The sequence below is a fragment of the Pantoea phosphatilytica genome, from assembly GCF_051025615.1.
Classification (GTDB): domain Bacteria; phylum Pseudomonadota; class Gammaproteobacteria; order Enterobacterales; family Enterobacteriaceae; genus Pantoea.
This window is the reverse complement of the sequence record NZ_JBPFDF010000002.1, coordinates 1-115,343: the sequence shown is the minus strand read 5'-3', so window position 1 is coordinate 115,343 and position 115,343 is coordinate 1. Positions and strand designations below refer to the sequence as shown.

General features: G+C 57.5%; 104 protein-coding genes and 1 rRNA gene (1 of these 105 running past the window's edge). 59 read left to right on the top strand and 46 right to left on the bottom strand.

Translation table 11 applies throughout. From position 1 onward, the window contains the following. From ftsZ to mutT, 5 genes are all read left to right on the top strand, one after another. On the top strand, positions 1-525 hold the end of the coding sequence (gene ftsZ, locus ACR6AS_RS10815; protein ID WP_111139411.1) for a cell division protein FtsZ. The gene continues 630 nt to the left of window position 1, outside the view; the window shows 525 of its 1,155 coding nt (coding positions 631-1,155); its start codon lies beyond the left edge, outside the window; the stop codon is at positions 523-525. 101 nt (positions 526-626) lie between these two features. Continuing rightward, entirely contained in the window at positions 627-1,544 is a 918-nt protein-coding gene (gene lpxC, locus ACR6AS_RS10810; protein WP_111139412.1) for a UDP-3-O-acyl-N-acetylglucosamine deacetylase, read from the top strand. 299 nt (positions 1,545-1,843) lie between these two features. Then, complete coding sequence (gene secM / locus ACR6AS_RS10805) at positions 1,844-2,350, top strand: secA translation cis-regulator SecM (protein WP_242281335.1); 507 nt, start codon at positions 1,844-1,846, stop codon at positions 2,348-2,350. A 74-nt stretch (positions 2,351-2,424) separates the two neighbouring features. Then, on the top strand, positions 2,425-5,127 hold the full coding sequence (gene secA / locus ACR6AS_RS10800) for a preprotein translocase subunit SecA (RefSeq protein WP_293774781.1): 2,703 nt from the start codon (positions 2,425-2,427) through the stop codon (positions 5,125-5,127). A 165-nt stretch (positions 5,128-5,292) separates the two neighbouring features. Continuing rightward, positions 5,293-5,688, top strand: a complete 396-nt coding sequence (gene mutT / locus ACR6AS_RS10795) for an 8-oxo-dGTP diphosphatase MutT (RefSeq protein WP_111139415.1) — start codon at positions 5,293-5,295, stop codon at positions 5,686-5,688. Positions 5,689-5,718: 30 nt separating this feature from the next. On the opposite strand, the gene yacG is transcribed toward mutT, so the two are convergent. The 3 genes from yacG to coaE are packed head-to-tail and all read right to left on the bottom strand — an operon-like array spanning position 5,719 to position 7,281. Next, positions 5,719-5,916, bottom strand: coding sequence for a DNA gyrase inhibitor YacG (gene yacG / locus ACR6AS_RS10790; RefSeq protein WP_111139416.1), 198 nt, complete (start codon positions 5,914-5,916; stop codon positions 5,719-5,721). 8 nt (positions 5,917-5,924) lie between these two features. Continuing rightward, the gene (zapD, locus tag ACR6AS_RS10785; protein ID WP_111139417.1) at positions 5,925-6,668 is read right to left on the bottom strand and encodes a cell division protein ZapD; all 744 of its coding nucleotides are present in this window, start codon (positions 6,666-6,668) and stop codon (positions 5,925-5,927) included. Positions 6,669-6,672: 4 nt separating this feature from the next. Beyond that, positions 6,673-7,281 (bottom strand): dephospho-CoA kinase, encoded by a 609-nt coding sequence (coaE, locus tag ACR6AS_RS10780; RefSeq protein ID WP_111139418.1) that lies wholly within the window; start codon positions 7,279-7,281, stop codon positions 6,673-6,675. Between the two features lie 234 nt (positions 7,282-7,515). Between coaE and ACR6AS_RS10775 the strand changes: the two genes are divergently transcribed. Beyond that, on the top strand, positions 7,516-8,556 hold the full coding sequence (locus ACR6AS_RS10775) for a GMP reductase (RefSeq protein WP_434162103.1): 1,041 nt from the start codon (positions 7,516-7,518) through the stop codon (positions 8,554-8,556). A gap of 26 nt (positions 8,557-8,582) precedes the next feature. Here ACR6AS_RS10775 and hofC read toward each other — a convergent pair whose 3' ends face one another. The 4 genes from hofC to nadC form a co-directional block, all read right to left on the bottom strand. After that, the gene (gene hofC, locus ACR6AS_RS10770; protein WP_293774907.1) at positions 8,583-9,782 is read right to left on the bottom strand and encodes a protein transport protein HofC; all 1,200 of its coding nucleotides are present in this window, start codon (positions 9,780-9,782) and stop codon (positions 8,583-8,585) included. Further along, positions 9,775-11,160, bottom strand: a complete 1,386-nt coding sequence (gene gspE / locus ACR6AS_RS10765; RefSeq protein ID WP_111139421.1) for a type II secretion system protein GspE — start codon at positions 11,158-11,160, stop codon at positions 9,775-9,777. The genes hofC and gspE overlap by 8 nt, the downstream gene beginning before the upstream one ends. Further along, on the bottom strand, positions 11,147-11,602 hold the full coding sequence (gene ppdD, locus ACR6AS_RS10760) for a prepilin peptidase-dependent pilin (RefSeq protein WP_434162100.1): 456 nt from the start codon (positions 11,600-11,602) through the stop codon (positions 11,147-11,149). Before ppdD ends, gspE begins: the two co-directional genes overlap by 14 nt. Positions 11,603-11,776: 174 nt before the next feature. Then, positions 11,777-12,673, bottom strand: a complete 897-nt coding sequence (nadC, locus tag ACR6AS_RS10755) for a carboxylating nicotinate-nucleotide diphosphorylase (RefSeq protein WP_111139423.1) — start codon at positions 12,671-12,673, stop codon at positions 11,777-11,779. 197 nt (positions 12,674-12,870) lie between these two features. Between nadC and ampD the strand changes: the two genes are divergently transcribed. After that, complete coding sequence (gene ampD, locus ACR6AS_RS10750; protein ID WP_111139424.1) at positions 12,871-13,422, top strand: 1,6-anhydro-N-acetylmuramyl-L-alanine amidase AmpD; 552 nt, start codon at positions 12,871-12,873, stop codon at positions 13,420-13,422. Positions 13,423-13,438: 16 nt separating this feature from the next. Then, positions 13,439-14,293: a beta-lactamase regulator AmpE gene (gene ampE / locus ACR6AS_RS10745; protein WP_111139425.1), complete on the top strand. Its 855-nt coding sequence runs from the start codon at positions 13,439-13,441 to the stop codon at positions 14,291-14,293. Here ampE and ACR6AS_RS10740 read toward each other — a convergent pair. From ACR6AS_RS10740 to aroP, 3 genes are all read right to left on the bottom strand, one after another. Beyond that, positions 14,275-15,234, bottom strand: coding sequence for a glycoside hydrolase family 43 protein (locus tag ACR6AS_RS10740; RefSeq protein ID WP_293774792.1), 960 nt, complete (start codon positions 15,232-15,234; stop codon positions 14,275-14,277). The two genes, ampE and ACR6AS_RS10740, sit on opposite strands and share 19 nt — an antisense overlap. After that, positions 15,231-16,643: a glycoside-pentoside-hexuronide (GPH):cation symporter gene (locus ACR6AS_RS10735; protein ID WP_111139427.1), complete on the bottom strand. Its 1,413-nt coding sequence runs from the start codon at positions 16,641-16,643 to the stop codon at positions 15,231-15,233. The genes ACR6AS_RS10740 and ACR6AS_RS10735 overlap by 4 nt, the downstream gene beginning before the upstream one ends. 196 nt (positions 16,644-16,839) lie before the next feature. Further along, entirely contained in the window at positions 16,840-18,195 is a 1,356-nt protein-coding gene (aroP, locus tag ACR6AS_RS10730; protein WP_111139428.1) for an aromatic amino acid transporter AroP, read from the bottom strand. Positions 18,196-18,710: 515 nt separating this feature from the next. Here aroP and pdhR point away from each other — a divergent pair. From pdhR to ACR6AS_RS10700, 6 genes are all read left to right on the top strand, one after another. Continuing rightward, entirely contained in the window at positions 18,711-19,475 is a 765-nt protein-coding gene (pdhR, locus tag ACR6AS_RS10725; protein WP_111139429.1) for a pyruvate dehydrogenase complex transcriptional repressor PdhR, read from the top strand. 101 nt (positions 19,476-19,576) lie between these two features. Continuing rightward, positions 19,577-22,243: a pyruvate dehydrogenase (acetyl-transferring), homodimeric type gene (aceE, locus tag ACR6AS_RS10720; protein ID WP_293774796.1), complete on the top strand. Its 2,667-nt coding sequence runs from the start codon at positions 19,577-19,579 to the stop codon at positions 22,241-22,243. Positions 22,244-22,257: 14 nt separating this feature from the next. Further along, positions 22,258-24,165, top strand: a complete 1,908-nt coding sequence (gene aceF, locus ACR6AS_RS10715) for a pyruvate dehydrogenase complex dihydrolipoyllysine-residue acetyltransferase (protein ID WP_111140841.1) — start codon at positions 22,258-22,260, stop codon at positions 24,163-24,165. Positions 24,166-24,325: 160 nt separating this feature from the next. Beyond that, positions 24,326-25,750, top strand: coding sequence for a dihydrolipoyl dehydrogenase (gene lpdA / locus ACR6AS_RS10710; RefSeq protein WP_111140842.1), 1,425 nt, complete (start codon positions 24,326-24,328; stop codon positions 25,748-25,750). A 200-nt stretch (positions 25,751-25,950) separates the two neighbouring features. Next, on the top strand, positions 25,951-26,103 hold the full coding sequence (locus ACR6AS_RS10705; protein WP_434162378.1) for a type II toxin-antitoxin system HicA family toxin: 153 nt from the start codon (positions 25,951-25,953) through the stop codon (positions 26,101-26,103). A 24-nt stretch (positions 26,104-26,127) separates the two neighbouring features. Then, complete coding sequence (locus ACR6AS_RS10700) at positions 26,128-26,553, top strand: type II toxin-antitoxin system HicB family antitoxin (RefSeq protein ID WP_293774801.1); 426 nt, start codon at positions 26,128-26,130, stop codon at positions 26,551-26,553. Positions 26,554-26,731: 178 nt separating this feature from the next. On the opposite strand, the gene ACR6AS_RS10695 is transcribed toward ACR6AS_RS10700, so the two are convergent. Further along, positions 26,732-27,637: a LysR family transcriptional regulator gene (locus ACR6AS_RS10695; RefSeq protein ID WP_293774803.1), complete on the bottom strand. Its 906-nt coding sequence runs from the start codon at positions 27,635-27,637 to the stop codon at positions 26,732-26,734. Positions 27,638-27,742: 105 nt separating this feature from the next. On the opposite strand from ACR6AS_RS10695, the gene ACR6AS_RS10690 reads away from it, so the two are divergent. The 3 genes from ACR6AS_RS10690 (at position 27,743) to yacL (ending at position 31,975) form a co-directional block, all read left to right on the top strand. After that, entirely contained in the window at positions 27,743-28,252 is a 510-nt protein-coding gene (locus ACR6AS_RS10690) for a phenolic acid decarboxylase (protein ID WP_111140845.1), read from the top strand. Between the two features lie 557 nt (positions 28,253-28,809). After that, a complete protein-coding gene (gene acnB / locus ACR6AS_RS10685; RefSeq protein WP_111140846.1) occupies positions 28,810-31,407 on the top strand; it encodes a bifunctional aconitate hydratase 2/2-methylisocitrate dehydratase in 2,598 nt (865 codons plus the stop codon). A gap of 190 nt (positions 31,408-31,597) precedes the next feature. After that, positions 31,598-31,975 carry a protein YacL gene (yacL, locus tag ACR6AS_RS10680; RefSeq protein WP_061061620.1) on the top strand — a complete coding sequence of 126 codons (378 nt, stop codon included), beginning with the start codon at positions 31,598-31,600 and terminating at the stop codon, positions 31,973-31,975. A gap of 36 nt (positions 31,976-32,011) precedes the next feature. Here yacL and ACR6AS_RS10675 read toward each other — a convergent pair whose 3' ends face one another. The 5 genes from ACR6AS_RS10675 to ACR6AS_RS10655 all read right to left on the bottom strand — a co-directional run bounded on the left by ACR6AS_RS10675 (position 32,012) and on the right by ACR6AS_RS10655 (position 37,429). Beyond that, positions 32,012-32,695, bottom strand: a complete 684-nt coding sequence (locus tag ACR6AS_RS10675) for an SDR family NAD(P)-dependent oxidoreductase (RefSeq protein ID WP_111140847.1) — start codon at positions 32,693-32,695, stop codon at positions 32,012-32,014. Continuing rightward, positions 32,692-33,894, bottom strand: a complete 1,203-nt coding sequence (locus ACR6AS_RS10670; RefSeq protein ID WP_293774810.1) for a sialidase family protein — start codon at positions 33,892-33,894, stop codon at positions 32,692-32,694. Before ACR6AS_RS10670 ends, ACR6AS_RS10675 begins: the two co-directional genes overlap by 4 nt. Before the next feature lies 1 nt (position 33,895). Next, positions 33,896-35,305, bottom strand: a complete 1,410-nt coding sequence (locus tag ACR6AS_RS10665) for a sodium:solute symporter family protein (protein ID WP_434162375.1) — start codon at positions 35,303-35,305, stop codon at positions 33,896-33,898. A 79-nt stretch (positions 35,306-35,384) separates the two neighbouring features. Further along, positions 35,385-36,269, bottom strand: coding sequence for a dihydrodipicolinate synthase family protein (locus tag ACR6AS_RS10660; protein ID WP_367396085.1), 885 nt, complete (start codon positions 36,267-36,269; stop codon positions 35,385-35,387). Between the two features lie 11 nt (positions 36,270-36,280). Next, positions 36,281-37,429 carry an iron-containing alcohol dehydrogenase gene (locus ACR6AS_RS10655; protein WP_111140850.1) on the bottom strand — a complete coding sequence of 383 codons (1,149 nt, stop codon included), beginning with the start codon at positions 37,427-37,429 and terminating at the stop codon, positions 36,281-36,283. 187 nt (positions 37,430-37,616) lie between these two features. On the opposite strand from ACR6AS_RS10655, the gene dtnK reads away from it, so the two are divergent. Genes dtnK through ACR6AS_RS10640 form a run of 3 tightly spaced genes read left to right on the top strand, consistent with a single transcriptional unit; the run spans position 37,617 to position 40,614 of the window. After that, positions 37,617-38,873 carry a D-threonate kinase gene (gene dtnK / locus ACR6AS_RS10650; protein ID WP_434162091.1) on the top strand — a complete coding sequence of 419 codons (1,257 nt, stop codon included), beginning with the start codon at positions 37,617-37,619 and terminating at the stop codon, positions 38,871-38,873. Then, entirely contained in the window at positions 38,866-39,846 is a 981-nt protein-coding gene (locus tag ACR6AS_RS10645) for a D-threonate 4-phosphate dehydrogenase (RefSeq protein ID WP_111140852.1), read from the top strand. The genes dtnK and ACR6AS_RS10645 overlap by 8 nt, the downstream gene beginning before the upstream one ends. 6 nt (positions 39,847-39,852) lie before the next feature. After that, a complete protein-coding gene (locus ACR6AS_RS10640) occupies positions 39,853-40,614 on the top strand; it encodes a DeoR/GlpR family DNA-binding transcription regulator (protein WP_111140853.1) in 762 nt (253 codons plus the stop codon). 46 nt (positions 40,615-40,660) lie between these two features. On the opposite strand, the gene speD is transcribed toward ACR6AS_RS10640, so the two are convergent. From speD to ACR6AS_RS10625, 3 genes are all read right to left on the bottom strand, one after another. Beyond that, positions 40,661-41,470 (bottom strand): adenosylmethionine decarboxylase, encoded by an 810-nt coding sequence (gene speD / locus ACR6AS_RS10635; RefSeq protein ID WP_111140854.1) that lies wholly within the window; start codon positions 41,468-41,470, stop codon positions 40,661-40,663. A gap of 28 nt (positions 41,471-41,498) precedes the next feature. Continuing rightward, positions 41,499-42,362 (bottom strand): polyamine aminopropyltransferase, encoded by an 864-nt coding sequence (gene speE, locus ACR6AS_RS10630; RefSeq protein ID WP_367396087.1) that lies wholly within the window; start codon positions 42,360-42,362, stop codon positions 41,499-41,501. Between the two features lie 102 nt (positions 42,363-42,464). Further along, positions 42,465-42,812, bottom strand: a complete 348-nt coding sequence (locus tag ACR6AS_RS10625; RefSeq protein ID WP_111140856.1) for a YacC family pilotin-like protein — start codon at positions 42,810-42,812, stop codon at positions 42,465-42,467. Between the two features lie 182 nt (positions 42,813-42,994). On the opposite strand from ACR6AS_RS10625, the gene cueO reads away from it, so the two are divergent. Beyond that, a complete protein-coding gene (gene cueO / locus ACR6AS_RS10620) occupies positions 42,995-44,605 on the top strand; it encodes a multicopper oxidase CueO (protein WP_111140857.1) in 1,611 nt (536 codons plus the stop codon). On the opposite strand, the gene ACR6AS_RS10615 is transcribed toward cueO, so the two are convergent. Continuing rightward, a complete protein-coding gene (locus ACR6AS_RS10615; protein ID WP_434162085.1) occupies positions 44,606-45,889 on the bottom strand; it encodes a cystathionine gamma-synthase family protein in 1,284 nt (427 codons plus the stop codon). A 234-nt stretch (positions 45,890-46,123) separates the two neighbouring features. Between ACR6AS_RS10615 and hpt the strand changes: the two genes are divergently transcribed. Beyond that, positions 46,124-46,660, top strand: a complete 537-nt coding sequence (hpt, locus tag ACR6AS_RS10610) for a hypoxanthine phosphoribosyltransferase (protein WP_111140859.1) — start codon at positions 46,124-46,126, stop codon at positions 46,658-46,660. An 82-nt stretch (positions 46,661-46,742) separates the two neighbouring features. Here hpt and can read toward each other — a convergent pair whose 3' ends face one another. Continuing rightward, positions 46,743-47,399, bottom strand: coding sequence for a carbonate dehydratase (can, locus tag ACR6AS_RS10605; RefSeq protein WP_111140860.1), 657 nt, complete (start codon positions 47,397-47,399; stop codon positions 46,743-46,745). 108 nt (positions 47,400-47,507) lie between these two features. On the opposite strand from can, the gene ACR6AS_RS10600 reads away from it, so the two are divergent. From ACR6AS_RS10600 to ACR6AS_RS10590, 3 genes are all read left to right on the top strand, one after another. Beyond that, positions 47,508-48,437: an ABC transporter ATP-binding protein gene (locus ACR6AS_RS10600; RefSeq protein ID WP_111140290.1), complete on the top strand. Its 930-nt coding sequence runs from the start codon at positions 47,508-47,510 to the stop codon at positions 48,435-48,437. Continuing rightward, a complete protein-coding gene (locus ACR6AS_RS10595) occupies positions 48,434-49,204 on the top strand; it encodes an ABC transporter permease (RefSeq protein WP_111140289.1) in 771 nt (256 codons plus the stop codon). The genes ACR6AS_RS10600 and ACR6AS_RS10595 overlap by 4 nt, the downstream gene beginning before the upstream one ends. A gap of 421 nt (positions 49,205-49,625) precedes the next feature. After that, positions 49,626-50,639: an acyltransferase family protein gene (locus tag ACR6AS_RS10590; protein ID WP_434162081.1), complete on the top strand. Its 1,014-nt coding sequence runs from the start codon at positions 49,626-49,628 to the stop codon at positions 50,637-50,639. 49 nt (positions 50,640-50,688) lie between these two features. On the opposite strand, the gene panD is transcribed toward ACR6AS_RS10590, so the two are convergent. The 9 genes from panD to thpR form a co-directional block, all read right to left on the bottom strand. Continuing rightward, positions 50,689-51,069 carry an aspartate 1-decarboxylase gene (gene panD, locus ACR6AS_RS10585; protein WP_111140287.1) on the bottom strand — a complete coding sequence of 127 codons (381 nt, stop codon included), beginning with the start codon at positions 51,067-51,069 and terminating at the stop codon, positions 50,689-50,691. Between the two features lie 47 nt (positions 51,070-51,116). Beyond that, positions 51,117-51,971, bottom strand: a complete 855-nt coding sequence (panC, locus tag ACR6AS_RS10580) for a pantoate--beta-alanine ligase (RefSeq protein WP_293774833.1) — start codon at positions 51,969-51,971, stop codon at positions 51,117-51,119. Positions 51,972-51,986: 15 nt separating this feature from the next. Continuing rightward, positions 51,987-52,781 carry a 3-methyl-2-oxobutanoate hydroxymethyltransferase gene (gene panB, locus ACR6AS_RS10575; RefSeq protein ID WP_111140285.1) on the bottom strand — a complete coding sequence of 265 codons (795 nt, stop codon included), beginning with the start codon at positions 52,779-52,781 and terminating at the stop codon, positions 51,987-51,989. Between the two features lie 83 nt (positions 52,782-52,864). Beyond that, positions 52,865-53,350, bottom strand: coding sequence for a 2-amino-4-hydroxy-6-hydroxymethyldihydropteridine diphosphokinase (gene folK, locus ACR6AS_RS10570; RefSeq protein WP_293774835.1), 486 nt, complete (start codon positions 53,348-53,350; stop codon positions 52,865-52,867). Then, positions 53,347-54,765: a polynucleotide adenylyltransferase PcnB gene (pcnB, locus tag ACR6AS_RS10565; RefSeq protein ID WP_293774913.1), complete on the bottom strand. Its 1,419-nt coding sequence runs from the start codon at positions 54,763-54,765 to the stop codon at positions 53,347-53,349. The genes folK and pcnB overlap by 4 nt, the downstream gene beginning before the upstream one ends. Before the next feature lie 38 nt (positions 54,766-54,803). Further along, positions 54,804-55,730 carry a tRNA glutamyl-Q(34) synthetase GluQRS gene (gene gluQRS / locus ACR6AS_RS10560; RefSeq protein WP_111140282.1) on the bottom strand — a complete coding sequence of 309 codons (927 nt, stop codon included), beginning with the start codon at positions 55,728-55,730 and terminating at the stop codon, positions 54,804-54,806. A 73-nt stretch (positions 55,731-55,803) separates the two neighbouring features. Further along, a complete protein-coding gene (gene dksA / locus ACR6AS_RS10555; protein WP_111140281.1) occupies positions 55,804-56,259 on the bottom strand; it encodes an RNA polymerase-binding protein DksA in 456 nt (151 codons plus the stop codon). A 247-nt stretch (positions 56,260-56,506) separates the two neighbouring features. Beyond that, entirely contained in the window at positions 56,507-57,211 is a 705-nt protein-coding gene (gene sfsA / locus ACR6AS_RS10550; RefSeq protein ID WP_111140280.1) for a DNA/RNA nuclease SfsA, read from the bottom strand. Continuing rightward, the gene (gene thpR, locus ACR6AS_RS10545) at positions 57,189-57,746 is read right to left on the bottom strand and encodes an RNA 2',3'-cyclic phosphodiesterase (RefSeq protein ID WP_111140279.1); all 558 of its coding nucleotides are present in this window, start codon (positions 57,744-57,746) and stop codon (positions 57,189-57,191) included. Before thpR ends, sfsA begins: the two co-directional genes overlap by 23 nt. A gap of 30 nt (positions 57,747-57,776) precedes the next feature. On the opposite strand from thpR, the gene hrpB reads away from it, so the two are divergent. The 6 genes from hrpB (at position 57,777) to fhuB (ending at position 68,984) form a co-directional block, all read left to right on the top strand. Beyond that, positions 57,777-60,260, top strand: a complete 2,484-nt coding sequence (gene hrpB / locus ACR6AS_RS10540) for an ATP-dependent helicase HrpB (protein ID WP_418799247.1) — start codon at positions 57,777-57,779, stop codon at positions 60,258-60,260. A 98-nt stretch (positions 60,261-60,358) separates the two neighbouring features. Further along, a complete protein-coding gene (gene mrcB / locus ACR6AS_RS10535; RefSeq protein WP_434162073.1) occupies positions 60,359-62,881 on the top strand; it encodes a bifunctional glycosyl transferase/transpeptidase in 2,523 nt (840 codons plus the stop codon). 200 nt (positions 62,882-63,081) lie between these two features. Continuing rightward, on the top strand, positions 63,082-65,280 hold the full coding sequence (gene fhuA / locus ACR6AS_RS10530; RefSeq protein WP_111140276.1) for a ferrichrome porin FhuA: 2,199 nt from the start codon (positions 63,082-63,084) through the stop codon (positions 65,278-65,280). Positions 65,281-65,322: 42 nt separating this feature from the next. After that, a complete protein-coding gene (gene fhuC, locus ACR6AS_RS10525; protein ID WP_434162070.1) occupies positions 65,323-66,117 on the top strand; it encodes a Fe3+-hydroxamate ABC transporter ATP-binding protein FhuC in 795 nt (264 codons plus the stop codon). Between the two features lie 9 nt (positions 66,118-66,126). Then, a complete protein-coding gene (fhuD, locus tag ACR6AS_RS10520; protein WP_111140274.1) occupies positions 66,127-67,005 on the top strand; it encodes a Fe(3+)-hydroxamate ABC transporter substrate-binding protein FhuD in 879 nt (292 codons plus the stop codon). Further along, on the top strand, positions 67,005-68,984 hold the full coding sequence (gene fhuB / locus ACR6AS_RS10515) for a Fe(3+)-hydroxamate ABC transporter permease FhuB (protein ID WP_434162372.1): 1,980 nt from the start codon (positions 67,005-67,007) through the stop codon (positions 68,982-68,984). The genes fhuD and fhuB overlap by 1 nt, the downstream gene beginning before the upstream one ends. A gap of 240 nt (positions 68,985-69,224) precedes the next feature. Here the strand turns inward: fhuB and hemL are convergent, their stop codons facing one another. Next, the gene (gene hemL / locus ACR6AS_RS10510; RefSeq protein ID WP_293774851.1) at positions 69,225-70,505 is read right to left on the bottom strand and encodes a glutamate-1-semialdehyde 2,1-aminomutase; all 1,281 of its coding nucleotides are present in this window, start codon (positions 70,503-70,505) and stop codon (positions 69,225-69,227) included. A gap of 203 nt (positions 70,506-70,708) precedes the next feature. On the opposite strand from hemL, the gene erpA reads away from it, so the two are divergent. Continuing rightward, a complete protein-coding gene (gene erpA, locus ACR6AS_RS10505) occupies positions 70,709-71,056 on the top strand; it encodes an iron-sulfur cluster insertion protein ErpA (RefSeq protein ID WP_111140272.1) in 348 nt (115 codons plus the stop codon). Between the two features lie 30 nt (positions 71,057-71,086). Here erpA and ACR6AS_RS10500 read toward each other — a convergent pair whose 3' ends face one another. From ACR6AS_RS10500 to mtnN, 3 genes are all read right to left on the bottom strand, one after another. Continuing rightward, entirely contained in the window at positions 71,087-71,338 is a 252-nt protein-coding gene (locus tag ACR6AS_RS10500) for a hypothetical protein (protein ID WP_111140271.1), read from the bottom strand. Positions 71,339-71,459: 121 nt separating this feature from the next. Further along, positions 71,460-72,254 carry a vitamin B12 ABC transporter substrate-binding protein BtuF gene (gene btuF / locus ACR6AS_RS10495; RefSeq protein WP_293774855.1) on the bottom strand — a complete coding sequence of 265 codons (795 nt, stop codon included), beginning with the start codon at positions 72,252-72,254 and terminating at the stop codon, positions 71,460-71,462. Then, positions 72,247-72,945: a 5'-methylthioadenosine/S-adenosylhomocysteine nucleosidase gene (gene mtnN / locus ACR6AS_RS10490; protein WP_111140269.1), complete on the bottom strand. Its 699-nt coding sequence runs from the start codon at positions 72,943-72,945 to the stop codon at positions 72,247-72,249. Before mtnN ends, btuF begins: the two co-directional genes overlap by 8 nt. Positions 72,946-73,037: 92 nt before the next feature. Here mtnN and dgt point away from each other — a divergent pair, with 92 nt between their 5' ends. The 3 genes from dgt (at position 73,038) to ACR6AS_RS10475 (ending at position 77,437) form a co-directional block, all read left to right on the top strand. Then, positions 73,038-74,528, top strand: a complete 1,491-nt coding sequence (gene dgt, locus ACR6AS_RS10485; RefSeq protein WP_111140268.1) for a dGTPase — start codon at positions 73,038-73,040, stop codon at positions 74,526-74,528. Positions 74,529-74,662: 134 nt separating this feature from the next. Beyond that, positions 74,663-76,096, top strand: a complete 1,434-nt coding sequence (gene degP / locus ACR6AS_RS10480) for a serine endoprotease DegP (RefSeq protein WP_434162065.1) — start codon at positions 74,663-74,665, stop codon at positions 76,094-76,096. Positions 76,097-76,279: 183 nt separating this feature from the next. After that, on the top strand, positions 76,280-77,437 hold the full coding sequence (locus tag ACR6AS_RS10475) for a CdaR family transcriptional regulator (protein WP_111140266.1): 1,158 nt from the start codon (positions 76,280-76,282) through the stop codon (positions 77,435-77,437). A 60-nt stretch (positions 77,438-77,497) separates the two neighbouring features. Here ACR6AS_RS10475 and ACR6AS_RS10470 read toward each other — a convergent pair whose 3' ends face one another. The 4 genes from ACR6AS_RS10470 to map form a co-directional block, all read right to left on the bottom strand. Continuing rightward, positions 77,498-77,890, bottom strand: coding sequence for a DUF3461 family protein (locus tag ACR6AS_RS10470; protein WP_010254085.1), 393 nt, complete (start codon positions 77,888-77,890; stop codon positions 77,498-77,500). Positions 77,891-78,114: 224 nt separating this feature from the next. Next, complete coding sequence (gene dapD / locus ACR6AS_RS10465) at positions 78,115-78,939, bottom strand: 2,3,4,5-tetrahydropyridine-2,6-dicarboxylate N-succinyltransferase (RefSeq protein WP_111140291.1); 825 nt, start codon at positions 78,937-78,939, stop codon at positions 78,115-78,117. Positions 78,940-79,022: 83 nt separating this feature from the next. Beyond that, positions 79,023-81,677, bottom strand: coding sequence for a bifunctional uridylyltransferase/uridylyl-removing protein GlnD (gene glnD / locus ACR6AS_RS10460; RefSeq protein WP_111140265.1), 2,655 nt, complete (start codon positions 81,675-81,677; stop codon positions 79,023-79,025). A gap of 66 nt (positions 81,678-81,743) precedes the next feature. After that, positions 81,744-82,538: a type I methionyl aminopeptidase gene (gene map / locus ACR6AS_RS10455; protein WP_111140264.1), complete on the bottom strand. Its 795-nt coding sequence runs from the start codon at positions 82,536-82,538 to the stop codon at positions 81,744-81,746. A gap of 316 nt (positions 82,539-82,854) precedes the next feature. Here map and rpsB point away from each other — a divergent pair, with 316 nt between their 5' ends. The 21 genes from rpsB to ACR6AS_RS10350 all read left to right on the top strand — a co-directional run bounded on the left by rpsB (position 82,855) and on the right by ACR6AS_RS10350 (position 106,878). Continuing rightward, positions 82,855-83,580 (top strand): 30S ribosomal protein S2, encoded by a 726-nt coding sequence (gene rpsB / locus ACR6AS_RS10450; protein ID WP_139805878.1) that lies wholly within the window; start codon positions 82,855-82,857, stop codon positions 83,578-83,580. Between the two features lie 180 nt (positions 83,581-83,760). Further along, entirely contained in the window at positions 83,761-84,612 is an 852-nt protein-coding gene (gene tsf, locus ACR6AS_RS10445) for a translation elongation factor Ts (protein WP_111142279.1), read from the top strand. A gap of 157 nt (positions 84,613-84,769) precedes the next feature. Then, positions 84,770-85,495: a UMP kinase gene (gene pyrH, locus ACR6AS_RS10440; RefSeq protein WP_128084920.1), complete on the top strand. Its 726-nt coding sequence runs from the start codon at positions 84,770-84,772 to the stop codon at positions 85,493-85,495. Between the two features lie 143 nt (positions 85,496-85,638). Continuing rightward, the gene (frr, locus tag ACR6AS_RS10435; RefSeq protein ID WP_111140582.1) at positions 85,639-86,196 is read left to right on the top strand and encodes a ribosome recycling factor; all 558 of its coding nucleotides are present in this window, start codon (positions 85,639-85,641) and stop codon (positions 86,194-86,196) included. A gap of 111 nt (positions 86,197-86,307) precedes the next feature. Then, positions 86,308-87,504 carry a 1-deoxy-D-xylulose-5-phosphate reductoisomerase gene (ispC, locus tag ACR6AS_RS10430; protein ID WP_111140583.1) on the top strand — a complete coding sequence of 399 codons (1,197 nt, stop codon included), beginning with the start codon at positions 86,308-86,310 and terminating at the stop codon, positions 87,502-87,504. Between the two features lie 181 nt (positions 87,505-87,685). Then, positions 87,686-88,438, top strand: a complete 753-nt coding sequence (gene ispU, locus ACR6AS_RS10425; protein ID WP_009091989.1) for a (2E,6E)-farnesyl-diphosphate-specific ditrans,polycis-undecaprenyl-diphosphate synthase — start codon at positions 87,686-87,688, stop codon at positions 88,436-88,438. A gap of 18 nt (positions 88,439-88,456) precedes the next feature. After that, complete coding sequence (cdsA, locus tag ACR6AS_RS10420) at positions 88,457-89,314, top strand: phosphatidate cytidylyltransferase (protein ID WP_128084921.1); 858 nt, start codon at positions 88,457-88,459, stop codon at positions 89,312-89,314. Between the two features lie 12 nt (positions 89,315-89,326). Beyond that, on the top strand, positions 89,327-90,673 hold the full coding sequence (gene rseP / locus ACR6AS_RS10415) for a sigma E protease regulator RseP (RefSeq protein WP_111140585.1): 1,347 nt from the start codon (positions 89,327-89,329) through the stop codon (positions 90,671-90,673). Positions 90,674-90,724: 51 nt separating this feature from the next. Beyond that, the gene (gene bamA / locus ACR6AS_RS10410) at positions 90,725-93,136 is read left to right on the top strand and encodes an outer membrane protein assembly factor BamA (RefSeq protein ID WP_111140586.1); all 2,412 of its coding nucleotides are present in this window, start codon (positions 90,725-90,727) and stop codon (positions 93,134-93,136) included. Positions 93,137-93,245: 109 nt separating this feature from the next. Further along, on the top strand, positions 93,246-93,743 hold the full coding sequence (gene skp, locus ACR6AS_RS10405; RefSeq protein WP_003852644.1) for a molecular chaperone Skp: 498 nt from the start codon (positions 93,246-93,248) through the stop codon (positions 93,741-93,743). A gap of 3 nt (positions 93,744-93,746) precedes the next feature. Further along, positions 93,747-94,772 carry a UDP-3-O-(3-hydroxymyristoyl)glucosamine N-acyltransferase gene (gene lpxD, locus ACR6AS_RS10400; protein WP_111140587.1) on the top strand — a complete coding sequence of 342 codons (1,026 nt, stop codon included), beginning with the start codon at positions 93,747-93,749 and terminating at the stop codon, positions 94,770-94,772. A gap of 151 nt (positions 94,773-94,923) precedes the next feature. After that, positions 94,924-95,379: a 3-hydroxyacyl-ACP dehydratase FabZ gene (gene fabZ / locus ACR6AS_RS10395; protein WP_003852639.1), complete on the top strand. Its 456-nt coding sequence runs from the start codon at positions 94,924-94,926 to the stop codon at positions 95,377-95,379. 3 nt (positions 95,380-95,382) lie between these two features. Further along, on the top strand, positions 95,383-96,171 hold the full coding sequence (gene lpxA, locus ACR6AS_RS10390) for an acyl-ACP--UDP-N-acetylglucosamine O-acyltransferase (RefSeq protein WP_111140588.1): 789 nt from the start codon (positions 95,383-95,385) through the stop codon (positions 96,169-96,171). 3 nt (positions 96,172-96,174) lie between these two features. Then, positions 96,175-97,323, top strand: a complete 1,149-nt coding sequence (gene lpxB / locus ACR6AS_RS10385) for a lipid-A-disaccharide synthase (RefSeq protein ID WP_111140589.1) — start codon at positions 96,175-96,177, stop codon at positions 97,321-97,323. Further along, positions 97,316-97,945: a ribonuclease HII gene (gene rnhB, locus ACR6AS_RS10380; RefSeq protein WP_111140590.1), complete on the top strand. Its 630-nt coding sequence runs from the start codon at positions 97,316-97,318 to the stop codon at positions 97,943-97,945. Before lpxB ends, rnhB begins: the two co-directional genes overlap by 8 nt. Positions 97,946-97,973: 28 nt before the next feature. After that, complete coding sequence (dnaE, locus tag ACR6AS_RS10375) at positions 97,974-101,456, top strand: DNA polymerase III subunit alpha (RefSeq protein ID WP_293774880.1); 3,483 nt, start codon at positions 97,974-97,976, stop codon at positions 101,454-101,456. A gap of 12 nt (positions 101,457-101,468) precedes the next feature. Next, the gene (gene accA / locus ACR6AS_RS10370) at positions 101,469-102,425 is read left to right on the top strand and encodes an acetyl-CoA carboxylase carboxyl transferase subunit alpha (protein ID WP_111140592.1); all 957 of its coding nucleotides are present in this window, start codon (positions 101,469-101,471) and stop codon (positions 102,423-102,425) included. 166 nt (positions 102,426-102,591) lie between these two features. Continuing rightward, positions 102,592-104,742 (top strand): lysine decarboxylase LdcC, encoded by a 2,151-nt coding sequence (locus ACR6AS_RS10365; RefSeq protein ID WP_434162052.1) that lies wholly within the window; start codon positions 102,592-102,594, stop codon positions 104,740-104,742. Between the two features lie 63 nt (positions 104,743-104,805). Further along, the gene (locus ACR6AS_RS10360; protein WP_111140594.1) at positions 104,806-105,195 is read left to right on the top strand and encodes a VOC family protein; all 390 of its coding nucleotides are present in this window, start codon (positions 104,806-104,808) and stop codon (positions 105,193-105,195) included. Between the two features lie 52 nt (positions 105,196-105,247). Further along, on the top strand, positions 105,248-106,564 hold the full coding sequence (gene tilS / locus ACR6AS_RS10355; protein WP_434162049.1) for a tRNA lysidine(34) synthetase TilS: 1,317 nt from the start codon (positions 105,248-105,250) through the stop codon (positions 106,562-106,564). Then, positions 106,564-106,878, top strand: coding sequence for a c-type cytochrome (locus tag ACR6AS_RS10350; RefSeq protein WP_111140596.1), 315 nt, complete (start codon positions 106,564-106,566; stop codon positions 106,876-106,878). Before tilS ends, ACR6AS_RS10350 begins: the two co-directional genes overlap by 1 nt. A 33-nt stretch (positions 106,879-106,911) precedes the next feature. Here the strand turns inward: ACR6AS_RS10350 and rof are convergent, their stop codons facing one another. Continuing rightward, positions 106,912-107,172, bottom strand: coding sequence for a Rho-binding antiterminator (gene rof, locus ACR6AS_RS10345; protein ID WP_111140597.1), 261 nt, complete (start codon positions 107,170-107,172; stop codon positions 106,912-106,914). Continuing rightward, on the bottom strand, positions 107,159-107,359 hold the full coding sequence (locus ACR6AS_RS10340; protein ID WP_434162046.1) for a YaeP family protein: 201 nt from the start codon (positions 107,357-107,359) through the stop codon (positions 107,159-107,161). Before ACR6AS_RS10340 ends, rof begins: the two co-directional genes overlap by 14 nt. Before the next feature lie 217 nt (positions 107,360-107,576). Between ACR6AS_RS10340 and arfB the strand changes: the two genes are divergently transcribed. Continuing rightward, positions 107,577-107,987: an alternative ribosome rescue aminoacyl-tRNA hydrolase ArfB gene (arfB, locus tag ACR6AS_RS10335; protein WP_111140599.1), complete on the top strand. Its 411-nt coding sequence runs from the start codon at positions 107,577-107,579 to the stop codon at positions 107,985-107,987. Between the two features lie 41 nt (positions 107,988-108,028). Here the strand turns inward: arfB and proS are convergent, their stop codons facing one another. The 6 genes from proS to metN all read right to left on the bottom strand — a co-directional run bounded on the left by proS (position 108,029) and on the right by metN (position 113,589). Beyond that, entirely contained in the window at positions 108,029-109,747 is a 1,719-nt protein-coding gene (gene proS / locus ACR6AS_RS10330; protein ID WP_111140600.1) for a proline--tRNA ligase, read from the bottom strand. 89 nt (positions 109,748-109,836) lie between these two features. Then, positions 109,837-110,541, bottom strand: a complete 705-nt coding sequence (tsaA, locus tag ACR6AS_RS10325) for a tRNA (N6-threonylcarbamoyladenosine(37)-N6)-methyltransferase TrmO (RefSeq protein WP_111140601.1) — start codon at positions 110,539-110,541, stop codon at positions 109,837-109,839. Beyond that, entirely contained in the window at positions 110,538-110,936 is a 399-nt protein-coding gene (gene rcsF / locus ACR6AS_RS10320) for an Rcs stress response system protein RcsF (protein ID WP_111140602.1), read from the bottom strand. The genes tsaA and rcsF overlap by 4 nt, the downstream gene beginning before the upstream one ends. 128 nt (positions 110,937-111,064) lie before the next feature. Next, positions 111,065-111,880: a MetQ/NlpA family lipoprotein gene (locus ACR6AS_RS10315; protein ID WP_434162044.1), complete on the bottom strand. Its 816-nt coding sequence runs from the start codon at positions 111,878-111,880 to the stop codon at positions 111,065-111,067. Positions 111,881-111,911: 31 nt separating this feature from the next. Further along, positions 111,912-112,565: a methionine ABC transporter permease MetI gene (locus ACR6AS_RS10310; protein ID WP_111140604.1), complete on the bottom strand. Its 654-nt coding sequence runs from the start codon at positions 112,563-112,565 to the stop codon at positions 111,912-111,914. Further along, positions 112,558-113,589, bottom strand: a complete 1,032-nt coding sequence (gene metN, locus ACR6AS_RS10305; RefSeq protein WP_434162040.1) for a methionine ABC transporter ATP-binding protein MetN — start codon at positions 113,587-113,589, stop codon at positions 112,558-112,560. The genes ACR6AS_RS10310 and metN overlap by 8 nt, the downstream gene beginning before the upstream one ends. A gap of 188 nt (positions 113,590-113,777) precedes the next feature. Here metN and gmhB point away from each other — a divergent pair, with 188 nt between their 5' ends. Beyond that, a complete protein-coding gene (gene gmhB, locus ACR6AS_RS10300) occupies positions 113,778-114,338 on the top strand; it encodes a D-glycero-beta-D-manno-heptose 1,7-bisphosphate 7-phosphatase (RefSeq protein ID WP_111140606.1) in 561 nt (186 codons plus the stop codon). 407 nt (positions 114,339-114,745) lie between these two features. Beyond that, positions 114,746-115,343, top strand: a 16S ribosomal RNA gene (locus ACR6AS_RS10295); the annotation flags it as partial.

Genomic DNA, 115,343 nt, shown 5'->3' with positions numbered 1-115,343 from the left:
GCTGACGTGCGCACCGTGATGTCCGAAATGGGCTATGCGATGATGGGTTCCGGCGTTGCGTGCGGTGAAGATCGTGCGGAAGAAGCGGCTGAAATGGCGATCTCAAGCCCACTGCTGGAAGATATCGATCTCTCTGGCGCGCGCGGCGTGCTGGTCAACATCACGGCGGGCTTCGATCTGCGTCTGGATGAGTTCGAAACCGTGGGTAACACCATCCGCGCCTTCGCGTCTGATAACGCGACCGTCGTGATCGGTACCTCACTGGATCCGGAAATGAATGACGAACTGCGCGTCACCGTGGTGGCAACCGGTATCGGCATGGACAAGCGTCCTGAAATCACGCTGGTGACCAACAAGCCAGCCAGCCAGCCAGTGATGGATCATCGCTATCAGCAGCACGGTATGTCACCGCTGCCACAGGAGCAGAAACCGGCGGCTAAAGTGGTTAACGAGCAGCCTGCACAGTCGAACAAAGAGCCTGATTATCTTGATATTCCGGCCTTTTTACGTAAGCAGGCCGATTAGGATTAACCCGATAATTGGGATTCTCCGCTCTTTGTGCTAAAGTGTCTGCCCGCTGGTAAAGTATACTGGCGGTCGGAAAGGTGATACTGCGAGATAATGCGATGATCAAACAAAGGACATTAAAACGTATTGTTCAGGCGACTGGCGTCGGTTTGCATACCGGCAAGAAAGTCACCCTGACCTTACGCCCTGCGTCGGCTAACACCGGGGTCATCTATCGTCGCACCGACTTGAATCCACCGGTAGATTTTCCGGCTGATGCAAAATACGTGCGCGACACCATGCTGAGCACCTGCCTGGTGAATGATGAAGGCGTACGTATTTCAACGGTTGAACACCTCAATGCCGCCCTTGCGGGTCTGGGTATCGACAATATTATTGTTGAAGTTGATGCGCCAGAGATCCCGATCATGGACGGCAGCGCAGCACCGTTTATCTATCTGCTGATGGATGCGGGTATCGAGCAGCTCAACAGCGCGAAGAAATTTGTGCGCGTTAAGCAGGCCGTGCGTGTGGAAGAGGGTGACAAATGGGCCGAGATCAAACCTTATAACGGTTTCTCGCTCGATTTCACCATCGACTTTAAACACCCGGCGATCGACTCCAGCTCACAGCGCTATGCGATGAACTTCTCTGCTGACGCCTTTGTTCGTCAAATCAGCCGGGCGCGTACATTTGGCTTTATGCGTGAAATCGAATATCTGCAGTCTAAAGGCCTGTGCCTGGGCGGTAGCTTAGATTGTGCGATAGGCCTGGATGATTTCCGCGTACTGAATGAAGAAGGCCTGCGTTTTGAAGACGAGTTTGTCCGTCACAAAATGCTGGACGCCATTGGCGACTTGTTTATGTGTGGCCACAACATCATTGGCGCATTCACTGCGTTCAAATCGGGCCATGCGCTGAACAACAAGCTGCTGCAGGCGGTTCTGGCGAAGCAGGAAGCCTGGGAATGGGCAACCTTCGAAGACGAAGCGGAACTGCCGCTGGCATTCAAAGCACCGAATCTGGTTCTGGCGTAACGCCTCCGGAACGTGAAACGGCTGGTTATGCTGACACCCTCTCCGGTCAGCGGCACCAGCCGTTTTTTTATCCCCTCTTTCTCCCCCCGATCGCTGCGAGCGCACTCGCAAAACGCGATTTCCGCTGCTGAATTGCTGAGCAATCACGCGCGTTTTCTCACACCGCCACTTTAATCTCAGGTGTGGATGCCCCACATTAATGTTACTATCTGAGGCGCTTTTACAGGCCAAAATCCGTTGCGGTTCGCGGCGGGTACACAAAAACAAGAGCGCAGCACTCTGTGCGCGATGGAAAGGTTGTGATCGGGATTCTTCAGCGCTGGCGACAATTAGGTAGACGCTACTTCTGGCCTCATCTCCTGTTGGGGATGGTTGCGGCCAGCTTTGGCCTGCCAGCCTGCGCGCAAAGCTCCGAACTCAACGCTTCGTCTGAATCGCCTGCCAGCAGCCTGTTTCTGGGCAACGCCACTCGTTTTGACCACCTGATCCGGCTTCAGGAAGCGTCCCGGCGCCCGAGCTTCAGCGTCGACTACTGGCACCAGCACGCAATCCGCACCGTTATCCGTCATCTCTCCTTCACGCTGGCGCCTCAGGCGCAGGCAGAGCAGCAGCCGTTACCGCTGGCAGCACAAAAGCTGGCGCTGATCGACTCCCTGCACAATTTACTGACATCACACTCTGCGCTGCACACCGCGCCACAGCAGCTTGCTGTTCCCCCGCTTTTTATGGCCGTTACCCGCTCCTGGGTTGAGTGGCATGCCAGCGTGCATGGCATTCGCGCCGGGCCTGCCCGATTGTTCTGCTAATCTTTTTGGTTTTATTCACTCTGTTTAGATTTCGCAGCCCGCAATATGCCGGCTGAATTGAGAATATATTTACTATGTTAAGCAAAATATTAACCAAGGTTTTTGGTAGCAGTAACGATCGTACCCTGCGTCGTATGCGCAAAGTGGTGGACGTCATCAACAAAATGGAGCCTGACTTCGAAAAGCTCTCTGATGATGAACTGAAAGCGAAAACGGACGAGTTCCGCGCGCGCCTGAAAAAAGGGGAATCCCTGGAAAGCCTGATCCCGGAAGCATTTGCCACCGTGCGCGAAGCCAGTAAACGTGTGTTCGGGATGCGACACTTCGACGTGCAGTTGATTGGCGGCATGGTGCTGAACGATCGCTGCATCGCAGAGATGCGTACCGGTGAAGGTAAAACCCTGACCGCGACGCTGCCAGCCTATCTGAATGCGCTGTCGGGGAAAGGCGTTCACGTCGTGACCGTCAACGACTATCTGGCACAGCGTGATGCCGAAAACAACCGTCCGCTGTTCGAGTTCCTGGGCCTGAGCATCGGTATCAACATGTCGGGCCTGCCAGCGGTGGCGAAGCGTGAAGCGTACGCGGCAGACATCACCTACGGCACCAACAACGAATATGGCTTCGACTACCTGCGCGACAACATGGCTTTCAGCCCGGAAGAGCGCGTACAGCGTAAACTCCACTATGCGCTGGTGGATGAGGTCGACTCCATCCTGATCGATGAAGCGCGTACGCCGCTGATCATCTCCGGTCCGGCAGAGGACAGCTCTGATCTTTACACCAAAGTGAACAAGATCATCCCGCATCTGGTTCGTCAGGATAAAGAGGACTCCGAAACCCATCAGGGCGAGGGTGACTTCTGGGTCGATGAGAAAGCGCGTCAGGCCCACATGTCTGAGCGTGGTCTGGTGAAAGTGGAAGAGCTGCTGGTCAGCCAGGGGATTATGGAAGCGGGTGAGTCGCTCTACTCGCCGACCAACATCATGCTGATGCACCACGTTACGGCGGCCCTGCGTGCGCACGCGCTCTTTACCCGCGATGTGGATTACATCGTGAAAGATGGCGAAGTGGTGATCGTCGATGAACACACCGGCCGTACCATGCAGGGGCGTCGCTGGTCCGATGGCCTGCATCAGGCGATCGAAGCGAAAGAAGGTGTAGAGATCCAGAACGAGAACCAGACCCTGGCCTCGATCACCTTCCAGAACTATTTCCGTATTTACGAGAAGCTGGCCGGGATGACCGGTACGGCCGATACCGAAGCGTTCGAATTCAGCTCTATCTACAAGCTCGACACCATCGTGGTGCCGACTAACCGTCCGATGGTGCGTAAAGATCTGGCTGACCTGGTCTACATGACCGAGAAAGAGAAGATCGATGCGATTATCGAAGATATCCGCGAGCGCACCGCCAACGGCCAGCCTGTGCTGGTGGGGACCATCTCGATTGAGAAATCGGAAGTGGTCTCTAACGAACTGACCCGCGCCGGTATCAAACATAACGTGCTTAACGCCAAATTCCACGCCCGCGAAGCGGATATCGTGGCACAGGCGGGTCGGCCAGGTGCGGTCACTATCGCCACCAACATGGCCGGACGTGGTACCGACATCATGCTGGGCGGAAGCTGGCACGCGGAAGTGGCCGAGCTGGAAGCGCCGACCGATGCGCAGATTGAAGAGATCAAAGCGGCGTGGAAAATCCGTCATGATGCGGTTCTGGCGTCCGGCGGTCTGCACATTGTGGGGACCGAGCGTCACGAATCGCGTCGTATTGATAACCAGCTGCGCGGTCGTGCAGGCCGTCAGGGTGACGCCGGTTCATCACGCTTCTATCTCTCAATGGAAGATGCGCTGATGCGTATTTTTGCCTCGGACCGCGTCTCCAATATGATGCGTAAACTGGGCATGAAACCGGGTGAAGCGATTGAGCATCCGTGGGTCACTAAAGCGATTGCCAACGCACAGCGCAAAGTAGAGAGCCGTAACTTCGATATTCGTAAGCAGCTGCTGGAATATGATGATGTGGCGAATGACCAGCGTCGGGCTATCTACAGTCAGCGTAATGAGCTGCTGGATGTCTCCGACGTGAGCGAAACCATCAACAGCATTCGTCATGATGTCTATAAGGCCACCATCGACACCTACATTCCGCCGCAGTCTCTGGAAGAGATGTGGGATGTGCCTGGCCTGGAAGAGCGTCTGCGCGCGGACTTTGATCTCGATCTGCCGATTGCGGAGTGGCTGGATAAAGAGCCGGATCTGCATGAGGAAGTGCTGCGTGAACGCATCATGGCCCGCGCGATCGAGAGCTATGCCGGGAAAGAGGAGATCGTGGGCGCCGAGATGATGCGCAACTTCGAAAAAGGCGTGATGCTTCAGACGCTGGATTCGCTGTGGAAAGAACATCTCGCTGCAATGGACTATCTTCGTCAGGGTATCCATCTGCGTGGCTATGCGCAGAAAGATCCGAAGCAGGAGTACAAGCGTGAATCCTTCGCCATGTTTGCGGCGATGCTGGAGTCACTAAAGTATGAAGTGATCAGCACGCTGAGCAAGGTTCAGGTGCGTATGCCGGAAGAGGTAGAAGCGATGGAGCAGCAGCGTCGTGAAGAGGCCGAGCGTCTGGCACAGCAGCAGCAGCTGAGCCATGTCGAAGAAGATCTGCTGGCGGAGCCAGAGCCGCAGCAGAGCGGTGAGCGCAAAGTGGGCCGCAACGATCCCTGCCCATGCGGTTCCGGCAAAAAGTACAAGCAGTGTCATGGCCGTATCGCCTGAGACTGACCGCTGAATAAAAAGGAGCCGCTGGCTCCTTTTTTACGCCTTTGCCCTGAACCGGCACTGCCTGAGCAGACAGCGCCGCGCCGGGCTAAAGCGGTTAACTTCCGCAGAGGCATGCTCTAAAATCATCACTCATTCATTGATTACAACCGGATACTCTTCATGAAGCACCTGCAGGTTGCAGTAGGCATCATTCGTAATGCCAATAAACAGATTTTCCTTGCCCAGCGCGCGGCGAGTTCTTACATGGCGAATAAATGGGAGTTTCCTGGCGGTAAGATTGAAGCGGGCGAAAGCGCCGAACAGGGACTGATCAGGGAACTGCATGAAGAGACCGGCATTGAGGTTACCGAGGCGCGTCCGGTGGGTCATGCAGACCACACCTATGAAGACCTGCGTGTGACGCTGCACTTCTTCCTGGTGGAGGGGTGGAAAGGCGAGCCGTGGGGCAAAGAGGGACAGCCGCAGCGCTGGGTCGATCAGCAGGCGCTGGTGGCAGATGAGTTTCCGCCAGCCAATCACCGGCTGATTGCGCGTCTGGTCGCGGGCGAACTCTGAGGGAATGGGGCGGTGCGCCCCATTCTTTAATCAATGATCCTGTTCACTCCAGTTTTCACTGTCATTCATGTCGTCGCTGCTGGGGATCCGCTTCTCTTCAGCGGCCCATTCCCCTAAATCAATAAGCTGGCAGCGCTTACTGCAGAAGGGACGCCACGGGCTCAGCTCATCCCAGATGACATCTTTGCCGCACTGCGGACAGGAAACGGTCATAACATCTTGCTGCATGGTTACCTCTAACAACAGGCCAGTTGAAAATTAAGGCGGGCCGGGACTTCACCCTGCTCGCTGTCAAATGGCATAAAACGGATGGCGTAACGGCTCTTGTGGCCGGAGACCTGGGGATAGAGCGCATCGTCCAGTGACAGCTGCAGCCGCAGCAGATCGGCCCCTTCGGCATTATCCTGATAAAAACCATTAAGGCTGGTCTGCAGATGGAAGGTGCCGGACTGACGGATCAGATCCAGCACCATCGCCAGCGCATGATGCAGCGGCTCCAGCGTCTGCATCCAGGCTTCGACCTGGGCATCGCGCGTCTCCTGGGGCAGATGCAGCCAGATGTGCAGACCTGGTAAATCAAAGCTGCAGCAGCCGCCGGGGATGCTCAGGCGCTGGCGGACGAGGGCAATAAGACGATCCTCGCGCAGCTGCTGGCCCATTCGCGGCGCATTCATCAGCTGGGTTGACTGAATTCTCAGTTTATCACTGAGGGCATTAACCAGTGTCATATCGACACCGGGCACATCAGCCCAGGCACGTAATTTCTGCTGCTGACGCTCAAGCTCTTTCAGCAGCTCGGTACGCATGTCACCCCGCTCGAAAATGTCGAGCAGTTCGGCAATCACACGGAAAAAGGTCAGCGCATTCACCGTCTTATCCAGCGGGGTGGTCTCATCCAACTGGTTAATCAGAAACTCAACCCGTAGCCAGGTGCGCATTTTTTCATTCAGTGGGTGTTCAAACAGAACGGGTGTGCTCATGGTATTAATCCTGTTTCGTTGCCGCCAGCCTGAGGTAGCGCTGATGAAGTCTGGCAACCTGTGGCAAGGCATCATCGGGCTCGCCACTATTATCAATAATGTCATCGGCACAGGCGAGGCGCTGCTGACGCGTGGCCTGTGCGGCAAGAATACGTTGTGCCTGCGCGGCGGTGAGGCCATCACGCTGCTGCGTGCGCGCTAACTGTGTTGCTTCATCGACATCCACGACCAGCACTCTGTCAGCCTGGTGCTGTAACTGGTTTTCCACCAGTAGCGGCACGACCCAGAGCACATAAGGTGAGGTGGCCTGCGCGATCAGCGCGCGTGTCCGGGCATTAATCAACGGATGGAGCAGCGCGTTTAACCAGCTTTTCTCTTCCGGCTGCTGAAAAATAATGTCGCGAAGCCGGGCACGATCAAGCGCCCCCTGTTGCGTGACGATCGATGAACCATAGCGCGCCTGAATGGCCTGCAGAGCCGGGGTACCCGGCTCGACCACCTCACGGGCGATCAAATCCGCATCAATAATCTTCACGCCAGATGCGGCAAATGCCCGGGCAATGGTACTTTTTCCACTGCCGATTCCTCCGGTAAGCGCGACGATATAGGGCATGTTTTTCACCTGACTTCTCATCCGGACCGGGGTTCAGGGTAATGATCTGGCAAAAAAACGCAAAAATGGGCGACAGATCACACCGGGAAAGCACAACTAAATTTAACGGATTGTAGCGTAAATAAAGTGAAATTCGCAGTCTTGTCGCAACGCAGGAGGCGCGTATCATAACGTCACTGGAGCTGTGCTTATTTCGTGAAGAACGATTCATTGCCACTTACCAGGACACTGTTTATGCGTATCGAAGAAGATCTGAAACTGGGCTTTAAAGATGTGTTAATCCGCCCAAAACGCTCCACGCTGAAAAGCCGCTCGCAGGTTGAGCTGGAACGCAGCTTTACCTTCCGTCATTCGGGACTGCGCTGGAGCGGCGTGCCGATCATCGCCGCCAACATGGACACCGTCGGCACCTTTTCGATGGCCGAGGCGCTGTCCAGCTTCAATATCCTCACCGCGGTTCACAAACATTACAGCGTCGATGAGTGGCGCGCTTTTATTCAGCGCGTGCCCGCCGCGGTACTGAAGCAGGTCATGGTATCGACCGGGACCTCAGAGGCCGATCTCAGTAAGCTGGTAGCAATTATGGCGCTGTCTCAGGATTTGCAGTTTATCTGCATCGATGTCGCTAACGGCTACTCGCAGCATTTTATCGATTTTCTGCAGCGGGCGCGTGAGATGTTTCCGACCAAAACGATTTGTGCCGGTAACGTGGTCACGGGCGAAATGGTGGAAGAGCTGATCCTCTCTGGCGCGGATATCGTGAAGGTTGGCATCGGCCCCGGCTCAGTCTGCACCACCCGGGTAAAAACCGGTGTCGGTTATCCGCAGCTGTCGGCCGTTATTGAGTGTGCTGATGCGGCGCATGGCCTGAGCGGACAGATCGTCAGCGATGGTGGCTGTTCTGTGCCCGGCGACATCGCCAAGGCGTTTGGCGGCGGAGCAGACTTCGTGATGCTGGGCGGAATGCTGGCGGCGCATGATGAATGTGAAGGGCAGATCGTCGAAGAAAATGGCGAAAGTTTTATGCTCTTCTACGGCATGAGCTCTGAGTCAGCGATGAAGCGTCACGTCGGTGGTGTCGCGCAGTACCGCGCAGCGGAAGGTAAGACCGTGAAGCTGCCGTTACGCGGCCCGGTGGATGACACCGCCCGCGACATTCTGGGTGGACTGCGTTCCGCCTGCACGTATGTCGGAGCGGAGCGCCTGAAAGAGCTAACCAAGCGCACCACCTTTATCCGCGTTAACGAGCAGGAAAACCGCGTTTTCAACCGGTAGGATTGGGGGGCGCAGGTTTGCGCCCCTTAATGTATCGCATCGCCCAGCCCGAAGACCGGCAGGTACATCGCAATCACCAGCGTACCGACAATGCCGCCAGTCACTATCATCATCATCGGTTCCAGCGAGGCCGCCAGCGTATCCGCGCGTTCACGGGTTTCCGTTTCATGCCACTCCGCCAGACGGGCCAGCATCAGATCCAGTGCACCCGCCTCTTCGCCGACCCGTATCAGCTGACTGCATAACGGGGTGAACAGGGGATGATGGATGAGCGCCTGATGCAGCGGATTCCCCTGAGCAATGTGCTGCTGCAGGCCGGCGATCGCCTCCTGCCACAGCAGGGAGGAGAGCGTCACTTCTACGGCGGTCAGGCCCTGCAACAGCGTCAGGCCTGCGCGCTGTGTCAGATTGAGAATGGTATAGATCTGCGTCAGTTGTGCGCCCCGCCACAGCCCGGACAGCAGGGGGATACGCAGAAAGATAGCCTGCTCACGGCGTTGCCAGCCCGCAGAGCGCCGTCGCAGCTGATGCCAGGCCACCAGCAGCAGCGAGATGCCGGTGGCTGCCACCGCGCCCCAGGCCTGAAGTCCCGCAGATAACTGCATAACCGCGGCCGTAAAGGCGGGCAGCGGCGCATCGAAAGAGGCATACACGGCGACAAACTCCGGCAGCACAAACAGCAGCATGCCGCAGGTGACGGCCATTGCCACCAGCAGGATAAACAGCGGATAGCGCAGCGCCTTCGTGACCTGATGACGTAACTGCTGCTGCCGGCTCTGCTGCCGGGCCAGTTCGCTGCAACAGACATCCAGCTGACCGGTCAGCTCGCCGACCTCCATCAGGGCCGGATAGAGCGCCGGGAAGATCTGCGGCCATTCCCGCAACGCCTGTGAAAATGGCGCACCGCTGAGCACCCGATGATGCAGCGCACGCATCAGCGCCCGCCAGCCGGGATGCGGATGGCCTTCCGCCAGCAAAGCGAGGCTCTCTGCCAGCGGCAGGCCCGCCTTAAGCAGGGTAGCCAGTTGCCTGATCAGGTCGACCCTGGGCTGCCATTTCCACGCTTTCTGAGGCCAGACTTTCTCTCTCTTCCAGCTCACCGGCAGAAGATCACGTTGCGCCAGCATCAGCAGCAGATTATCACTGTCGATCGCCAGCAGCTGGCCGCTGCACAACTGACCCTGGCTATCAACCGCCTGCCAGCGATATAAACAGGTATTATCCATCATCCAGTCCAATCACCCGTTGCATCTCTTCCAGCGAGGTATCGCCCCGGCTTACCGCTTCCAGGCCAGACACCAGCAGGGTACGCAGACCCTGCTGTTTTGCCAGCGTGAGCAGATTATCCAGCGGCATATCGGCGGCGATCGCATTTTGTAACCGGGCATTGATCGGCAGCAGTTCAAACAGGGCCAGTCGGCCAAAATAGCCGGAAAAACAGTGGTCGCAGCCGGGCGCGCGCCAGGTCTGCAGTGTGCCGGGCCAGAGGTCGGGAGGATAGTGCGCCACGGCCTGAGCAGGCTGGCGGCAGTGCGGACAGAGCCGCCGCACCAGACGCTGAGCAACGATCAGTTTCAGCGCCGGGCCCAGAAGATAGCCGGGGATGCCCATCTGACGCAGTCGGGTCAGAGTTTCGGCAGTGGAGTTAGTGTGCAGCGTCGACAGCACCAGATGGCCGGTCTGCGCAGCTTTCACCGCAATCTCTGCCGTTTCTGCATCCCGGATTTCGCCCACCATAATCACATCCGGGTCCTGTCTCAGCAGCGCCCGCAGCACGCGGTTAAAATCGAGGCCGTTTTTGGTATGGATCTGCGTCTGGTTAATGCCGGGTAACGGGATCTCAACGGGGTCTTCCACGCTGCACAGGTTCTTCTCCGGGGTATTCAGGGCGCTGAGTCCGCTATAGAGCGTAAACGTCTTGCCGCTGCCGGTCGGGCCGGTCACCAGTATCAGCCCCTGCGGCTGGGCAAGCGCGGCGCAGAACAGCCTGAGCTGGGCCGCGGGGAGGCCAAGCTTATCCAGTGACAGCGCTGCGCCTTCACTCTGCAGCAGCCGGACCACGGCTTTTTCGCCGCCATAGACGGGTAGCGTAGCCAGGCGAAAGGAGGCTGGTTTTCCGGCGATCTCCAGACTGAACTGACCATCCTGCGGCAACCGGCGTTCGGCGATATCCAGCCCGCCGAGGATTTTCAGTCGTGCCAGCAGCGCCGCAGGCGGAATGGCGGGCAGGGCGGAGAGAGGATGCAGAACGCCGTCGATACGCAGTCGCACGCGCAGCCCCTCGCGGCCGGGTTCGATATGAATATCCGAGGCACGACGCTCCAGGGCCTGACGCAGGATCAGCTGCGTCGCCTCAACGGCTGACTCTGCCGGTGGTGCTTCACGCGCGACCAGAGGCGTATCCGCATGCTGGCGCTGGTCGAGCCGGGCCTGCGGCCAGCATTCGATCTCAATCTGGCACTGGCTGGCAAAATGAAGGGCTTCAGCCAGGCCCGGCGGCGCACTCTCCGCCACGGCAACGCGCAGATTGCTGGCGTCATGGTGCAGAACCACGGCGCGATAGCGCTGACACAGAGCCGCAATTGCGGCATCAGGCTTCTCCATCGCTGGCTCCTTTATCCGCGAAGCGGAACTGCGCCAGACAATTGTCACGCAGGCTGCTGTTGCTGCTGGTGCAGCTCCGCTGCCAGTTGATGCCGCCCTCGCTGCTGTCCCAGATCGGCACCATTTCGACACTCAGGCCATTCAGACTCTCCTGACCGGTCAGGGTAATCACCCCGCTTGCCACGCTAAGAGCGGAGACATAGCGTGAGCCGCGGGCGGCGGGAATGCCCGCTTCTCCGGCCTGGCACTGTGCAGGGCCGCCGTGTTCCATTGCACACAGCTCTACTGCCGTTTTGTAGGGCACCATCGTCTGGAGCATATCGGTCAGGGCTGCCCGTTGCAGGTAGTTCTGATACGCGGGCAGGCCGATGGCGCTTAAGATCGCCACAATCCCCACCACAATCATCAGTTCCACCAGGGTAAATCCACGTTGATTCATCATCACATCGTCTCCTGATTAAGAAGACAACAGGGTAAAAATCACGGGTGATGAAAGACAGTGCGCGAGAAGCGAACCGGAAAGCGGGCTGCAGAGAGATTTCAGCATTGCAGCGCAGTCGAAACTGCGCCGGAAGCAGGGTCGCAAAATTGCCGTCCCGGATGACGGCAGGGCAGGTTACTGCTGTCTAAAACGCATAGAGAGATCCAGCGCCCGTACATGCTTGGTCAGCGCACCGACCGACACATAATCCACGCCGGTCAGGGCGATCTGCGGCAGGGTGGTTTCCGTCACGTTACCGGAGACCTCCAGCAGTGTCCGCCCCTGATTGAGCGCGACGGCGGCGCGCATGTCGTCCAGGCTGAAGTTATCCAGCATAACGATATCGGCGCCGGCCTCCAGCGCCTGCCGTAACTCCTCCAGCGACTCCACCTCAACCTCGACCGGCACATCAGGCTGCAGCCATTGCGCGCGTTCCACCGCCTGCTGGATCGAACCACTGGCGATAATATGATTTTCTTTGATCAGATAAGCATCGGAGAGGCCCAGCCGGTGATTCTGACCGCCGCCGCAGAGTACGGCATATTTCAGTGCGGTACGGAGGCCGGGCAGGGTTTTGCGCGTGTCGAGCAACTGCGTCTGGCTGCCCGCCAGCAGAGCTACGTAGCGGCTCACCTCGGTGGCCACGCCTGAAAGCGTCTGCACAAAGTTAAGCGCCGTACGCTCGGCGGTCAGCAGCAGCCGGGCCGGACCGGTGATCTCAAACAGCAGCTGATCGGCTTTCACCGCATCGCCATCTTCAACATGCCAGTTCAGAGTCGCGTGGGAGCCAAGCTGAATAAACACCTCTTCTACCCAACGTTTACCACAGAAAACACCGTCTTCGCGGGTGATCACCTGGGCGTGAGCCTGGGTATCGGCTGGCAATAGGCGGGCGGTAATATCGCGGTCAGCGTCAATCTCGCCGCCGAGATCCTCTTTTAACGCCAGTGCGACAGCATCCGGGATGTCACTTTTCACGCGTTTAATCAATGCCTGACGGCGGCTGTCCGGATCATAACCACGAGATGACATAGTCGTTTTACCTTATAAAAGTGCAGTAACAGAGGCGGTCACAATAGCCTGAACCGCCACGCTGTACCAGATCTGACGCTGATTTTGTTTAGTATACTTAACTTGCTGCGCCCGTTCGTAACAACCCGGACACACTAAGAGGCAAGAATCCTTTATTATTCATGCTATTCTCATCCAGGCAGAACAAGGAATCCGGTATGAAAATCAAACAGGGCTGGCTGACCGGGGTGCGTCACGTCCCCTCAACACATTGCAACGAACGCCCTGACGATGAGGCGCCTTCGCTGCTGGTGATCCACAATATCAGCCTGCCACCGGGTGAATTTGGCGGGCCGTGGATCGATCATCTCTTTACCGGCACACTGCCGCCTGATGCCCATCCCTACTTTGCCGATATCGCCGCCCTGAAAGTGGCGGCACACTGCCTGATCCGTCGTGACGGGGAGATCGTGCAGTATGTCTCTTTTGATAAACGCGCCTGGCATGCCGGGGTATCGCAGTTTGAGGGCCGTGAAAACTGCAACGACTTCTCAATAGGCATCGAGCTGGAAGGGACAGACAGTGAGCCTTATACCGGGGCGCAATATCGGGCCCTGCAGCAGGTGACGCAGTTGCTGCTGCAGCACTATCCATTAACGCCTTCACGTATCACGGGGCATAGCGATATCGCACCGGTACGCAAAACCGATCCCGGACCTGCTTTTGACTGGGACTATTACAGACAGCTGTTAACGCAGCCCACATCCTGATTTTTGCGGGGTCAGTATGACGTTGTTTACCTTGTTGTTAGTTTTAGGCTGGGAGCGCCTGTTTAAACTGGGCGAGCACTGGCAGCTCGACCATCGGCTGGAGCCGGTTTTTCGCCATCGCCGTCATTTCTCGCTGGTGCGCACATTGCTGATGACCGTGCTGGCGATGGCGCTGACCGCACTGGTGATCTGGAGCCTGAAAGGGCTGCTGTTCGGCGTGCTGCAGCTGCTGTTCTGGATCGTCACCGGCCTGCTCTGCATCGGTGCCGGTTCGGTTCGTCAGCACTATCACCACTATCTGAAAGCCGCCAGTCATGACGATGAGGCGGCGCATCAGGCGATGGCGGCCGAGCTGACGCTGATCCACGGTGTACCAGTGGAGTGCAGCGAACGCGAATTTCTGCGTGAACTTCAGAACGCCCTGATCTGGATAAACTTCCGCTTCTATCTGGCCCCGATGTTCTGGCTGGTGGTGGGCGGCCCCTGGGGGCCGGTGCTGCTGGTGGGCTACGCATTTCTGCGCGCCTGGCAAAGCTGGCTGGCAAAGCAGGGCACGCCGATGGCGCGTGCGCAATCAGGTGTGGATGCGATTCTGCACCTGCTTGACTGGATCCCGGTGCGGCTGGCGGGCGTAGCTTACGCGCTGCTGGGCCACGGCGAGAAAGCGCTGCCTGCCTGGTTTGCCTCGCTGACCGACCGCCATCGCTCTCAGTATCAGGTGCTGACGACGCTGGCTCAGTTCTCCCTGTCGCGCGACCCGCATACCGACAAAGTTGAAACGCCACGGGTTGCCGTGGCGTTAGCGAAGCGGACCTCACTGGTGCTGGTGGTCGCCGTGGCGTTGCTGACGATTTACGGCACGCTGGTGTGATCAGCGGGGGGCACACCAAAATCGGGTGTGCCATCTTCCCGCCAGTGGAAATATTTCAGACGAGTATGGCGGTTCGGATCCCAGAGCGGATCGCCCTCAATTTCCGTGTAGTTGCGGGCGTGGTACACCAGCACGTCGCGCCCCTCTTCATCGCGGGTAAAACTGTTGTGACCCGGCCCATACTGATGGTTGTCCCAGCTGGACGCAAACACCGGCCGGGCAGATTTCTGCCAGGCAGAAACATCCAGCGGGTCAGCATCAGCGTCAATCGACAGAAGGCCCAGGCAGTAATTCTCATCAGTAGCACTGGCGGAGTAGGTCACAAACAGCCGATCGCCGTGACGGATCGCCGCCGGTCCTTCATTGACGCTAAACCCTGCACACTCCCACTCATATTCCGGCCGGCTCAGCATGACCGGCGTGCCTTTCAGCGTCCAGGGATTCAGTAATTCGGCCAGATAGAGGTTGGAGTTACCGGGAATCAGGGGATCCTTCTGCGCCCAGAGATACCAGTTTTTGCCCTGATGAACGAAGTGGGTGGCATCCAGCGAGAAGCTGTCAAACTGACTGAAGACCCGGCGGCAGGGCTGCCATGGCCCCTGCAGGGGATCGTCGGCGTCACAGACCAGCGCGTACATCCGGTGCTGAAACAGTCCCTCTTTGATGTCGCGTGTGGGAGCCGCAGCGAAATAGATCACCCACTGACCTTCAATGTAGTGCAGTTCGGGCGCCCAGATTAATTCGCTGCAGGGGCCGCTCTCTGGCTTGTGCCAGACCACCACCGCTGCGGCACTGCGCAGGCCTGCCAGCGTGGTGGCGCGGCGGATCTCAAGCCGGTCATACTCCGGGACCGAGGCCACGAAATAGTAGTGCTGATCATGGTGCAGGATAAAGGGGTCGGCGCGCTGCGTAATAAAGGGGTTTGGCCAGGCTGTCATCATTTTACCTCTCCGGTTGGGGTGACCGCCTCGTCGCGCAGGCGAACCGAGTGCAACTCACGGAAATTCTGGCGGCGCAGGGCGAGATCCTGCTGAATAGTAAGCATCATTTTGCGGTCAACCTTCAGCAGCCTGACCACGCCAGCGGTAATCAGATAGCCGACGCCCGGAATAACGGTGAACAACAGCATGATGCCGTTAATCGCCTCCGGCGACTGCTGTTTTGCCCCCGCGTTGTAGCCATAGATCGACAGCAGAAAGCCGACCATCGCACCGGCGACGGCCAGTCCCACCTTGAGGAAGAAGAGGTTGCCGGAGAAGCTGATGCCGGTGATGCGTTTACCGGTTTTCCATTCGCCGTAGTCATCCACATCGGCCATCAGTGACCAGTGCAGCGGTGACGGGATCTGATGCAGGATATTCAGCACAAAGTAGGCGACGACCACCATTACCGTGGCGTGAGGATCGATCCAGTAAAAACCACTGGAGAAGAGAGCCAGCGCGATATTGGTCCAGAAGAAGACTTTGAGTTTGCACCAACGATCGGTGAGGAGTTTCGCCAGTGTGCTGCCGACCATCATGCCAATCACTCCCAGGCTGATAAACAGCGTGGCGAAGTGCGTTGACTGACCCATGACCCAGGTCACGTAATACATGGTGGCCGCCATGCGGATAAAGCCGGGGCAGACATTACAGAAGGTCAGCAGCAGAATACGCACCCACTGGTCGTTCTTCCAGACGTCACGCAGATCTTTTTTCAGGTCATCGTTGCTCGGCACGGCAGGGTGGATACGTTCACGAACCGTCGCAAAACAGAAGAGAAACATCGCCAGTCCGATGGTAGCGAGGACTGTCATCGCCATCTGATAACCGCGGGCTTTATCTGCGCCGCCAAACCATTCCGCCATCGGCAGCAGCGACATGGAGAGTATCAGCGTGGCGATACCGACCATCACAAAACGGTACGACTGGCAGGAGACGCGCTCACCGGGATCGTTGGTAATCACGCCGCCCAGCGAGCAGTAGGGGATGTTGATGGCGGTGTAGGTCAGCGACATCAGGAAGTAGGTCACAAAGGCCCAGATGACCTTGTTGTGATACGTCCAGTCGGGGGTGGTAAACATCAGGATGCTGAACAGCACGTAGGGCACGGAAACCCACAGCAGCCAGGGGCGAAAACGTCCCCAGCGACTCTGGGTACGATCGGCGATCGCGCCCATAATCGGGTCGGTGACCGCATCCAGTACCCTGACCGACAGCAGCAGGGTGCCCACCAGCGCCGGAGCAAGGCCAAAAACATCGGTGTAGAAGTAGTTCAGGAACAGCATGATGGCCCCGCCAATCATGTTGCATCCGGCATCGCCCATGCCATATCCCAGTTTTTCCCGAAACGAGAGGGCTCCATCTTTCATGAGATTTTTCCTGCGCATCCAGTGTGAACAGGAATTATTGGCATTATGTCAGCGGGATGAACGGGAGTAATTCGTCGTGAAGATGGATTAAACAGGTGCGGAGAAATAAGTGTGAACTGGATCAGGCCAGAAAAGGCGGGTTGCGCGGCGAGAAAGAGTGCAACCTTCACCGAAGGTTGCACTCCGCATCAGCGCATCAGGCTTGCTGTGTTTTGTTCTTAATGAAGTAGCCGATAGCCAGAATCACCAGCCAGACCGGGATCAGCCAGACGGAGATCGCCATGCCCGGCGTGGTCGCCATCAGCACCAGAATCGCCGCCATGAAGACCAGGCAAATCCAGTTCCCCGCCGGATAGAGCAGCGCTTTAAAGCGGGTCGTGACGCCCTGCTGATCTTTCTTACGACGGAACTTCAGGTGCGCCAGGCTGATCATCGCCCAGTTAATCACCAGCGCAGAGACCACCAGTGACATCAGCAGTCCAAAAGCTTCGCCTGGCATCAGATAGTTGATCAATACGCAGAGCGCAGTAGCGACGGCTGAAACCAGAATGGTTAACACCGGCACGCCGCGGCGATCCACCTTCAGCAGCGCTTTGGGTGCGTTACCCTGCTGTGCCAGACCAAACAGCATACGGCTGTTGCAGTAGACGCAGCTGTTATAGACCGACAGCGCCGCCGTCAGGATCACGACGTTCAGCGCATTCGCCACCATCGCATCGCCCAGCTCATGGAAAATAAAGACGAACGGGCTGACTTCAGAGGTGACGCGATTCCACGGCATCAGAGAAAGCAGCACGGCCAGCGAACCAATGTAGAAAATCAGGATGCGCCACAGCACCTGGTTGGTCGCTTTCGGAATGCTTACTTCCGGATTATCCGCTTCGGCTGCGGTGATACCGACCAGCTCCAGCCCGCCAAATGAGAACATGATAATCGCCATCACGGTTACCAGTCCGCCGATGCCGTGCGGGAAGAATCCGCCCTGTTCCCAGAGGTTGCGCACGGTCGCCTGCGGACCTGCATGACCGCTGAACAGCAGCCAGCCACCAAAGAGGATCATGCCAATCACCGCCAGCACTTTGATGATGGCAAACCAGAACTCCATCTCACCGAACACCTTAACGTTGGTCAGGTTGATGGCGTTGATCATCACGAAGAAGATAGCGGCCGAGGCCCAGGTCGGAAAATCGGGCCACCAGAACTGGATATATTTGCCCACGGCGGTCAGCTCCGCCATCGCAACCAGCACGTAGAGAACCCAGTAGTTCCAGCCAGAAGCGAAGCCGGCAAAGTTGCCCCAGTATTTATACGCAAAGTGGCTGAAGCTGCCTGCGACCGGCTCTTCCACCACCATCTCGCCCAGCTGGCGCATGATTAAAAAGGCAATAAAACCGGCGATCGCATAGCCCAGAATAACGGCCGGTCCGGCGGATTCGATAACCGATGCGCTGCCCAGAAACAGCCCGGTTCCCACTGCACCACCCAGCGCGATGAGCTGAATATGGCGGTTCTTAAGACCACGTTTCAGCGCTTCGCCTTGCTGTTGTTCCATACAAACCTCGTGATGTTTTTATTCTTCGTCCGCAGCGCAGTTCGCTGTAATGAAGTGGTTACATTAACGTATTGATAATTTTACGGTATCTGGCCTGCTGAATGCTGCCATGCGCTACCCTGGCGACAAGAATAGTGATAAGCGAATCGCTTTGCACCTGCTTTCGCCTTTTGTGCTGAGAGTTGACTGAAAAAACGCCGTCCCCGTCACGTCTGATCAGAGAAACTTCTGCCACGAAATGCCGCGCATGACGAATAGTTTTCACTTATGGCTGCCGCTGCACTGGGCCGCTAACCGGGTGTAAGGTTTGGTAAAAGTGCATTTGTTTAACATTTGCCGCAACGCTGAATTTTCATTTTTTTAACCGCAGGTTAGCGGCAGCACAAGGCCTGGGGAGATGTGAATGTGGCCGGTACCATATAGACACAAGGTGAATACTTTGTTACTTTACGGGCGCCCCCTGGCAATTGGTATTACCAATTTACTCCGGACGATTGGTTTAATAAGAAGGGATGATGGCTTACAGTAAGATTCGCCAACCCAAGCTCTCTGACGCTATCGAGCAACAGCTCGAATCCCTGATCATGGAAGGGACCCTGCGTCCGGGAGAGAAGCTGCTCCCTGAGCGCGAACTCGCCAAACAATTCGATGTCTCACGTCCATCCCTCCGTGAAGCGATCCAGCGGCTGGAAGCCAAAGGATTATTGCTACGCCGACAGGGTGGCGGAACGTTTGTGCAGGAGAATCTCTGGCAAAGCATGAGCGATCCACTCGTTGAGCTTCTCGCCGACCATCCGGAATCACAATTTGACCTGCTGGAAACGCGCCATGCCCTGGAGGGTATCGCCGCCTATTACGCGGCACTGCGCGGCACGGAAGAGGATCTGTTGCGCATTCGCGACTGTCATCTCCACATTCAGCAGGCGCAGGACAGCGGCGATTTAGACGCCGAAGCGGACGCAGTGATGCAGTATCAGATCGCTGTCACAGAAGCGGCCCATAATGTTGTGCTTTTGCATTTGCTACGCTCAATGGGCCCTATGCTGGAACAAAACGTCCGTCAGAATTTCGAATTGCTCTACTCGCGCCGGGAAATGCTGGCAAAAGTGAGCGGTCACCGCGCCAGAATCTTTGAGGCGATTGTGGCCCGTGAGCCAGAAAAAGCGCGCGAGGCTTCACACCGTCACCTGGCGTTCATAGAGGAAATCTTGCTGGACAGAAGTCGGGAGCAGAGCCGTCGTGAACGCTCCCTGCGTCGTTTACAGCAACGTAAGGAATAACGTGCGACACAGATCGTACTGACATCAGACGAGCCTGCCGGCATCTGCTTTAACAGGCTCCCGATTATTCAACGTATTAGACACAGATAAGGAACACACCCATGTCAGAACGTTTACACAATGACGTGGATCCGATCGAAACTCGTGACTGGCTACAGGCGATCGAATCGGTCATCCGTGAAGAAGGTGTTGAACGTGCACAGTATCTGATCGATCAGGTACTGGGTGCAGCCCGCAAAGGCGGCGTCAATGTGGCTGCAGGTTCGTCTGCAATCAGCAACTACATCAACTCTATTGCCGTTGAAGATGAACCCGACTATCCGGGCAACACCTCTCTTGAACGTCGTATCCGTTCCGCAATCCGCTGGAACGCCATCATGTCGGTGCTGCGCGCATCTAAAAAAGATCTGGAACTGGGTGGCCATATGTCCTCCTTCCAGTCTTCTGCCACGATTTATGAAGTGTGCTTTAACCACTTCTTCCGTGCGCGCAGTGACAAGGATGGCGGCGATCTGGTCTATTTCCAGGGCCATATCTCTCCGGGCATCTATGCCCGTGCGTTCCTTGAAGGTCGCCTGACCGAAGAGCAGATGAATAACTTCCGTCAGGAAGTGGATGGCAAAGGCCTCTCTTCTTATCCGCATCCGAAACTGATGCCGGAATTCTGGCAGTTCCCGACCGTTTCTATGGGTCTGGGTCCGCTGTCAGCGATCTACCAGGCGAAGTTCCTGAAATATCTGGAACACCGTGGTCTGAAAGACACCTCGGCCCAGACCGTTTACGCCTTCCTGGGTGACGGCGAGATGGATGAGCCGGAATCAAAAGGTGCGATCACCATCGCGACCCGTGAAAAACTGGACAACCTGGTCTTCATCATCAACTGCAACCTGCAGCGTCTGGATGGCCCGGTCACCGGTAATGGCAAGATCATCAACGAGCTGGAAGGTATCTTTGCCGGTGCTGGCTGGGAAGTGATCAAGGTCATCTGGGGCGGTCGCTGGGATGAGCTGCTGCGCAAAGATACCAGCGGCAAGCTGATTCAGCTGATGAACGAAACCGTCGACGGTGACTACCAGACCTTTAAATCCCGTGATGGTGCCTATGTGCGTGAGCACTTCTTCGGTAAATATCCTGAAACCGCGGCGCTGGTTAAAGATATGTCCGACGATGAGATCTGGTCACTGAACCGTGGCGGTCACGATCCGAAGAAAATCTACGCGGCGCTGAAAAAAGCGCAGGACACCAAAGGCAAGCCCGTCCTGATCCTGGCGCATACCATCAAAGGCTATGGTATGGGCGACACCGCGGAAGGCAAAAACATTGCCCACCAGGTGAAGAAAATGAACATGGATGGCGTGCGCTATATCCGTGATCGTTTCAACGTGCCGGTTGCTGATGACAAAATCGAATCACTGCCATATGTGACCTTCGAAAAAGGCTCAGAAGAGCACACTTACCTGCATGCGCAGCGCGAGAAGTTAGGCGGTTACCTGCCAACGCGTCAGCCGAAGTTCACTGAAAAGCTGGAAATGCCGGCGCTGGAAGAGTTCAGCGCGCTGCTGGAAGAGCAGAACAAAGAGATCTCCACCACCATCGCCTTCGTGCGTGCCCTGAACGTGATGCTGAAGAACAAGTCGATCAAAGATCGTCTGGTTCCGATCCTCGCCGACGAAGCGCGTACCTTTGGTATGGAAGGTCTGTTCCGCCAGATCGGTATCTACAGCCCGAACGGCCAGCAGTATACGCCGCAGGACCGTGAGCAGGTTGCGTACTACAAAGAAGATGAGAAAGGCCAGATTCTGCAGGAAGGGATCAACGAGCTGGGCGCAGGTTCATCCTGGCTGGCGGCGGCGACCTCTTACAGCACCAACAACCTGCCGATGATCCCGTTCTACATCTACTACTCCATGTTCGGCTTCCAGCGTATCGGCGATCTGATGTGGCTGGCAGGCGATCAGCAGGCGCGCGGCTTCCTGGTCGGCGGCACCTCGGGTCGTACGACTCTGAACGGCGAAGGTCTGCAGCATGAAGATGGTCACAGCCACATTCAGTCGCTGACGATCCCGAACTGTATCTCTTACGATCCTTCTTACGCCTATGAAGTCGCTGTCATCATGCACGACGGTCTGGTGCGTATGTATGGCGAAGCGCAGGAGAACATTTACTACTACATCACCACGCTGAACGAAAACTACCACATGCCAGCCATGCCGCAGGGCGCGGAAGAGGGTATCCGTAAGGGTATCTACAAACTGGAAACGGTAGAGGGCAGCAAGGGCAAAGTGCAGCTGCTGGGCTCAGGTTCTATCCTGCGTCATGTGCGTGAAGCGGCGCAGATCCTGGCGAAAGATTACGGTATCGGCTCCGATGTCTACAGCGTGACCTCGTTCACCGAACTGGCGCGTGATGGCCAGGATTGTGAGCGCTGGAACATGCTGCATCCGACAGAAGAAGCGCGCGTGCCTTACATCGCTCAGGTGATGAACGACGCGCCAGCAGTCGCCTCAACCGACTACATGAAACTGTTCGCTGAGCAGGTTCGTAGCTATGTCCCTTCCAGCGATTATCGCGTACTGGGTACAGATGGTTTTGGTCGCTCTGACAGCCGTGAGAATCTGCGTCATCACTTTGAAGTTGATGCATCTTATGTGGTGGTTGCCGCGCTGGGTGAGCTGGCTAAACGCGGCGAGATCGAGAAGAAAGTGGTGGCCGATGCGATCACCAAATTCAATATCGATGCCGATAAAGTTAACCCGCGTCTGGCTTAAGAGGTAAGAGAGTAATGGCTATCGAAATTAAGGTACCGGATATCGGGTCTGACGAAGTTGAAGTCACCGAGATTCTGGTGAAAGTTGGCGACAAGGTGGAAGCCGAGCAGTCGCTGATCACCGTGGAAGGCGACAAAGCCTCAATGGAAGTGCCGTCGCCACAGGCTGGCGTAGTGAAAGAGATTAAGATCTCTACCGGTGACAAAGTTGAAACCGGCTCGCTGATCATGATGTTTGAAGCAGAGGGCGCTGCGGAAGCCGCCCCTGCCGCTGCCCCGGAGAAGAAAGCGGATGCGGCACCTGCGCCAGCCGCGGCTGCGGCCACGGCCAGCAAAGACGTGGCGGTGCCGGATATCGGCGGTGACGAAGTGGAAGTCACTGAGATTCTGGTGAAGGTCGGCGATAAAGTCGAAGCCGAGCAGTCACTGATCGTGGTCGAAGGCGACAAAGCGTCGATGGAAGTCCCGGCACCGTTCGCGGGCGTGGTCAAAGAGATCACCATCTCGACCGGCGACAAAGTCAGCACCGGTTCACCCATCATGGTCTTTGAAGCAGAAGGCGCAGCACCGGCCTCTGACGCGAAGCCAGCGATGAAAGAAGAAGCGGCATCGGCACCTGCCGCCGCCGCAGGCGCGAAAGAGGTTAACGTCCCGGACATCGGCGGTGATGAAGTCGAAGTCACCGAGGTTCTGGTGAAAGTCGGCGACAAAGTCGAGGCCGAACAGTCACTGATCGTCGTGGAAGGCGATAAAGCCTCAATGGAAGTGCCTGCGCCGTTTGCGGGGACGGTCAAAGAGTTGAAAGTCGCGACCGGCGATAAAGTCAGCACCGGCTCCCTGATTATGGTGTTCGAAGTCGAAGGGGCTGCGCCAGCAGCACCTGCGGCGGCGAAGCAGGATGCTGCCCCGGCTCCGGCTGCTAAACCTGAAGCGAAAGCCACAGCGCCTGCACCCGCCGCAGCGAAAACGGACAGCAAAGGTGAGTTCGCAGAGAACGACGCTTACGTTCACGCCACCCCGGTGATCCGTCGCCTGGCGCGTGAGTTCGGTGTAAACCTGGCGAAAGTCAAAGGCACCGGTCGCAAAGGTCGCATTCTGAAAGAAGACGTGCAGACTTACGTGAAAGAGGCGGTGAAGCGCGCTGAAGCGGCACCGGCTGCTGCCAGCGGTGGCGGTCTGCCAGGCATGCTGCCGTGGCCGAAAGTGGACTTCAGCAAGTTTGGCGAAGTCGAAGAAGTCGAACTGGGTCGCATCCAGAAAATCTCTGGCGCGAACCTGAGCCGTAACTGGGTGATGATCCCGCACGTTACGCATTTCGACAAAACCGATATCACCGAGCTGGAAGCTTTCCGTAAGCAGCAGAATGCGGAAGCAGAGAAGCGCAAGCTGGATGTGAAGTACACGCCTGTCGTGTTCATCATGAAGGCCGTGGCGGCTGCGCTGGAGCAGATGCCACGTTTCAACAGCTCACTCTCTGAAGATGCGCAGAAACTGACGCTGAAAAAATATATCAACATCGGTGTGGCGGTTGATACGCCAAACGGCCTGGTAGTTCCGGTCTTTAAAGACGTGAACAAGAAGGGCATCACCGAGCTGTCCCGTGAACTGATGGCGATTTCGAAGAAAGCGCGTGACGGTAAACTGACGGCGGGTGACATGCAGGGCGGATGTTTCACCATCTCCAGCCTGGGTGGCCTGGGCACCACACACTTCGCGCCGATCGTGAACGCGCCGGAAGTGGCTATTCTGGGTGTCTCTAAGTCGGCGATGGAACCGGTATGGAACGGCAAAGAGTTTATGCCGCGTCTGATGATGCCGATTTCTCTCTCCTTCGACCACCGCGTAATCGACGGTGCCGATGGTGCAAGATTCATCACCATTATTGGCAATATGCTGTCCGACATTCGTCGTTTAGTTATGTAAATGTAAAGAAGGCCGGCGGATGCCGGCCTTCCTTTAACGATTCGTCGCACCGCGGTTGGCAGTTTGTTAACAATTCTGTAAACTCTTGCGGTGAAAGTCCCGGTGGAACAAGGGCATTATAAGAACGTCTGACCCGCCGGATATCAATTAAGAGGTCATGATGAGTACAGAGATTAAAACCCAGGTCGTGGTACTTGGGGCAGGTCCTGCAGGTTACTCTGCAGCCTTCCGTTGTGCGGATTTAGGTCTGGAAACCGTACTGGTTGAGCGTTACAGCACCCTGGGCGGTGTTTGTCTGAACGTCGGTTGTATCCCCTCTAAGGCGCTGCTGCACGTTGCCAAAGTGATTGAAGAGGCGAAAGCCCTTGAAGAGCACGGCATTGTGTTTGGTCAGCCCTCTACTGATATTAACAAGATTCGCAGCTGGAAAGAGAAGGTTATCAACCAGTTGACTGGCGGCCTGTCAGGAATGGCAAAAGGGCGCAAAGTCACCGTGGTTAACGGCCTGGGCAAATTCACCGGTGCTAACACCCTGGTGGTTGAAGGAGAAGGCGGCGCGACCACCATCAACTTCGATAATGCCATCATCGCTGCGGGTTCACGCCCTATCGAACTGCCATTCATCCCGCATGAAGATCCACGCGTCTGGGACTCTACCGATGCACTGGAACTGAAAGAAGTGCCGAAGCGCCTGCTGGTTATGGGTGGCGGTATCATCGGTCTGGAAATGGCGACCGTGTATCATGCGCTGGGTTCAGAGATCGACGTGGTCGAAATGTTCGACCAGGTTATCCCGGCTGCGGATAAAGACGTTGTTAAAGTCTTTACCAAGAAAATCAGCAAGAAATTTAACCTGATGCTGGAAACCAAAGTGACCGCCGTTGAAGCAAAAGACGATGGCATTTACGTTTCGATGGAAGGGAAAAAAGCACCGGGCGAAGCGCAGCGTTATGATGCCGTGCTGGTGGCGATCGGTCGCGTACCGAACGGTAAAGGTCTGGATGCCGGTAAAGCGGGCGTGGAAGTGGACGACCGTGGCTTCATCCGCGTCGACAAGCAGATGCGTACCAACGTGCCACACATCTACGCTATCGGCGACATCGTCGGTCAGCCAATGCTGGCGCACAAAGGTGTGCATGAAGGCCATGTGGCAGCCGAAGTGATCTCCGGTCTGAAGCACTACTTCGATCCGAAAGTAATCCCTTCTATTGCCTACACCGAGCCAGAAGTTGCCTGGGTCGGTCTGACCGAGAAAGAAGCGAAAGAGAAGGGTATCAGCTATGAGACAGCGACCTTCCCTTGGGCGGCCTCTGGCCGTGCGATCGCCTCCGATTGTGCAGAAGGCATGACCAAACTGATCTTCGACAAAGAGACTCACCGTGTCATCGGTGGTGCGATTGTCGGCACCAACGGCGGCGAGCTGTTAGGTGAGATCGGTCTGGCGATTGAGATGGGTTGTGATGCGGAAGATATCGCGCTGACTATCCACGCTCACCCGACCCTGCATGAGTCAGTCGGTCTGGCTGCAGAGATCTTCGAAGGCAGCATCACCGATCTGCCTAACGCGAAAGCGAAGAAGAAGTAAGTTTCTGCCGCAGTGAAAAAAAGCTCCCGTTACGGGAGCTTTTTTTTTGCGCCGGATGCCGGGCGGGATGTCTGAAATTTTTCAGGTCACACAGGAGGCAGTGCTGCTAAGGGGTTGTCCGGAGGAGTTATTGGGGTTATTTTATCCTGACGGGCAACGGACAGGACGTCGCAATGGACAGCAGCAGATTAATTGCATAAATCAGAGCTGATAGCTGGGTGCTGATAAGGATAAACGGTAGCCATTGCCATTTTACTCATCCTGCTAAACCGGGGCTGGTTACGGTGCCTCACCCCAAAAAGGACTTACCCATCGGTACGGTAAAAAGCATAAGAAAGCAGGCGAAGATTTAATCCCGCCTGCGCGAAGAGGTTGATATGTTTTATCCCATTGCAATAGAAGCCGGTGATGATGAACACGCCTATGGCGTCATCGTGCCTGATTTACCCGGATGTTTCTCTGCCGGAAAGACGCTGGATGAAGCGATAAAAAATGCAAAAGAGGCGATAACCGGGCATATCGAATTATGCGTCGAGCTTGGACATGCGATCCCTGCTGTCTCGACGATTGAGGCGCTGGCAACCCATCCCGACTATCAGGGTTATATCTGGGCCCTGGTCGATGTTGATGTGATTCGTTTGCTGGGTGGCTCAGAAAAAATCAATGTTACCCTGCCTAAGTCCCTGATTGATCGCATCGATCGTTGCGTAGCTTCACAGCCTGAATATAAAAGTCGTTCGGGCTTTTTAGCGCAGGTTGCGCTTGAGCGGATCACGGCTCAGTCCGGCAGGACTGAAAAGTAATTCCGCACTGCGGCTGAAAAAGACAGAGAAAGCGAATGGCTATCTGAGGGTGAGTCACGCAGCTACTGCCCGGCAAGATATTGCGCTGAAAAGGACATTCTCCTCACCGCGTTAGCGGCTGTAGCCGAACAATCGCAACCGTGGCGTCTCTCTTTTGCGCACCCCGAAATAGGGCGATTTAAGGCTTAACCTTTTGCTTCTCCTGCGCCACCCGTTCAACAAACATCTGCGCCAGTTCAGCAATGGCGCTGTTGCCGGGCAGCCTCTCTTCATTCATATGCATCACCAGCGTACTGCTGCGCCGGCGGCCCTGGCGCAGCGGCAGAGGGCGGAGTTCACCGCTCTCCAGCAGGGCGGCGATATTCTGTTCCGGCAGCCAGCCATAACCTAACTGATGCTGAACCGCTTCAATCGCAGCCGACAGCGTGGTAAATGACCAGTTCTCCGCCTGCTCGCCATTAACCTCTGACTGCTGCTGTTGCTGGCGATCCAGAATGGTGACGCAGGGCCAGCGGGCCAGCGTGGCCGCATCCAGCGGGGCCGGTTCGCGGTGCAGCGGATGGTCGCGATGGGCGACGGCGACGAAATCGACGCTCATCAGGCTTTCGCCCGCTAACGGCTCTGCGCCATATTGCGCGACCAGCCAGAGATCGGCCTGATACTCTGCCAGTCTGTCCGGCGTCTCACTGCGGACGATTTCGCTTAACCAGATGCGGACATGCGGATAGCGCTGCTGAAAGGTCTGGAGCACATCAAACAGCAGGGGCTTGGGCAGGGTGGCGTCAACCATCAGATCGATGCGCGAACGTTCGCCGCGTTGCAGCGCATTCGCCCTGGCCTCCAGCGCACTGAATCCCACCAGTAGCGGACGAACCTGAGCAAGCAGCTGATGTCCCTCCGCGTTCAGGACGGCGCGACGGCCCTCCTGCTCCAGCAGCGTCATCCCCAGTCGCTGCTGGAGCAGGCCCAGCTGGTAGCTCAGCGAGGACTGGCTGCGATGATTCTTCTCTGCAGCCAGCGCGAAGCTGCCCGTATTCACCACCTCATCGAGCAGATACCACTGCTCAAGCGTCGTTTTATACATGCTGACTCATCTAAAAATTGAATAATTTAGTGCTAAAAATAGCGTTATTAATCGCTTTTGTAACGCGCAATAATCTTCTCAACGAAAACAGATGAGGAATAAATCATGAGCACTTTTGATAAACATGACCTGTCAGGCATCGTCGGCAAACATCTGGTTTATACCTATGACAACGGCTGGAACTACGAGCTTTATATTAAAAACGCCAGCACCATCGACTATCGGATTCACAGCGGCATGGTCGGTAACCGCTGGGTTAAAAATCAGCACGTTTATGTCGTTCGTCTGGCGCAGGACGTCTACAAAGTCTCCTGGACTGAGCCAACCGGTACGGATGTCAGCCTGGCCGTTAACCTGACCGACAAAATTTTCCACGGCACCATCTTCTTCCCGCGCTGGGTAATGAATAATCCTGAAAAAACAGTCTGCTTCCAGAACGATCATCTGGAAGAGATGGCAGCATTACGCGAAGCGGGCCCGGCTTATCCCACCGAAATCATTGATGAGTTTGCGACGCTGACCCTGATTCGTGATGTGGGTGAAAACAATGAAAGCGTGGTGGACTGCCCGCCTGACCAGCTGCCAGCCGACTGGCCAGCCAGCCTGAAAAACTAATCATCATTCAGAAGAGGCCCGGGCGGCCTCTTCTGTTATCTGTTTCAGACGACCCCTTCGCGCTGCCCGCAAAAAACGGTCGGCGCACTGCCCGGATTCTGAAAGTCTGCTGCCGCAGGCCGGGAAGCATGGCATGAAACCAAACTGACGCCGTCGTTCTCCTGATATATCCGCGGTTCGAATCTTTCTGCGCTCACCGCTGCGATAAGCGCCGCGCGGGCGAGCTTCCATTCCGGCAGGTTATCTATTCCTCTGAATCCGTTCACTAAAATTGCGTCATCGCGGACAGGCCTGCCCGGGAATTTCCGGTCGGTGCATCGGTAGGTGTCGGGTTGGTTCCGGCAGGCTGATCGGGCGGATGCATCGAGAGAGTAGGGCAGAATGAGCACAGGAGATTATGTTGTATTTTTGTAAACAGATTAACAAACAGCCGGAATCCTGCTATTCTGCCCTCCGCGAAACCGGGCACCTCAACCTGGACGAGAAAGGGAAGTGTGTTCTCCATAAGTGAGCAAGGTGGTCGGAAAGCCCTACATAATGAGAGCGAGGATAACGTCGTGCTAGAAGAATACCGTAAGCACGTTGCCGAGCGTGCTGCCCAGGGAATTGTACCTAAGCCTTTAGAGGCTTCCCAGATGGCCGCGCTGGTTGAACTGCTGAAAAATCCACCTGCGGGTGAAGAAGAATTTTTGACCGATCTGTTGGTCAACCGCGTCCCACCTGGCGTCGATGAAGCGGCGTATGTCAAAGCCGGTTTCCTGGCGGCTGTCGCCAAAGGCGAAGCAACCTCTCCTCTGATTACTCCTGAAAAAGCGGTTGAACTGCTCGGCACCATGCAGGGCGGTTACAACATTCATCCGCTGATCGAGGCGCTGGATGACAGCCGACTGGCTCCAGGCGCGGCGAAAGCCCTTTCCCACACGCTGCTGATGTTCGACAACTTCTATGATGTCGAAGAGAAAGCAAAAGCGGGTAATGAATACGCGAAGCAGGTGATGCAGTCATGGGCAGACGCCGAATGGTATCTGTCACGCCCTGAGCTGGCGGAAAAGATCACCGTTACGGTGTTCAAGGTCACCGGCGAAACCAACACCGATGACCTCTCTCCGGCACCGGATGCCTGGTCACGTCCCGATATCCCTCTGCACGCCCTGGCTATGCTGAAGAATGCCCGCGATGGCATCGAACCGGATGAAGCTGGCAACATCGGCCCGATCAAACAGATCGAAGCACTGAAGACCAAAGGCTTCCCGCTGGCTTACGTCGGTGACGTGGTCGGAACCGGTTCTTCACGTAAATCCGCCACCAACTCGGTGCTGTGGTTTATGGGCGACGACATCCCGAACGTGCCAAATAAAAAAGGCGGCGGCGTGGTGCTGGGCAGCAAAATTGCACCGATCTTCTTCAACACGATGGAAGATGCGGGCGCTCTGCCGATTGAAGTGGACGTGAACAACCTGAACATGGGTGATGTCATCGACATCTATCCGTTCAAAGGTGAAGTCCGCAACCACGAAACCAATGAGCTGCTGGCAAACTTCGAACTCAAAACCGAAGTGCTGATCGACGAAGTGCGTGCCGGTGGCCGTATTCCGCTGATCATCGGCCGTGGCCTGACCAGCAAAGCGCGCGAGTCGCTGGGTCTGCCGCACAGCACCGTATTCCGTCAGGCGAAAGATGTGGCAGAGAGCAGCCGTGGCTTCTCGCTGGCGCAGAAAATGGTTGGCCGCGCCTGTGGCGTAACCGGCGTGCGTCCGGGTGCCTATTGCGAACCGAAGATGACCTCGGTCGGCTCGCAGGATACCACCGGCCCGATGACCCGTGACGAGCTGAAAGATCTGGCTTGCCTGGGCTTCTCGACCGACCTGGTTATGCAGTCCTTCTGTCACACCGCGGCCTATCCGAAGCCGGTCGATGTGAACACGCATCACACCCTGCCAGACTTCATCATGAACCGTGGCGGTGTCTCACTGCGTCCGGGCGACGGCATTATCCACAGCTGGCTGAACCGTATGCTGCTGCCGGATACCGTGGGCACCGGCGGTGACTCCCATACCCGTTTCCCTATCGGTATCTCTTTCCCGGCGGGTTCAGGCCTGGTGGCGTTTGCTGCCGCGACGGGCGTAATGCCGCTCGACATGCCGGAATCGGTGCTGGTGCGCTTCAAAGGTAAGATGCAGCCAGGCATCACCCTGCGCGATCTGGTTCACGCCATTCCGCTGTATGCCATCAAACAGGGTCTGCTGACCGTTGAGAAGAAAGGGAAGAAAAACATCTTCTCTGGCCGCATCCTGGAAATCGAAGGTCTGCCGGATCTCAAAGTCGAGCAGGCGTTTGAGCTGTCCGATGCGTCAGCGGAACGCTCCGCTGCGGGCTGCACCATCAAGCTGGATAAAGCGCCGATTATCGAATACCTCAACTCCAACATCGTGCTGCTGAAGTGGATGATCGCAGAAGGTTACGGCGACCGCCGTACGCTGGAGCGTCGTGTTGAGAGCATGGAGAAATGGCTGGCCGATCCTCAGCTGCTGGAAGCCGATGCGGACGCGGAATATGCGGCCGTGATCGAAATCGATCTGGCCGACATCAAAGAGCCGATCCTCTGTGCGCCAAACGATCCGGACGATGCCCGTCTGCTCTCTGACGTTCAGGGTGAGAAGATCGACGAAGTGTTTATCGGCTCCTGCATGACCAACATTGGTCACTTCCGTGCCGCCGGTAAGCTGCTGGACAGCCACAAAGGCCAGCTGCCAACCCGTCTGTGGGTGGCACCGCCAACCAAGATGGATGCGGCTCAGCTGACCGAAGAGGGCTACTACAGTGTCTTCGGCAAAAGCGGTGCGCGTATTGAGATCCCGGGCTGTTCACTCTGCATGGGTAACCAGGCGCGTGTGGCAGATGGTTCGACGGTCGTCTCTACCTCGACCCGTAACTTCCCGAACCGTCTGGGAACAGGCGCGAACGTCTATCTGGCGTCAGCAGAGCTGGCCGCGGTCGCGTCTCTGCTGGGCAAACTGCCTACGCCGGACGAGTATCAGCAATTTATGGCGCAGGTCGATAAAACGGCCAGCGACACTTATCGCTATCTCAACTTCGACCAGCTGGCGCAGTACACCGAGAAAGCTGACGGCGTGATTTTCCAGACTGCGGTCTGATTCTTCACCCGACAGCGTGAGAGAAGGGGCGATGATTCGCCCCTTTTTTACGTCTGACGATCGGGCAGCAGGACAATCAAAAGCTGGATTTCGCCAGACAGCCTGTAATAATGCGCGACGTGTCACACTTTGCTGCACAGGCAGCACGGACACTTATCAGGTGACGCGACGACGTTGAGAGGAACGGGCGATGGAATATGAATTTTTACGCGATGTGACCGGACAGATTAAGGTCCGCATGTCGATGGATCATGAAGCGGTCGGCCACTGGTTCAACGAAGAGGTCAAAAACGATCCGGGTCTGCTGGATGAAGTGGAAGCGGCCATCGAAGATGTTAAAGGCAGCGTGCGTCAGTGGCAGCGCATCGGCAGCGAATACACCATTCTGCTGGATGAGGAGGAGGTGATGATTCGCGCCAATCTGCTGGCGCTGGAAGATGATGGCATGGAGGAGGGGATGAACTACTACGACGAAGAGAGCCTCTCGTTCTGCGGTATCGAAGACTTCCTGCTGGTGATCGCCGCCTATCGCCAGTTCGTTAATCAGTATGGTAAACCTGTCCGGTAATCACAGCCGGGCGACCAGCGTCACCCGGCCTGTGCGCTAACTCAGCGACGCGCCGCCGCACATCACCAGCTGCTGACCGGTGATCGCCGCCGCCGCCGGAGAGAGCAGGAAATCGACCAGTCCCGCGACCTCCTCCGGCTGAATGTAACGGCCAATCGGCGGCAGGCGGGGCGGTGAACTGGCCCGGCCTGGCTGCTGCAGCATCGGCGTTTCGGTGGCACCGGGCGCCACGATGTTTGCCGTGATGCCACGCGGGGCCAGCTCTGCGGCCCAGCTGCGGACCATGCCGATCATCGCCGACTTGGTCGCCACATACTGACTGCGGCCCGCCGCGCCGCCTGAGGTACGGCTCCCCAGCAGCACGATCCTGCCGCCCGCCTGCATCCGCGGCGCAAAGTGATTCGCCAGCTGTTCAGCAGCGGCAACATGCAGCTGCCACAGGCGTGCGCTGGCCTCGCCGTCCAGCTCTCCTAGCGGCGCGGCCTGCATCATGCCTGCTGCGTGGACCACCGCCTGCGGCACCGGCAGTCTCTCCAGTAACGCCTGCAATGCCTTGCTGTCGCTGATATCGATCTGATGACTCTGCCAGCCGCTTTCCGCCCGGCTGATGGCTGAGCGGCTCAGGCCCACTACCTGCCAGCCTGCTGTGAGCAGACGCTCCGCGATCGCCTGGCCGATGCCGGAGCTGGCCCCGGTCACCAGCGCCATCCGCGCGATCACGCGTCACCGCCCTGCACCCAGGACTCCTCAACGCGCACATACTTAATCGCCTGACGATACCAGGTGTAGGCGATATGCAGTTCGCCATTTATCCCCTGTTTGATGCTGGGGTAGGAGAATTCACGGTTCAGCTTCTGCCGGGAGTTATTGGTCATGCAGTAGCCGTCGCCCTCATCCAGATTGCGCTGCAGCGGCCAGCTTTTTCCGCCATCCGTGGAGATTGCCAGCGTCATCGGTGCGCGTGGCGCGCCCCAGAAGGCGGTACGACCGCTCTGCACCACCGGCTCGGCGGCGACCGCCACGTCACCTTCTCCCGCCTCTTCATCATCTTCGATCTCGTCATACAGCGACTGCCGCCGTTCGCTGGCCCCTTCTGCGCTCATGGCGTTGAACACCAGCGCCAGATGACCGTTGCGCAGCGTGGTGACCTGAAGGGAGGAGTTATTGTTGGGCAGCGACAGCGGCTCAGGCGCGCTCCAGCTCTCACCCTGATCAAAGGAGCGGCTCTGATAGATATGGTCGGCCCAGCGGCTGCGGTAGAGCGCCAGCAGGGAGCCATCCTCCAGCAGCGTGACGTTCATGTGCACGCAGCCGGTGCTGTCAGGCACGCTGACGTCGCGCCAGCTGCGGCCCTTATCTTCCGAGATTTTCACCGCGCTGACATCATAGCTGCCGACCCATTTCTCTCCGGGCCGCGTCAGGCAGTAAAAGACCGGCAGCAGCCAGTTGCCGTTAGGCAGTACCACGATCGGCTGACGAATAAAGGTGCCGGGCTTATCGAGCAGGGTGCGGATTTCGCCCCAGCTCTGGCCCAGATCGTGAGACTGGCGATAGCGGACGATCGCGGTGTCCTGATTGCCCGACTTCTGCGCCGTCCAGAGCAGCCACAGCACCTGGTCAGGATCAAGGAACAGCACCGGGTTCTGTTCTGAACGCCCCGGATCCTCAGAGAGTTTCTCTGCGTCACTCCAGCGATCGCTGCCTTTTTTCAGTCGTGAGCACCAGACAGAGATATCGGCGATCCCCTCCTGAGTGCCGCCAAACCAGACGCAGAGCAGATCGCCATCGGGCAGCGGCAGCAGGTTGGCGGCATGGTTCTGCGGGCAGGAGGAGGGCAGCATCGCAACCTGCTGCGCGCTATCCTGCGGGTGCGGCGCAAGCTGGCCGGTACGTTCTGCGGTGACGGTTTCCTGAGTCATATTAGGCTCCACTTTTTTGTGCGTTGTGTTGCGGTTGAGACTGACGTGACGGGATGCAGCGGTCAATCACCATAATGATGGCCGGCGTAATCAGCGCCACATACATATTGTCGATACCAAAGGGATTGCCCATCAGGAACCAGACGGAGGTAACCAGACAGGCGCCAATCAGACCCGCATTTGCGCCGCGCGTGCTCTTAAACCATGGCAGATAGAACGCCATGATGGCGACCACGGTGATCGACAGACGGATCGCGCGGGTAAAGAAGGAGAGCTTCAGCACTTCCGGGAAGAACAGGACAAACAGCAGCGGGAAGAAGCCGATAGCGATCGAGATCCAGCGCGTGACCTTAAATTCGCGCTCCGGGGTCGGCTTACGATAGGGCACATAGAAATCTTTCACGACCAGCGAGGCGATAGCCAGGGCAACCGTGCCGACGCTGACGAAGATCGAGGCCACCAGCGAGGTGGTGACAATCCCGGCCAGCCACGGTGACATATCCTGCAGAAACACCGGCAGCGCATAGAGGCTTTTAATATCGGGATGAGCAAACTTCGCCGCCACGCCAATCAGCGCCATCGCCAGGCCGATAGGCAGACAGAAAACAAAGGCGACCCAGGTGGCGCGTTTCGCAGACTTCACATCTTTGGTGGAGGAGATCGCCTGGATCACAAACTGGGTACAGAAGATCGATCCCACGGTGCCAATCAGCCAGGCCACAATGGTGCTGGCCCCGACATGCCCATCCCATGTCCAGTAGAACGCGGGCATTTTCTCAATCATCGGCGCAACGCCACCGGTCATTTTCAGCGCCACATAGAGAATTATCAGGATCCCGGCGTACTTGATGGCGCTGTGCAGCAGCGTCACCCAGGCGACGCCCTTCATGCCGCCAAACGCGAAGTAGAAAGTACTGACCACCGCCGTGATAAAGGCCGCCTGGGTCAGATCGATTTTTAACACGGTGGAGATTGCCGCCGCGCCGCTGATGTAGTTACCGACGTTCACTAGCAGCAGCGCATAGATCATGATCAGCGAGATAATATTTTTGGTCGAGCTGCCATATTTCTCGGCGATCGCGCCGGAGATCGTGATCTTCCCGGTGTTATAAATGCGTTTGACCAGAATCAGGCCAAACAGCGGAAAACCTATCGCCGCGCCAATGACCGACCAGGAGGCGGCGAAGCCATCCTCAAAGGCCGCCTGTGCAGTCCCGATGGTCGATTTTGCCCCGATATACTCGGACATCAGCATGATGCCGACAATAAAGGCCGGCATCGCGCGCGAGCCTTCCATAAAGTCGCCGCTGGTTTTACTGCGCAGCCGCCAGGTCAGCCAGGTGGTAAACAGGATATAGGCGACCACCATGCCGACGATGAGCAAGGTGCTTTCAGTTGAAAATGCTTTCATCATGACCTCGATTGTTCTGGCAGATGGCGGCCCTCAGGCTCGTTCTCATCTGACCGATAGGGTACAAAGGCGATGGACGTTATTGCAGGTAGTGGTTCACGATTTGACGAATCTGCTGCTGCTCTTCGGCGCTGAACTGCACCGCATAGCGACTTTCACCAACCTCAAAGCCCTGCAGGCTGACCGCTTTTTTCACGGCGGCCGGTGAAAAACCGATGCTGTAGAGCGCGGTACGCAGGCCGGTGACGCTCTCCTGCGCCTGCTGCGAACCGGCGATATCTCCGGCCCTGAAGCGCGCCCAGATCGCGTTAATGGCCGCCGGGGCCACGTTCGCCAGCCCGGAAATGGAGGCCGGGCAGCCCTCAACGAATCCCTGATGGATCAGTGAATCCGGGCCGTTCAGGACATCGAAGCCTTCGCAGTCGGCGGTGGCCTGCAGAAATCCGCGCAGGCTCTCATAGCTGCCGGCGGAATCTTTGATGCCGATGATGTTCGGGTGCGCCGCCAGCGTACGCACTGTGTCGGGCTGCAGGGTGTTGCCGGTGCGCGCCGGGATGTTGTAGAGGAACAGCGGCACCGTCAGTGCATCCGCCACGCGCTGATAGTGGTCAATCAGCTCCTGCTGTTTCAGCGGAACAAACCACGGCGTGATCGCGGACACCGCATCCACGCCCAGGCGGCCAATCTGCTGGCCGAGCCGGACGGTTTCGCGGGTCGAAATCTCCCCGATGTGCGCCACCACCGGCACCCGGCCGTTGGCCTCATCGACGCAGGTTGTGGTGACGGCAATTTTCTCCTGCTCGTTCAGGACAAAGAATTCGCCGTTGGTGCCGCCGCAGAAGATCCCGTTACCGGCGTTGATCTGCCGTCTGACCTGCTCGCGCTGCGTCACCGGGTCAAAGGCGCCGTCACGGTCAAAGGTGGTGACGATGGCCGTCAGAATGCCCTCTATTTTCTTTTTCATAACACACCTCATTACGCCTGGCAGGAAGGGAACAGGGTCAGATAGATGGCACGCACATCGTCGGCGTTGACCCTCATCGGCACATTTTTCATCAGACGCTGAACGTCGAGTGCTGCTTCCACCAGGAAGGGCAGGTGATCCGGGCTGATGCCCAGAGCTTCGAGACTGGCGGGCAGCTGCAGCCGCTCAACCAGCGCGGTGAAGTAGTCCACCAGCGCATGGGATTTCTCATCGTCGCTTAAACGGCTGTCGGCATCGGGCAGCAGATCATAGGCCTGCGCAAACTTACTCACCGCGGCCGGGCGGACGAAACGCATGCAGGGCGCCAGCAGAATGGCGTTGGCGACCCCGTGTGGCAGATGATATTTGCCGCCGAGCGGATAGGAGAGGGCGTGCACCAGATGCGTACCGGCATGGGCGATGGCGGCGCCGCCGTAGTAAGAGGCCCAGAGCATCTCCAGACGCGCCTGTAAATTGTCTGGTTCACGCAGGGTGGTTTCGAGACTGGCGAACAGCTTCTTCATGCCGGTCAGTGCGTAGTTGTCGCTGACCGGATTGGCGACGTTGGCCGTGAAGCACTCAATCAGATGGCAGAGCGCATCAATCCCGGTTGAAGAGGCGATGTGGGCGGGCATGCTGGTGGTGAGTTCCGGTACCAGCGCCACCACATCCGGCAGCATCACCGGAGAGATAATGCCGACTTTGGTCTCCTTCTCCGGGATAGCCAGAATCGCATTGGGCGTGGCTTCAGAACCGGTTCCGGCAGTGGTCGGGATCAGTATTGAGCGGGTGCGGCGCTGCGGTTTTTCACCTGCCAGCAGGGCGTCGAGCGACGGCGCGGCCTCGAGGCAGAGCACAGAGAGCAGCTTCGCCACATCCAGCACGCTGCCTCCGCCGATGCCGATTACCATATCGGCCTGCCGATGAGGAAGCGCGGCCATGATCGCGGCGACATCGTGCTGGCTCGGCTCGGGCGGGACGCTGTTGACCACGCTTAACTGCGGAATCCGATCCCGCAGTTGCCCCATTAATGTTTGCACCGCCGGAATCGCCTCAATGTTTCGATCCGTGACCACCACCGCTGCCGACACCCCCTGCAGCAAATAGCGCATGTCGTTCAGCGCCTGATAACCGCTGATCACCGTGCTGTTAATGTTCATTTCATCCCCTCTTTGCGGTTGCGGCGGAGCAAATGATTAATTTTGCTCAGCGCACTGCGAATTAAATCACTCTGTGTGGCTAAATTTATAAGGCATATCGATTTCGATTAATTTGAACTTGCTCACATATAATCAATCATGATTGAATATAATCAAATGCGGCCACAGTGGCCTGACAGGAGTGAGGATGGACGCATCAATGTGGAAAACAGCGGTGCTGGTTATTGCCGATGACTTTACCGGTGCTAACGATGCAGGCAGCGGACTGGCCCAGGCGGGTGCCCGCGTGCAGGTGCTGTTTGGCCTGGGGACGTCGGTGCCGGATGCGGCGGATGTGCTGGTGATCAGCACCGACAGCCGGGCCGTCAGTGCCGGGCAGGCGGCTGAGCGCGTCACGCAGGTGGTGCAGCACCATGCGGCTCAGTTTCAGACGGGCTGGCTGTTTAAAAAGATCGACTCCACGCTGCGCGGCAACGTCGGGGCAGAAACGGCGGCGGCGCTGCGCGCCAGCGGCAAAACCCTGGCGCTGGTGGCTCCGGCCGTGCCGCGCCTGGGCCGCACTACGCGGCAGGGCAGCGTGTGGGTCGATCAGCGTCTGCTGACGCAGACCGAATTTGCCAGCGATCCCAAAACCCCGATCCAGAGCGCCCGCGTCCTCGATCAGATGCAGATCGAGGGCGCGGAGATCGATCTCGCCACGCTGCGCAGCGATCGGCTCGATGCCGTACTGGCCGCGGCGCAGGGCGTGGTGGTGGTGGATGCCGAAAATGAGGCCGATCTGGCGCGGCTGATCGCGGCGGCGGCGCAACTGCGCGAGAAGCCGCTGCTGGTCGGGGCCGCCGGATTAAGCGATGCGCTGGGCGCTGCACTTTCGCTTCGCCCGGCCCGGCCGGTGCTGGCGGTGGTGGGGTCGATGAGCGACAGCGCCCAGCAGCAGATCGCCGCCCTGCAGCAGCAGCGGGCCGTTGAGATCGTGGAGGTGGACATCGCCGAGCTGTTTCAGCAGCCCGCCTGGCCGGAACGGGCGCACTGGATCGCGCAGGCGGCCGACGCACTGCGGGCCGGTCGCCATACGGTGATCCGCACCTGCCAGCATCGCGATCAGCGCCACGCGATCGATGCGCTCTGCCAGCAGCACAGCCTGACGCGTCAGCAACTGGGCGAGGCGATCTGCCGCTTACTGGGTGAGATGACCTTAAGTCTCTGCCGCGCCGCGCTGCCGCATGCGCTCTATCTGTCAGGCGGCGACGTGGCAATTGCTGTCGCACAGGCGCTGGGAGCCAGCGGCTTCAACATTCAGGGTCTGGTGGCGGGCTGTGTGCCGCACGGGGTTCTGCTTAACAGTGAATTTACTCTGCCGGTGATGACCAAAGCGGGTGGCTTTGGTGATGCAAATACGCTGGTGGCAGCCATTGGTTTTATTGAGGAGAAGTCGAGTGAATAAAATTATTGCGATCACCATGGGCGATCCGGCGGGCATCAGTCCGGAAATCATTATCAAATCACTCTCTGAAGGTGAGCTGAATGGCATTCCTGCCGTGGTGATTGGCTGTGCCAGCACGCTGCGCCGCATTATGGCGATGAACATCACGCCTCAGGCCGAATTACGGGTGCTGGATCGGGTGCAGGATGCACGCTTCGCACCGGGCATTATCAACGTCATCGATGAACCGCTGGCTGATCCCGCCGCCCTGAAACCTGGCGTAGTACAGAAAGAGGCGGGAGATCTGGCGTGGCGCTGCGTGAAGCGGGCCACCGAACTGGCGCTGGCGGGTGAGGTTCACGCCATTGCCACCGCACCGCTGAACAAAGAGGCGATGCATGCCGCCGGACATCTCTATCCCGGACATACCGAATTGCTGGCGCACCTGACCGACACCCGAGATTACGCGATGGTGCTCTACACCGATAAGCTGAAAGTTATTCATGTCACGACCCACATCGCGCTGCGCAAATTCCTCGATACGCTGAACCAGACGCGCATCAAAACGGTGATTGGCATGGCGGATACCTTCCTGCGCCGTGTCGGTTACAGCGCCCCGCGCATCGCGGTCGCGGGGGTGAATCCTCACGCCGGGGAAAACGGGCTGTTTGGCGATGAGGAGATCACCACGGTCGCGCCCGCGATTCAGGCGATGAAAGCGCAGGGCGTGGACGTTTACGGCCCCTGCCCGCCGGACACGGTGTTCCTGCAGTGCCAGGAGGGGCTGTATGACATGGTGGTGGCGATGTACCACGATCAGGGGCACATTCCGCTTAAGCTGCTGGGCTTCTATGATGGCGTCAATATCACCGCAGGCCTGCCCTTTATCCGCACCTCTGCGGACCACGGCACGGCGTTTGATATCGCCTGGACAGGTAAAGCGAAGTCTGACAGCATGGCGATCTCGATTAAACTCGCGATGCAGCTCGCTTAGGGAACTATGAACGGACAGAGCCGTCTTGACCAGATTATGGATTATCTGAAAAGCCATAATCTGGTGACTGTTGAGCAACTGGTCAGTGCCATCTCCGCCTCACCCGCCACGATTCGGCGCGATCTCATTAAGCTGGATAAAGAGGGCGTGATTAGCCGCAGTCATGGCGGCGTCACGCTGAATCGTTTTATTCCCGCTCAGCCCACCACGCTGGAGAAGATGCAGCGTAATCTGGCTGAAAAACAGGCGATCGCGACCTGCGCCGCCAGTTTCGTGCGGGCAGGGGATGCCGTTGTACTGGATGCGGGGACGACCATGCTGGAGCTGGCGCGACAGCTTACTCATCTGCCGCTGCGGGTGATCACTGCGGATCTGCACATTGCGCTGTTTCTGTCTGAGTTCAGGCAGATTGAAGTCACCATTATTGGCGGCCGGATCGACGATTCCAGTCAGTCCTGTGTGGGTGAGCATGGCCGCCGGTTGCTGCGCAGTATCTATCCCGATATCGCCTTTGTCAGCTGTAACTCCTGGAGCCTGGAGCGCGGGATTACCACGCCCACCGAGGAGAAAGCGGGGCTGAAACACGATCTGCTGGCCAATGCGGCCCGGCGGGTCTTGCTGGCGGACAGCAGCAAATATGGCTCCTGGTCGCTGTTCTGCGTGTCACCGGTGGACGATCTGACCGATGTTGTGACCGACCCCCGGTTAGATGAGTCGGTCTGCCAGACGCTGCGCGAACGCGGGATTACGCTGACACTGAGCTCCTGATAAACAGCACGCGCAGGTTACAGACGGTAACGCTGCGCGCCTGCTATTACAGGGTCTTCAGCCCCACGGAGGGGATGTTTCTGCCGTAATAGATCTCACGCATCTCTTTCCACAGCAGGTCGGTAATGCGCTTATGCTCCTGCGGCGTAAGATCTTCCGGGCGGGTGTTAAACAGATAGTGTTTGAGGTCGAACTCTTTCAGCAACATCTTGGTATGAAAGATGTTTTCCTGGTAAACGTTCACATCCACCATGTCATACATCGCTTTCATATCCTCTGACATGAAGTTCTGAATCGAGTTGATCTCGTGATCGATAAAGTGCTTCATCCCCTTCACGTCGCGGGTGAAACCGCGCACCCGGTAATCGACGGTGACGATATCGGACTCCAGCTGATGGATCAGGTAGTTCAGCGCCTTAAGCGGTGAGATCACGCCACAGGTCGAGACTTCAATGTCTGCGCGGAAGGTGCACAGTCCGCCTTCCGGATGGCTTTCCGGGTAGGTGTGAACGCAGATGTGACTTTTATCGAGATGGGCCACGACCGAGTTGGGCAGTGGGCCAGGATGCTCCGAGTTGTCGATATCCCGGGGATCGATAGGCTCTTCGCTGACCAGGATCGTGACGCTGGCACCCTGCGGCTCATAATCCTGGCGTGCGATGTTCAGAACGTTAGCGCCGATGATGGAGCAGGTCTCCGTCAGGATTTCCGTCAGACGGTTAGCGTTATATTGTTCATCGATATAGGCGATGTAACCATCGCGTTCAGCTTCAGTATTCGCATAGCAGATATCGTAAATACAAAAACTCAGGCTTTTTGTCAGGTTGTTGAAGCCATGTAGTTTTAGCTTTTGCAATTTCGTTCACCTCCTTAGAGATGCACTATCAGCACGCGGCAGATAACGCATCCAACAGATATTGCGGCAGAGCAAAGCTGCCGGTATGGATCGCTGGCGTATAGTAGCGGCAGCGCAGGCCAGCGTGTGCAAAGCGCGCCTGCAGCGTGGCGATATCAGGCTGGCGCAGCGCCGGGTTATCACTCGCCCAGGCAAAGGTCATGATACCGCCATAATAGGTCGGGATCGCCGCCTGATAGAAGCTGACATCCGCAAAGTAGTGACCCAGTTTACGATGACTGTTCACGGCTTCATCCTGCTGCAGGAAGCAGACGCCATTCTGCGCCACGAAGATGCCATTTTCATTAAGCGCCGCTTTGCAACCCGCATAAAATTCCGAGGTGAACAGGCTCTCGCCCGGCCCAATCGGGTCGGTGCAGTCAGAGATGATCACATCGAACTTCTCCTGCGTCTGATTAACGAAATTGACCCCGTCATCAATCACCAGCGTAAAGCGCGGATCGTCATAGGCACCGGCGCTGTGGTTCGGCAGATACTGGCGGCAGAAGGTCACCACGCCCGCGTCGATCTCGACCATAGTGATCTTTTCGACTCCGGGATGACGCGAGACTTCTCGCAGCATGGCGCCGTCGCCGCCGCCGATGATCAGCACATGCTTCGCCGCGCCATGAGCCAGCAGCGGAACGTGGGTCATCATCTCATGATAGATAAATTCGTCGCGTTCGGTGGTCTGCACGACGCCATCCAGCGCCATGACCCGGCCCATTGCCGCATTTTCGAAAATGATTAAATCCTGATGCGCAGTCTTCTCACGGTACAGCTCTTTATCCACCGTGAAATACTGGCCAAAACCGGCATGAAGGGTTTCATACCACGTCTCATTGTGGGCCATAGTGCTCTCCTCTGATGACATCGCCATGAAGATGGGCGGCACATGATAGCTAACAGTGACCGTGGTTGCACGGTCAATGTCCGGCTGCAGAGGGCGGGCGTGTTACCTGACGTAGGCCAGCAGGCTCAGTGAGTCCCGGGCCAGAGACTTGCACTTTTTGTCGTTGGTAATGGCGATGCCGCTGAGATCGCGATAGCTCTCTTCGCCCAGCGCCTTCATGTTGTAGTTGCTGTAGTTACTTAAATCCCAGCGGTTCTGCTGAGCGAAAAAGACCAGTGCTTTGCGGATCTGCGCGTCCGGGAGATCCTGGTAGCCGCAGTCATTCTTCAGATAGACGAAAACCGCCGTCAGATCGGCCAGATCTTCCGCTTCGGATTCGCTCAGGGCAAAGCTGGTGGAGGAGAAGCCAAGAAGTCCCGTCAACAGCAGGACCTTGATGCTTTGCTTCATAGTCATTCTCTTCAAGGGATATTGCTCATGACGTTAGCACAGTTGCTGTCAGGTTTTCGATTAATTTGCCGCGGCAGACCGGGTTGGCGCCCTTTTTTTCGTCAGATTCACACGGTGAGACTTGACCTTCCCATTAGGTCAGGGTTTAGGCTATCTGTTCCGATGCCACAAGGATGACTCCCATGCAACGTCGCCACTTCCTGAAACTCACCGCCGCACTGAGTGCAGCCGGAGCCTTACCGCTCTGGAGCCGTTCGCTGATGGCGGCCAGCCGCCCGCTGTTACCGATCCCCTCGCTGCTGGAACCCGATGCCCGCGGCAGCTACAGCCTGACGGCGATGCAGGGCACGACCCAATGGAATGGCAAAGCGGTGCCGACCTGGGGCTACAACGGCAGCCTGCTGGGGCCGGTGCTGAAGCTGCAGAGTGGCAAACCGGTAACGGTGAACATTCACAACCGGCTGCGTGAAGCGACGACGCTGCACTGGCACGGTCTGGAAATTCCGGGCGCAGTGGATGGCGGCCCGCAGGCGATAATTGCACCGGGTGGCTCACGGCAGGTCTCCTTTACCCCCGATCAGCCTGCGGCAACCTGCTGGTATCACCCGCATCTGCATGGCAAAACCGGGCATCAGGTGGCTCAGGGGCTGGCGGGCCTGATTCTGCTGGAGGACAAAGAGAGCGGCACGCTGCGGCTGCCCTCGCAGTGGGGCGTGGACGATGTGCCGCTGATCTTTCAGGATAAGCAGCTCACCCGGGAGGGTGACCGAATCGACTATCAGCTCGACGTGATGCGCGCCGCAGTTGGCTGGTTCGGCGACATGATGCTGACCAACGGCGTGCAGTATCCGCAGCATGCGGTGCCGCGCGGCTGGCTCAGGCTGCGCCTGCTCAACGGCTGTAACGCCCGTTCCCTGCAGATCGCCGCCAGCGATCGCCGTCCTCTCTATGTGATTGCCAGCGACGGCGGCCTGCTGGCCGAGCCGGTAAAGCTTGACGCGCTGCCGATGCTGCCGGGCGAACGCTTTGAGGTGATGATCGATACCTCGGACGGGCAGGCCTTCGACCTGGTGACGCTGCCCACAGAGCAGATGGGCATGACGCTGCCGCCGTTTGATCAGCCGCTGCCGCTGGTGCAGATCCTGCCGCTGCGGGTGATGGCGAGCGCCACGCTGCCGGATCGGCTGGCGACGCTGCCCGCGCTGCCGTCCACCGATGGCCTGACCACGCGCTGGCTGCAGCTGATGATGGACCCGCAGCTGGACCAGCAGGGTATGCAGGCGCTGATGCAGCGCTACGGTGAGAAAGCGATGGGCAAGGGCGGGCACGGGCATCACGCGATGCCGCAGAAGCAGGCGAAAGCCGCAGAGGAGCCGATGCCGGCGATGGATCACGGGGATCACAGCATGCATGACATGCCGGGTATGGCGCAGCCCGCCGGATACGATTTCCGCAACGGCAATAAGATCAACGGCAAAGCCTTCGATATGACCAAACCCTCGTTCGCCGTGAAGCTGGGTGAGAGTGAGAAGTGGACGATTTCAGGCGAAGGCGACGCGATGCTGCATCCGTTCCACATTCACGGCACGCAGTTCCGCATCCTCTCCGAGAACGGGAAACCGCCCGCCGCGCACCGGCAGGGCTGGAAAGATATGGTCAACGTGGACGGCGGGCGCAGCGAAGTGCTGGTTCGCTTCAACTATGTCGCCGCCGCCGAACACGCCTACATGGCCCACTGCCATCTGCTGGAGCATGAAGACACCGGCATGATGCTGGGCTTTACCGTGAGCTGATTACGCCTGTTCCAGCGCCAGCTTCACATCCTCGATCAGGTCGCTGGCGTTCTCGATGCCAATCGACAGCCGCACTGTGGCATCCGTGATGCCAATGCGCTGGCGCGCCGCCTGCGGCACACCGGAGTGAGTGGTGCTGCCAGGGTGGCTGGCCAGGGACTCCGTACCGCCCAGGCTGACCGCCTGTTTAAACAGCGTCAGGGCATTGAGAAAACGGAACGCAGCGGGCTGACCGCCGTTGATATCAAACGAGAAGGTTGAACCGGCGCCGCTGCACTGCTCACGCCAGGTTTTCCCTTCGGCGCTTTCCACATCCAGATAGGGCAGCCAGTGCAGCTTCGCCACCTTCGGGTGATCGCGCAGAAACGCCGCGACCGCCTCCGCATTGTGAAAGGCTTTCTCCATCCGCAGCGACAGGGTTTCCAGTGAGCGGCTGAGCATCCAGCTGGAGTGGGGATCGAGCTGGGTGCCGATGGCGCTGCGCAATGCACGCACTTTTGCCATCAGCGTTTTGCTGCCCATCGCCGCACCGGCAATCAGGTCAGAGTGGCCGCCCACATACTTTGTCAGCGAGTAGAGCGACAGATCCGCGCCCAGCGTCAGCGGCTGCTGGAACAGCGGACCGAGCAGGGTGTTATCGCAGGCGATAACGGGACGCGAACCCTGCCGCTGCTCAATTTCATCGGCAATCCGCGCGATCAGGCGGATATTGACCAGGCTGTTAGTCGGGTTCGCCGGGGTTTCAATCAGGATCACCGCCACCCGGCCCCGGCTTATGGCCTGCTGCGCCGCCTCACGCACCTTCCCCTCATCGTTACCGTCGCTGAAGCCGACCGCTTTAATATCCAGGTTGTGCAGCGTTTTGCTGATCAGGGTTTCGGTGCCGCCATAGAGCGGCTGGGAGTGCAGGATCACCTCACCCGGCCGGGCAAACGCCAGCAGGGTGGTGGAGATCGCGGCCATACCGGATGAGAAGAGCGAACAGCTCTCAGCCTGCTCATAGACCGCCAGACGATCTTCAACGATCTCGCTGTTGGGGTGGTTAAAGCGGGAGTAGACCAGGCCACCCGATTTACCCTCCGGCGGTTCACGACGCCCGGAGACGTAATCAAAAAAATCCCGCCCCTCTTCGGCGCTGTTGAAAACAAAAGTCGAGGTCAGAAAGACCGGCGGCTTCACTGCGCCCTCGGAAAGACGCGGATCATAGCCATAATTCAGCATCTGAGTTTCCGGGTGCAGCGGTCTGTCGCCGATATGCGTTTTTTTGTCTGAAGATGAAGTCATTGTGATCTCCGGCCAGCGGGACGAGTAGGGTAACAATCAGTCGGAAGAAGGCTACCACGCAGCGAAACATGCCGCTAAATGCCGGAATGTTCTAAGGTCATGCGCATTCCTGCCAGACGCGCAAAACGGGCGAGAATTTTTTTAACGTAATCGTTTGCTTCGGGCGTCGCCGCGCCGACGCGGCGGCGTCTGTGGTAGACTTCGGGGCTTTCTGACGTAACCGGGCTGAACGCAATGAAACACACTGTTGAAGTGATGATCCCTGAACAGGCAATCGCCACGCGCATCGCTGAACTGGGCAAAGAGATTAACGACCACTACCGCGACAGCGGCAGCGACATGGTGCTGGTGGGGCTGCTGCGCGGCTCCTTTATGTTCATGGCGGATCTCTGCCGCGCCATCGACGTGCCGCATGAGGTCGATTTTATGACTGCTTCCAGTTACGGCAGCGGCATGTCCAGCTCACGCGATGTGAAAATCCTGAAAGATCTGGATGAAGACATTCGTGGCAAAGATGTGCTGATCGTCGAAGATATCATCGACTCCGGCAACACCCTGAGCAAAGTGCGTGAGATCCTGCAGCTGCGTCAGCCAAAGTCACTGGCGATCTGTACCCTGCTGGATAAGCCAGAGCGCCGTGAAGTTGAGGTCAATGTCGAGTATGTCGGCTTTGCCATTCCCGACGAGTTCGTGGTCGGCTTCGGTATCGACTATGCACAGCACTATCGCCACCTGCCTTACATCGGCAAAGTGGTCCCGCTGGAATCCTGACAGGGCCTTAACCGCACATTCTTCCAAGGCCTGCAGCCGTTGTCTGGTGTAGGCTATGTCGCGCTTTTATGCCGCGATCGACTCAGGCGTCGCTGTTCATCTGCAGGTTAGCCATGCCGTGACGGTAACGCTGTTCGAGGATCTCCCGGCTGTTGGCCGTGACATCAAGGTTACGCAGACAGCCATCCTGAATACCGTATACCCAGCCGTGCAGGGAGACAGACTGTCCGCGTTTCCAGGCCGACTGGAGCACGGTTGAGTGCCCCAGGTTGTAGACTTGTTCAATAACGTTGATTTCGCACAGTTTGTCCAGGCGCTTATCCGGCGGGAGTTCCCCCAGCAACACGCTATGCTTGTACCAGAGGTCGCGGATGTGCAGCAGCCAGTTGTCGATTAACCCCAGCTCCGGGTTATCCATCGCCGCCTGCACGCCACCGCAGCCGTAGTGGCCGCACACAATAACGTGTTCCACTTCCAGCACTTCGATGGCGTATTGCACCACCGAGAGACAGTTCAGATCGGTGTGGATCACCAGGTTGGCCACGTTGCGGTGAACAAAAAGTTCGCCCGGCTCCAGTCCGGTCAGACGTTCGGCGGGAACGCGGCTGTCTGAGCAGCCAATCCACAGGAAGCGCGGTTTTTGTGCCTGGGCGAGCCGCTCAAAAAAGCCGGGATCTTCTTCAATCAGTAATTTTGACCATTCACGGTTGTTACTGATCAGGGTGTTGATATCTGTCATGGCGTTGAGCGACCGGTTACTGCGCAGAGTGCGCGCGCGTACTATAGGCCAGGGCCTGATAAATTTAAACGGCATTGTAATGCCATCAAAACAGGGTATGGATGCAGAATGACATATGCACTGGAACTTTCCGGGCTGACCAAGACCTATGCCGGCGGCGTACAGGCGCTGAAGGGCATCGATCTTAACGTCGAAGCCGGTGATTTTTATGCGCTGCTGGGGCCAAACGGTGCCGGTAAATCGACCACCATCGGGATTATCAGTTCGCTGGTGAACAAATCCGGCGGCAGCGTGCGGGTGTTTGGCTACGATCTGGAAAAAGATGTGGTCAACGCCAAACGCCAGCTTGGCCTGGTGCCCCAGGAGTTTAACTTCAACCCGTTTGAGACGGTGATGCAGATCGTCGTCAATCAGGCGGGCTACTACGGCGTCGAGCGTCGTGAGGCCAACCAGCGGGCGGAAAAATACCTGAAGCAGCTCGATCTGTGGGGCAAACGCGGTGAACGTGCGCGGATGCTCTCCGGCGGGATGAAACGCCGCCTGATGATCGCCCGTGCGCTGATGCATGAGCCGAAGGTGCTGATTCTGGATGAGCCGACGGCCGGGGTCGATATCGAACTGCGGCGTTCCATGTGGGTCTTCCTGAAAGATCTCAACGCCAAAGGCACGACGATTATCCTCACCACCCACTATCTGGAAGAGGCGGAGATGCTCTGCCGCAATATCGGCATCATCCAGAGCGGCGAGCTGGTGGAGAACACCTCCATGAAAGCGCTGCTCTCCAAGCTTAAATCAGAAACTTTTATCCTCGATCTGGCTCCGCGCAGTCCGCTGCCGACGCTGGAAGGATTCCAGTATCGTCTGACCGATACCTCCACGCTGGAAGTGGAAGTGCTGCGGGAGCAGGGGCTGAACAGCGTCTTCAGCCAGCTCAGCGCGCAGGGCGTGCAGGTATTGAGTATGCGCAACAAAGCTAACCGTCTGGAAGAGCTGTTTGTGGGTCTGACGACGCAGGGAAAAACAGGAGTTAAAGCATGACACATCTCTACTGGGTGGCGCTGAAAAGCATCTGGGCCAAAGAGGTTAACCGTTTTGCCCGCATCTGGATCCAGACGCTGGTGCCGCCGGTCATCACCATGACGCTCTATTTCATCATTTTTGGCAACCTGATCGGGTCGCGCATCGGTGAGATGCACGGCTTCAGCTATATGCAGTTCATCGTGCCGGGACTGATCATGATGGCGGTCATCACCAATGCCTATGCTAACGTGGCATCGTCGTTCTTCAGCGCCAAATTCCAGCGCAATATTGAAGAGCTGCTGGTCGCGCCGGTTCCCACTCACATCATCATCGCGGGCTATGTCGGTGGCGGCGTGGCGCGGGGTGTCTGCGTGGGGATTCTGGTCACGGCAATCTCGCTGTTCTTTGTGCCGTTCCATGTTCACTCCTGGGCGATGGTGGCGGTGACTCTGCTGCTGACCGCCATTCTGTTCTCTCTGGCAGGGCTGCTGAATGCCGTCTTTGCGCGCACCTTCGACGATATCAGCCTGATCCCGACCTTTGTGCTGACCCCGCTGACCTATCTGGGCGGTGTTTTCTACTCGCTGAGCCTGCTGCCCCCGATCTGGCAGGCTATCTCGAAGCTCAACCCGATCGTTTATATGATTAGCGGGTTCCGTTACGGCTTTCTCGGCATTAATGATGTGCCGCTGGCCTTTACCCTCTCGGTACTGGTGGCCTTTATTGTGGTCTTTTACGGGCTGGTCTATGCACTGATTCAGCGCGGTCGCGGATTACGCACCTGACGACAAAGAAAATGAAAAAGCCACGCAGCAATAAGCGCGTGGCTTTTTTTTTGTCTGTTAAAGCAGCAATCGTTGCGGTTGCGACTGGTCTTAAAAAAGAGCTCCGCGCCAGGGCCATCTGTTTATTTTTTCCTCTGCAGTCGCGTGCTGCCTCGCTTTGCTGCCCGCTGGCAATGAAATAACCCTAAGTTTTATCTGATATTACAAAGGGGGATATCGCTATCTTAATGATTCTCAAATGATAAATATTTTTTAAGATTAGCCCTAATGTCAGGCTGTTGTTTATTTTTAGTTGAGTTATCAGAATACGACGCGAATAAGCTTATTCCTCCGCTCAGGGAAAAAGAGTGGGACCGGGGTGTTTTCAATAATAAAAATGGCTTGCGAATCACGGCCAGTTTTTAATCAAAGGCAGGATAAGATGAATCGTATAACGTGGATCGATAATCTGCGGGGATTGAGTATTCTCGCAATCATTTTTTTGCACAGTACTATCGCCGTACATAATAACGCCGGACATTTTACCGCCTTCAGCAGCCTCTTAAATGAGATGCTGGCGCCGGTCAGACTGGGACTGATGTTCTTTGTGTCAGGGTTATTTGTCGATGCGGGATTAAAAAAAGGTCTGGGTCCTTTTTTTAATAATAAAGTGCGCAGTATTCTCTATCCATTTGTGGTCTGGGTTGCGGTTTATGGCGGGTTAAAAATCCTGTTCAGCTCCATGGCAAATACCCCGCAATCGCCGATGAATATTATTCTCTCGCACCTCACCGGTGGCGGTGATATGACCTGGTTCCTGCATTCGCTGTTTGTCTTCTTTATTGTGATTATCTTCGCGCGTCATCTGCCGTTTCTGCTGGTATTTGCCATCTGTATGGCACTGAGCTGGGCGCTGCCGGCGATTGATCCTGATGGTGTGTTTTCCAGCTTCGATAATACTCATATCAACAAATCGCTCTATCTGTTTGTTTTCTTCTATCTTGGTGATTATGTAGTGAGAAAGCAGGTCGATATTGCGGAAAAAGTTCAGCACGGCCCGACGCTGCTTATTTCGCTGGTCAGTTTTGTCGTGCTCTCCTGTCTGAATATCTTTGTACTGGATCGTCACGCCCTGGCGTTACTCTCACCGCTGGCGCTGCTGTCGGTGCCGCTGTTTGTCTGGATTGCGCTGAAGCTGAAGTCGGAACTGGTCTACTACATTGGCGTGAATTCGATTGTCTTTTACCTGTCGCATTATCTGGCGATTCAGTTCTTCAGTAAGATTGTGAAATTTGAAAGCCCGTCAGCCTGGGTGAACGATGTGAAGTTTATTTCGGCGTTTCTGGTGGCGCTGGCGTTACCGTGGACGTTGTGTCTGATGAGAAAACGTGGCTGGTTTAATTTCCTCTTTACGATGAAGAAATCATCGAAGCCGATGACAAGCAAGGCGGCTTAATCCGTCGCCATGAAAAAGGCCGGCCGTTTAACGGGCCGGCCTTTTTTTATCAGGCGATCTGCACTGGCACTGCTTTTGCCAGACGCTTCATCTGATTATCACCTTCGAAGTAGGCGACTTTGGGCTGCCACTGACGCGCTTCGGCATCGTCGACCTGCACGTAAGAGCAGATAATTAAAATATCGCCTTCACAGGCGCAGCGGGCGGCGGCGCCGTTGACCGAGATAATTTTAGAGCCGCGTTCAGCCGCGATAGCGTAGGTAGAAAAACGCTGACCGTTGGTGACGTTATAAATATCAATCGCTTCATATTGCAGAATGCCGGAAGCGTCCAGGAAATCCTGATCGATAGCGCAGGAACCTTCATAGTTGAGGTCCGCCTGTGTCACCTTGACGCGATGCAATTTGCCTTGCAGAACTGTGCGAATCATAGCCAGAAACCTTGTCAGAGAAAGAAAATAACCTGCCGCGGGGGGAATTACTGCGTCAGGTCAACGATTTGATTATCGATCAGGCGAGCGTTGCCCAGCCAGGCGGCCATCAGCACCACCGCGCGCTGGCTGTCCACCGTCAGGGGTTGCAGCGTGTCCGCATCGCAGATCGCCAGGCCATCCGGACGCAAGCCCTGCGCCAGCAGCGCGTCACTGGCCGCCTCAACGATCTCTTCAATGTGACGCTCGCCGTTCTCCAGCCGCGTCGCCATCTGTTTCATCACCTGGCTCAGCACCGGCGCCAGCCTGCGCTCTTCGGCCGTCAGGTAGCCGTTGCGTGAACTCAGCGCCAGGCCATCCTTCGCCCGCACGGTTGGCACGCCAACAATCTCAATGTCGAAGCCCATATCGGCCACCATCTTACGAATGATAGCCAGCTGCTGAAAATCCTTTTCGCCGAAACAGGCAATATCGGGCTGGACCAGATTAAAGAGTTTGCTGACGATGGTGGCGACGCCGCGGAAATGGCCGGGACGGCTGGCCCCTTCCAGCAGGGAAGAGAGCACCGGCACCTCAACGAAGGTCTGATTCTGTGCGCCCTGCGGATAGACTTCGGCAGGCGAGGGGGCAAAGACCACGTCTACCTGATGACGGTTCAGCTTTTCGCAATCCTCCTGCAGCGTGCGCGGGTAGCGCGCCAGATCGTCGGCACGATCGAACTGCATCGGGTTCACAAAGATCGAGACGATGACGATGTCGCCACGCGCGCGCGCTTCATCCACCAGCGTCAGATGCCCTTCATGCAGATTACCCATAGTGGGCACCAGCGCAATGCGTTTACCCTGCTGACGCCAGCGACGGACTTCCTGGCGCAGCATCAGCAGCGTTTCAATGATCAACACGATGACTCTCCCGGATTACTGGAAACTGTGCTCTGCCGCCGGATAGGTTCCGGCCTCGACATCGGCGATATAGCGGCGAATGGCGGCGCGCACGTCGCCGGTCTCCGCTAGGAAATTTTTAGCAAACTTAGGGATATGGCCGCCGGTCACGCCCAGCGCGTCATGCATCACCAGAATCTGCCCGTCAGTGACGTTACCGGCGCCGATGCCGATCACCGGAATGGTGAGCGCGTCGGTAATGCGCTGCGCCACGGAGACCGGAACGCACTCCAGCACCATCAGCTGCGCGCCTGCGGCTTCCAGCGCCAGTGCATCCGCCAGCAGCTGCTCGGCGCCCGCGTCGTCGCGGCCCTGCACTTTATAGCCGCCAAAGATATTCACAGACTGAGGGGTCAGGCCGAGATGGCCGCACACCGGCACCGCCCGCTCGGTCAGCATCTGCACGCTTTCCGCCAGCCAGCTGCCGCCTTCCAGCTTCACCATGTTGGCCCCGGCCCGCATCAGCTGTGCGGCGCTGTTGAAGGTCTGCTCTGGCGTGGCGTAACTCATGAACGGCAGATCGGCGAGCAGCAGGGCCTGCGGCGCGCCACGGCGAACCGCTGCGGTATGGTAAGCGATGTCGCTGACCGTCACCGGCAGGGTGGAATCATGCCCCTGTACCGTCATCCCTAACGAATCACCGACCAGCAGAACCTGAATGCCTTCCTCGGCAAACAGACGGGCAAAACTGAAATCGTAGGCGGTCAGCGTGGCAAACTTTTTACCGCTGGCCTTGGCCTGACGCAGATGGGAAATCGTGGTGGGCTTCATGGCGCTCTCAACTCAGGAATTCTGATGCGCGCAGTTTACTGGATAGCGTGAAAGAGCGGAATCACAGATGTGCGTTTGTCGCGTCAGCCGTGCCAAAGCACGATGCTGCGGGTATCAAGAGCGGTCAGAAAGGGGCGAAGCGGGCGGCCATCCGGCAGAGAGGCATCCGGTGCAATCGCCAGCAGCGGCACCAGCATAAAGGCGCGGTTCAGCAGGTCATAGTGCGGCACAGTCAGCCGCGGCGTGTTGATGTGCGCCTCGCCGAACAGCATCAGATCGATATCCAGCGTGCGCGGTCCCCAGCGTTCCGCTTTGCGTACCCGGCCATGCTCATGTTCGATGCGCTGGGTATGGTCCAGCAGCGCCTCTGCACTGAGATCGGTCTCCAGCGCCACGGCGGCGTTGAGAAAGTCGGGCTGATCGGGCGGGCCATAGGGCGGTGTGCGATAAAACGGAGAGGTCGCGATGCGCTGCGTCTGCGGCAGCGCATCGAGTGCGGTCAGCGCTGCATCAACCTGATGCAGCGGATCGGCCAGATTGCTGCCTAACGCGAGGTAAACCCGGGTCATGAGACGTTGTGGTTGTCGCGACGGGGGGCGGAAGAGCGGCGGCGCGGACGGCGCGAGCGGTTGCGTGGCACCGGATCGTCGCCCAGGTTATTCAGCATGTTCTTCTGCTGTGGCGGAGCCGCCACCTGGAACTCGCCCCACCACTGGCTCAGACGCAGCAGTTCCGGGTTATTCTCCACCTCTGCACGCAGCGCCAGCAGATCGTAAGCCGCGCGGAACTTCGGATGCTCCATCAGTTTCCAGGCACGTTTACCGTGACGACGCGACATGCGCAGCTGCAACAGCCAGATATCGCGGATCAGCGAGGTGATACGTTTCGGAATCGCCAGCGCGCGGCACGCTTCATCCAGCGTGTCGTTCATCGCCATCGCAAAGGCTTCGAAGTAGGTCAGGCCGCTCTCCTGCGCAATGCGTTCTGCCGCTTCGAGCTGCGGATACCAGAACATGGCAGCAAACAGGAACGCCGGGTTAACGCGCATCTCATTGTGAATGCGGTTATCGGTGTTTTTCAGCACCTGCGCCACCATCCGCTCCATATGGCTGTCGCTGTTTTCCGTGAAGTTGCGCGCCAGCGTCGGGAACAGCGGCTGGAACAGCTGATATTCACAGAGTTTGAGATAGGTGCTGTAGCCGTAACCCGCCTGCAGCAGTTTCAGGGACTCTTCAAACAGGCGTGCGGGCGGAATGTCACGCAGCAGCGAGGCCAGACGCGGAATCGGCTCAGCGGTTTCCGGCGCGATGCGCATATTGAGTTTGGCGGCAAAGCGCGCAACGCGCAGCATACGGACCGGATCTTCGCGATAGCGGGTTTCCGGATCGCCAATCAGACGGATAATGCCTGCTTCCAGATCGCTGATGCCGCCCACATAGTCGCGGACGGTGAAATCGGCCACGCTGTAGTAGAGGCTGTTGATCGTCAGATCGCGGCGCTGGGCGTCATCTTCAATAGAGCCGAAAATGTTATCGCGCAGCAGCATACCGCTCTGGGCGCGCTGCGAACTGTTGCGATCCTCATCGGGCTCTTCCGCCTGATGGTGACCACGGAAGGTAGCGACTTCGATCACCTCCGGGCCGAACATGACGTGCGCCAGACGGAAACGGCGGCCTACCAGGCGACAGTTGCGGAACAGCTTGCGCATCTGCTCAGGCGTGGCATTGGTCGTGACGTCGAAATCCTTGGGTTTTTGCCCTAGTAGCAAATCGCGCACGCCACCGCCTACCAGATAGGCTTCATAACCGGCTTTATTCAGGCGATAGAGCACTTTGAGGGCATTTTCGCTGATGTCTTTACGTGAGATGGTATGGCTTTCACGAGGAATGATGGTCATAAGACGCTCTGGTTCAACCTCTGCTGGGGCTTCCTCTTCATCTCGCTTCAGGACTTTCCGGCAAAAATTAGCTACTCGGGTAAAAATGGGACACCTCGACAGTGGCAATAAGGGTGTAGGTAAAATCAGCGGCTAATCATAGCCTGTTGAGAACCGTTTGAGAATGCTGTTGTCTGTGCATCCGGTTTCAGGGCGTTCTCCTGCGGCATCAAAGCGATATTCCACTGTGCCACCGCATCAGACAGCAGTTTCTCCTGCGTTAAGTCCTGCCAGCCGCTGGAAACCGGCTGCCCGAGGAAGCGTAACGCTGCAACCAGCAGCGGTCGGGCATCGCCCTCCGGCAGGGCGGGAGCGTGATTCTGCTTCGATAACTTATTGCCATCGTGATTCAGCGCCAGTGGCAGATGCATCCAGTCGGGCACCGGCCAGCCAAATTGCTGATAGAGCGCAATCTGGCGTACCGTCGGCTCAATCAAATCTGCGCCGCGCACCACCTCAGTGATGCCCTGAAAGTGATCGTCGACGACAACCGCCAGGTTATAGGCAAACAGGCCATCCCGGCGGTGAATGATAAAATCTTCCTGCGCCAGCGCGGGCTCCGCCTCTATCCGACCGCGCAGGCGATCCTCAAAGGCCAGAACCGGCGTATGCTGGCGTAAACGCAGTGCGGCATTCTCCGGTCCGCGCTGCCGATCGCGACAGTAGCCATCATAGAAGCCACCCATCTGCTGGATGCGGCGTCGGGTACAGGTGCAGTAATAGCTCTGACGATGCGTCCGGAGCCAGTCCAGCGCCTCACGATAGGCCTCATGACGCTGAGACTGCCAGAGCACCTCACCATCCCACGTTAAGCCATAGTGTTCCAGCTGTTGCAGAATGCGGCTGGCGGCACCCGGTACCTCGCGGGGGGGATCGATATCTTCAATCCTTACCCGCCAGAGGCCATTCTGCGCGCGCGCACTCAGGTAACTGCCCAGCGCAGCAATCAGCGAGCCAAAGTGAAGTTCACCAGACGGAGAGGGGGCGAAACGGCCGATACAGGAGGATGACATAGGGGTCAGAAGTGACCACGCAGGGAACGAAACAGCAGGTGCTCCACTGCGTGGTAACAGGCTGGACGCGGCATCAGCCGGCCATTTGTTTCTCACGAATTTCTGCTAACGTCTTGCAGTCGATGCAGAGATCGGCTGTCGGACGTGCTTCGAGACGGCGGATGCCAATCTCAACGCCACAGGAATCGCAGTAACCGAAGTCGTCATCTTCGACTTTCTTCAGCGTCTTCTCGATCTTTTTAATCAGTTTACGTTCGCGATCGCGGTTGCGCAGTTCCAGGCTGAACTCCTCTTCCTGTGCGGCACGGTCAACCGGGTCCGGGAAGTTGGCAGCTTCATCCTGCATGTGCGATACGGTACGATCGACTTCGTCCCGCAATTGATTACGCCAGGCTTCCAGAATCTTACGAAAATGAGTCAGCTGTGCGTCGTTCATATACTCTTCGCCAGCCTTCACCTGATAAGGTTCGACTCCGGCGATAGCGAGAATACTCAGGGACGATGTTTTACGGTTTTGACCTTCTTGCATGTTGCTTCTCCTGGATAACACGCACTATACCCTTTCACTGACGTCTCGCAGGGGCGGGACTGCCAGCCTGCATTTGACCTCTGCGGGGTACATCGATCCCCCATTGGGGAAAAAAACAGGCCGCTATAAATAACAGAAGCAGTCAGGGTTGGCAATTCTTCATGAACACACCTTGACAAGCCTGTGAGGAACAGCGTATTCGGCGTTTAGCACAGAACATTCTTAGCACATAAAATTGCAAAAGATATTACAAGGTTACGCTGATCGGCGATTTAAGAAACATCCCCTGCGCCGACAGTGCTGCCTGGTACGCTAAAACCTCTACACCCTCCTGCTGCGCCTGAGCCAGTTGTTCTGCATACGCCGCATCGATGTGGCGTGCCGGGGAAACGTCCTCAATCCCCGAGTGCAGAACGGCAAACAACAAAACGGCCCGATGGCCCTCTGCCGCCACTGTCGCCAGTTCACGCAGATGCTTTTGGCCTCGAATCGTCACCGCATCCGGAAAATACCCTTTGCCTTCATGTAAAAGAGTGACGGATTTGACCTCAATATAGCAGTTGCGCCGGGCCTCTGCTTTGAGCAGGAAATCAATTCTGCTTTTTTCAGTACCATATTTAACTTCGGCCTGACGCTGGCTGTAACCGGCCAGTGCGGGCAGCCAGTTCTGATCCAGCGCTTCGGCCACCAGCTGGTTGGCACGCAGAGTATTGACACCGATCCAGTGACCCTGCTGCGTTTCGGTCAGCTCCCAGCTATGGGGGTATTTGCGCGTCAGGCTGTCGGAGGTGGAGTACCAGACCCGATCGCCCGGCGTGGCGCAGCCGGTCATGGCACCGGTGTTGGCGCAGTGGATCGTCAGCACCTCACCGTCGGGCGTCACAACATCGGCCAGAAAGCGTTTATAGCGGGCGATCAGACGGGCGGGTTTAAGGGGCGGAGAGAAGTGCATGCGGATCCTGAGAAGAGAGTGGCCAGCTGGCCAGTGCGCGATAGCGGGTCCGGCCCCGGCTGAACTCAGAGGCGAACAGTGAAAAACGGGAGACGCGAAAACGCCAGTGAAAGCCGCGCGGCGGCAACGCTACCGGCTGCGTAGCGTGACGTAGCAGCGTAATGTGCGGATGAAACGGCTGCGGGCTCTGGTGACAGCCATGCCGGGCGGCCTGCGCCCGCAGCAGGCTGGCGAGCTGCAGCAGACCGCGCGGCGCGCGCTGGCAGCCGAGCCAGACCACGCCGGGGCGCGGCCAGTGTCCGGCGTCATCCAGATCGAGATCAAAGCCGGGCTGAACGATGCGTGACGCCAGGGTCTGCAGGCGCTGTGAGGTGTCCGGCGTCACCTCACCCAGAAACGCCAGCGTCAGGTGCAGATTCGCCGCGGCGACCGGCACGCCCGCCTCCGCCGGAAAGGTGTCGGCTCGCCAGCGCACCAGCGCCTGCTGCATATCGTCAGGCAGGCTGAGGGCAAAAAATAAGCGTTGTGTCGCCATGGCGCTCTCCGGCAAATATCACATGCTACAATGCGCGTCATCTTAGCACAGGCAGAAGCGGAGTTTGCTGTGAGCGATTTACCGGTTAGCGCGGTGCTGCCTGACCTTCTGGCGGCGCTGAAAGAGGCCTCTCAAATCCTGCTGGCCGCCCCTACGGGCGCGGGCAAATCGACCTGGCTGCCGCTGCAGCTGTTACAGCAGGCGGGGCTGCCGGGACGGATCATCATGCTGGAGCCACGGCGGCTGGCGGCACGTAACGTGGCGCAGCGTCTGGCAGAGCAGCTGGGCGAGCAGCCGGGGGCCACGATCGGGTTCCGGATGCGCGGCGAAAGCTGCGTCGGCCCTCAGACCCGGCTGGAAGTGGTCACGGAAGGGATGCTCACGCGGATGCTGCAGCAGGATCCGATGCTGGAGGGCGTGTCACTGGTGATCCTCGACGAATTTCATGAACGCAGCCTGCAGGCGGATCTGGCGCTGGCGCTGCTGCTCGATGTGCAGCAGGGGCTGCGCGACGATCTGAAGATTCTGCTGATGTCCGCCACGCTGGATAATGCCCGGCTGGCGGCACGGCTGCCTGATGCGCCGCTGATCGTCTCAGAGGGGCGCAGCTTTCCGGTCGAACGGCGTTATGCGTCACTGAATCAGACGGTGCGGTTCGAAGAGGCGGTCGCCCGGGAGGTCGCCCAGCTGCTGCGGGACGAGAGCGGCTCGCTGCTGCTGTTTCTGCCTGGCGTGGCGGAGATCGAGCGGGTGAAGCGCGAGCTGGAATCCCGGATCGGTGACGATGTGGATCTGACCCCGCTGTATGGCGCGCTGCCGCTGGCGGCGCAGCGACAGGCGATTCTGCCCGCCGCCGCCGGACGCCGTAAAGTGGTGCTCGCCACCAATATTGCCGAGACCAGCCTGACCATTGAGGGGATCCGGCTGGTGGTCGACAGCGCCCTGGAGCGCAGCGCCCTGTTTGACGCCCGCAGCGGGGTCACGCGCCTGCAGACCCAGCGGATCAGTCAGGCCTCAATGATCCAGCGTGCGGGCCGTGCGGGGCGACTGATGCCAGGGATCTGTCTGCATTTACTGCCTCAGGAGCAGGCCGCGCGTGCGGCGGCGCAGAGTGAACCGGAGATCCTCAGCAGCGATCTCTCCTCGCTGTGGCTGGATCTCCTGCAGTGGGGCTGTACACAGCCCGGGCAACTGCAGTGGCTGGATGAACCGCCCGCCCGCCACCTCGACGCGGCAAAACAGCAACTGACCCGGCTGGGGGCACTGGACAGCCACGGCCTGCTGAATCCGCTGGGACGGCGCATGGCGCAGCTGGGCTGCGATCCCCGCCTTGCGGCGCTGCTCTGTGCCGCAGGAGACGATCCGGATGCGGTCGCCAGCGCCGCGCTGCTGGTGGCGATTCTGGAAGATCCGCCGCGCAGCGGCAGCGCCGATCTGCGCGATGCGCTGCACCGGCCTCAGCCTCAGTGGCTGCGGCGGGCGCAGCAGTGGCAGCAGCGGCTCCGGATCCGGGGCGGCCGGGTCGATGATGACCGTTTTGCCGGACTGCTGGCGGCCGGATTTGGCGATCGGCTGGCGCGGCGGCGCGACCAGAGCGGACGCTATCAGCTGGCTAACGGGCTGGGTGCCAGGCTTGATGAGCAGGATGGCCTGACGCGCAGTGAATGGCTGATCGCTCCCGCCCTGTTGCAGACCAGCGCCACGCCGGATGCCCGTATGTTGCTGGCCCTGCCGGTCGATATTGAATCCCTGTGCCAGCAGCAGCCGGCACTGGTGGAGCGCCGGACTGAAGTGGAGTGGGATGAAGAGAAAGGCACACTGCGGGCGTTAAGGCGTGAGCAGATCGGCGCGCTGGTGCTGAAAACCCAGCCGATGGCGCGCCCGGAGCCGGAGGTGCTGCATGCCGCCATGCTGCGCTGGATCGGCGAAAAGGGGCTGTCGGTGCTGGGCTGGACCACAGAGGCTGAGCAGCTGCGTCTGCGCATCCAGTGTGCGGCGCAGTGGCTGCCGGAAGAGCACTGGCCCGCTACCGATGACAGCACGCTGCTTGAGAGCCTGTCACAGTGGCTGCTGCCGCAGATGTCAGCCGTGCGCGATCTCCGCAGCCTGCAGGCGGTGAACCTGACGACCGCACTCTTACATTTACTCACATGGTCACAACGCCAGCGGCTGGATAGTGCGCTGCCAACTCATTACACTGTGCCGACCGGAAGCAGGCTGCCCATTCGCTACGATGCAGATAAGCCGCCCGTATTGGCGGTGAGGATTCAGGAGATGTTTGGCGAAGCGCGTAATCCGGCGGTCGCCGACGGGCGCGTCCCGCTGGTGCTGGAGCTGTTATCGCCCGCCCAGCGCCCGCTGCAGATCACCCGCGATCTGGCGGCGTTCTGGCGGGGAGCCTGGCCGGAGGTCAGGAAAGAGATGAAAGGGCGCTATCCTAAACATCTCTGGCCAGAGGATCCGGCCACCGCCTTACCCACAAGGCGGACCAAAAAAATGTCCCCGCAGGGTTGAGTCCACTGGATCGAATTCAGAGGGTTCTGCCATGCGGCACGCGAGAAAGCAGTTAGAGTAGCGGCGCTGCCGTAAGCACTGCCTGGAGAAGAAAAGTAATGTCTGGGAACGATCGCGAACCAATTGGGCGCAAAGGTAAAGCGTTGCCGCCGCGCAGCAGTACGGGCCGGGGACGACGCAGGGATATCGAACAGGATATCGGTCAGGACGATTTTAATGATGACGAGGAGGAAGCGACGGTGCCACGTAAAGGTAAAGGTGGAAAACCGCCGCGCGGCAAACGCCGTTGGCTGGGATGGATAATCAAACTGTTCCTGGTGTTTGTGGTGGTGATGGCCGCGTGGGGCATCTACCTCGACTCGGAAATTCGCAGCCGCATCGACGGTAAAGTGTGGCAACTGCCCGCTACCGTCTATGGCCGCATGGTCAGCCTGGAACCGGGCATGGCTTATAACAAAAGTGAAATGGTGGCGCTGCTGGAAGGTACCCAGTATCGCGAAGTCTCCCGGATTACCCGCCCTGGCGAGTTCTCGGTGAAGGGCAACACGATTGAACTGCTGCGTCGCCCGTTTGATTTCCCCGACAGTAAAGAGGGGCAGATCCACGCACGCATGAGCTTCACGAAGGATGAGCTGAGCGAGATTAAAAACCTCGAAACCGGCCGCGATTTTGGCTTTTTCCGCCTCGATCCGCGCCTGATCACCATGCTGCAGTCGCCGAACGGTGAACAGCGGCTCTTCGTTCCGCGTACCGGCTTCCCGGATCTGCTGGTCGATACGCTGATCGCCACCGAAGACCGTCACTTCTATGAGCATGATGGCATCAGCCCCTACTCGATTGGTCGCGCCTTCCTGGCGAACATCACGGCCGGTAAAGCGGTGCAGGGCGGCAGTACCCTGACACAGCAGCTGGTGAAGAACCTGTTCCTCACCAACGAGCGTTCGCTGTGGCGTAAAGCGCGTGAAGCCTATATGGCGGTGATCATGGATGCGCGCTACAGCAAAGATCGCATTCTGGAACTCTACCTGAACGAGGTCTATCTCGGTCAGGCGGGCAGCGATCAGATCCGTGGTTTCCCGCTGGCGAGCCTCTACTACTTTGGCCGTCCGGTTGATGAACTGAGTCTGGATCAGCAGGCGATGCTGGTCGGCATGGTGAAAGGTGCGTCACTCTACAATCCGTGGCGTAACCCGAAACTGGCGCTGGAGCGTCGCAACCTGGTGCTGCGTCTGCTGCAGCAGCAGAAAGTGATCGACCAGGAGCTGTATGACATGCTGTCGGCGCGTCCGCTGGGCGTCCAGCCGAAAGGCGGCGTTATCACGCCACAGCCTGCCTTTATGCAGATGGTGCGCAACGAACTGCAGGCGAAGCTGGGCGATAAGATCAAGGATCTCTCCGGCGTGAAAATCTTCACCACGCTGGATCCGGTCTCCCAGGATGCGGCTGAAAAAGCGGTGATTGATGGCATTCCGACGCTGAAAAAACAGCGTGGCCTGAAAGATCTGGAAACGGCGATGGTGGTGGTCGACCGCTTCAGCGGCGAAGTGCGTGCGATGGTCGGCGGGGCAGATCCGCAGTATGCCGGTTATAACCGTGCGCTGCAGGCGCGCCGCTCAATCGGTTCACTGGCGAAACCGGCGACCTACCTTACCGCGCTGAGCCAGCCGAACAGTTACCGGCTGAACAGCTGGATTGCGGATGAGCCGATTGCGCTGAAGCAGCCTAACGGCAGCATCTGGAAGCCGATGAACGACGACCGTCGCTTCAGCGGTAAAGTCATGCTGGTGGATGCACTGACCAACTCCATGAACGTGCCGACGGTTAACCTCGGGATGACGCTGGGTCTGGATGCGGTGGTGGAGACATGGAACAAACTGGGCGTACCGAAAGATCAGCTGCATCCGGTTCCGGCGATGCTGCTGGGTGCCCTGAACCTGACGCCGGTTGAAGTGGCGCAGGCGTTCCAGTCGATCGCCAGCGGCGGCAACCGCGCGTCGCTGTCCGCCGTGCGTTCGGTGATTGCGGAAGATGGCAGCGTGCTCTATCAGAGCTATCCGCAGGCGCAGCGTGTTGAACCGGCGCAGGCCGCATATCTGACACTCTACACCATGCAGCAGGTTGCCGATCACGGCACCGCCCGTGCGCTGGGCGCGCGTTTCCCGAATGCGCATCTGGCCGGTAAAACCGGGACCACTAACGACCTGGTCGACAGCTGGTTTGCCGGTATTGATGGCAAAGAAGTGGCGATCACCTGGGTGGGACGCGACAACAACCAGCCGACTAAACTCTACGGTGCCAGCGGGGCGATGCAGCTCTATCGTCGCTACCTGGATATCCAGGCACCGATGCCGCTGCAGCTGACGCCGCCGGAAGATGTGTCGATGATGAATGTGGACTCTGCCGGGAACTTTGTCTGCGGCACGGGCAGCAGCACCTGGCGTTCGCTGCCGGTGTGGGCGCTGGATCCGAATGCGCTGTGTCAGCAGCAGCAGCAACAGATTCAGCAGCAGCAACAGCTGTTCGATCAGCAGCAGCAGCAACAGCAGCCGGCTCAGCAGCCGCAGGAGCAGAAGGATAGCGACGGCGTAGCGGGCTGGATAAAAGATATGTTTGGCAAATAAACCGGTCTGACCGGTTAAAAAGGGCGCTCCGGCGCCCTTTTTTTTATCCCTGACGATCCGGCGCGTGCTGGCCTGCGCAGGCTGTCACAGCGGGGATTTCCGCTTGCAGTGCCGGAGGCCTTTCGCATATTATCGAAACGTTATAATAATCATTATCGTTTCGATTCGCTTGACTGCGCCTACTGTCCAGAGACACTTTTATGAACGTGCGAACGACTTTTTCTGACAACACCCAAAAAACCTTTTCCCGTCCTCTTCTGGGCATCCTGATCACCCTCAGTCTCAGCGCCAGCCTTCACGCGGCGCAGCCGGAAACCCTGGTCGTCTCGGCCGAGGGCGGCAGCGGCGTCGAAGCGGAAAACCCCTGGGGCCCGGCACCGACGGTCGCGGCCAAGCGCAGCGCCACCGGTACCAAAACTGATACGCCGATTGAAAAAAACCCGCAGTCTGTCTCCGTGGTGACCCGCGAAGAGATGGCGATGCGCAACGTCACCAGCGTCAAAGGGGCGTTTAACTACACCCCTGGCGTGCTGACCGGAAACCGCGGCAGCTCAGACGTTTATGATGCCCTGTCGATTCGTGGCTTCAGCGAAACCAATACCAATCAGTATCTCGATGGCCTGAAACTGCAGGGGGATAACTACTCTGAGTTTGCCATCGATCCCTACTTCCTGGAGCGCGCCGAACTGCTGCGCGGCCCGGTTTCCGTACTGTATGGCAAAAGCAATCCCGGCGGTGTGGTTGCGCTGGTGAGCAAGCGGCCGACGCAGGAAACCCTGCGTGAAGTGCAGTTCCAGATGGGCAACGATAATCTCTTCTCGACCGGCTTTGATTTCGGCGGGGCGCTGGATGATGACGGCGTCTACAGCTATCGACTGACCGGCCAGGCGCGCAGTCAGGATGCGCAGCAGGCGATGAACAAAGAGAAGCGCTACACCATCGCTCCCTCATTCAGCTGGCGTCCCGACGATCGCACCCGCATCGATCTGCTGACCTATTTCCAGAACGAGCCGGAAACCGGCTATTACGGCTGGCTGCCGCGGCAGGGCACTGTCGTACCCATTACCCGCGCCGACGGCAGCCAGTACAAACTGCCGACTGACTTCGATGAAGGTGAGCAGAGCAACAAAATTTCGCGCACCACCAAAATGGTGGGTTATAACGCTGAGCACAGCCTCAACGACACCTGGACGCTGCGTCAGAATCTGCGTTACGCCGATCTGCGCACCGACTATCGCAGCATCTACGGCAACGGTTTTATCCCGGCCACGCAGGCGATCACCCGTGGCTCCGCGACCTCGCACGAGAAGCTGAACCAGTTCGCGGTGGATAACCAGGCGCAGGCAAAATTTGCGACCGGCCAGGTGGATCATACGCTGCTGCTGGGCGTGGATTATCAGCGGACGCGTAACGATATTGATGCCGCCTTCGGGAGTGCAGCCTCTCTGAATGCCATTCATCCGCAGTATGGCAATGACGCAAATGTCGGGGCCCCTTTCCCCTATCAGTATCTGAATAAGCAGGAGCAGACTGGCCTGTATACGCAGGATCAGATGGAGTGGAACCGCTGGGTGCTGACGTTGGGTGGCCGCTACGATTATGCAATGACCTCCGCGCTGAACCGTAATGGTGATTCCGAAATTAAAAACCACGATCAGGCGTTTACCTGGCGCGGTGGTCTTAACTACGTTTTCGACAATGGGATCGCGCCCTATTTCAGCTACAGCGAATCCTTCATTCCTACGGCAGGTACAACATCTGGCGGGCAACCTTTTGATCCGTCCCGTGCGAAACAGTATGAAGCGGGGGTGAAGTATGTGCCGAAAGATCGTCCGGTGGTGCTTACCGCCGCGCTTTATCAGCTGACGAAAACCAAAAACCTGACTGCGGATCCGAACAATGTGCTTTTCAGCGTGCAGAGCGGTGAGATCCGGTCACGCGGCGTGGAGCTGGAAGCGAAAGCGGCGCTGAATGCCAACGTTAACCTGACGGCTTCTTACACCTACACCGATGCGGAATATACTGAAGACACGTTGCTGAAAGGCAAAACGCCGGTGCAGGTGCCGAAAAATATGGCCTCACTCTGGAGCGACTACACCTTCCACGAGACCGCCTTATCGGGCGTGACGGTGGGGGCGGGTGTACGTTATGTCGGCGAGAGCCAGGGGCTTTACAGCACTGGCGCACAGCAGAACCAGAACTTTAAGGTGGCCGGTTACACTACGGTTGATGCGGCGCTGAAATATGACCTGGGCCGTTTCGGCCTGCCGGGATCAACCGTGGGCGTCAACGTCAACAATCTGTTCAACCGTGACTACGTCGCCAGCTGCTACCGTGAATACGCCTGCTACTGGGGCGCGGAGCGTAAGATTGTCGGCACCGCGACCTTCAGGTTCTGATTTAACCGGGCGCGCCAGCGCCCGTTCGCTACAGGGATAACCATGCCGCATCCTCACCCAGAAGAGTCGACCTTTACACTGGACAACGCCGGTTTTGAGGTGCCAGGTCGCACGCTGCTTCAGCCGCTGTCGCTGACCTTTCCGCCGGGCAAAATGACCGCACTGATTGGTCATAACGGCTCCGGCAAGTCGACGCTGCTGAAGATGCTGGGTCGTCATCATGCGGCCAGCCACGGCGAGGTGCGGCTGAATCAGCAGCCGATCGGGCAGTGGAACAGCAAAGCCTTTGCCCGCGAAGTCGCCTTTCTGCCGCAGCAGTTACCGGCGGCAGAAGGAATGACGGTTCGCGAACTGGTGGCGATTGGCCGCTACCCCTGGCACGGCGCACTGGGGCGCTTTGGTCAGGAGGATCGCGACAGAGTCGACGAGGCGATTGCTCAGGTCGGGCTGAAGCCCTTTGCCGGACGGCTGGTCGACAGCCTGTCGGGCGGCGAACGTCAGCGCGCCTGGCTGGCGATGATGGTGGCGCAGAACAGCCGCTGTCTGCTGCTGGACGAACCGACGTCGGCGCTGGATATCGCCCATCAGGTCGAGGTGCTGGCGCTGATAAAAACGCTGAGCCAGCAGCGAGGATTAACGGTGATTGCGGTACTGCACGATATTAATATGGCTGCGCGCTACTGCGACCATCTGGTGGCGCTGCGTCAGGGCGCGATGATTGCCGACGGGGACGCCGACGCCCTTATGCAGGCTGACGTGCTGGCGGCGATTTATGGCATCCCGATGGGCATCCTGCCACATCCGCAGGGCGGCGCGCCGGTCAGTTTTGTCTGTTAAGGAAGTATGATGCCCGATCTTGAACGCCGCAGGCTGATGCTGGCGCTGGCGGCCTCACCGCTGTTTTGTGTCATCCCCCTGCGTGCCGCCACACCCCGGACCGGCCGTATTATCGCGCTGGAGTGGTTACCCACCGAGCTTCTGCTGGCACTGGGCATCACGCCTTATGGGGTGGCCGATCTGCACAACTACAACATCTGGGTCGGACAGCCATCGCTTCCCGCTGGCGTGATCGACGTGGGTCTGCGCACCGAACCGAACCTTGAGCTGATGGCGCAGATGCAGCCGTCGCTGATCCTCTGCTCCAATGGCTACGGCCCCGCAAAAGATAAACTGCAACGCATTGCGCCAGCCATGGGGTTTGACCTCCACAGTGGTGACGGTAAGCCCTTTACCGCCGCGCGGGCATCGCTGCGTCAGCTGGCGGCGCGCCTGGGAATAAGCGACCGCGCGGAGCAGCATCTGCGTGAGGTCGATGCGGAACTGGCGGCGGCACGTCAGCGTCTGGCGCCCTATGCCGGACGTACGATCCTGCTGATGTCGCTGCTCGACAGCCGTCACGCCATCACCTTTGGTAAAAACAGCCTGTTTCTGGAGGTGATGACCCTGCTGGGCCTGAAAAATGGCTGGCACGGCGAAACCAATTTCTGGGGCAGTGCGGTGATCGGCATCGAACAGCTGGCGCAGGCGGGCGACGTCGAGACCCTCTGTTTCGATCACGACAACGATGCGGAGATGCAGCAACTGATGCGCAGCCCGCTGTGGCAGGCGCTGCCGTTTGTGCGCAGCGGACGCTTTCAGCGTGTGCCCGCCGTCTGGTATTACGGTGCCACGCTCTCGGCGCTGCACTTTGTTCGCGTGCTGGAACGCGCGCTGGAGAAACAATGATGCGTCACGCTCTGCTTCCTGCGGGCCTCCTCAGCCTGCTGTTTCTGCTGGCGCTGAGCCTCACGCTGACGAATCTGCATCAGGCGCTGCCGCAGGCTGAGTGGTGGCAGGCGGTCTGGTCTCCGGCCGTCGATAATCTGCCGCAGATGGTGTTTCACTACAGCCTGCTGCCGCGCACGGTGCTGGCGCTGCTGGTGGGGGCGGGGCTGGGTCTGGCGGGTCTGCTGTTTCAGCAGATCCTGCGCAATCCGCTGGCGGAACCGACCACACTGGGCGTCTCATCCGGCGCCCAGCTGGGGATTACCGTCGCCACGCTATGGCATCTGCCGGGCGGGGTGCTGGCGCAGCAGTTTGCGGCGCTGAGCGGTGCGCTGCTGGTGGGTGCGCTGGTCTTTGGCGTCGCCTGGGGCAGACGGCTGTCGCCGGTCACGCTGATCCTGGCCGGGCTGGTGCTGAGCCTCTACAGCGGCGCGGTTAATCAGATCTTTGCAATCTTCAATCACGATCAGCTGCAGAACATGTTTCTCTGGAGCACCGGTGCGCTCAATCAGATGGGCTGGGAGAATGTGCAGCAGCTCTGGCCGCGCCTGCTGCTGGCGTTTGTGGTGGCGCTGGCGCTGCTGCGTCCGCTGACGCTGATGGGGCTGGATGACAACGTGGCGAAAAATCTGGGGCTTTCGCTGTCGGTCGCCCGGATCGGCGGGCTGGGACTGGCGATCCTGCTCAGCGCCCAGCTGGTGAATGTCGCCGGGATTATTGGCTTTATCGGGCTGTTTGCGCCGCTGCTGGCGAAGCTGCTTGGGGGACGGCGGCTCATCAGCCGCATGATACTGGGCCCGCTGACGGGCGCGCTGCTGCTCTGGCTGGCGGACAGCTGCGTGATGTGGGTAAGCCAGCACTGGCGCGACATCCCGACAGGCACGGCCACGGCTCTGCTCGGCGTGCCGATCCTTCTGTGGCTGCTGCCGCGCCTCCGCACCGGTTCTGTGCCACCGGCGCTGAATCAGGGCGACAGGGTGCACGCCGAGCGCCAGAACCTGCTGCGCTGGCTGCTGATCGGCCTGATTATCCTTGGGCTGCTGGTGTGGGGCGGGCTGGCGTTCGGACGTGATGCGCAGGGCTGGCGTATCTCAGCCGGTGAGATGCTGCACGCTCTGCTTCCGTGGCGTGCGCCACGGCTGCTGGCCGCGCTGGTAACCGGTCTGATGCTGGGCGTGGCCGGGAGCCTGATCCAGCGGCTGACCGGTAATCCTATGGCCAGCCCGGAAGTGCTGGGCATCAGTTCGGGCGCAGCCTGCGGCGTGGTCGTCATGATGTTCTTTGTCTCCGGCGATGCCCTGGTCTGGCTGCTGCCCGCGGGTGCGCTGGGCGCGGCGCTGACGCTGCTGGTGATCATGGCAGTCGCCAGTCGCGGTGGTTTCTCGCCGGAGCGGATGCTGCTGGCGGGCATGGCGCTCAACAGCGCCTTTGTCACCCTGCTGATGCTGCTGCTGGCCAGCGGCGATCCGCGTATGGGCGGGCTGCTGACCTGGATCTCAGGTTCGACCTATAACATCAGCGGGACGCAGGCGATCCAGAGCGCCCTCTGCGCCCTGCTGCTGGTGGGGCTGGCACCACTGGCCACGCGCTGGCTGACGCTGCTGCCGCTGGGCAGCACGACCGCACGGTCGGCAGGTATGGCGTTAACGCCAGCGCGGCTGAGCCTGCTGCTGCTGGCCGCGGCGCTGACCGCCAGCGCGACCCTGACTATCGGCCCGCTGAGTTTCGTCGGCCTGATGGCCCCGCACATGGCGCGGATGCTGGGCTTCCGGCGAGCGTTGCCGCAGCTGCTGCTGTCGGGGCTGCTGGGGGCAGGATTGATGGTGCTGGCGGACTGGTGCGGACGGATGCTGGCGTTCCCGGATCAGATCCCGGCCGGACTGATGGCGACCTTTTTAGGTGCGCCTTACTTTATCTGGCTGCTCAGGCGGTCAGTTTAAAAGGAAAATGCAGGCTGGTTTCGGACGGTGGCTCGTGACTGGAATAAAAAGGCCGGGTACGTTTCTGAACAACGCAACGCGCGGGCCCGTTCAGGATCGCATCTCAGGGATGACGGCTTTCGCGCCTTTCCGAACGGCCCCGGGTTGCTGCTCATGAATCCTCACACACCTGAGCGGGGCAAGCCTTATCAACAACAAAAGACCGGCTGCTGCCGGTCTTTGTCTTTAACGCTGTCGGAATTACAGTTTCGCGAAACAACGACGCGCGGCATCGATGGTGTGCTGAATATCCGCTTCGCTGTGGGCCAGCGACATAAAGCCCGCTTCATAGGCTGAGGGTGCAAAGTAAACGCCTTCTTCCAGCATCAGATGGAAGAAGGTTTTAAAACGCTCTACGTCGCAGCGTGTCACATCGGCGTAAGAGGTCACGCTGTCAGCGTCGGTGAAGAACAGGCCGAACATGCCGCCAACGTGGTTAATCACCAGCGGGATGTTCTGCTGCCGGGCGGCCTCGCGCAGACCTTCCGCCAGCTGGCGGGTCAGGGCATCCAGTTTCTCATGGGTGCCCGGCTGCGCGATCTGCGACAGGCAGGCGTAGCCTGCGGCCATCGCGATCGGGTTGCCGGAAAGCGTGCCTGCCTGATAAACCGGCCCGGTCGGGGCCAGGGCGGCCATCACGTCGCGACGGCCACCGAAGGCACCGACCGGCATCCCGCCACCGATGATTTTTCCAAGGCAGGTCAGATCGGGACGCACGTTGTAATGCGCCTGGGCACCGCCCAGCGCAACGCGGAAACCGGTCATCACTTCGTCGATAATCAGCAGCGCACCGAACTCGTCGCAGATCGCGCGCAGGCCCGGCAGGAAGTCCGGCTGTGGCGGAATGCAGTTCATGTTGCCAGCGACCGGCTCCACGATAATGGCCGCGATATCTTCAGGATATTGCGCAAAGGCGCTGCGTACCGAATCGAGGTCGTTAAAGGTGCAGGTCAGGGTATGCTTAGCGAAATCGGCCGGAACGCCCGGCGAGTTTGGCTGACCCAGCGTCAGCGCACCGGAGCCCGCCTTCACCAGCAGATGATCGGCGTGGCCGTGGTAGCAGCCCTCAAACTTGATGATTTTATCGCGGCCGGTAAAGCCACGCGCCAGGCGGATGGCGCTCATGGTCGCTTCGGTGCCGGAGTTCACCATCCGCACCATCTCCATGCCCGGCATCAGCTCGCACACCAGCTGCGCCATCGTCACTTCCATTTCGGTCGGTGCGCCAAAGCTCAGCCCGCGCTGGGCGGCTTCAATCACCGCATCGCGGATTACGCTGTTGTTATGGCCCAGCACCATGGGACCCCAGGATCCGACATAGTCGATATAGGCTTTGCCATCGGCGTCATAGAGGTAAGCGCCATCGGCATGTTCAATAAACAGCGGAACGCCGCCCACACCGGTAAATGCGCGTACTGGCGAGTTTACCCCACCCGGGATCAGGCGTTGTGCCTCGGCAAACAGTTGTTCGGACTTACTCATTTTCGGCTCCAGCGGTTCAGAAAAATATCGCCCCATTCTACGGAAGAGGGGCAGCAGACGAAAGGCGGATTCACCCGCAGCGCCCTTAAGCGCGCGGAAAGCGGCACAGAGTGCGAAGGGCAGAGCTTGATTGCGCTGAGGTGCTGACTGATAATAGCGTAATTGAGGTCGTTTTCTGACCTGGGCGTTTACCGGAGTAAAACATGAGTGATGAAGTAGCAGCACTGCCGTTGCAGTTTACCGACGCCGCAGCCACCAAGGTGAAGAACCTGATTGCCGACGAAGAGAACCCGGCGCTGAAACTGCGCGTCTATATCACCGGTGGCGGTTGCAGTGGTTTCCAGTATGGTTTTACCTTTGATGACCAGCTGAACGACGGCGATATGACGATTGAAAAGCAGGGCGTCTCCCTGGTCGTTGACCCGATGAGCCTGCAGTATCTGGTAGGCGGTTCGGTGGATTATACGGAAGGCCTGGAAGGTTCGCGCTTTATCGTGACCAACCCGAATGCCAAAACCACCTGCGGGTGTGGTTCCTCCTTCAGTATCTGATGATGCAGGCCGTCATCCTGACGGCCTCGCTTACCACTCGACCGTAATCAGCCGATGACGCTGCTTCACGCTTCCCTGCCTCTGAATCTGACTCTCTGTCACGCGCGGCTGCGCCTCCGGCTGTCCGCCACAGGCTATCTGCGGCGTGGGCTGACGCTGAGCCGTGCTGATTTCACAGCGTGAATAGATAACAAGTCTGGCAGCGATAGAGCCATTGATCGATCCCGCAATCGCCGTTCCGGCGAACGATAGCCCTATGGCCAGCAGCAGTGCTCTGGTCATAATCAGTTCCTGGTGTCGTAAAGGCGCATAAGCGCTGAAAGGACGGCGAGCTTACGTGGCGCGTCCGTCTCTGCTAGTGTTTAACGGCAAAAACTGTAGGGACTTTAATCAATTCGCTGATTTACTGATCAGGGTGCAGGGCTGTACAGAGCTGTCGGGCCGCCAGCAGCAGTCGCGGGCCTGGCCGGCTGAGCCAGTCTTCGTTGATGGCGATCACCGGCACGCTGAGCTGTGGCCGCCAGAATGCGCGGATGTTCTCCGCCTGTCGGGCGCTGCCCGCGATCACAATGGCCTGCGGATGGCGCATCAGCACCTGCTCACGGCTGACTTGCGGCCAGCTGACGCGGCTCTCTGCAAAGATGTTGCTGCCGCCACATAACCGGATCACCGCATCCTGCAGCGTGGCGCCGGAGGCGGTAAACAGCGGCTGCTGACCAAACTGCAGAAAAAGCGGAACGGCAGGGAGGTGGCTGTAGTGCTCACGCAGCGCGGCGGCCTGTGCGCGCAGCTGCTGTGCGGCCTGCGTGGCCTGTGCCGGGGTGGGGCTCCAGCGGCCCAGATCGGCCAGCGCCGTGAACATCTCATCCAGCGTCTGCGGATCGATCCATTTCACGGTCACTCCGAGCTGCTGCAGCTGCGCAATCTGACGCTGCGGATTGCCGCCACGCCAGGCCAGCACCAGATCTGGCTTCAGCTGCAGAATACGTTCGGCCCGGATGCCCTGCCAGTTAGCGACCTGTTCAATCTGTTTCGCCTGTGGCGGATAGTCGGACCAGGCGCTGACCGCAACCGGCGTGATCCCGGCGGCAAAGGCGAGTTCGGTCAGATGGGGAGCGAGGGTGATCACACGGGGCGGGGAAGCGAACAGGCTGCCGCTGAACAGCAGCAGCCAGCAGAAGAGCCGCGTTTTAGCCACGCGCCAGATGCGCCAGCAGGTTCTCCACCATCAGCGAAGATTGCTTCGCCGCAACGCTTAAGAACTCATCAAAGCTGAGGTGAGATTCCTGATCGGCGACGTCGGAGATCGCGCGCACCACCACGAAAGGCACCTGGAACTGATGGCAGACGTGGCCGATCGCGGTCGCTTCCATCTCAACGGCAATCGCCTGCGGGAACTGATGACGGATACGCGCCAGCGGCGCCGCACCATTGATAAAGGCATCACCACTGACCACCAGACCGCGCACGGCATTCAGGTTCAGCTGTTTAATGCAGGCTTCCGCCGCCGCGACGAGCGTGCTGTCGGCCACAAATGCGGCCGGACAACCCGCCATCTGACCTGGCTCATACCCAAATGCGGTGACGTCCGCATCGTGATAGCGCACCTCTTCGGAGACCACGATATCGCCGACACTGAGTGTGGAGGCTAAGCCGCCCGCCGAACCGGTGTTGATCACCAGGTCAGGCTTACAGAGCTGCAGCAGCAGTGTGGTACCCAGCGCGGCAGAGGTTTTACCAATGCCCGATTTCAGCAGTGCCACCTCAACGCCCTGCAGGGTGCCGGTATAAATTTCACAACCCGCCAGCGACAGCGTCTGACGATTTTCAATTTTGTCGCGCAGCAGGGTAACTTCCTGCTCCATCGCGCCAATGATGCCTGCTTTCATAATGCGTTCCGCTAATGTAAAGAATCAAAATTTAGGGCATAGTCTAACATGGCAATCCGGGGATTAATTCACGAAAAAGTCAGGGGTAATTCATGTCGGCGATTAATTTCAGGAAGAAGATCAGCTTCTCGCGCCCTTATACCAGTCGAAAAGATCCGGAAGGCGAATATTACATTACGCGTCATTTTGAGAGCGACCGCGGACGGATTATCAACTCCGCCGCCATCCGCCGCCTGCAGCAGAAAACCCAGGTTTTTCCACTGGAGCGTAACGCCGCTGTCCGCTCCCGCCTGACGCACTCGCTGGAGGTGCAGCAGACCGGGCGCTATATCACCAAAGAGATCCTGCAAACTCTGAAGATGCAGGGCGGGCTGGCGCAGTATGGCCTGGACGAGCTGGAAGGGGCATTTGAGAGCCTGATTGAGATGGCCTGTCTGCTGCACGACGTGGGTAATCCGCCATTTGGCCATTTTGGCGAGGCGGCCATTAACGACTGGTTTGAAGAGCATCTCGCCGCCGAGCTGGTGGATCCGCTGGTGGCGGGCGTGGAAGGGGAGGCGCAGCGCAGGGCGTTCGATCAACTCAACGCGATGATTCGCCAGGATCTCTGTCACTTTGAGGGCAACGCGCAGGCTATCCGCATGGTGCACACGCTGCTGCAGCTCAATCTCAGCTATTCGCAGGTCGCCTGCATCCTGAAATATACCGCCCCCGCCTGGTGGCAGGGAGAAAAGCCCGCCGAATTTAGCGTATTAATGAAAAAGCCGGGCTTTTATCTCTCCGAACGGGATTATATTGCTGACCTGCGCGCCGCCACCAATATGGAAGAACATCACCGCTTTCCGCTCACCTATATAATGGAAGCGGCCGATGATATCTCCTACTGTATTGCAGATTTGGATGACGCTGTAGAAAAAGATATCTTTAATGTTGAAAGTTTGTATGAGTTTCTGAATAAAGCCTGGGGGCCGGTTAAAAATAATGATGCGTTCAGCCGGACGATTGGCGAAGCCTGGCGTGAAGCCTGCAGTAAAAAACGCCGCAGCCGCAGCGATCAATTTTTTATGTCATTACGCGTAAATGTTCAGAGCGTACTGGTCAGCTACGCCGTGAAACGTTTTGTTGATAATCTGCCGGCGATATTCGAGGGAAGTTTTAATCATGCGCTGCTGGAGGATGAGGGAGAAGAGGGGCGTCTGTTGCAACTGTTTAAGACCGTTGCGCGCCAGCAGGTGTTTAACCATTCCGAAGTGGAGCAGCTGGAGCTGCAGGGCTACCGGGTGATCAAAGGCTTACTGGAGATCTATGCGCCGCTGATGCGCCTGAATTATGAAGCCTTTACCACGCTGATAAATGAAGATTTTCTGCGTCAGCACCCCATCGAAACCCGGCTTTTCCACAAGCTCTCCGGCAAACATCGTAAAGCCTATCTGCATAAGATGCGTAATCTGGTGGTGGAGCATAAATATCAACGGCTGTTGTGGGAACGTTATTATCGTTTCCGGCTTATTCAGGATTATATCAGCGGGATGACCGATCTCTATGCATGGGATGAGTACCGGCGACTGATGGCCGTAGAATAAGCCGCCGATTGTAAAGAGCGCGAATAAATTTTTACCTTTAGCTTAAACTTTTAAAGGAACTTCGCGCTAAAACACTTATCTCACCTTTCGACCACAGCAATGGTCTGAACAGTAATCTTATTGAGAAACGAAAAATGAAAACAAAGACCTTGATGTTAAGTGCGCTGGCATTGAGCCTGAGCATGGCCCTCGCCCCTGTTACTGTTTCTGCTGCACAAACGGCCTCATCCGACAGTCTGCAACAGCCAAGTCTGGCGCCCATGCTGGAGAAGGTGATGCCCTCTGTGGTCAGTATCAGTGTCGAGGGGACCACCACGGTGAAAACCCCGCGTATGCCGCAACAGTTCCAGCAATTCTTTGGCGATAACTCGCCTTTCTGCCAGGACGGTTCTCCGTTCCAGAGCTCACCGATGTGCCAGAGCGGTGAGGGCGGCGGCGCGCCTGCGCCCGATACACAGCAGGAAAAATTCCGGGCGCTGGGTTCGGGCGTCATCATTAATGCCGAAAAAGGCTATGTGGTCACCAATAACCATGTGGTCAACAATGCGACCAAAATTCAGGTACAGCTCAGCGACGGTCGTCGCTACGACGCCAAAGTGATCGGGAAAGATCCCAGCTCAGACATCGCGCTGGTTCAGCTGAAGGATGCTAAAAATCTTACGGCGGTGAAAATCGCGGACTCCGACAATCTGCGCGTGGGCGACTACACCGTGGCGATCGGCAACCCTTACGGCCTGGGCGAAACCGTGACGTCCGGTATCGTTTCGGCGTTGGGCCGCAGCGGCCTGAACGTGGAAAACTACGAAAACTTCATCCAGACGGATGCGGCGATCAACCGGGGTAACTCCGGTGGTGCACTGGTTAACCTCAACGGTGAGCTGATCGGGATTAACACCGCCATTCTGGCACCGGACGGCGGCAATATCGGTATCGGCTTTGCGATCCCGAGTAATATGGTGAAAAACCTGACGGCTCAGATGGTTGAGTTTGGTCAGGTGAAACGCGGCGAACTGGGCGTGCAGGGTACGGAGCTGAACTCCGAGCTGGCAAAAGCGATGAAGGTCGATGCACAGCGCGGCGCCTTTGTCAGCCAGGTGCTGCCAAATTCGGCGGCGGCCAAAGCGGGCATCAAAGCGGGTGACGTCATCGTCTCGATGAACGGCAAACCGCTGAGCAGCTTCGCGTCGCTGCGCGCCGAAGTGGGTTCACTGCCGGTGGGCACCACGCTGAAACTGGGGCTGCTGCGCGACGGCAAGCCGGTTGACGTCTCCGTGCAGCTGCAGCAGAGCAGCCAGGCGAAAGTGCAGTCCGCCACCATCTATAACGGCATTGAAGGGGCGGATCTCAGCAATGTCGACACCGGTGACAAGGGCGTCCGCGTGGATAACGTGAAACCGGGCAGCGCCGCAGCACGCATCGGCCTGAAAAAGGGCGATGTGATCCAGGGCGTTAACCAGCAGGTGGTGACCAACCTGGGTGAACTGCGCAAAGTGCTGGATACCAAACCTTCCGTGCTGGCGCTGAATGTGAAACGCGGTGACAGCAGCATCTATCTGCTGATGCAGTAAGGGTTTATCCCTCACACAGAGGCGGACTGCGGTCCGCCTTTTTTATGTCCGCCGTTCACCCCGTCAGAGTGTGATGCTGACCGCAGATTCGGTAAATGCCTCCCCGGCTCTGTGCAATTGCACAATGCTCTGCGCAGAGCGCATGCGTATTCTGTTTCCCCCTCTCTTTATCAGGAGTAACGGATGGCAACCTATCACCTTGATGCCCGGCTGGCGCAGGATATCGTGGCACGCACCATGAAGATTATTGACAGCAACGTCAATGTGATGGATGCGCGCGGCCGCATCATCGGCAGCGGTGACCGGGAGCGCATTGGAGAGTTGCACGAAGGTGCGCTGCTGGTGCTCTCTCAGGCGCGGGTGGTCGATATCGATGAGGCGGTGGCTAAACATCTTCATGGCGTGCGGCCCGGCATTAACCTGCCGCTGCGGATTGATGGCGACATCGTCGGCGTGATTGGCCTGACGGGGGAACCGGTCGCCTTACGTCACTATGGCGAGCTGGTCTGTATGACGGCGGAGATGATGCTGGAACAGGCGCGACTGCTGCATATGCTGGCGCAGGATAGCCGTCTGCGTGAGGAGCTGGTACTGAACCTGATCCGCAGCGATACCCTGTCGCCGCAGCTGACCGAATGGGCGCAGCGGCTTGGGATCGATCTCAATCAGCCGCGCGTGGTGGCGGTACTGGAGATCGACAGCGGTCAGCTCGGCGTTGACAGTGCGATGTCGGAGTTACAGCAGTTGCAGACCCTGCTGACGACCCCTGAACGCGATAACCTGATCGCCATCGTGTCGCTGACGGAGATGGTGGTGCTGAAGCCCGCCCTGAATGCGCACGGACGCTACGACCAGGAGGATCACCGCCGTCGCGTCGAGCAGCTGTTGCAGCGGATGAAAGAGAGTGGCCACCTGCGGATGCGCATCGCGCTGGGCAACTTTTTCAGCGGGCCGGGCAGCATAGCCCGCTCTTACCGGACGGCGCGCACGACGATGATGGTCGGTAAGCAGCGGATGCCCGACGTGCGCAGCTATTTTTATCAGGATCTGGTGCTGCCGGTTCTGCTCGACAGCCTGCGTGGTGGCTGGCAGGCCAATGAACTCGCCCGGCCTCTGGCGAAACTCAGGAGCATGGATAACAACGGTCTGCTGCGCCGGACGCTGATCGCCTGGTTCACCCACAACGTTCAGCCGGGTGCCACGGCGCGCGCGCTGTTTATTCATCGCAATACGCTGGAATACCGGCTGAACCGGATTTCAGAGCTGACCGGGCTCAATCTGGGCCAGTTTGACGATCGGCTGCTGCTCTATGTGGCGTTGCAGCTGGATGAGCAGGGATGAGGCGAGGAGAGGGGAGATAAAAAAGGCCAGCAACGCTGGCCCCATCTGTCGGCGGGAAAATTAACGACCGTTACGGGTTAATTTTTCCAGATCCGATTCGATTTCAGTAATCTTGTGCGAGACCACGCTCTCCAGATGACGCAGATCATCCAGGATCTTACGTTTCAGATCCACTTCAACCTGGTCGCGCTGGCAAATCTGGTCCAGCTCATCGATCACATAACGCAGATTCGGGCTGATTTCCTGCACTTCTTTGTAGCCCTGAGTTGCGTGATCGGCCACGACCGTTTTGCGCTGGCGCGGATATTTGAATTTCACGCTCTTCGCGAAAAACTCGCCTTTATCTTTGCGGAAGTAAATTTTCAGAATGTCGTTGTTGGCTTCCTGACGCAGGCTGTAGCGGTCGATGTCGTCCGGATTACTGATTCCTAAGCTTTTCAGATTGTCATACATAGCGTTGTTTCCATCAAAAGTGAGAAGCGCGCAGGTTTGTTCATGACGTCAGACAACTGTAGACATAAAGTAGCGGGATGAACATTGCGCGACAGGATTTAACTGGCGCGGATTATGACCTGGATGAAAACTAAACGCACCCGATCCTTCGCGGCGCGAAGCAGGCTGATTGAGAATGGCTGTAAAGAAAAGATGACGGGCTGGTTTCCAGCCCGTCACTGAAATCAGTCGATGGTGCGCAGCAGTTCGTTGATGCCGGTTTTGCTGAGGGTTTTTGCATCCACCTTTTTCACGATCACGGCACAGTAGAGGCTGTAGCTGCCATCTTTGGACGGCAGGTTACCGGAAACCACCACCGAACCGGCAGGAACGCGACCATAATGCACTTCGCCGGTTTCACGGTCATAGATTTTAGTGCTCTGACCGATATAGACACCCATTGAGATCACTGAGCCTTCTTCAACAATCACGCCTTCAACGATTTCAGAACGTGCGCCGATGAAGCAGTTGTCTTCGATGATAGTCGGGTTAGCCTGCAGCGGCTCCAGCACGCCGCCAATACCAACGCCGCCAGAGAGGTGAACGTTTTTACCGATCTGTGCACAGGAGCCCACTGTCGCCCAGGTGTCTACCATAGTGCCTTCATCCACGAAAGCGCCGATGTTGACGTAAGAAGGCATCAGCACCGTGTTGCGGGCGATGAATGCACCCTGACGCACCGCCGCAGGCGGCACCACGCGGAAACCGGCCTCTTTGAAGCGCGCCTCATCCCAGCCCGCAAATTTCATCGGCACTTTGTCGTAAAAACGGGTTTCAGCGCCTTCCATCACCTGGTTGTCATTGATGCGGAAAGAGAGCAGCACGGCTTTCTTCAGCCACTGATGCGTTACCCACTCGCCGTCGATCTTCTCTGAAACACGCAGTGCGCCGCTGTCCAGCAGCGCGATCACCCGGTTGATGGCATCACGGGTTTCGCTGTCGACGCTGGTCGGGGTAATGTCAGCGCGACGTTCGAAGGCGGATTCAATAACGCTCTGTAACTGTTGCATATTTTTTTCCTGATCTGTCATGTGCGGTGCCGGGCACTATCCCGGCACAAGTAAAGAAATGAATGTTTACCAGTCGGGTCGGGTCACACTTTATCGTTTGGATTAAGGGCCTCTGTCAACCGTTGTTGCAACGCTGTGCGCATTTCTTCATTCAGCGCCTGCCGTTCACTGTTGGCCAGAATAAACAGATCCTCGACCCGCTCGCCAATGGTGCTGATGCGGGCGCCGTGCAGTGAAACCCCCAGATCGGCGAAGACTTCCCCGACCCGCGCCAGCAGACCGGGCTGATCCAGCGCCACCAGCTCCAGATAGCTGCGACGGTCGGTGTGCGTCGGCAGGAAGTTGACCTCGGTATCCACGCTGAAATGTTTAAGCCGGGCCGACGGGCGACGGGTGCGCGGCGGCACCCACTCGGACTGAGTGATCGCCTGCTCCAGCGCCTGAATGATCATCGGGTGACGATCCGGCGAAAGCGGGCTGCCATCCGGCTCCAGCACGATAAAGGTATCCATCGCCATGCCATCGCGGCTGGTGAAGATTTGTGCGTCGTGCACGCTGAGATTGCGGCGATCCAGCTCACCGGCCACGGCAGCAAACAGATGTGGCCGATCGGGACTCCAGATGAAAATTTCGGTGCCGCCGCGCGTGGCGTGCGGGCTGACCAGCACCAGCGGTTTTTTCAGGTCGTGAGCCAGCAGGTGGCGGGCGTGCCAGGCGATCTGATTTGGCGTATGGCGCAGAAAATAGTCGGCGCGGCAGCGATTCCAGATCTGGTGCAGCCGCTCTTCATCGATGTTATCCATCCGCAGCAGCGCCAGCGCCTGCAGGCGATGATGGCGTACCCGCTCGCGCAGATCCGGGCTGTTCTCCATGCCGCGTCGCAGCTGCTTCTCGGTGGCGAAAAAGAGCTCGCGCAGCAGGCTCTGCTTCCAGCTGTTCCAGAGGCTTTCGTTGGTGGCGCAGATGTCGGCCACGGTCAGACAGACCAGATAGCGCAGCCGGTTCTCATTCTGCATCACCTCGGCAAACTGCTGGATCACCGTCGGGTCCTGAATATCGCGCCGCTGCGCCGTCACCGACATCAGCAGATGATGGCGGACCAGCCAGGCCACCAGCTGCGTCTCCCGTGAGTTCAGACCATGCATCTCCGCGAAGTCGAGCGCATCCTGCGCGCCGAGAACCGAGTGATCGCCGTTGCGACCTTTGGCTATGTCGTGCAGCAGGGCGGCCATCAGCAGCAGCTCCTGCTGCGGCAGACGCGGCCATAATTCCACGCAGAGCGGATGCTGTGGCCGCGTCGCTTCGCTGGCAAAGCTCTCCAGCTTCTGCAGAACCCGGATGGTATGCTCATCGACGGTGTAGGCGTGAAACAGGTCAAACTGCATCTGTCCGACGATTTGGCCCCACAGCGGCGTGTACGCCCACAACACGCTGTGGCGATGCATCGGCACCAGCGCCCGGCTGACCGCGCCGGGATGGCGCAGGATCGACATAAAGGTTCGCCGCGCCTCGGGGATCTGGCACAGCGGCTGACTGAGATGCCGACGCGCATGGCGCAGCTGGCGCAGGGTCGTGGAGTAGATGCCTTTGATATTGTCGTTGCGCACCATGACGTAGAACATGCGCAGAATGGCCTGCGGCTCGCGTCTGAACAGCGTTTCGTCGCGCAGGTCGATCAGGTCGCCACGCAGCTGGAAATCGTCATCGACAGGGCGGGGTTTTTCGCTGGTGGAGAGTGCCAGAATCGCCTCATCAAACAGCTGCAACAGCATCTGATTCAGTTCGCTGATGCGCCGGGTGACCCGATAAAAATCCTTCATCATCTGCTCAACCGGCGCATTGCCTTCGCCCTGATAGTTCAGGCGCTGTGCCACGCTGAGCTGGCGATCAAACAGCAGGCGGTTGTCGTAGCGCGGCAGCGAGAGATGCAGAGCAAAGCGGATGCGCCAGAGAAATTCCTGACATTCGTTGAGTTCGCTGCGCTCCGCGTCAGTGAGAAAGCCAAAGCCGACCATCTCATCCAGCGTGGTGGCCCCGAAGTGGCGTCGGGCGACCCACTGCAGCGTATGGATATCTCGCAGGCCGCCGGGGCTGCTCTTGATGTCCGGCTCCAGGTTGTAGCTGGTGCCGTGATAACGCTTATGGCGCTCCTGCTGCTCCTCAATCTTGGCCGCAAAAAAGGTGGAGGAGGGCCAGAAGCCGTCGCTGAAGATATTCTTCTGTAACGCCAGAAACAGCGCCACGTCGCCGGTGAGCATCCTGGATTCAATCAGGTTGGTGGCCACGGTGAGATCCGAGAGCCCCTCCAGCAGGCACTCCTCCAGCGTACGGACGCTGTGGCCCACTTCCAGCCGGAGATCCCACATCAGCGTCAGCAGTTCGCTGGTGCGCTGCGCGGCCTGTTCGTCCAGCGGCTGACGGCTCAGGATCAGGACATCAATATCTGAGAGCGGATGCAGTTCGGCCCGACCATAGCCGCCCACGGCAACCAGCGCAATCGCCGGCATCTCCGCAAAACCAAAAAAGCGCCACAGGCGACACAGGAGCCGATCGATAAACAGCGTGCGCGCATCAATCAGCGACTCCACCGCTTCGCCCGCATCAAACGCGGCAGCCAGATGCTGCTGAAACTGTTCCAGCCGCAGCTTCAGGCTGTCGCGGGTCAGCTGGTCGTCACTCCATCCGGCCGGGGAATCGGCCAGACCGCTCTTCACATCTTCCGACAGACTCACGCTCATGCAGCTCTTCTCTTTTTTAGCCAAAAAAAAGCCGGCTCAGCGCCGGCTTGATCTGTAATCGGGGAATTACCCTTCGGCGACGAGCACAGCAGGCAGCGTGTCATCTTTACGCAGGGTTAAAATCTCACAGCCGTTTTCCGTCACCACAATAGTATGCTCATACTGCGCGGACAAGCTGCGATCTTTGGTTTTTACCGTCCAGCCATCTTTCATGGTGCGGATGCGGTAATCGCCGGCGTTGACCATCGGCTCAACCGTAAAGGTCATGCCCGCCTGCAGCACCACGCCGCCGTCATCGGCATCGTAGTGCAGTACCTGAGGCTCTTCGTGGAATCCTTTGCCAATGCCATGCCCGCAATATTCCCGCACCACGGAGAAGTCGTTCGCTTCCACATATTTCTGAATCGCGCGGCCCAGCTCGCGCAGACGGATGCCGGGCTTAATCAGACGCAGGGAAAGATAGAGGCTCTCCTGGGTGATGCGGCACAGGCGCTCGCCCTGGATCGTCGGTTTGCCGACGATAAACATCTTAGAGGTATCGCCGTGATACTCATCTTTGATGACGGTGACATCGATATTGACGATATCGCCATCTTTTAACGGGCGATCGTCGCTGGGGATGCCGTGGCAGACCACTTCATTCACCGAAATGCAGACCGACTTTGGAAAGCCGTGATAGCCCAGACAGGCAGAAACCGCCTGCTGCTTTTGCGTGATGTGCTCGTGGCAGATGCGATCCAGCTCACCGGTCGTCACACCCGGCTGAACATAGGGTTCGATCATCTCCAGCACTTCAGCGGCCAGGCGGCCCGCAACGCGCATTTTTTCGATTTCTTCAGGGGTTTTGATTGAAATTGCCATTAAATTAATCCGCATTTGTCGAAAATTTCGACAATAATGAACTCTGTGCTGTCATGTTAGCAGCCCGTAAATGGGCTGCCAAATAGAGAACGCACTGGCCCCGGGCCGTGATCATTTATTGGCGTCCCTTGGCTGGTTGTGGTATAAAGCGCGCCGACGATTCTCTGTATGGCCGTTTCGGTCAGCAGGAAACGCATAACTCTCATTATGTGTAATAAAACACACATGTATCGACACATACGCCGGGGTGCCTTGAAAGAGGTCGGTCGTATGGGATACATGGAGGCCCAACCCCAATCAAAATTCAGAGGTAATCATGGCAACTGTTTCCATGCGCGACATGCTCCAGGCGGGTGTTCACTTCGGTCACCAGACCCGTTACTGGAACCCAAAAATGAAGCCATTCATCTTTGGTGCGCGCAACAAGGTTCACATCATCAACCTTGAGAAAACTGTCCCTATGTTCAATGAAGCGCTGGCTGAACTGAACAAGATCGCTTCCCGTAAAGGTAAGATCCTGATCGTAGGTACCAAACGCGCTGCTGCTGAAGCGGTAAAAGAGTCTGCACTGAGCTGCGACCAGTTCTTCGTCAACCACCGCTGGTTAGGTGGCATGCTGACTAACTGGAAAACTGTTCGTCAGTCAATCAAGCGTCTGAAAGATCTGGAGACTCAGTCTCAGGATGGTACTTTCGACAAACTGACCAAGAAAGAAGCACTGATGCGTGCGCGTGAACTGGCCAAGCTGGAAAACAGCCTGGGCGGTATCAAAGACATGGGCGGCCTGCCAGACGCGCTGTTCGTTGTTGATGCCGATCACGAACATATCGCAATCAAAGAAGCAAACAACCTGGGTATCCCGGTATTTGCTATCGTTGATACCAACTCTGATCCAGATGGCGTTGATTTCGTTATCCCAGGTAACGACGATGCGATCCGTGCTGTAAGCCTGTACCTGACTGCCGTTGCGACTACCGTTCGCGAAGGCCGCTCTCAGGACCTGGCTGAGCAAGCTGAAGAAGCGTCTTTAGAAAACGCTTAATAAGGTTTGCTCTGCATAAGAGCCCTTAGCATTCAGATGTGATCTGTAAGGGGCCTGTACTGGCCCCTTTATTTTATCTAAGTCTGTCACGCTCCCAACCGGACGGCGGGACAGAAAAATTTTCCGCAAATAAGTGTCTGCTGGTGCAAACGTACACAGGCACGAACCGAGGATTCTGGAATGGCTGACATTACCGCTGCATTGGTAAAAGAACTGCGTGAGCGTACTGGCGCTGGCATGATGGACTGCAAAAAAGCGCTGACTGAAGCGAACGGCGACATTGAGCTGGCGATTGAGAACATGCGTAAGTCTGGCGCAATCAAAGCAGCGAAAAAAGCAGGCAACGTTGCTGCTGATGGCGTAATCAAAACCAAGATCGTTGGCGACTACGGCGTGATTCTGGAAGTTAACTGCCAGACTGACTTCGTGGCAAAAGATGGCGGTTTCCAGGCATTCGCAGACAAAGTTCTGGAAGCAGCTGCTGCCGGTCGCGTTACCGACGTTGAAGTTCTGAAAGCGCAGTTCGAAGAAGAGCGCGTTGCACTGGTTGCTAAAATCGGTGAGAACATCAACATCCGTCGCGTTGCAATTCTGGAAGGCGCAGAGCTGGGCAGCTACCTGCACGGCGCACGTATCGGCGTTCTGGTTTCCGCTACCGGCGCGAACGAAGATCTGATCAAACAGATCGCGATGCACGTTGCTGCAAGCAAGCCTGAGTTCGTTAAGCCAGAAGACGTTTCTGCTGACGTGGTTGAGAAAGAGTACCAGGTTCAGCTGGACATCGCGATGCAGTCTGGCAAGCCAAAAGAGATCGCAGAGAAGATGGTTGAAGGCCGCATGAAGAAATTCACCGGCGAAGTCTCTCTGACCGGTCAGGCTTTCGTTATCGACCCAAGCAAAACCGTTGGCCAGGCTCTGAAAGAGCAGGGCGCTGACGTCATCAACTTCATCCGCTTCGAAGTGGGTGAAGGCATCGAGAAAGTTGAGTCTGACTTTGCTGCAGAAGTTGCAGCCATGTCCAAACAGTCTTAATGCTCTGAAAGAACCGCCATCTGGCGGTTCTTTTTTGTCTGTGCACCGCAACAGGCACGTTTTCAGTTTCATCCCAATAGCAATTTCATCGCGGTAAGCGGATGATCGATCAGAATTTACTTCTCTTTTACACCCAATCTTCCAGGAAGAACTGACCATGGCGACCAACGCAAAACCTGTTTATCAACGTATCCTGCTTAAACTCAGCGGTGAAGCCCTGCAAGGCGCTGAAGGTTTTGGTATCGACGCGAGTGTGCTTGACCGTATGGCACAAGAGGTAAAAGAGCTGGTTGAACTGGGCATCCAGGTTGGCGTGGTGATTGGCGGTGGTAACCTGTTCCGTGGCGCAGGCCTGGCACAGGCGGGGATGAACCGTGTGGTGGGCGACCACATGGGTATGCTGGCAACCGTCATGAACGGTCTGGCGATGCGTGATGCGCTGCACCGCGCCTATGTGAACGCACGTCTGATGTCAGCGATTCCACTGAATGGCGTCTGTGACAACTACAGCTGGGCAGAGGCGATCAGCCTGCTGCGCAATAACCGCGTGGTGATCTTCTCCGCCGGTACCGGCAACCCGTTCTTCACCACAGACTCTGCGGCGTGTCTGCGCGGCATTGAGATTGAGGCGGACGTGGTGCTGAAGGCGACCAAGGTCGATGGCGTCTACTCTGCTGACCCGGTGAAAAACCCGGACGCTACCCTCTATGAGCAGCTGACCTATGCCGAAGTGCTGGATCAGGAGCTGAAAGTGATGGATCTCGCGGCCTTTACCCTGGCGCGTGACCACAAATTACCTATCCGTGTTTTCAACATGAATAAGCCTGGCGCGCTGCGTCGCGTAGTGATGGGTGAAAAAGAAGGCACCCTGATTACGCATTAATACCCGAGGCGAGATAAAATAAGGTATATTCTGTCAGCGCGATGATAATGCATCGCGCACCAGTCAGGATTATCGATGATTATCGATCCCGCTTCCGGTTACGCCGGAACTGGCCAGGTCAAACCGAATCCAAGGGTTTCAACGTGATTAACGACATCAAAAAAGATGCTGATACGCGCATGGAAAAATGCGTGGAAGCATTCAAAACCACCATCGGCAAAGTGCGCACCGGTCGTGCTTCACCTTCGCTGCTCGACGGCATCGTCGTCGAATATTACGGCACGCCGACGCCACTGCGTCAGCTGGCTTCCGTTACCGTGGAAGATTCACGCACGCTGAAAATCAACGTGTTCGATCGTTCACTGAGTGCGGCAGTCGAAAAAGCGATCATGAAGTCTGATCTCGGCCTGAACCCAAGTTCAGCCGGCACCGACATTCGTGTTCCGCTGCCTGCGCTGACAGAAGAGCGTCGTAAAGATCTGATCAAAATCGTGCGCGGCGAAGCCGAGCAGGGCCGTGTGTCGGTACGTAACGTCCGTCGCGATGCCAACGATAAGATCAAAGCGCTGCTGAAAGACAAAGAGATCAGCGAAGACGACGAACGTCGTGCGCAGGATGAAGTACAAAAAATGACTGATGCGTACATCAAGAAAGTCGATGCCGCACTGTCAGAAAAAGAGACGGAGCTGATGGATTTCTGATCCCATCACTGCCCGACAAAACGCCGTACAGAGAGGTATTCGTATGAATGCGACATCTGGCGGCGTTTTACATTGTGCCTGCGGGCACGCTGACTTCACACGGATAGCCTCATGAAGCGATTAACTCTGCTGGGATCTACCGGCTCGATCGGCACCAGTACGCTGGCGGTGGTTCGCGCCAATCCGGCGCTTTATCAGATCACGGCGCTGGTCGCCGGTCACAACGTCTCGCTGATGGCCGAACAGTGTGCGACCTTCAGACCCCGCTACGCCTGTATGGCAGACGACGCCTCTGCGGCGGCATTGCGTGAGCGACTGAGAGCAATCAGCGTCGAAACTGAAGTGCTCTCCGGCGTTCAGGCAGCCTGCGAACTGGCCGCGCTGGACGAGGTGGATCAGGTGATGGCGGCGATTGTGGGCGCCTCGGGTCTGCTGCCGACACTCGCCGCCATTCGCGCGGGCAAAACGGTCCTGCTGGCCAACAAAGAATCGCTTGTCACCTGCGGCCGTTTGTTTATGGAGGCGGTGCGTCATCATCACGCACAGTTACTACCGGTCGACAGCGAGCATAACGCCATTTTTCAGAGTTTACCCGCTACCATCCAGCATCAGTTAGGTTACGCTGACCTGCAGGATAATGGCATTGAGTCGATTATCCTTACGGGATCGGGTGGTCCTTTTCGTGACACAGCGTTAGCGGATCTCAGCGCCATGTCGCCGGATCAGGCCTGTGCACATCCGAACTGGTCGATGGGAAGAAAAATCTCTGTCGATTCGGCCACCATGATGAATAAAGGTCTTGAGTACATTGAAGCCCGTTGGTTGTTTAATGCCAGCGCAGCGCAGATGGAAGTGATCCTTCACCCTCAGTCGGTGATCCACTCCATGGTGCGATACTGCGATGGCAGCGTGCTGGCTCAGTTAGGTTCTCCCGATATGCGTACGCCGATTGCTCACAGCATGGCCTGGCCTTCGCGTATTCATGCAGGCGTGACACCGCTGGATTTTACCCGCATGTCGGCGCTGACCTTTGCAGAACCTGACTTCAGCCGCTACCCCTGTCTGAAACTGGCGATTGATGCCTGTGACGCAGGGCAGGCGGCGACCACCACGCTTAATGCCGCCAACGAGGTTGCCGTCGCGGCTTTCCTGAATCACCAAATCCGCTTCACCGACATTGCCGCCCTGAACAGCGCGGTGATGGCGGCACAGGTGTGTCCGGAACCGGATTCGGTGGACGCTGTCCTTGAAATCGATCGCATCGCACGCGCGCTGGCGACAGAAATGTTGCCGCGCTTCACGTCGTGAGGGCGATCGTTATGAGGCCATTTGTTCGCTTCAGGTGAAAATGGTATAGTCGCTGGCTCGCGTTTCACGGTCTGTCACCGGATTCGGTGTGACCCGGCACTCAGAGGGTGTCGGGATTTGAATCGGGCGCAATGTATTCAGAAACCACAGCATTTCTGATGAAAGGAATTGGTTAAGCGTTATGTCGTCTAACAATCACAACAACACTGATGACCAGCAGGGAAACGGTCCGCGTCACGTCGCTATCATCATGGATGGCAATGGTCGCTGGGCTAAAAATCAGGGAAAATTGCGGATTTCCGGCCACAAAGCGGGCGTTAAATCGGTACGTCGTGCCGTCAGCTTTGCGGTCAGCAACAATCTTGAAGCCCTGACGCTTTACGCCTTCAGCAGTGAAAACTGGAGTCGGCCGGCGCAGGAAGTCACTGCGTTGATGGAACTGTTTGTCTGGGCGCTGGATAGCGAAGTTAAAAGCCTGCACAAACACAACGTTCGTCTGCGCGTCATTGGCGATACCAGCCGTTTCAGCCCGCGTATTCAGGAACGTATTCGCCGTTCTGAGACGCTGACTGCAAATAATAGTGGCCTGACGCTCAACATTGCTGCCAACTATGGCGGCCGTTGGGATATTATCGAAGGCGTGAAAAAACTGGCTGAACAGGTTCAGGAAGGATTACTGCGACCTGACCAGATTACCGAAGAGAGCCTGACGTCGCAGCTCTGCATGCAGGAGCTGGCGCCAGTGGATTTAGTGATAAGGACCGGGGGAGAGCATCGGATTAGCAACTTCCTGCTGTGGCAGATTGCCTATGCTGAATTCTATTTTACCGATGTGCTCTGGCCGGATTTCGATGAACACGTTTTTGAAGGTGCACTGAATGCATTCTCTCTGCGGGAGCGTCGTTTTGGCGGCGCTGCACCAGGCGGCGCCTGAGCAATCTGGGGGTAACCTTTGCTGAAGTCTCGTCTGATTACCGCGTTGATATTAATTCCGCTGGTAATAGCTGCACTGTTCTGGTTACCGCCCGTAGGTTTCGCACTGACAACGATTGTTATCTGCATGCTGGCCGCCTGGGAATGGGGTCAGTTTGCAGGGATGGCATCACGCCAGCAGCGCGTCTGGCTGGCTGTACTTTGTGGTCTGCTGCTGGCGCTGATGCAGTTTACGCTGCCACCCTATCAGCACTCGGTGCATCTGCCGCAGATCGCGACATCGCTCTGGGCGTCGCTGGTGTGGTGGGTCGTTGCCCTGCTGCTGGTGCTCTCCTATCCCGCTTCTGCGGCCTTCTGGCGTCATTCGCGTCCGCTCCGTTTACTCTTTGGCGTCCTAACGCTGGTGCCCTTTTTCTGGGGCATGGTGGCGCTGCGTCAGTATCACTATGAAACCGATCACTTTGCCGGCGCCTGGTGGCTGCTGTTTGTGCTGCTGCTGGTATGGGGCGCGGATTCAGGTGCCTACATGTTTGGCAAGATGTTCGGCAAACACAAGCTGGCCCCAAAGGTCTCACCGGGGAAAACCTGGGAAGGGTTTCTGGGCGGCCTCGCCTCTTCTGCGCTGATTGCGCTGCTGTTTGCCTCCCTGGCACCGCTTACGGTCTCGGTGGGCACGCTGGTCATCTGCGCGGTCATTTCGACACTGGCCTCGGTGCTGGGCGACCTCACGGAGAGCATGTTCAAACGTGAAGCGGGCATTAAGGACAGCGGCAATCTGATCCCGGGTCACGGTGGCATTCTTGATCGCATCGATAGTCTGACTGCGGCGGTGCCGGTGTTTGCCTGTTTACTGCTGCTGGTGTTCCGCACCCTCTGAGGACAGGCAAAGATGTTGAGCATACTCTGGAGTTTTGTCGCCTTTATCGTTGCGCTGGGCGTACTGATTACGGTTCATGAGTTTGGCCACTTCTGGGTCGCTCGTCGCTGTGGCGTGAAAGTTGAACGTTTTTCTATCGGCTTCGGCAAGGCGCTCTGGCAGCGCCGTGACCGTCACGGCACCGACTATGTCATCGCGCTGATTCCACTTGGCGGCTATGTCAAAATGCTCGACGAACGCGTCGAAAGCGTGCCGGCCGAGCTGCGTCATCAGGCTTTTAACAACAAAGCCGTCTGGCAACGCGCCTCCATCATTGCGGCAGGTCCTGTCGCTAACTTCATCTTCGCCATCTTCGCCTACTGGGTTGTGTTTATTCACGGCGTCCCTGGCGTGCGCCCGGTAATCGGTGAAATTTTAAACGGTTCGGTGGCGGCGGAAGCTCAAATTACACCCGGCATGGAACTTAAGGCGGTTGACGGTATCGAAACGCCTGACTGGGATGCTGTGCGTATGGCGCTGGTTGGTAAAATCGGCGACAGCACTACCACGCTGACCGTGGCCCGATTTGGCGAAGAGGCGACGCAGCGGAAGCAGCTGGATTTGCGTAACTGGCAGTTTGAGCCGGATAAGCAGGATCCGGTTGCTGCGCTGGGGATTCAGCCGCGCGGTCCGCAGATTGAGACCACGCTGGCAGAAGTCCAGGCCAACTCGCCAGCCAGTGAAGCCGGTTTGCAAGCGGGCGACAGGATCGTTAAAGTCGATGGTCAGCCATTATCGCAGTGGCAGTCCTTTGTCACCCAGGTCCGGGATAATCCGGGCAAAAGCATGGCGCTTGAGGTGGATCGCGGTGGTGACTCCATTGCGCTGACGATGACGCCGGAAGCGAAGGCGGGCAGTAAAGCGGGATTTGCCGGTGTCATTCCGCGCATTATTCCGCTGCCTGAAGAGTACAAAACGGTAAGACAGTATGGTGCGTTTGCCGCTATCGGTGAGGCCAGTGTAAAAACCTGGCAGCTGATGAAGCTCACGGTGTCCATGCTGGGCAAGTTAATAACCGGTGATGTGAAGCTGAACAACCTGAGCGGGCCGATTTCGATTGCGCAGGGTGCAGGGTTGTCAGCAGAGTACGGGTTGATTTACTACCTGATGTTCCTGGCGCTGATTAGCGTCAACCTGGGCATCATCAATCTGTTCCCTCTGCCGGTTTTAGATGGTGGGCATCTGCTCTTCCTGGCGATCGAAAAGATCAAAGGCGGACCGGTGTCCGAGCGAGTTCAGGACTTTAGTTATCGCATCGGCTCAATTCTGCTGGTGCTGTTAATGGGGCTTGCACTTTTCAATGATTTCTCACGTTTGTAACCGCTGGAACGCGAACATTCGGGGGATGTGTTAGGAAAACGCATAACAACGATGGCGATGAAAAAGTTGCTCATAGCGTCGCTGCTGTTTAGCAGCGCCACCGTTTACGGTGCAGACGATTTCGTGGTGAAGGATATTCATTTCGAAGGGCTGCAGCGAGTCGCCGTCGGCGCGGCTCTGCTGAGCATGCCAGTACGGGTTGGTGATACGGTGAATGACGATGATGTCAGAAACACCATTCGCTCGCTGTTCGCTACTGGCAACTTTGAGGATGTTCAGGTCCTGCGAGACGGTACAACACTGATTGTCCAGGTCAAAGAACGTCCTACCATTGCCAGCATTACCTTCACCGGTAACAAAGCGGTGAAAGAGGAGCAGCTCAAACAGAATCTGGAAGCCTCAGGCGTGCGTGTCGGCGAAGCGCTGGACCGTACCACCATCTCCTCTATCGAGAAGGGCCTTGAGGATTTCTACTACAGCGTCGGGAAATATACCGCTAACGTGAAAGCTGTGGTTACGCCGCTGCCGCGTAACCGTGTGGACCTGAAGCTGGTCTTTACCGAAGGTGTCTCTGCCAAAATTCAGCAGATCAACATCGTCGGTAACAAAGCCTTTAGCTCGGACGAGCTGATCTCCCGTTTCCAGCTGCGCGATGAAGTGCCGTGGTGGAACGTGGTGGGCGACCGTAAATATCAGAAGCAGAAACTGGCGGGCGACCTCGAAACCCTGCGCAGCTTCTATCTGGATCGCGGTTATGCACGCTTCAACATCGATTCCACGCAGGTCAGCCTGACGCCCGATAAAAAAGGCATCTACATCACGGTGAACATCACCGAAGGCGACCAGTACAAAATCGCGGGTGTGATCGTCAATGGCAGCATGGCTGGCCACTCGGCAGAAATTGAACATCTGACCAAAATTCCGTCCGGCGAACTTTATAACGGCGCCAAAGTGACGAAGATGGAAGATGACATCAAGAAACTGCTGGGCCGCTACGGCTATGCCTATCCGCGCGTGGCGACACAGCCGGAAATCAACGACGCCGATAAGACCGTAAAACTGCATATCAACGTGGATGCGGGTAACCGCTACTACGTGCGCAATGTCCGCTTCGAAGGCAACGACACCTCGAAAGATTCGGTGTTACGTCGCGAAATGCGTCAGATGGAAGGCGCATGGCTGGGCAGCGACCTGGTTGAGCAGGGCAAAGAGCGTCTGAACCGCACCGGTTACTTCGAAACCGTGGATGTGGACACCCAGCGCGTGCCAGGTTCGCCGGACCAGGTGGATGTGGTTTACAAGGTCAAAGAGCGTAACACCGGGACCTTTAACTTCGGCGTCGGTTACGGCACCGAAAGTGGCGTGAGCTTCCAGGTCGGGGTAACGCAGGATAACTGGCTGGGCACCGGTAATACCGTCGGCATCAGCGGCACCAAGAACGACTACCAGACCTACGCGGAATTCTCACTGACCGACCCGTACTTCACCGTTGACGGTGTCAGTCTGGGTGGCCGTCTGTTCTACAACGACTTTAAAGCGGACAACGCGGACCTCTCTGACTATACCAACAAAAGTTATGGTCTGGATGGCACGCTCGGCTTCCCGGTTAACGAAAACAACACCCTGCGTGTTGGTCTGGGCTATGTCCACAATGACCTCTCTAACATGCAGCCGCAGGTGGCGATGTGGCGTTATCTCGACTCGGTTGGCAAACCGCAGCAGCTTAACGACAAGGGTGAGTTCTCCGCAGATGACTTCACCTTTAACTACGGCTGGACGTACAACACCCTGGACCGCGGCTTCTTCCCGACGTCGGGTAACCGCACCAACCTGAACGGTAAGGTGACGATTCCGGGCTCAGATAACAGCTTCTACAAGGCCACGCTGGATACCCAGCAATATGTGCCGATTAACCAGGATCGTACCTGGGTGCTGCTGGGTCGTGGCCGCGTGGGCTATGGCGATGGACTTGGCGGCAAAGAGATGCCGTTCTATGAGAACTTCTACGCCGGTGGTTCAAGCACCGTGCGTGGCTTCCAGTCCAACACCATTGGTCCTAAAGCCGCTTACTACAATAACAACTCGTCAAACTGCCGGATTGCCGATCCAAATGGCGTCTGTAAGTCTGACGATGCGGTCGGGGGTAACGCGATGGCGATCGCCAGCCTTGAGCTGATTACGCCAACGCCGTTCCTGAGCGAGAAGTATGCTAACTCGGTGCGTACGTCGGTGTTTGTCGACGCCGGTACCGCGTGGGATACCCATTGGGAAAATACCGCTGAAACGCGTGCTGCGGGCATTCCTGACTACAGCGATCCAAACAACATCCGTGTTTCAAGCGGTGTTGCGCTGCAGTGGATGTCACCGCTTGGCCCGCTGGTGTTCTCATACGCCCAGCCGCTGAAGAAAGTCGAGGGAGACAAGTCAGAGCAGTTCCAGTTTAACATTGGTAAAACCTGGTAATGTTCTGAGCATGGATGCAAGCTGAAGTCTTGCTGCCGGACAGCACACGCTGCTGTTCCGGTGCAAACACTGTGTCGCTGACACAAACGTTGATGGTAAGGAGTTTATAGTGAAAAAGTTGTTGTGTGCCGCAGGTCTGGGTCTTGCTTTAGCGGTTTCCGCTGGTGTTCAGGCTGCTGACAAAATTGCAGTGGTAAACGTGTCCAGCATTTTCCAACAGTTACCGCAACGTGCGACTGTTGCTAAACAGCTGGAAAACGAGTTCAAAGGCCGTGCAACTGAGCTGCAGAGCCAGGAGCGCGATCTGCAAACCAAAATGCAGCGTCTGCAGCGTGATGGTTCGACCATGAAGGCCAGCGAGCGCAGCCGCATGGAGAAAGATGTCATGTCACAGCGTGAAGCTTTCTCTTCAAAAGCACAGGCGTTTGAGCAGGATAACCGCCGTCGTCAGATGGAAGAGCGTAACAAGCTGCTGAGCCGCATTCAGGATGCCGTGAAGAAAGTCGCTGACAGCGATGGCTATGACGTGGTAATCGACGCGAACGCGGTGGCTTATGCATCAAACGCAAAAGACATCACGGCTGACGTGCTGAAACAGGTTAAATAATTCATGTCATCTATTCGACTGGCTGATTTAGCCCAGCAGTTGGATGCAGAATTGCACGGAGATGGCGATATCGTCATCTCTGGCATTGCTTCTATGCAATCCGCCACAACTGGCCAAATCACTTTTCTTGCAAACAGCCGTTACCGCGAGCAACTCGCCCTGATTAAGGCCTCAGCCGTGGTGCTGACGGAAGCGGATCTGGAGTGGTGCAACACCGCGGCGCTGGTAGTGAAAAATCCCTACCTGACTTACGCGCGTATGGCACAGATACTCGATACTACCCCTCAGCCGGCGCAGAACATTGCGCCCAGCGCGGTGATCGACCCCTCGGCCCGTCTCGGCAGCAATGTTGCGATCGGCGCAAACGCCGTGATCGAAGCGGACGTTGAACTGGGCGATAACGTAGTGATAGGGGCGGGATGCTTTGTCGGCAAAAAAACCCGTATCGGCAGCGGAACCCGTCTCTGGGCCAACGTTTCCATCTATCACGAGATCGTCATCGGCCAGGATTGTCTGATTCAGTCAGGCGCGGTCATCGGTTCTGATGGGTTTGGTTATGCCAACGATCGCGGTAACTGGGTGAAAATCCCGCAGTTAGGCGCGGTGATTATTGGCGATCGTGTGGAAATAGGTGCCTGCACAACCATCGATCGCGGTGCGCTGGATAACACTCTGATCGGCAATGGTGTTATCATAGACAACCAGTGCCAGATCGCCCACAACGTAGTTATTGGCGACAATACTGCGGTTGCAGGCGGTGTGATCATGGCGGGTAGTCTGAAGATTGGGCGTTACTGTATGATTGGCGGTGCCAGCGTCATTAACGGCCATATGGAAATCTGTGACAAAGTAACGGTGACCGGTATGGGTATGGTCATGCGTCCTATCACAGAGCCGGGTGTTTACTCATCCGGTATTCCGCTGCAACCCAACAAAACCTGGCGCAAAACTGCAGCGCTGGTGATGAACATCGATGACATGAGCAAACGCTTAAAAGCCATCGAGCGCAAGGTCGGCAAAGACGACTAACCGCCATCCCCAAACTGACCGGCTTTCATAATAAAAATGTTAAGCAGGGAAGCCCGGCGCCACAGAACCTATTTGCGGCCTGCGGAAGATCATTTGATCTGTGCAGGCCGTGTTATTGTTGTCATCAGATTTTTAGGACAGGAAGAGTATTTTGACTACTGAAACTCATACTCTGAAAATTGAAGAGATTTTAGAGCTGCTGCCGCACCGCTATCCGTTTCTGCTGGTAGACCGTGTGCTTGAATTTGAAGAGCACAAATACCTGCGTGCAGTGAAGAACGTTTCTGTTAATGAACCGTTTTTCCAGGGGCACTTCCCTGGTAAACCGATTTTTCCTGGCGTTCTGATCCTGGAAGCGATGGCGCAGGCTACCGGTATTCTGGCGTTTAAAAGCGTAGGTAAACTGGAGCCAGGCGAACTCTATTACTTTGCCGGTATCGACAGTGCCCGTTTCAAACGTCCTGTCGTACCAGGCGACCAAATGATCATGGAAGTGACTTTCGAGAAAACCCGCCGTGGTCTGACCCGCTTTAAAGGCGTGGCGACTGTTGACGGTAAAATCGTTTGTGAAGCGACCATGATGTGTGCCCGCAGCCGGGAGGCATAATTCGTGATTGATCCAACCGCCACTATCCATCCCAGTTCTGTCATCGAAGAGGGCGCTGTCATTGGCGCCCGTGTTCACATTGGCCCGTTTTGCTTTATTGGCGCGAATGTTGAGATCGGTGAAGGAACGGTACTGAAGTCACACGTTGTGGTGAACGGCCACACGCGTATCGGCAAAGATAACCAGATCTATCAGTTCGCCTCGATCGGTGAAGTGAATCAGGATCTGAAATATGCCGGTGAGCCAACACGGGTTGAGATCGGCGATCGCAACCGCATCCGTGAAAGCGTGACGATTCATCGTGGCACGACCCAGGGTGGCCATGTCACTACGGTGGGCAGCGATAATCTGCTGATGGTAAACGTCCATATCGCGCATGACTGCGTGATTGGCAACCGCTGCATCTTCGCGAACAACGCCACCCTGGGTGGTCACGTCACGGTCGATGATTTTGCCATTATTGGCGGCATGACAGCGGTCCATCAGTGGTGCACCATCGGTGCGCATGTGATGGTTGGCGGCTGTTCCGGCGTGGCACAGGATGTCCCTCCTTACGTGATTGCGCAGGGCAACCACGCGACGCCGTTCGGGATCAATATCGAAGGTCTCAAGCGCCGTGGCTTCAGCAAAGAGTCGTTGCACGCGATCCGCAACGCCTACAAGCTGCTCTACCGCAGCGGCAGAACGCTGGAGGAAGTAAAACCAGAGATCGAAGCCATCGCGCAGCAGCACAGCGAAGTGCAGCCTTTCTACGACTTCTTCAGCCGTTCTACCCGTGGTTTAATCCGTTAATCCATGTCAGCGCGTCCTTTAACGATTGCCCTGGTCGCCGGAGAAACCTCCGGCGATATTCTTGGTGCCGGTCTGATCCGTGCTCTGAAAGCCCGCCATCCTGACGCACGCTTTGTCGGTGTAGCGGGCCCGCTGATGCAGGCGGAAGGGTGCGAAGCCTGGTATGAGATGGAAGAGCTGGCGGTGATGGGGATCGTCGAGGTGCTGGGCCGCCTGCGACGCCTGCTGAAAATCCGCCGCGATCTGACGCAGCGTTTCACCGCGCTCCGGCCCGACGTCTTTGTCGGGATTGATGCGCCCGATTTTAATATCACGCTGGAAGGCAATCTCAAACGCACAGGCATCCGCACTATCCACTATGTCAGCCCCTCGGTGTGGGCATGGCGGCAAAAGCGCGTCTTTAAGATCGGTCGTAATACCGATCTGGTGCTGGCGTTCCTGCCGTTTGAAAAAGCCTTCTACGATCGTTTTAACGTTCCCTGCCGCTTTATCGGCCATACGATGGCGGATGCGATGCCGCTGCAGCCCGATAAGCTGGCCGCACGGCGTCATCTGGGGATCGCCGACGATGCGCTCTGTCTGGCCCTGCTGCCGGGCAGTCGCGGCGCGGAAGTAGAAATGCTCAGCGCGGACTTTCTGAAAACGGCCCGCCTGCTGCGACGCCACTATCCGGCGCTGGAGATTGTGGTGCCGCTGGTGAATGCCCGTCGCCGCGAACAGTTTGAGAAGATTAAGGCCGAAACGGCCCCGGAGCTGCCGATGCATCTGCTGGATGGGCAGGGCCGGGAGGCGATGATCGCGAGCGATGCCGCACTGCTGGCATCCGGCACTGCCGCTCTGGAGTGCATGCTGGCAAAATGTCCGATGGTGGTGGGGTATCGCATGAAGCCTGCCACTTTCTGGCTGGCGAAACGGCTGGTTAAAACGCCTTACGTCTCGCTGCCGAATCTGCTGGCCGGGCGTGAGCTGGTTAAAGAGCTACTGCAGGATGCGTGTCAGCCTGAAGCCCTGTCGGCAGCCTTAGATCCGCTGCTGCATGCCGGACCTGAACGCGAAACGCTGCTGCAGACGTTTCATGAATTACATCAACAGATCCGCTGGAACGCTGATGAGCAGGCAGCGGATGCGGTACTGGAGCTGGTGAATGCCTGATTTTATCTACCCTGTTGCCAGCCTGATTGCGGGTGTGGACGAAGTGGGGCGCGGGCCGCTGGTCGGTGCGGTCGTCACCGCGGCCGTGATCCTCGATCCGGCGAATCCGATTACCGGCCTGGCCGACTCAAAGAAACTGTCGGAAAAGCGCCGCCTGGCGCTGTATGACGAGATCAAAGAGAAGGCGCTGGCCTGGTGTCTGGGACGGGCAGAGCCTGAAGAGATCGACCAGCTCAACATTCTCAACGCCACCATGCTGGCGATGCAGCGCGCCGTAGCGGGTCTGCCGATCCAGCCTGACTATGTGCTGATCGATGGTAATCGCTGCCCGGCGCTGCCGATGCCTTCCCAGGCGGTAGTGAAAGGGGATAGTCTGGTTGCCGAAATCAGCGCGGCGTCGATCATCGCCAAAGTGTCGCGCGATCGCGAAATGGCCGAGCTGGATCGGCTGTTCCCGGCGTATGGTTTTGCGCAGCACAAAGGTTACCCGACCGCGCTGCATATGGAAAAACTGACGCAACATGGCGCCACGCCGCATCACCGTCGCAGTTTTGCGCCCGTTCGCAATGCGCTGCTCGATGCTGAAGTTCTGGCTGCGCGCCAGCCTCTGACGCTGAAATAGCCTGACACTGTTTTAACCGGAAACTGATATGGCTGAACCCCGTTTTATACATCTGCGTGTCCACAGTGACTATTCGATGGTCGATGGCCTGGCGAAGACCGGGCCGCTAATCAAGAAGGCGGCTGCACTTGGCATGCCCGCTATCGCCATTACCGACTTCACTAACCTCTGTGGGCTGGTCAAATTTTACGGTGGCGCACATAGCGCAGGGATAAAACCGGTCATCGGTGCTGACTTCAACGTGGCCAGCGAGCTGATGGGAGATGAACTCACCCAGCTCACCGTGCTGGCGGCGAACAATACCGGCTATCAGAATCTGACGCTGCTGATCTCCCGCGCCTACCAGCGTGGCTACGGCGTGGACGGGCCGATCATCGATCGCGACTGGCTGATTGAGCTACAGGAAGGGCTGATTCTGCTGTCGGGTGGCCGGCGTGGCGACGTGGGTCGCAGCCTGCTGCGCGGCAACAGTGCGCTGGTTTCACAATGCCTGGCGTTTTATCAGCAGCACTTTCCCGATCGCTACTATCTGGAACTGATCCGCACCGGCCGTCAGGATGAAGAAAGTTACCTGCATGCGGCCGTCGAACTGGCGATTGCCGAAGGCATTCCGGTGGTCGCCACCAACGAAGTCTGCTTTATCAACGCCGAAGACTTTGATGCGCATGAGATCCGCGTCGCCATTCACGACGGCTATACGCTGGACGACCCTAAACGTCCGCGCAACTACAGTCCTCAGCAATATATGCGCAGCGAAGCGGAGATGTGCGAGCTTTTCTCGGACATCCCGGAAGCGCTGGAAAACAGCGTAGAGATTGCTAAGCGTTGTAACGTCACGGTCCGGCTGGGCGAGTACTTCCTGCCGCAGTTCCCGACCGGTGACATGACCACCGAAGATTATCTGGTGGTGAAATCCCGTGAGGGGCTGGAAGAGCGTCTGGTGTTCCTGTTCCCGGATGAAGCCGAGCGGGCGGCAAAACGGCCGGAGTATGATGAACGTCTGGAGGTTGAGCTTAACGTTATCAACCAGATGGGATTCCCGGGCTACTTCCTGATCGTGATGGAGTTTATCCAGTGGTCGAAGGATAACGGCGTGCCGGTCGGCCCGGGCCGTGGTTCCGGTGCCGGTTCGCTGGTGGCCTATGCGCTGAAAATTACCGATATCGATCCGCTGGAATTTGACCTGCTGTTTGAACGTTTCCTGAACCCGGAACGTGTGTCGATGCCCGACTTCGACGTCGACTTCTGTATGGAGAAGCGCGATCAGGTCATTGAGCACGTCGCCGATATGTACGGACGTGAAGCGGTTTCTCAGATCATCACCTTCGGCACCATGGCGGCGAAAGCGGTTATCCGCGACGTCGGCCGCGTGCTGGGTCATCCCTACGGCTTTGTGGATCGCATCTCAAAGCTGATCCCGCCCGATCCCGGCATGACGCTGGAAAAAGCCTTTATTGCGGAACCACAGCTGCCTGCGATGTATGACGCAGACGAAGAGGTGAAGGCGCTGATCGACATGGCGCGCAAGCTGGAAGGGGTCACGCGTAACGCCGGTAAACATGCGGGCGGCGTGGTGATTGCGCCCACAAAGATTACCGATTTTGCGCCGCTCTACTGCGATGAGCACGGCCAGTTCCCGGTCACCCAGTTCGATAAAAACGATGTGGAATATGCCGGCCTCGTGAAGTTCGACTTCCTGGGGCTGCGTACGCTGACCATCATCGACTGGGCGCTGAAGATGATCAACCCGCGCCGGGAAAAGCAGGGGCTGGAGCCGATCGATATCGCCTCTATCCCACTGGATGATAAGAAAAGTTTCGATATGCTGCAGCGCTCGGAAACCACGGCGGTATTCCAGCTTGAATCGCGCGGCATGAAAGATCTGATCAAGCGTCTGAAGCCCGACTGCTTCGAAGATATGATCGCACTGGTGGCGCTGTTCCGTCCTGGGCCGCTGCAGTCCGGCATGGTAGATAACTTTATTGACCGTAAGCATGGCCGGGAAGCGATCTCCTATCCCGATATCCAGTGGCAGCATGAAAGCCTGAAACCGGTTCTGGAACCGACCTACGGCATCATCCTCTATCAGGAACAGGTGATGCAGATCGCGCAGGTGCTCTCCGGCTATACCCTGGGCGGCGCAGATATGCTGCGTCGCGCTATGGGTAAAAAGAAACCCGAAGAGATGGCCAAGCAGCGATCGGTGTTCCGCGACGGTGCCGAACGTATGGGCATCGACGGCGAACTGTCGATGAAGATCTTCGATCTGGTAGAAAAATTTGCAGGCTATGGCTTTAACAAGTCACACTCTGCGGCTTACGCCCTGGTCTCCTATCAGACGCTGTGGCTGAAAGCGCACTATCCGGCCGAGTTCATGGCTGCCGTGATGACCGCCGATATGGACAACACCGAGAAAGTGGTCGGGCTGGTGGATGAGTGCTGGCGCATGGGGCTGAAGGTCCTGCCGCCCGATATCAACTCCGGTCTTTACCCTTTCCATGTCAATGACGCGGGCGAAATCGTTTACGGCATCGGCGCGATTAAAGGCGTGGGTGAGGGGCCGATCGAAGCGATCATCGACGCACGAAACGAAGGCGGCTACTTCCGGGAGCTGTTTGATCTCTGCGCCCGCACCGACACCAAAAAGATTAACCGCCGGGTGATGGAAAAACTGATTATGTCCGGGGCCTTTGACCGCCTCGGACCGCACCGCGCGGCGCTGATGAGTTCACTCGGTGACGCGCTGAAAGCGGCCGATCAGCACGCGAAAGCGGAAGCGATTGGTCAGGCGGACATGTTTGGCGTGCTGGCCGAAGAGCCGGAGCAGATCGAGAAATCCTACGCCAGCGTGACGCCGTGGCCCGAACAGGTGCAGCTGGATGGTGAACGGGAAACGCTGGGGCTCTATCTTACCGGCCACCCGATCAACCAGTATCTGAAAGAAATTGAGCGTTACGTTGGCGGGGTGCGGCTGAAAGATATGCATCCTACCGATCGGGGTAAAATTACCGTGGCGGCCGGTCTGGTGATCGCGGCGCGGGTAATGGTGACCAAACGCGGCAACCGAATTGGTATCTGTACTCTGGACGATCGTTCCGGTCGTCTTGAGGTGATGTTATTTACCGATGCGTTAGATAAATACCAGCAGCTGCTGGAGAAAGACCGAATCCTGATCGTCAGCGGACAGGTCAGCTTTGATGACTTCAGTGGTGGCCTTAAAATGACCGCCCGGGAAGTCATGGACATCGACGAAGCGCGCGAAAAATACGCGCGCGGACTTGCTATCTCGCTGACGGACAGGCAAATTGATGACCAGCTATTAAACCGACTCCGTCAGTCCCTGGAACCTCATCGATCAGGGACTATTCCGGTGCATCTCTATTATCAGAGAGCCGACGCGCGAGCGAAGCTGCGCTTTGGTGCAGCGTGGCGAATTTCGCCCAGCGATCGTTTACTTAACGATTTGCGCTCGCTGATTGGATCGGAGCAGGTGGAACTGGAGTTTGACTAGAACAGGAACATTATGAGTCTTAATTACCTGGATTTTGAACAGCCAATTGCAGAACTGGAAGCGAAGATCGATTCGCTGACGTCGATTGGTCGTCAGGATGATAAACACGTTAATCTGGATGAAGAAGTTCAGCGTCTGCGCGAGAAAAGCGTTGAGCTGACCCGTAAAATCTTCGCCGATTTAGGCGCATGGCAGATCGCTCAACTGGCGCGCCACCCTCTGCGTCCTTATACCTTTGACTACGTCCGCAATGCGTTTGACGATTTCGATGAGCTGGCGGGCGACCGCGCTTATGCGGATGACAAAGCGATTGTGGGCGGCATTGCGCGTCTTGATGGCCGTCCGGTGATGATCATCGGCCACCAGAAAGGGCGCGAAACCAAAGAGAAAATTCGCCGCAACTTCGGCATGCCGGCACCGGAAGGCTATCGCAAAGCGCTGCGCCTGATGGAGATGGCTGAGCGTTTTAAAATGCCGGTGATCACCTTTATCGACACCCCAGGCGCCTATCCGGGCGTGGGTGCGGAAGAGCGTGGACAGTCTGAAGCGATTGCCCGCAACCTGCGTGAAATGTCTGGCCTGAAAGTGCCGGTGATCTGTACGGTCATCGGTGAGGGCGGTTCAGGCGGTGCGCTGGCGATCGGCGTGGGCGATAAAGTGAATATGCTGCAGTACAGCACCTATTCCGTTATCTCGCCGGAGGGCTGTGCCTCAATTCTGTGGAAGAGCGCGGATAAAGCGCCGCTGGCCGCTGAAGCGATGGGCATCACCGCTAACCGTCTGAAAGAGCTGAAGCTGATTGACGCCGTGATCCCTGAGCCTCTGGGTGGCGCGCACCGTCGTCCGGTCGATATGGCGCAGTCACTGAAACAGCAGCTGCTGGCCGATCTGGCCGAACTCGACGAACTCAGCACGGAAGAGCTGCTGGATCGTCGTTATCAGCGCCTGATGAGCTACGGCTACGCCTGATTCATCCTCCTCGATAAAAGCGGACTCCGGTCCGCTTTTTTTATGCCCCTGGTTTAGCATCAGACTCAGCCCCGCTTTTTCAGCGCCATCCGATCGCCCTCTGGCTACACCTTCCGCGGGTTAGCGGTTATGCTTGATCGGTTCCATCACAATCAGGGAGAGGGTTTTGAATATTCTGGCGATCATGGGCGCGCACGGCGTGTTTTATAAAGATGAACCGTTACGCGAACTCGACGCGGCGTTAAATCTGCAAGGCTTCCAGCTGCTTTATCCAAAGAACAGTGACGACCTGCTGAAACTGATCGAGCACAATCCGCGTATCAGTGGCGTTATCTTCGACTGGGATGCGCACAACAGCCCGGAACTGTGCGGCGAGATCAATCAGCTCAACGAATACCTGCCACTTTATGCATTTATCAACACCCACTCGCAGATGGATATCAGTATCAATGAGATCCGTATGCCGCTGCACTTCTTCGAATATGCGCTGAATGCCGCCGATGATATCGCGCTGCATATCCGGCAATATACGGATGATTACATCGAACACATTACGCCACCGCTGACCCGGGCGCTGTTCACCTACGTGAAAGAGGGGAAGTATACCTTCTGCACGCCGGGGCATATGGCGGGCACCGCCTTTCAGAAGAGCCCGGTTGGCTGTCTGTTCTACGATTTCTTCGGGGCGAACACCCTGAAGTCGGACATCTCCATTTCCGTCACCGAGCTCGGTTCGCTGCTGGATCACACCGGCCCGCATCTGGAAGCCGAAGAGTATATCGCCCGCACCTTTGGTGCGGAGCAGAGCTACATGGTGACCAACGGCACCTCCACGTCGAACAAGATCGTCGGGATGTATGCCGCCTCTGCCGGCAGCACGGTGCTGATCGACCGCAACTGCCACAAGTCGCTGACCCACTTGCTGATGATGAGCGATCTGATCCCCATCTGGCTGAAACCGACCCGTAATGCGCTGGGGATCCTGGGTGGCATTCCGAAGCAGGAGTTCACCCGTGAGAGCATCGCCGGAAAAGTGGCCGCCACCGATCGCGCCAGCTGGCCAGTGCATGCGGTGATCACCAACTCGACCTATGACGGGCTGCTCTATAACACGCAGTACATCAAAGAGACGCTGGATGTGCCGTCGATTCATTTCGATTCGGCCTGGGTGCCTTACACCAATTTTCATCCGATCTATGCCGGTAAAAGCGGCATGAGCGGCGAGCGTATTCCGGGCAAAGTGGTCTATGAAACGCAGTCCACCCATAAACTGCTGGCTGCGTTTTCACAGGCTTCACTGATTCACATTAAAGGCGACTACGACGAACAGACCTTTAACGAAGCCTATATGATGCACACCACCACCTCGCCCAATTACGCCATCGTCTCGTCGATTGAAACGGCCGCCGCGATGCTGCGTGGCAATCCCGGCAGGCGGCTGATCAATCGCTCAGTGGAGCGCGCGCTGCACTTCCGTCGTGAGATCCAGCGTCTGCGCGAAGAGTCCGACAGCTGGTTCTTCGATATCTGGCAACCGGAAGAGATCGATGAAGCACAGTGCTGGCCGATCCAGCCGGGCGACGAAGCGTGGCACGGCTTCACACAGGCCGATCGCGATCATATGTACCTCGATCCGATCAAGGTGACGATCCTGACGCCGGGCATGAGCGAGCTGGGAGAGATGGCGGAAGAGGGGATCCCGGCGGCGCTGGTGGCGAAGTTCCTCGACGAGCGCGGCATCGTGGTGGAGAAGACCGGCCCCTATAACCTGCTGTTCCTGTTCAGCATCGGCATTGATAAAACCAAGGCGATGAGCGTGCTGCGTGGCCTGACCGAGTTCAAGCGCGCCTACGATCTCAATCTGCGGGTCAAAAACATGCTGCCGGATCTCTACGCGGAAGATCCCGATTTCTATCGCAACATGCGGATTCAGACGCTGGCGCAGGGGATCCATCAGCTGATCCGCCATCACGATCTGCCACGGCTGATGCTGCAGGCGTTTGATGTACTGCCTGAAATGAAGATGACGCCTCACCAGGCCTTCCAGCAGCAGGTCAGAGGCAATATTGAAACGGTGGATCTCAGCGAGCTGGTGGGCCGGGTGTCCGCCAACATGATTCTGCCTTACCCGCCGGGCGTGCCGCTGGTGATGCCGGGAGAGATGATCACCGAAAAAAGCCGCGCGGTGCTCGATTTTCTGCTGATGCTGTGCAGCATCGGCCGACATTATCCCGGCTTCGAAACCGATATTCATGGCGCGACCCTGACAGAAGAGGGCGAATATCGCGTCCGTGTGCTGAAAAACATTCCCGAATAACCCTCAGATGACCTTCAGCGGCAGGCGGTCTGCGGACCGCCTGACCGTATCAGGATATTAACCATGTTGCAGTTAACCGCTATTCACCACATCGCCATCATCGCCTCCGACTACGCGCGCAGCAAAGCCTTCTATTGTGACGTGCTGGGATTTCGTCTGATGGGCGAACATTACCGCGAAGCGCGCGACTCCTGGAAGGGCGATCTGGCCCTGCAGGATCGCTATACCATTGAGCTGTTCTCGTTTCCTGAGCCCCCGGCCCGCGTCTCGCATCCTGAAGCGTGCGGGCTGCGGCACCTGGCCTTTACCGTGCCGGATGTCGCCGCCGCCGTTGCAGCCCTGGCCGATAAAGGGGTGATCTGCGAACCGATCCGCATCGACGAACTGACGGGCAAACCCTGCACATTCTTCGCCGATCCGGACGGTTTGCCGCTGGAGCTTTATCAGGCGTAAAATAGCGCGCTCAGCGGGCCACATCCGGTGGCCCGATCGTCTGGATTCTGTTATGTCTGCTCCCGCTTTTGACGCCCTGTTGCCATCCGATGCCGCACTGGTGGTCGCGTTCAGCGGTGGACTCGACTCCACCGTGCTGCTGCACCAGCTGCGCGCCTGGCAGCAGCAGCATCCTCAGTCGTCTCTGCGGGCACTGCATGTGCATCATGGGTTAAGCCCGAATGCCGATCGCTGGGCGGCCCACTGTCAGGCGCGATGTGCGGAGTGGCAGCTAACGTGTGACATCCTGCGCGTCAGCGTGGATGGCCGCGAGAATGGCATCGAAGCGGCGGCCCGCACTGCACGCTATCAGGCGCTGAGTGCGGCGCTGCAGCCGGGCGAGATATTACTCACCGCCCAGCATCTTGATGACCAGTGTGAAACCTTTCTGCTGGCGCTGAAACGTGGCAGCGGACCGGCGGGGCTGGCGGCGATGCCTGCGGTGCGCATGCTGGGTGCCCATCCGCTGGTGCGTCCGCTGCTCAATCAGTCGCGACAGGCGCTTGAAGCCTACGCCGACCGGCATCAGCTGGTCTGGATCGAGGATGAGAGCAATCAGGATCTCCGCTACGACCGTAACTTCCTGCGCCAGCAACTGCTGCCTGCACTCTATCAGCGCTGGCCGCATTTTGCTGAAGCCACCGCCCGCAGTGCGGCGTTGTGCAGTGAGCAGGAGCAGTTACTGGATGAGCTGCTGGCCGACGCGCTTTCCGGGCTAATCCAGCCAGACGGCAGTCTCTGTTTTACGCCGCTGCTGCGCATGAGTGAGCCGCGGGCGAATGCGCTATTACGCCGCTGGATCGCCGGGCAGGGCGGGGTGATGCCGTCCCGCGCTGCGCTGAAACGTATTCATGAGGAAGTGATGGCGAGCCGGGAAGATGCCCAGCCGCGGCTGCGACTGGGTCAGGCTGAAGTGCGGCGTTATCGCCAGCAGCTTTACTGGCTGCCGCTGCAGGCGTCACTGCGCGACCGCGTGCTGGCATGGCCCGATCTCAGCCAGCCGCTGACGTTACCGCAGCACCTCGGTTCGCTGCGCGCCAGCCAGAGGGCGGGCCAGTTGCGCCTTCCCCGGCCGGATGAGCAGGTCAGCGTGCGGTTTCATGCCCGCGGCCACATCCATCTGGCGGGACGCCAGGGCGGCAGGGAGATGAAAAAGGTGTGGCAGGCGTTACAGGTACCGCCGTGGCAGCGCGACCGGTTGCCATTAATTTTTTACAATCAGACGCTGGTCGCTGCCCCGGGCCTGTTCGTTACCCGGGATGGCGCGGCCACCGATGCGCCGGGCTGGCAGGTCGAGTGGGATCGGTCATCCGGTTCAGGAGAAGCGTAATGAAACAGTGGCTTATTGTCTCTCTGGTCGCCATCACCCTGCCGGTGTGGGCGGCGGGTGACGCTCAACGCGGCGCAGAGAAAGCGGGCAGTTGCCTGGCCTGTCATGGCGCACAAGGAAAAGCCGCAGCGCCGATCTATCCGAATCTGGCCGGGCAGAATGTTGCCTATCTGGAGCTGGCGCTACAGGCCTACAAAAAGGGCGAACGCAGTGGCGGCCAGGCGGAGGTGATGAAAGCGTTTGTGGCGGGATTAAGCGACAGCGATATGGCGGATCTGGCGGCGTACTACGGTTCGTTACAGCCCGGGGATTAACCGGGCGGGAAGGTCCCGCCCGAGGTGCATGGATTACTCGGCGCTGACAACCACCGTACCCAGCTCGGGGTGGGTGAAGCTGGCGATATGGTCGAGACGTAAATCACGATGCTCACTGGCCAGGTCGATAGAGAGATATTCGACGTTCTTGCGCGAGAAGATCTCTCTGGCCTTCGCCTTCAGCTGCTCGCCATCTTTCATTTCCAGCGACAGCATCCAGTTGTTCTGGCAGGCGAGCTCCAGATTATCGTAATCATCGCAATTGATGGGTTGGTACGCTTCATTTATCAACATAGTCGCTCACCAATAAGTTAGCAGCGGCCCAGGCCGCCTGTTCCCTGACAGAAGAGTTTAGCTTACTATTTGCGGCAATATCATTAAGCGCCTTCAATGCGCAGCCAATCGCATCCGGTATGTAACCTAAATCCCCGCTGCCGATTTCGGCATATTTCCGGCGAACTAACTCACAATAATTTTGCACATGGCCCTCCTCATCAGAGCGTAAATACCCTGGTTAACTGGCGACTATATCATAGCCATTCGAAGGAAATCAGCCCGTGTAAAGCAGGAAGCGTGCGCGAATCACTGATAAAGTGACGGATTCCGCAGGCTGAGGTGGAAAGCAGCGAAGCACAAAAGGTTAAGTTGATGAACAGGTTATCAGAGGTCGATGTTATGAAGCAGTGGGGAGGAGAGCGATGATTATGCTGTCCCGTCTGGTTGAAATCCCGGACAGTGAGATTGAGCTGACGGCGATACGCGCGCAGGGTGCGGGCGGACAACATGTTAACAAAGCCAGCACGGCTATCCATCTGCGTTTTGACATTGCTGCCTCTTCGTTGCCCGCCTTCTATAAAGAGCGGCTGCTCTCCGCGAGCCATCATCTAATTACCGGTGAGGGCGTCGTGGTGATCAAGGCGCAGGAGTATCGCAGTCAGGAGATGAATCGCGAAGCGGCGCTGCAGCGTCTGGTTAATCTGATCCGCGAGCTCAGTACTGTCGAAAAAGCACGTCGGGCCACGCGGCCGACCCGCGCGTCGAAAGAGCGTCGTCTGGAAGGCAAAGCGCGTCGCAGCACGACCAAAGCGATGCGCGGCAAAGTGCAATAAAAAAGGCCCCGCTGGCGGGGCCTCTGATTAACGCGAACCTCTTACTTATTCAGCGCCTTCAGCAGGAACGTAACGATTTCATCCTGTTTGATCATCTGTTTCTCGCCGCCACGACGGGATTTATATTCAATCTCCTGGTTGTCGAGATTGCGATCGCCGATGACGATGGTGTGCGGCACACCAATCAGTTCCATATCTGCGAACATCACGCCCGGACGCTCTTTACGGTCATCCAGAATCACCTCAACGCCTTTAGCGCGCAGGGTGGCGTACAGCTCTTCCGCCAGCTCTTTCACACGGAACGATTTCTGCATATTCATCGGCAGGATAGCCACCTCGAAAGGCGCCAGCGCATCTGGCCAGATGATGCCGCGCTCGTCGTGGTTCTGCTCAATCGCGGCTGCGACCACGCGGGTGATACCGATGCCGTAGCAACCCATGCTCATCACCTGGTTACGACCATCTTCGCCCTGTACAGAGGCTTTCAGCGCGTCAGAATATTTGGTGCCGAGCTGGAAAATATGACCCACTTCAATGCCGCGTTTAATCTGCAGCGTGCCTTTGCCATCCGGGCTTAAATCGCCTTCAACCACGTTGCGGATATCGGCAACGCTGGCCATCGGCAGATCGCGCTCCCAGTTAATGCCGAAGTAGTGCTTACCGTCGATGTTAGCCCCGGCGCTGAAATCGCTCATCTTCGCCACGGTACGGTCGGCAATAACTGGCATCTGCAGACCTACCGGGCCGATTGAGCCTGGTCCGGCACCCACGGCGGCGCGGATCTCTTCTTCTGTGGCGAACACCAGCGGTGACGCGACGATAGCCGATTTTTCCGCTTTGATTTCGTTAAGCTGATGATCGCCGCGAACCAGCAGGGCAACCAGCGCATGACCGCTCTCTTCAGCACCTTTGACAATCAGCGTCTTCACGGTCTTTTCTACCGGCACACTGAACTGCTCAACCAGCTCTGCGATAGTTTTTGCATCTGGCGTCTCAACCAGCTGCATCGCCTGCGAAGGGGCGGCACGCTCACCGGCGGGTGCGACGGCTTCGGCCAGCTCAATATTGGCGGCGTAATCCGACTCGGTAGAGAAGATCACATCATCTTCACCGCTCTGGGCCAGAACCTGGAACTCATGCGAGGCGCTGCCGCCGATTGAGCCGGTGTCGGCCTGCACGGCGCGGAAATCCAGACCCATACGGCTGAAGATCTGGCTGTAGGCGCGGTACATCGCATCGTAGGTTTCCTGCAGGGATTCCTGCGAAACGTGGAAGGAGTAAGCGTCTTTCATCGTAAATTCGCGTGAGCGCATCACACCAAAACGCGGACGCACTTCGTCGCGGAATTTGGTCTGGATCTGATACAGATTGAGCGGCAGCTGCTTGTAAGAGCTCAGCTCATTGCGGATCAGGTCAGTGACCACCTCTTCATGCGTCGGACCCAGCACGAACGGACGCTCATGACGATCTGCGATACGCAACAGTTCCGGGCCATACTCCTCCCAGCGACCGCTCTCCTGCCACAGGTCGGCGGGCTGCACAACCGGCATTAAAATCTCAACCGCGCCCGCGTTGTTCATCTCTTCGCGAACGATGTTTTCAACTTTTTTCAGCACACGAACCCCGGTCGGTAACCAGGTGTAGAGGCCGGAAGCCAGTTTGCGGATCATACCGGCGCGCAGCATCAGCTGGTGGCTAATCACTTCAGCGTCGGAAGGCGTCTCTTTCTGAGTAGAGAGCAGATATTGAGTAGTGCGCATTGATTACGGTTCCAGTTAATCGGAAAGTCACAGACAGAATTTTGCTGGCGGCTAGTGTACCAGTGAGATCACCGGCTCAAAAGCGGGTTTTAACGCGGGTCGATAGCGATCACTTCCGTACCGGCATCATCAACACGCCAGCGGACATTAAAATCCATCAGCCAGGCCGCATATTCCCGATCCAGGGTTTCGCCCTGACGATAAGCGGGACGGGGATCCTGGGCCAGCACCTCACGAATAAAACGGGCGAGATGGGGATAGCGCGACTGCTGCTGGAGCTGCTCCTGCGCCCGGGCAGAAAAGCGAACCGGCATGTCAGCCGCCGGGGCGTTCGGGGCAAAACCCGCACGGGCATCGGGCACGGCTTCGGCAAACGGCAGATAAGGCTTGATATCCACGACCGGGGTGCCGTCGACCAGATCCAGACTGCCCAGCTGCAGGATCACCTGCTGTTTTTCCATCCTGATCCCTTTCAGCTCGACCAGCGACATGCCAATAGGGTTGGGACGGAACGTTGAGCGGGTGGCAAACACGCCCATGCGCGCATTACCGCCCAGCCGGGGAGGGCGAACGGTCGGCCGCCAGCCGCCTGCCATCGTCTGATGGAAGACAAACAGCAGCCAGAGATGGCTGAAATCTTCCAGCCCGCGCACCGCCTCCGGCTGATTGTAGGGGGCCTGCAGATGGAGTTCGCCGACGCCATCCTGCACAAGACCGGGCTGGCGCGGAACGGCAAACTTCTCTTTCCAGGGGGAACGGATCACCCCGATCTGCGCGAAGGCAAATTCACTCATTGATTGCTGACTTTGAGTGCAGATCCCTGACATACCGCCTGACGATAGCAGCCAGGTGTGCCGGTCACGATTTCACACTTATGGAGCAGCACCGCATTCGCTTTCATCTGTGATGCTTTGATCTGCAGGCGTTTACGGGCGGTGGCAATATTGGCTGGCGAGTTCTGGTTGCTGAGCTGGCAATCTTCAGCGGAGACTTCACCGAGATCGCGGAAGGGTTTGCTGACCAGATCGGTGGCGTCGGTATAGAGCTTAACCGGGGCCGGACGTGCCGCAGGTTTGCGGGCCGGTTCACTGGACTGCTGCGGCCGGGACGGTGCGCTGCTTATCGGGTGATACTCATGAACACACCCTGTCAGCATCAATGCTAACAAGCAGAGCGGTAAAAAACGCATGGCAACATCCTCAGGTTTCAAAAAGTGGCGTTATTGAAACAAGGACACGAATAAATAACAAGTCGGGGAGGGGGGCCAGTAACAGAAAGGGCGGCATAGCGCCGCCCTCAGGGAGATGAATCGCTGAATTACCAGCCTTTTACGGCGCCGCCGTTGAAGACTTTGTTAGCGGCTTCGTTGACTTCGTCAGACTGGTAAGCCTGAACGAATTTCTTCACGTTTTCCGCATCTTTGTTATCTTCGCGCGCCACAATCAGGTTCACGTAAGGGGAATCTTTATCTTCGACGAAGATGCCATCTTTCGAAGGCGTCAGGCCAATCTGGCTGGCGTACGTAGTGTTGATCACCGCCAGGGCGATTTGCTGATCGTCCAGTGAACGTGGCAGCTGCGGTGCTTCCAGCTCAACAATTTTCAGATGCTTTGGATTCTCAGTGATGTCCAGCGCGGTGGGCAGCAGGCCTGTGCCCTCTTTCAGTTTGATCAGACCCACTTTCTGCAGCAGCAGCAGGGTACGGCCCAGGTTGGTAGGATCGTTGGGAATCGCGATCTGTGCGCCATCCTGCAGTTCATCCAGGGATTTGATCTTCTTCGAGTAGCCGGCGATGGGGTAAACGAAGGAGTTACCCACTGAAACCAGCTTATAGCCTCGATCCTTGATCTGCTGATCCAGATAAGGCTTATGCTGGAAGGCATTGACGTCGATGTCGCCTTTGCTCAGCGCTTCGTTCGGCAATACATAGTCGTTGAAGGTCACCAGCTCAACGTCCAGACCATATTTATCTTTGGCGACTTTCTGCGCCGCTTCAGCAACCTGCTGCTCAGCGCCGACAATTACGCCGACTTTAATATGGTTAGGATCTTTCTCTTTTTGATCGCATCCTGCCAGCGCAATCGCGCCAATCAGGGCACCCACAGCGGCAATTTTTTTAAATCTGAAAGACATATCCTTTCCTTAATAATGTGATATTGCTGGCTTACTTATGGGACACAGCACGCACGATGCGGTCGCCACAGAACTGAATGAGATACACCAAAACCACTAACAACACCAATACTGTATTCATCACGGTCGCGTTATATCCGATATAACCATACTGATAACCGATCTGGCCCAGACCACCGGCTCCGACCGCGCCACCCATGGCGGAGTAACCAACCAGGGTAATCAGGGTAATGGTCGCCGCATTCACCAGGCCCGGCATCGCTTCCGGCAGCAGGACTTTGCGGATGATCTGAATCGGCGTGGCGCCCATGGCGCGTGACGCCTCAATCAGTCCGGTAGGCAGTTCCAGCAGGGCATTTTCCACCATACGCGCGATAAAGGGCGCGGCACCGACGGTCAAGGGCACGATGGCCGCCTGCAGTCCGATTGAGGTGCCCACAATGACGCGCGTAAAGGGGATCATCCAGACCAGTAAGATAATGAAAGGAATGGAGCGGAAGATGTTCACCAGCGCGGAGAGCACGCGGTAAAGTCCCTGATTCTGCAGAATCTGTCCCGGACGGGTAACATAGAGCAGAACGCCGACCGGCAGACCCAGAACAAAACCGAAAAAGCCTGAGACGAAGGTCATCATCAGCGTTTCCCACACGCCCCGTCCCAGCAACCACATCATCGCTTCAGACATAACCTAACACCTCTACTTTCACATGATTCTCCTGCAGCCAGGCGATGGCCTCGCTGATATCGCTTTCTGTACCGTGCATCTCGGCCAGCATAATGCCGAACTTCACGCCACCGGCGTAATCCATCTGGGCACTGATAATGTTGTTGTTAACGTTATAACGGCGGGCCGCTTCGGAAAGCAGGGGAGCATCGACCGATTTACCGGTGAACTCCAGTCGCAGCAACGGCACGGTGCCGTCAGCGGCGGTGGCCGACAAACGCTGCTGATAATCGTCCGGGATATCCAGATGCAGCGTGGACTGAATAAACTGCTGCGCCAGCGGCGTTTTAGGGTGAGAGAAGACCTCGCTGACGCTGTCTTTCTCAATCAGTTCACCCTGGCTGATGACCGCAACCTGATCGCAGATGCGTTTCACCACATCCATCTCATGGGTGATCAGCAGAATGGTCAGCCCCAGACGACGGTTAATGTCTTTCAGTAACTCCAGGATAGAGCGGGTGGTTGCCGGGTCCAGCGCGCTGGTGGCTTCATCACACAGCAGGACTTTAGGGTTGCTCGCCAGCGCACGGGCAATGGCAACACGCTGCTTCTGTCCGCCCGACAGGTTGGCGGGCCAGGCATCATGCTTATCTGACAATCCCACCAGTTCCAGCAGCTCAGCAACGCGGGCGTTGATCTGCGTGCGGGAGAGATTGCCGAGCTCCAGGGGCAGAGAGACGTTACCCGCAACGGTACGGGAGTTCATCAGGTTGAAGTGCTGAAAGATCATGCCAATCTGACGACGCGCCTGGGTGAGCTGACGCTCATTCAGCGCCGTGAGATCGGTGCCGTCAACCAGTACACGGCCCGAGGTCGGGCGCTCCAGCAGGTTAACGCAGCGGATCAGCGTACTTTTACCGGCACCGGAAGCCCCGATGACGCCATAAATTTGTCCGGCAGGCACATGCAGGCTGACATCATTTAATGCCGCTATGGTTCGCGTGCCCTGCTGGAAGACCTTGGTGATATTTTCTAGTTTAATCATTGTGTTATTTATTATCGTGTTGCGTGGTCCGTGGTGTGGGAAACCTCGTCGCTTTTAGTCGATATAAAGCTGAATGGATGTTAAGGCATCCAGACGTCTAAATCAATCGAAGTGATACAATCTGGCATTCTCCCTTTTATCGCAATCATGCGATACTGATCGGCATTATCTACAGCAGGAGTTTCTACGTGGCGAATAAAGTCCCCGCTATTTTTCTTGATCGTGATGGCACCCTTAATGTCGACAATGGCTACGTCCATGAGATCGACAACTTTCAGTTTATTGATGGCACGATTGAAGCGCTGCAACAGCTGAAAGCCATGGGCTATGCGCTGGTGGTGGTCACCAACCAGTCTGGCATTGCCCGCGGTATGTTTACCGAAGATACCTTTATGCAGCTGACGGAATGGATGGACTGGTCGCTGGCCGATCGCGACGTGGATCTCGATGGCATCTATTTCTGTCCTCATCATCCCGACGCAACAGTTGAAGAGTTTCGTCAGGCGTGTGACTGCCGCAAACCTCAGCCGGGCATGCTGCTGATGGCACAGGAAGAGCTGAACATTGATATGGCTGCTTCTTATATGGTGGGCGACAAGCTGGAAGATATGCTGGCAGGGCAGGCCGCTGGTGTCGGAACAAAAGTGCTGGTGCGCAGTGGGAAGCCGGTGACGGCCCAAGGAGAAGCTGCAGCAGATTGGGTGTTAAACAGTCTGGCAGAGCTGCCGGCGCGCATTAAAAAGGGGTAAAACGGCGCTTTTGTGCAAATTTCAGGCGAACAGAAAAAAAGTCTCAATTTGCACTTGCGCTATCTGAACCGTTCCCTATAATGCGCCTCCATCAACACGGCACACCGGCAACGGGAAGCGCGTTGAAGGCACAGGAGATTGCGCCGCCGGAGAAAACTTCTGAAAAAAAGAGGTTGACTCTGAAGGAGGAAAGCGTAATATACGCCACCTCGCGACAGGACGCTAACGCACTGTTCGCACTGCTCTTTAACAATTTATCAGACAATCTGTGTGGGCACTCGCAGGATTGATATCAGCGTCTCCGGACGCAAAAAAATATCAAAGCCTCACGAGTGAACACATAATGAAATTCATTATGACGTTTTACAGATGAGCATCGCTGCACTCGTTGCAGCAAATCAAACTTTAAATTGAAGAGTTTGATCATGGCTCAGATTGAACGCTGGCGGCAGGCCTAACACATGCAAGTCGGACGGTAGCACAGAGAGCTTGCTCTCGGGTGACGAGTGGCGGACGGGTGAGTAATGTCTGGGGATCTGCCCGATAGAGGGGGATAACCACTGGAAACGGTGGCTAATACCGCATAACGTCGCAAGACCAAAGAGGGGGACCTTCGGGCCTCTCACTATCGGATGAACCCAGATGGGATTAGCTAGTAGGCGGGGTAATGGCCCACCTAGGCGACGATCCCTAGCTGGTCTGAGAGGATGACCAGCCACACTGGAACTGAGACACGGTCCAGACTCCTACGGGAGGCAGCAGTGGGGAATATTGCACAATGGGCGCAAGCCTGATGCAGCCATGCCGCGTGTATGAAGAAGGCCTTCGGGTTGTAAAGTACTTTCAGCGGGGAGGAAGGCGGTGCGGTTAATAACCGCGCCGATTGACGTTACCCGCAGAAGAAGCACCGGCTAACTCCGTGCCAGCAGCCGCGGTAATACGGAGGGTGCAAGCGTTAATCGGAATTACTGGGCGTAAAGCGCACGCAGGCGGTCTGTTAAGTCA

Coding starts and splice junctions, on each gene's coding strand:
- proS (WP_111140600.1), bottom strand. CDS start 109,747: ATGCGCACTACTCAATATCTGCTCTCTACTCAGAAAGAGACGCCTTCC.
- cueO (WP_111140857.1), top strand. CDS start 42,995: ATGCAACGTCGCCACTTCCTGAAACTCACCGCCGCACTGAGTGCAGCC.
- ACR6AS_RS10740 (WP_293774792.1), bottom strand. CDS start 15,234: ATGATGACAGCCTGGCCAAACCCCTTTATTACGCAGCGCGCCGACCCC.
- lpxC (WP_111139412.1), top strand. CDS start 627: ATGATCAAACAAAGGACATTAAAACGTATTGTTCAGGCGACTGGCGTC.
- hemL (WP_293774851.1), bottom strand. CDS start 70,505: ATGAGTAAGTCCGAACAACTGTTTGCCGAGGCACAACGCCTGATCCCG.
- ACR6AS_RS10600 (WP_111140290.1), top strand. CDS start 47,508: ATGACATATGCACTGGAACTTTCCGGGCTGACCAAGACCTATGCCGGC.
- ACR6AS_RS10700 (WP_293774801.1), top strand. CDS start 26,128: ATGTTTTATCCCATTGCAATAGAAGCCGGTGATGATGAACACGCCTAT.
- gluQRS (WP_111140282.1), bottom strand. CDS start 55,730: ATGTCATCCTCCTGTATCGGCCGTTTCGCCCCCTCTCCGTCTGGTGAA.
- tilS (WP_434162049.1), top strand. CDS start 105,248: ATGTCTGCTCCCGCTTTTGACGCCCTGTTGCCATCCGATGCCGCACTG.
- ACR6AS_RS10775 (WP_434162103.1), top strand. CDS start 7,516: ATGCGTATCGAAGAAGATCTGAAACTGGGCTTTAAAGATGTGTTAATC.
- ACR6AS_RS10660 (WP_367396085.1), bottom strand. CDS start 36,269: ATGAAAAAGAAAATAGAGGGCATTCTGACGGCCATCGTCACCACCTTT.
- fhuD (WP_111140274.1), top strand. CDS start 66,127: ATGCCCGATCTTGAACGCCGCAGGCTGATGCTGGCGCTGGCGGCCTCA.
- ACR6AS_RS10475 (WP_111140266.1), top strand. CDS start 76,280: ATGGCAACCTATCACCTTGATGCCCGGCTGGCGCAGGATATCGTGGCA.
- degP (WP_434162065.1), top strand. CDS start 74,663: ATGAAAACAAAGACCTTGATGTTAAGTGCGCTGGCATTGAGCCTGAGC.
- yacG (WP_111139416.1), bottom strand. CDS start 5,916: ATGCAGCAAGATGTTATGACCGTTTCCTGTCCGCAGTGCGGCAAAGAT.
- metN (WP_434162040.1), bottom strand. CDS start 113,589: ATGATTAAACTAGAAAATATCACCAAGGTCTTCCAGCAGGGCACGCGA.
- yacL (WP_061061620.1), top strand. CDS start 31,598: ATGGAATATGAATTTTTACGCGATGTGACCGGACAGATTAAGGTCCGC.
- folK (WP_293774835.1), bottom strand. CDS start 53,350: ATGACCCGGGTTTACCTCGCGTTAGGCAGCAATCTGGCCGATCCGCTG.
- fhuA (WP_111140276.1), top strand. CDS start 63,082: ATGAACGTGCGAACGACTTTTTCTGACAACACCCAAAAAACCTTTTCC.
- accA (WP_111140592.1), top strand. CDS start 101,469: ATGAGTCTTAATTACCTGGATTTTGAACAGCCAATTGCAGAACTGGAA.
- ACR6AS_RS10350 (WP_111140596.1), top strand. CDS start 106,564: ATGAAACAGTGGCTTATTGTCTCTCTGGTCGCCATCACCCTGCCGGTG.
- mtnN (WP_111140269.1), bottom strand. CDS start 72,945: ATGAAAGCAGGCATCATTGGCGCGATGGAGCAGGAAGTTACCCTGCTG.
- aceF (WP_111140841.1), top strand. CDS start 22,258: ATGGCTATCGAAATTAAGGTACCGGATATCGGGTCTGACGAAGTTGAA.
- ACR6AS_RS10695 (WP_293774803.1), bottom strand. CDS start 27,637: ATGTATAAAACGACGCTTGAGCAGTGGTATCTGCTCGATGAGGTGGTG.
- ACR6AS_RS10500 (WP_111140271.1), bottom strand. CDS start 71,338: ATGACCAGAGCACTGCTGCTGGCCATAGGGCTATCGTTCGCCGGAACG.
- zapD (WP_111139417.1), bottom strand. CDS start 6,668: ATGAGCACACCCGTTCTGTTTGAACACCCACTGAATGAAAAAATGCGC.
- ppdD (WP_434162100.1), bottom strand. CDS start 11,602: ATGATGAATCAACGTGGATTTACCCTGGTGGAACTGATGATTGTGGTG.
- dtnK (WP_434162091.1), top strand. CDS start 37,617: ATGGACGCATCAATGTGGAAAACAGCGGTGCTGGTTATTGCCGATGAC.
- tsaA (WP_111140601.1), bottom strand. CDS start 110,541: ATGAGTGAATTTGCCTTCGCGCAGATCGGGGTGATCCGTTCCCCCTGG.
- pyrH (WP_128084920.1), top strand. CDS start 84,770: ATGGCGACCAACGCAAAACCTGTTTATCAACGTATCCTGCTTAAACTC.
- ampD (WP_111139424.1), top strand. CDS start 12,871: ATGAAAATCAAACAGGGCTGGCTGACCGGGGTGCGTCACGTCCCCTCA.
- fhuB (WP_434162372.1), top strand. CDS start 67,005: ATGCGTCACGCTCTGCTTCCTGCGGGCCTCCTCAGCCTGCTGTTTCTG.
- rnhB (WP_111140590.1), top strand. CDS start 97,316: ATGCCTGATTTTATCTACCCTGTTGCCAGCCTGATTGCGGGTGTGGAC.
- ACR6AS_RS10655 (WP_111140850.1), bottom strand. CDS start 37,429: ATGAACATTAACAGCACGGTGATCAGCGGTTATCAGGCGCTGAACGAC.
- lpdA (WP_111140842.1), top strand. CDS start 24,326: ATGAGTACAGAGATTAAAACCCAGGTCGTGGTACTTGGGGCAGGTCCT.
- nadC (WP_111139423.1), bottom strand. CDS start 12,673: ATGTCATCTCGTGGTTATGATCCGGACAGCCGCCGTCAGGCATTGATT.
- secA (WP_293774781.1), top strand. CDS start 2,425: ATGTTAAGCAAAATATTAACCAAGGTTTTTGGTAGCAGTAACGATCGT.
- tsf (WP_111142279.1), top strand. CDS start 83,761: ATGGCTGACATTACCGCTGCATTGGTAAAAGAACTGCGTGAGCGTACT.
- ACR6AS_RS10690 (WP_111140845.1), top strand. CDS start 27,743: ATGAGCACTTTTGATAAACATGACCTGTCAGGCATCGTCGGCAAACAT.
- rcsF (WP_111140602.1), bottom strand. CDS start 110,936: ATGCGTTTTTTACCGCTCTGCTTGTTAGCATTGATGCTGACAGGGTGT.
- rpsB (WP_139805878.1), top strand. CDS start 82,855: ATGGCAACTGTTTCCATGCGCGACATGCTCCAGGCGGGTGTTCACTTC.
- hofC (WP_293774907.1), bottom strand. CDS start 9,782: ATGGATAATACCTGTTTATATCGCTGGCAGGCGGTTGATAGCCAGGGT.
- dksA (WP_111140281.1), bottom strand. CDS start 56,259: ATGCAAGAAGGTCAAAACCGTAAAACATCGTCCCTGAGTATTCTCGCT.
- mrcB (WP_434162073.1), top strand. CDS start 60,359: ATGTCTGGGAACGATCGCGAACCAATTGGGCGCAAAGGTAAAGCGTTG.
- rseP (WP_111140585.1), top strand. CDS start 89,327: ATGTTGAGCATACTCTGGAGTTTTGTCGCCTTTATCGTTGCGCTGGGC.
- ACR6AS_RS10615 (WP_434162085.1), bottom strand. CDS start 45,889: ATGACTTCATCTTCAGACAAAAAAACGCATATCGGCGACAGACCGCTG.
- ampE (WP_111139425.1), top strand. CDS start 13,439: ATGACGTTGTTTACCTTGTTGTTAGTTTTAGGCTGGGAGCGCCTGTTT.
- can (WP_111140860.1), bottom strand. CDS start 47,399: ATGACAGATATCAACACCCTGATCAGTAACAACCGTGAATGGTCAAAA.
- dnaE (WP_293774880.1), top strand. CDS start 97,974: ATGGCTGAACCCCGTTTTATACATCTGCGTGTCCACAGTGACTATTCG.
- arfB (WP_111140599.1), top strand. CDS start 107,577: ATGATTATGCTGTCCCGTCTGGTTGAAATCCCGGACAGTGAGATTGAG.
- hpt (WP_111140859.1), top strand. CDS start 46,124: ATGAAACACACTGTTGAAGTGATGATCCCTGAACAGGCAATCGCCACG.
- erpA (WP_111140272.1), top strand. CDS start 70,709: ATGAGTGATGAAGTAGCAGCACTGCCGTTGCAGTTTACCGACGCCGCA.
- gspE (WP_111139421.1), bottom strand. CDS start 11,160: ATGGAGAAGCCTGATGCCGCAATTGCGGCTCTGTGTCAGCGCTATCGC.
- ACR6AS_RS10360 (WP_111140594.1), top strand. CDS start 104,806: ATGTTGCAGTTAACCGCTATTCACCACATCGCCATCATCGCCTCCGAC.
- lpxD (WP_111140587.1), top strand. CDS start 93,747: ATGTCATCTATTCGACTGGCTGATTTAGCCCAGCAGTTGGATGCAGAA.
- rof (WP_111140597.1), bottom strand. CDS start 107,172: ATGTTGATAAATGAAGCGTACCAACCCATCAATTGCGATGATTACGAT.
- ACR6AS_RS10590 (WP_434162081.1), top strand. CDS start 49,626: ATGAATCGTATAACGTGGATCGATAATCTGCGGGGATTGAGTATTCTC.
- panB (WP_111140285.1), bottom strand. CDS start 52,781: ATGAAGCCCACCACGATTTCCCATCTGCGTCAGGCCAAGGCCAGCGGT.
- ACR6AS_RS10595 (WP_111140289.1), top strand. CDS start 48,434: ATGACACATCTCTACTGGGTGGCGCTGAAAAGCATCTGGGCCAAAGAG.
- glnD (WP_111140265.1), bottom strand. CDS start 81,677: ATGAGCGTGAGTCTGTCGGAAGATGTGAAGAGCGGTCTGGCCGATTCC.
- aroP (WP_111139428.1), bottom strand. CDS start 18,195: ATGGAACAACAGCAAGGCGAAGCGCTGAAACGTGGTCTTAAGAACCGC.
- bamA (WP_111140586.1), top strand. CDS start 90,725: ATGGCGATGAAAAAGTTGCTCATAGCGTCGCTGCTGTTTAGCAGCGCC.
- coaE (WP_111139418.1), bottom strand. CDS start 7,281: ATGCCCTATATCGTCGCGCTTACCGGAGGAATCGGCAGTGGAAAAAGT.
- ACR6AS_RS10665 (WP_434162375.1), bottom strand. CDS start 35,305: ATGAAAGCATTTTCAACTGAAAGCACCTTGCTCATCGTCGGCATGGTG.
- ACR6AS_RS10735 (WP_111139427.1), bottom strand. CDS start 16,643: ATGAAAGATGGAGCCCTCTCGTTTCGGGAAAAACTGGGATATGGCATG.
- ispU (WP_009091989.1), top strand. CDS start 87,686: ATGTCGTCTAACAATCACAACAACACTGATGACCAGCAGGGAAACGGT.
- sfsA (WP_111140280.1), bottom strand. CDS start 57,211: ATGCACTTCTCTCCGCCCCTTAAACCCGCCCGTCTGATCGCCCGCTAT.
- ACR6AS_RS10470 (WP_010254085.1), bottom strand. CDS start 77,890: ATGTATGACAATCTGAAAAGCTTAGGAATCAGTAATCCGGACGACATC.
- ACR6AS_RS10310 (WP_111140604.1), bottom strand. CDS start 112,565: ATGTCTGAAGCGATGATGTGGTTGCTGGGACGGGGCGTGTGGGAAACG.
- dapD (WP_111140291.1), bottom strand. CDS start 78,939: ATGCAACAGTTACAGAGCGTTATTGAATCCGCCTTCGAACGTCGCGCT.
- ACR6AS_RS10315 (WP_434162044.1), bottom strand. CDS start 111,880: ATGTCTTTCAGATTTAAAAAAATTGCCGCTGTGGGTGCCCTGATTGGC.
- ACR6AS_RS10670 (WP_293774810.1), bottom strand. CDS start 33,894: ATGACTCAGGAAACCGTCACCGCAGAACGTACCGGCCAGCTTGCGCCG.
- panD (WP_111140287.1), bottom strand. CDS start 51,069: ATGATTCGCACAGTTCTGCAAGGCAAATTGCATCGCGTCAAGGTGACA.
- thpR (WP_111140279.1), bottom strand. CDS start 57,746: ATGGCGACACAACGCTTATTTTTTGCCCTCAGCCTGCCTGACGATATG.
- hrpB (WP_418799247.1), top strand. CDS start 57,777: ATGCGCGTCATCTTAGCACAGGCAGAAGCGGAGTTTGCTGTGAGCGAT.
- speE (WP_367396087.1), bottom strand. CDS start 42,362: ATGGCCCACAATGAGACGTGGTATGAAACCCTTCATGCCGGTTTTGGC.
- ACR6AS_RS10625 (WP_111140856.1), bottom strand. CDS start 42,812: ATGAAGCAAAGCATCAAGGTCCTGCTGTTGACGGGACTTCTTGGCTTC.
- map (WP_111140264.1), bottom strand. CDS start 82,538: ATGGCAATTTCAATCAAAACCCCTGAAGAAATCGAAAAAATGCGCGTT.
- aceE (WP_293774796.1), top strand. CDS start 19,577: ATGTCAGAACGTTTACACAATGACGTGGATCCGATCGAAACTCGTGAC.
- lpxB (WP_111140589.1), top strand. CDS start 96,175: ATGTCAGCGCGTCCTTTAACGATTGCCCTGGTCGCCGGAGAAACCTCC.
- ACR6AS_RS10640 (WP_111140853.1), top strand. CDS start 39,853: ATGAACGGACAGAGCCGTCTTGACCAGATTATGGATTATCTGAAAAGC.
- fhuC (WP_434162070.1), top strand. CDS start 65,323: ATGCCGCATCCTCACCCAGAAGAGTCGACCTTTACACTGGACAACGCC.
- mutT (WP_111139415.1), top strand. CDS start 5,293: ATGAAGCACCTGCAGGTTGCAGTAGGCATCATTCGTAATGCCAATAAA.
- ispC (WP_111140583.1), top strand. CDS start 86,308: ATGAAGCGATTAACTCTGCTGGGATCTACCGGCTCGATCGGCACCAGT.
- dgt (WP_111140268.1), top strand. CDS start 73,038: ATGTCGGCGATTAATTTCAGGAAGAAGATCAGCTTCTCGCGCCCTTAT.
- pdhR (WP_111139429.1), top strand. CDS start 18,711: ATGGCTTACAGTAAGATTCGCCAACCCAAGCTCTCTGACGCTATCGAG.